The organism is Streptomyces polyrhachis (assembly GCF_042663125.1).
GTDB classification, from domain to species: domain Bacteria; phylum Actinomycetota; class Actinomycetes; order Streptomycetales; family Streptomycetaceae; genus Streptomyces; species Streptomyces polyrhachii.
The window spans coordinates 1-113,587 of record NZ_JBHSZO010000009.1; the positions used below are offsets into that span (position 1 = coordinate 1).

Here is a 113,587-nt window from a genome sequence, read left to right on the forward strand (position 1 = left end):
GCCGCGCCCGCCCCCGCGTCCCAGCGCCCCGCGCAGGCCGCCGCCCCGAGCGCTGCGCCCCCCGACTCCGGCGCCGTCCAGCCCGGCGCCGCCTCCGCCCGCCGGATGTGGCCCGACATCCTGGAGGCGGTGAAGAACAAGCGCCGCTTCACCTGGATCCTCCTCAGCCAGAACGCCTTCGTCAGCGGCTTCGACGGCAGCACGCTCCAGCTCGGCTTCGGCAGCCCCGGCGCCCGCGACAGCTTCGCCGGCGGCGGCAGCGCGGAGGTGGTGCAGGAGGTGCTGGCCGAGAGCTTCGGCGTGCGGTGGAAGGTCGAGGCCATCGTCGACCTCTCCGGCGGCGCAGGCGCCCCCGCCCCCGCCGCTGCCCCCGCCCCCTCCGCCGCGATGCGCCGCGCCGCCCAGGCCGCGCCCCCCGCGTCGTACGGAGAGGCCCCGGCCGCCCCCCGCCCCGAGGCGCGGACCCCGCCGCCTGCGCCCTACGAGTCGTACGCGGAGCCCGAGCCGCCCCCGCCGCCGCCCGAGGAGGACATGCCCGCGCACGACGACCGGGACCTGGACGACTCGGCCCTCGCCGGGCACGACCTGATCGTCCGCGAGCTGGGAGCGACGGTGGTGGAGGAGATCCCGCACAACTGACCGTCCGGCGAGGGGAGTACGTCCTCGTACTGACGACCTCCACCCGTCTCGTCCGTCCGGCGTAGGGCGGTGGCGGCGGCCAGCACGTAGGCTCGCGGTACCGGCGCCCAGCCGGACCGACGCCGTCGACGTCAGGAGCGACAGACCGTGTTTCCCGGTGGTGGCCAGCCCGATATGCAGCAGCTGCTGCAGCAGGCGCAGAAGATGCAGCAGGACCTCGTAGCCGCCCAGCAGGAGCTGGCGCAGACCCCGGTCGAGGGCTCCGCCGGCGGCGGCCTCGTCAAGGCGACGGTCACCGGAGCCGGCGAGCTGACGGCCCTCGTGATCGACCCCAAGGCGGTGGACCCGCAGGACACCGAGACCCTCGCGGACCTCGTCCTGGCCGCGGTGCGCGACGCCAACGCCACCGCGCAGCAGCTGGCCCAGGAGAAGCTGGGCCCGCTGGCACAGGGCCTGGGCGGCATGCCCGGGCTGCCGTTCTGAGGAACGGCCGTACGAGGACGGCACGACCCCGGAGCGCCCGGTGAAGGGCGCTCCGGACGGCGGTCGCACCCGCCGGTAACGACTAGCGTGATGCTCTGGGAGCTCTCAGGCAGGGGAAGGCAACAACCGTGTACGAAGGCGTCGTTCAGGACCTCATCGACGAGCTGGGCAGGCTGCCCGGCGTCGGTCCCAAGAGCGCCCAGCGCATCGCCTTCCACATCCTGCAGTCCGAGCCGACGGACGTCCGCCGGCTCGCGCACGCGCTCCTGGAGGTCAAGGAGCGCGTCCGCTTCTGCGCCGTGTGCGGCAACGTGGCGCAGGAGGAGCAGTGCCGGATCTGCGCCGACCCCCGCCGCGACGTCTCGGTGATCTGCGTGGTCGAGGAGCCCAAGGACGTCGTCGCGGTCGAGCGCACGCGCGAGTTCCGCGGCCGGTACCACGTGCTGGGCGGCGCCATCAGCCCCATCGAGGGCGTCGGCCCGGACGACCTGCGCATACGCGAGCTGCTCGCCCGGCTCGCGGACGGCGCCGTGACGGAGCTGATCCTGGCCACCGACCCGAATCTCGAGGGCGAGGCCACCGCCACCTATCTGGCCCGTATGGTCAAGCCCATGGGCCTGAAGGTGACGCGGCTCGCCAGCGGTCTTCCCGTGGGGGGAGACCTCGAATACGCCGACGAGGTCACGCTGGGGCGGGCCTTCGAAGGGAGGCGCTTGCTCGATGTCTGACGCCACACTCCACCAGTCCGACCAGGACCCCGACAGCTTCGCGGTGCAGATCGCGGACTCCGTCGAGAGTTTCATCGTCGCGGTGACCGAGGTCGCCAAGGGCGACGAGCCCGACTCGGCCGTCCCCTTCCTGCTGCTGGAGGTCTCGCAGCTGCTGCTGGCCGGCGGCCGGCTGGGCGCGCACGAGGACTTCCTGCCCGACGAGCGCTACGAGCCCGACCCCGGCCCCGAGCCCGACGTGGACGAGCTGCGCGAGCGCTTCGCGCTGCTGCTGGCCCCGGTGGACGTCTACTCCGAGGTCTTCGATCCGTACGAGCCGCGCAAGGCCCCCGTCGCCTGCCGGATCTCCGACGACATCGCCGACATCGTCGCCGACCTGCGCCACGGCCTCACGCACTACGCGGCGGGGCGGGTCAGCGAGGCGCTGTGGTGGTGGCAGTTCTCGTACCTCTCCAACTGGGGTACGACGGCCGGCGCCTGCCTGCGCGCGCTGCAGTCCCTCGTCGCCCACGTCCGCCTGGACCAGCCGCTGGACGAGCTGGACGGCCTGGACACGGACAACGACGGGACGCTGGACGACGACCAGTTGGAGGAGGAGGCCGGCCGGGTCATGGTGGCCGAGATCGCCGAGCCGCTCGGACTGCGGACGGTGTGACGTCGGCCACCAGTGCGTGTGCCGTCTCACCAGGTGGGAAGGGAGCGCAGCTGAGCCCGGCTGCAAGCACGGTGCTCGTTAGACTGAGCCGACCGACACACCTTTGCGAGGAGCGCACGTGGGCCTTGTCGTGCAGAAGTACGGCGGCTCGTCCGTGGCGGATGCCGAGGGCATCAAGCGGGTCGCCAAGCGGATCGTGGAAGCCAGGAAGAACGGCCACCAGGTGGTCGTCGTGGTCTCCGCGATGGGCGACACCACGGACGAGCTGATCGATCTCGCCGGAGAGGTCTCCCCGATCCCCTCCGGCCGCGAGTTCGACATGCTGCTGACCGCCGGGGAGCGGATCTCCATGGCCCTGCTGGCGATGGCGATCAAGAACCTCGGCCACGAGGCGCTCTCCTTCACCGGCAGCCAGGCCGGTGTGATCACGGACTCCGTGCACAACAAGGCGCGGATCATCGACGTCACGCCGGGGCGGATCCAGGGCGCCATCGACCAGGGCGCGGTCGCGATCGTGGCGGGTTTCCAGGGCGTCTCGCAGACGACCAAGGACATCACCACCCTGGGCCGCGGCGGCTCGGACACCACCGCGGTGGCGCTGGCCTGCGCGCTGGGCGCCGAGTCCTGTGAGATCTACACGGACGTCGACGGCGTCTTCACCGCCGACCCGCGGGTGGTGAAGAAGGCCCGCAAGATCGACGAGATCCCGTTCGAGGACATGCTGGAGCTCGCCATCAGCGGGACGAAGGTGCTGCTCGGCCGCTGCGTCGAGTACGCCCGCCGCTACGACATGCCCATCCACGTGCGCTCCTCCTTCTCGGGGCACCAGGGCACCTGGGTGCGCAACAAGCCCGAAGGAGCACGAGCAGGTATGGAACAGGCGATCATCTCCGGCGTCGCGCACGACACCTCCGAGGCGAAGATCACGGTCGTCGGCGTCCCGGACAAGCCGGGCGAGGCCGCGATGATCTTCCGGGCGATCGCGGACGCCGAGCTGAACATCGACATGGTCGTGCAGAACGTCTCCGCCGCCTCGACCGGTCTGACCGACATCTCCTTCACGCTGCCGAAGACCGACGGCCACAAGGCGATGGAGGCGCTGACCCGCGCACAGCCCGGCATCGGCTTCGAGTCCCTGCGCTACGACGACCAGATCGCCAAGATCTCGCTGGTCGGCGCGGGTATGCGGACCAACCCGGGAGTGACGGCCACCTTCTTCGAGGCCCTCTCCAACTCGGGTGTGAACATCGAGCTGATCTCCACCTCCGAGATCCGCATCTCCGTGGTCACCCGCGAGGACGAGGTCGCGGAGGCGGTGCGCGCGGTGCACACCGCCTTCGGCCTGGACAGCGAGAGCGACGAGGCCGTGGTCTACGGAGGTACGGGGCGCTGAGCCCGGCCCGCAATCGACGCGGCAACGGACGTCCGGGGCGGATGGTGACATTCCGCCCCGGACGTCTGCCGTCAGAGCGCTGTCAGGGTGCCGTCGGGGGCGCGCCCGTGCGCGAAAGTGCGCGGGCACGGGTGCTTGTGTGCGAGATGTGATGGAACCGTTGGCCTGGGCAACTTGTCGAGCGGGGGTGTTTCGACCGACTATTCAGTCCCGTGCCACCGGCTGCAACCGGATCGTCGGCACGGGGCGTCTTCGCGTATGCCCGGGGAAGACGAGTGACGTGGATCACGGGCATCGCGGAAAGAGCTGGTCGTATGAGGGCATCGCGGGCGTCGTCGAGATCGACGCATGGCGCGTACAACCCTGCCGGGGGGCAGCGCGTCCAACAGGCGTGGCAGAAGCACTCAGTATCGCGACCCTCCCGCCGCGCCCGGCGCTGCGCCCCCGGCGCCGCCCGCGCGTGGAGGGGATGCCGGTGATGGCGCCCTGGCCGGCCGGGCCGCAGACGGCCCCGGCGCAGGAGACGCCGGCCGGGGGGGTCCCGGCGCAGACCGCCGCGGGTGCCGACGCCGCGGCGGAGGGCACGACGGTCGACCACCTGACCGAGACCTACCGGCTGCACTACCGCTCGCTGCTCGGCCTGGCGGCCCTGCTCCTGGACGACACCGCCTCCTGCGAGGATGTGGTGCAGGAGGCGTTCATCCGGGTGCACTCCGCCCGCAAGCGGGTGCGGGATCCCGAGAAGACCCTCGCCTACCTGCGGCAGACCGTCGTCAACCTCTCCCGCTCCGCACTGCGCCGCCGCATCATCGGGCTGAAGCTGCTCTCCAAGCCGATGCCCGACATGGCGAGCGCCGAGGAGGGGGCGTACGACCTGCTGGAGCGGGACCAATTGATCAAGGCGATGCGCGGATTGCAGCGCCGGCAGCGTGAGGTTCTGGTGCTGCGCTATTTCGCGGACATGACCGAGGTGCAGGTGGCCGAGGCCCTCGGCATCTCCCTCGGCTCGGTCAAGGCATACGGATCACGGGGGATTGCGGCACTGAGAGTCGCGATGGGAGCCCCGGCATCATGAACGACATGACCAACCCCGGTCTGGACGAGAACGCCCTGCGCGGCCTGCTGCAGGGCGCGGTCGGCGAGCTGGAGCCCAGCGAGGGCGCCCTCGACCACCTGCGCTACGCCGTTCCCGCCCGGCGCGCCCGGCGGCGCCAGGTGCTGGTCGGCGCGGCCGCCCTGGCGGTGCTGGCGGCGGTCTCGGTGCCGGCGCTGCTGACGACCGGGCCCCTCGGGGCCGACGGGGGCGACAAGCCCGCCATAGCCGTCAGCGGTCTGCCGACGCCGGCTGCCGGCGGGAACGGCAGCGGCGACTCCGGCGGGCACGACGACTCCCAGGAGCCCGCTGGGGCCGAGAAGGTCGGCAACGGCCACAGCCCCTCCGGGAAGCCGGGTCACGGCAGCCCCGACCCCGCGGGTTCCGGCGGCTCCTCCGGGGATACGCAGCAGGTCGCGGCACCCCCCTGCGAGGCCGGGGACATCAAGAAGCAGGACACCGAGGTGGATACGCCCGACGCCGCGGGGAACGTCACGGGCCGGTTCGTCATGGCCAACAACTCCGCCACCCCCTGCACGGTCACCGGCACCGGCACCACGCACACCGTCGCGGCCGGCACGCACATCAGCACCACCGAGCACACCGCGGGCGACGAGGCCGCCGCCCTCGACCTGCTGCCCACGCCGTCCACGGCGGCGGAGTCGATCACGCTGGCCGCGGGGGAGACGTACGTGGTCGCCTTCGCCTTCGTGCCCTCGCCCGAGGCCGCCCAGACCTGCCCGGCGGGCAGCGGGGCCACGCCCGCCCCGGAGCCCGGCAAGGACAGTGGCACGGGGGCGGAGGAGGCGGGCGACACGCTGTCCGACGTGGGGACGGCGCCGCAGCTGATGACGCAGGGGGAGGTCCTGCAGTCGACGGACAGCGGTACGGACGGCGCTGTGGACGGGGAGACCCCGCCGCCGGCCGAGGTCACGGAGGTGGCGATCACGCACACCCCGGAGACCGGTGGCGAGACCGCCACCGTGACGGTCGAGGCGACCTGCGCCGGCACCGTGTACTACACACCGCCGCTGGAGGGCTGAGACCCGCCGCGCCGGTGTGCGCCCCCGCTCCCCGCGTCCCTGCGGGGGCCGGGGGCGCGGTCGCGTCCGGGCATCTCGTACCGTTGACGCGTGTACCGGTTCCTCGCCGCCCCCCGCTGGTGGGCGATCAACGCCTTCGCGCTGCTCGCCGTCGCCGTCTGCTTCGTCATGGGCAGCTGGCAGCTGGGCCGCTTCGAGGACCGGGTCGACAGCCACCAGCGGCAGGAGCAGGGCCCGGCGCCGGCGGACCGCCGGGCACGACCGGTGGCCGAGCTGCTGCCGGTGGACAAGAGCACCTCGGGCCGTCTGGTGACGGCGAGAGGCAGCTACGGCGCCCAACTGCTCGTCCCCGGCCGCACCCTCGACGGCAGGCGCGGCTTCTACGTCCTGACCCTCCTGCGCACGGACGGCACGGACGGCACCGGCAGCCGCGACAGCACCGCGGTGCCGGCCGGCACGGCGCTCCCCGTCGTACGGGGCTGGCTGCCCGGTGACGCGGACTCGGCGGCGGACCGGGCGAGGATCCCCGCCGCCCCGGCCGGCACGGTCACGGTGCGCGGCGCCCTGCAGGCCTCCGAGACCCAGGGCGCCCCCGGTGTGCACGCCGCCGGCGCGCTGCCCGAGGGGCAGCTCGGCATGATCAGCGCCGCCTCGCTGATCAACATCGTCGACCAGCCGGTGACCGACGCCTGGATCACCCTGACCGAGGGCGAGGGCGCCCTGACGCCCGTGCCCCCGGCCGCCGCGCAGGGCACCGGCCTGGACCTGAAGGCGTTCCAGAACCTCGGCTACACCGCGGAGTGGTTCGTCTTCGCCGGCTTCGTCGTCTTCATGTGGTCCCGCTTCTTCCGCCGCGAGCTGGAGCTGGCGCGCGACGCTGAGCTGGGCCTCACCCCTCCTGATCCCGGGGAGATCCCTGGTCCTGGGGAGCATCCGGACGGGACAGGCCGAGATGGCGCGTCGCGAAGTCCAGCTCCAGCCCCAACTGCTTGATCCGCTCCTCCACCACCAGCGAGCCGTGCCCCGCGTCGTAGCGGTAGACCTCGTGCGGGTGCTCGCGCCCGGACAGCCGGTCCACGTAGTTGTCGATCTGCCGGATCGGGCAGCGCGGGTCGTTGACCCCCGCCGAGATGTAGACCGGGACGCGCACCTTGTCCACGTACGTCAGCGGGGAGGACGCCTCGAAGCGCTCGGGGACCTCCTCGGGCGTGCCCCCCAGGAGCGTGCGGTCCATGGCCTTCAGCGCCTCCATCTCGTCGTGGTACGCCGTGACGTAGTCGGCCACCGGCACCGCCGCCAGCCCCAGCGACCACTTCTCCGGCTGCACGCCCAGCCCCAGCAGCGTCAGATAACCGCCCCAGGAGCCCCCGGCCAGCACCAACTTGTCCGGATCGGCGAGCCCGGAGTCCACCGCCCAGTCGCGCACCGCGCCGATGTCCTCCAGCTCGATCAGCCCCACCCGGTGCTTCAGGGCGTCCGTCCACTCCCGCCCGTAGCCCGTGGAGCCGCGGTAGTTGACCCGCACCACCGCGAAGCCGTGGTCGACCCAGGCCGCCGGGCCCGCGGCGAAGGCGTCGCTGTCGTGCCAGGTCGGGCCGCCGTGGATGTCGAAGACCGTGGGGAAGGGGCCCTCCCCCCCGGGCTTCTGCACCAGCGCGTGGATCGGGCCGCCGGGGCCGTCGACCCACACGTCCTCCACCGGCACCGAGGGCGGCGGACGCAGACCGGGCGCCTCAAGGACCACCTCGTCGCGGGTGTTGCGCACGACCGACGGCTCGGCGGCCGAGGACCAGTGGAACTCCACCGTCCCGTCGGGGCGCGCGCTCGCCCCCGAGACCGTCCCCGGCGGGGTCTCCAGCCGCAGCATCCTGCCGTCGGCCAGGTCGTAGCGGTAGATCTCGCTGCGCGCCCGGTAGGTGTGCACGACCAGCAGCGCCGAGCCGTCCGGATACCACTCCGCCGACACGTCGCCCGGCAGGTCGAGCACCAGCTCCCGCAGCTCCCCGCTCACCGGATTCCAGATCGCCGGCTCCCAGCGCCCGCGCCGCTGGTGCCCGATCAGCAGCCGCGGATCGCCCGCGACCGGGGCGAAGCCGAGCACCGCCAGGCCCAGCTCCCTGGTCCCGCCCTCCGTGTCGTCCAGCTCGCCCACGAGCGTGCCGTCGAGCTTCATCACGCGCAGCGCCGCGTGCATCGCGTCGCCGTGCTCGGTGTGCTCCACGGCCAGCAGCTCACTGTCGTACGACAGATCGCCCACGCCCGCCGACTCCGGGCTGCGGTAGACCACGTACGGCACGTTCGCCCCGTGCGTGACGTGGATCGTCGTCCCCTCGTCCGTGGAGCAGCCGATCACCGCCGTGCCCGTGCGCCCCAGGGCCAGGCCCGCCGAGTAGGCCGCCTCCACCCCGGGCGCGGCGGGCTGCTCCTGGCCGGGCATCGCCCCGGCGAAGGGCTGGCGCATCCACACGCCGAACTCGTCCCCGTCGGAGTCGGAGAACCACCAGACCCACTCGCCGTCGGGTGTCAGCGCCCCGTCGGTCGTGCCGTGCGGGCGGTCGGTGACCTGGCGGATCTCCCCCGTGCCCCGGTCCCAGGCGTACAGCTCGAAGGTCCCCGTGACGTTCGAGAAGTACAGCGACCGGTCCGGGGCGTCCTCGGCCCACTCCGGCAGGCTGACGCGCGGCGCCCGGAAGCGCTGCTCCCACCGCGGGGCGGACTGCGCGGCGGACTGGTCGGACTCGGCGCTCTGGCTCGACTCGCTGCTCTGGCTGCTCTCGCTCATGCGCCCATTGTGCTGCGCGCCACCCGCAATCGGGTGGCACGGCCGCCAGCCTGTGGATAACGTCCCCCGCATGTATGGACCGACCCCCGACGACTGGCTGGTCGCCAACCGGGCGATGTGGGACGAACGCGCGCCCATCCACGCGGCGAGCGACTTCTACGACATACCCGCCTTCCTCGCCGGCCGCGACCCCCTGCGGGACTTCGAGCGCGCCGAGGTCGGCGACGTCACGGGGAGGTCCCTGCTCCACCTGCAGTGCCACCTCGGCCTCGACACCCTCTCCTGGGCCCGGCACGGCGCCGCCCGGGTCGTGGGCCTGGACTTCTCCGAGCCCGCCGTGGACACCGCCCGCGAACTCGCCCGCGAGCTGGGCCTGGGCCAGGACCGCGCCGCCTTCGTCGCGGCGGACGTCCACGAGGCGGCGGCGGCCGTCCCCGACCCCGCCTACGACATCGTCTACACCGGCGGCGGCGCCCTGTGCTGGCTGCCCGACCTGGAGCACTGGGCGCAGACGGCCGCCTCCCTGGTGGCGCCGGGCGGCTTCCTGTACGTGGCGGAGTTCCACCCCCTGACCGACGTACTGGACGGGCCCACCGGCTCACGGGTCGAGCACGACTACTTCAACCGGGACGCCTGGATCGACGACACCCCCGGCACCTACGCCGACCTCGGCGCCGCGACCGTCGACAACCGCAGCGCCGAGTGGCAGCACCCGATCGGCGAGGTGGTCTCGGCGGTGGCCGCGGCCGGGCTGCGGATCGACTTCCTGCACGAGCACGACCTGACGCTCTTCCAGCGCTTCGAGACCCTCCGGCCGCAGGACGACGGCACCTTCCGCTTCCCCCCGGGCGCGCCCCGGGTGCCGCTGATGTACTCGCTGAAGGCGTCCCGGCCCCGCAGCTGACCGCGCCCCGCAGCCCGCCAGCCCCCCGGACGACCGAGCCCACGCCCCCAAGCGGCCCACCCCCGCTGGGCCAGCCGCGTGCTTGCCGCCTGCCGAACGGGGGAAGCACGCGCGCGCACCGCGTCGTGGACCGGGCGCGGAGGGAGGCATTCGCCGCAGACAGGAATCCGTGCGGACGAGACGGTGAGGGTGCTGCGGTGCTGCGGAAACTGATCAACCTCTTGACCTTCGAATGGCCCGCCCGGCTGATGCCCGGCAGGCTGCTGCGGGGCCTGCGCTCACCCAAGGTGCTCGCCGGGCTGGCCGCGACGGTGTTCGTACTGAGCGGGGTGGGGTTCATGGCCGTCGCGGCCTGGCAGCACGAGCAGCCGGCCGGTGCGGGCGAGCGCTCCGCCCAGGCGCTCACCGACGGGGTGGACGACGACCGCAGCGCGGCCGGCGGCTCCGCGGGCGGCGGTACGGGCGGCAGCTCCGCCGGCGGCGGAGGAAACGGCTCCGCGGGCGAGGAGGACGGCGGCTCCTGGCATCCCGAGAGCTCCGGCAGTCTCCCGGAGCCCCCGCTCAGCGGCCTGACCTGGCCCGCCGACGCCCCGCGCGCCGTCGTCACCGCCCGGGGCGGCGTCCTGGTCCAGAGCAGCCCCTGGCACGAGGGCCCCGCGGTCAACGTACTGGCGCGCGGTGAGCAGATCGCCGTCGCCTGCAAGACGGACGGCCGCGACGTGTCCGGCAACGGCATCTGGTTCCGCCTCGCCGGCAACCCGGGCTTCGTGGCGGCGCGTTACGTACGCAACGTCGACGGCGTTCCGTGGTGCTGAGGAGCTGACGGCGGCGGTGGGCGAGGTGCGCGGGGACCGCGGAAGCGGGAGCGGGCAGGGCGGCGGCGGCCGTATCACGCAGCTGGTGAAAGCCGCCGCCGACGACCTCGCCCGGGTCAGGGACGACCTCACCGCCCTGGAGGGCACCCGCGCCCGCAAGCCCGTCCGGGCCGCCCGCCACCTGGGCCGGAGCGCGGGCCGGGTGACCTCCCGGCTGGCCCGGCTCTGGCGCGACCCCGAACCGGCCCCGGTCAAGCAGTCCAAGCCGGTCCCCACCGAGCTGGTCCGCTTCCTGCGCGAGTGCGGCACGGCGCTGTGCCTGGCCGGCGAGACCACCGACCGCGTCCAGCAGGCCGTCGACGAGCTGGGCGAGCGCTACGGGCTCTCGCCGGTGCAGGCGCTCGTCCTGCCGACGGGGGTCTTCGTCCGGGTCGGTGACGGCGCCGACGCGGTCGTGGACTTCGCCCCCGTGGAGGGCCGCCCGCTGGGCCTGGACCAGATCGGCGAGCTGTACCACTTCCTGCACGAGCTGTCCGAGCACCCCGTCACCCCCGAGGCGGGCACCAAGCGGCTGCGCGAGATCGAGGCGCTGCCCCCGCGCTACCCGGTGGAGCTGCGCGTCCTGGGCTACGCCACGCTGACGCTGGGCCTGGGCCTGCTCACCTACCCCAACCCCTGGGCGCTCCTGGGCTACGCGGTGCTCGGCACCGCGGTGGGCGCGCTGCGCGAGCTGGTCGCCGGCCCGCTGAAGCTGCTCGCCCAGGCGCTCCCCGTGGTCGCCGCGCTGCTGGTCACCGTCCTGGCCTACCGCTACGCCGGCCCGCTGCTCGGCGAGGATCCGGCGAAGATGCTGGTCCCGCCGCTGCTGGCGTTCCTGCCGGGCGCCGCGCTGACCATGGGCATGATGGAGCTGTCGGCGGGCTCCTGGGTCTCCGGGTCGAGCCGGCTGGTGTACGGGCTCAGCGTGCTGCTCCTGCTGGTGTTCGGCATCACGGTCGGCGCCGAGCTGATGCATCCGCACCCCGTCGAGCACGACCACGCGCGCTCCTTCGGCGAGTGGGCGCCCTGGGCCGGCGTGGTGCTGCTGGGTCTGGGCCACACCCTCAACTCCTCGGCGCCGTGGCGCAGTCTGCCCTGGCTGCTGCTGGTGCTCTTCGCCGTCGAGGGGGTGCAGACGCTGGGCCAGGCGGTCAGCGACGCGCTGATGGGCGCCTTCCTGGGCGGCGTCTCACTGCCGCTCATCGCCCGCCTGGTGGAGAACCGCCGCGGCGCCCCGCCCGCCCAGGTCACCTTCCTTCCGGCGTTCTGGCTGCTGGTCCCCGGCGCCACGAGCCTGAGCGCCGTCGGCGAACTGGTCACGGGCGACCGCGCGCACGGCGTGCTGACCACCGTCAGCGCGCTGCTGACGGTGGTGGCGGTGGCGCTGGGCGTGATGGTGGGCGCGAGCACGCTGCGCAGGCGCGCGGACTGAGCGGGGAGAACCCGCCGGCCGGTCACGCCCCGCCGGCCCCCACCGTGAACGCGACCCCCGCCGTGAACGCGACCCCCACCGTGGAAAGCCCTTTACCGGACGGGCCAAGTAGGCAAGGCTGACCCGGCGTTGAGGCGATGATCGACACGGCAGGGCCGGCCCGGCCCGGCCCGGGAGGAGGTGCCGCCGTGCTGCGCGTAGTGCTGCTCGGGCCGGTTCGGGTGTACGGCGAGGACGGGGCGCCCGTCGAGGTGGGCGGTGCCCGGCTGCGGATGCTCCTGGCCAGGCTCGCCCTCGCGCCGGGGCGGGCGGTGTCCGTCGACTCCCTCGTCGACGGGCTGTGGGGGGAGGAGCCGCCCGCCGACGCCGCCAACGCGCTGCAGGCGCTGGTCTCCCGGCTGCGCAGGGCGCTGCGCGGCACCGCGGCGGTGGAGTCGGCCTCCGGTGGCTACCGGCTCGCGGTGCGCGCCGAGGACGTGGACGCCCACCGTTTCGAGGAGCTGGCGGCGCGGGGCCGGCGGGAGCTCGCGGCCGGGCGGGCCGGTGCGGCGGCCCCGCCGCTGGCGGCGGCGCTCGGGCTGTGGCAGGGCGCGGCGCTCGCCGATGTCCGGGGCGCCCCGTTCGCGGGACCCGCCGCGACCCGCCTCGACGGTCTGCGGACCGCGGCGGTCGAGGACCACTGCGACGCCGAGCTGCGGCTCGGTCGCTTCGGGGAGGTGCTCGCCGACCTCGAAGCGGCGGGCGGCGAGCGGCCGTTGAGCGAGCGGGTCGCCGGGCTGCGGATACGGGCGCTGGCCGCGGCCGGCCGGCAGTCCGACGCCCTCGCGGTGTACGAGACGGTACGCGAGCGGCTCGGCGAGGAGCTGGGCGTGGATCCCTCGGCCGGGCTGCGGGAGATACATCTGTCCCTGCTGCGAGGCGAGTTGGCGACCCCGGCCGAGCGGGCGGCCGCCACCCCGAGCCGGCTGCCGGCCCGGCTCACCAGCTTCGTCGGCCGGGACGGCGAACTGGACGGTTTCGCCGACCGGTTCGCCGGAAGGCGGCTCGTCACCATCGTCGGCCCCGGCGGCGCGGGCAAGACCCGCCTCGCCCTCGAAGCAGCCGCCCGGGACCGCGCCCACGCGCGCGGCCGGGTCTGGTTCGTCACCCTCGCCGGCGTGAGCGCCCCGGACCGGCTGGCCGACGCGGTCCTCGGCGCCCTCGGCTCCACCGACGGCAGCCTCTACGACGCCGGCCAGGGTCGGCGGGTCACCCCCGTCGAGCGCATGGCCGACCTCATCGGCAGCGGCGACGCCCTGCTCCTGCTCGACAACTGCGAGCACCTCGTCGAGGCGGCGGCGGAACTGGCCGCCGAACTGCTCGACCGGATACCGGAGTTGAGGATCCTCGCCACCAGCCGCGAGGCCCTCGCCATCACCGGCGAGTCCCTGTACCACCTCGGCCCCCTCGACGTGCCGACCGGATCGCCGGAGGCCGCCGAGGCCGCGCGCTCCCCCGCCGTACGCCTCTTCGCCGACCGGACCGCCACGGTCCGCCCCGACTTCACGCTCGACGACTCCGTCCTCGACGCCGTGGTCGAGATCTGCCGGCGCCTCGACGGTATACCGCTCGCCCTGGAACTGGCCGCGGCGAAGCTCCGCTCGATGAGCGTCGAGCAGATCGCCCGCCGCCTCGACGACCGCTTCCGCCTCCTGGCCTCGGGCAGTCGCACCGCACTGCCCCGCCAGCGCACCCTGCTCGCGCTCGTGGAGTGGAGCTGGGACCTGCTCGACGGCCCCGAGCAGACCCTCGCCCGCAGACTGTCGGCCTTCCCGGGCGGCGCGACCGTCCCCGCGCTGGAAGCGGTCTGCGCGGACGCCTCGCTCCCGGCCGCCGACCTCCCGTACGTCCTGGACGCCCTGGTGGAGAAGTCCCTGGTGCACACCGTCGAGGAGGGGGCCGGCGGGCCGCGCTACCGGATGCTGGAGACGGTCCGCGCATACGCGGCGCGGCGGCTCGCCGAGTCCGGGGACGACGTCACCGGCCGCTACGTCGCGTACTTCCTGGCCCTCGCGGAGGAGCACGAGCCGCGCCTGCGTACCGGGGAGCAGCTGCGTGCGACAGAGGTCTTCGACGCCGAGCACGACAACCTCGTCCACGCGCTGCGCTCGGTCGCCGACAGCGGCGACCCCGGCGACCCCGGCGACGAGGCACTGACCGCACGCTTCGCCGCGGCGATGTTCTGGTACTGGGGGATCAGGGGCATGAGCACCCTCCTCGACACCTACCTGGTACGGGCCGGCGCCCCGGACCCCGTACGGACCCGGGATGGTGAACACCCCGCCGCCGACGGCGAGTCGGCGACCGCGCGCGAGTTCCACCCGGCCGTGCTGCTCCTGCGGATGTCCCGGGCCGCCCTCCCCGCCGAGGCCGCCGAGCAGGACCCGCTCACCTCCCCCGACCCCTGGGTACGGGCCACCGCCCACCTGGCCCGGGACTTCGCCCTCACCGAGCAGGGCGACCTGGACACCGGCGCCGACTCCCGCCGCGCGGCCCTGCGCGGCTTCGAGGAGGCGGGCGACCGCTGGGGCCTGGTGATGAGCCTGCTCCCGATCGGCCGCGACCACTCCCTGCGCGGCGAGTACCCCCAGGCCATCGCCACCTTCGAGCGGTGCGTGGCGCTCAGCTCCGAGCTGGGCACCGAGGACTACCTCTACCTCAGCCAGGCCAGACTCGCCCGCGAACGCCGGCGCAGCGGCGACTTGGAGGGCGCCCTGCGCGACCTGCGCGCAGCCCACCGCCAGGCCCGCGAGCGCGGCCGGCTGCGCCTGGAGGCCAACATCATGGTCGGCATGGCCAACGTGCACCGCAGGGCCGGCGACCTGGCCCGCTCCGACGCCGTCCTCGACCGCCTGGAGGCGCTCGGCTCCCGGCGCCCCTCCCTGCGGGGGCCGGCCCGCGACCTGATCGTCAGCACCCGCGTCGAGAACCGCCTCGCGCAGGGGGACGCCGCGGGCGCCAGACTCCTGCTGCCCGAGGCGGCCGGCGCCCTGTTCGGCCAGGGCGCGGGCGCCGCACTCGCCTGGGTGGCCGAACTACTCGGCGGACTACGGGCGTTGGAGGGAAACCCGCAGGAGGGCGCCAGAGCGCTCGGCATGAGCCAGGTGATGCGCGGCGCTTTCGACCGGGGCGAGCCGGAGTGGCGCGAGCTGATCGAGCGCATCGTGGCGGAGCTGGGGGAGGAGGGCTTCCGGACGGCGTACGAGGCGGGGGCCGCGTACTCCCGCGAGGACGCGCTGCGGTGGCTGGAGGCGGAGTCCCTGCGGACGGCGCCGCGGGGGTGAGAGGGGTCCGTACGGACAGAGACGGACAAGGACGGACAAGGCCGGGGGCCCGCACCGTGTGGTGCGGGCCCCCGCCCGGCTCCGCCCGCCGCCAGGATCAGCCGGCGTTCCTGCGGTAGGCGTGCAGGGCCAGCGGGAAGAAGACCGCGACCACGCCGGCCATCCACAGGAGGCTGCCGGCCAGCGGGCCGGCGACCTCGCCGCCGTTGAGCAGGCCGCGTACCGCGTCGGAGACCAGGGAGACGGGGTTGACGTCGGACCAGGCCCGCAGCCAGCCGGCCATGCTGTCGGCGGGGATGAAGACGTTGCTGGCGAAGGTGAGCGGCAGGATCAGGATGGTCATCAGGCCCTGCACGGAGGTGGGGTTCTTGATCAGCATGCCCAGGAACACCGACATCCACGAGAAGCTGAGGGCGAAGCCGACCAGCAGGGCGAGCGCGCCGAGCGCGGCGAGGGGACCGGTCTGGAAGCGGTAGCCCATGACCAGCGCGAGGACGACCAGGGTGCCCAGGCAGACGACGTAGCGGACGATGTCGGCCAGCACGGCGCCGATCAGCGGGCTGGAGCGGGCGATCGGCATACTGCGGAACCGGTCGAAGATCCCGGTGCCGACGTCCGCGCTGAGCGAGGCGCCGACGCCGATGCTGGCCTGGAAGACGGCCATCACCATGACGCCCGGGGTGATGAGCTGCAGGTAGGCGTCGGTGTCGCCGCCCGACATGGCGTCCCCGAAGAGGTAGGCGAACATCAGCAGGCTGATGATCGGGGTGAGGATCACGTCCACGAGCTGGAGGGGCGACTTCGCGAACCGGACGACGCCGCGCCCGGCGAGGGCGAGGCTGTGCCGGCCGGTCTGCGCGAGGCCGATGCGGCCGGAGAGCTGGGCGGGGAAGTGGGCGGGGAGGGTCTGGGTGCTCACGGGGGTCCTCTCGGAAGGGTCGCGGTGAAACGGTGCGGGGGATCAGACGGCGGCGGGCTGCTCGTCGGCGGCGGGCGCGCGCCCGGTCAGGGCGAGGAAAACCTCGTCCAGGCTGGGCAGCCGCAGGCCCAGCTCGTCGGCGGTGATGCCCTCGCCGTCCAGGCGGCGGGCGACGGCGGCGACGAGCAGCGGGTCGTCCGCGGGGACGGTCAGCACGCCGGAGTCCTGGCCGGGGGAGTGGCCGGACAGCTCGGCGACCAGCCGCGCGACCCGCGGCACGTCGGCGGCGACGGTGGGCCGCACCTGGAGGACCTGGCCGCCGACACGGCGCTTGAGCTCACCGGGCTGCCCCTCGGCGACCTTGCGGCCCTTGTCGATGACGGTGACGGAGTCGGCGAGCTGGTCGGCCTCCTCCAGGTACTGCGTGGTCAGCAGCACGGTCGAGCCGTCCGCGACCAGCTGCCGTACGACGTCCCAGACCTCCTGCCGGGCATGCGGGTCGAGGCCGGTGGTGGGCTCGTCCAGGAAGAGCACCCGGGGCCGGCCCACCAGGGAGGCGGCCAGGTCGAGGCGCCGGCGCATCCCGCCGGAGAAGGTGGAGATCGGCTTGCGGGCCGCCTCGGTGAGGGAGAAGTCCGCCAGCAGGCGGGCGGCCCGCGCCCTCGCGTCGCGCCGGGACAGTCCGAGGAGGCGCCCGAGGAGCACCAGGTTCTCGGTGCCGGAGAGGGCCTCGTCCACGGAGGCGAACTGACCGGTCAGACCGATCAACTGCCGTACCCTCACCGGGTCCTTGACGACGTCGTGCCCGCCGATGGCGGCGTGTCCGGCGTCGGGGCGCAGCAGTGTGGCCAGGATGCGCACGGTGGTGGTCTTGCCGGCCCCGTTGGGCCCCAGCACCCCGACGACCCTTCCGGCCGGCACCTCCAGGTCGACACCGTCCAGGGCGGTGAAGTCCCCGTACTTCTTGACCAGTCCTTCGGCCCGGATCGCGTAGGTCATGTCCAGCAGCTCCTCGTCAGGTCCTCGTCGTTCTCGACGGACATGACGATGCCGGGCGTGGCTGACAGCCACCGGACAGCGGGCTGACAGGGGCTGACAGGGGCCGACGGTCGCTGTCAGGGGGTGTCAGGGGGTGTCAGGAGCGGTCGGGCCGGGTGGCCGCACCCGCTTGTGCGGCGGCTACCCGTGGTCCCGCTCGTCCCGCCGGGCCTGACGGCTCCACCGGCTCTGCCGCTGGCGGCGGTAGCGGCGGTCCCAGCGGTCGCGGCGATCCCGGTAGGCGCGGTAGTCCCGGTAGTCCGGGTCCGTTCCGAAGCCCTCGTGCCGGGTGCCGCCGCGGCCGTAGTACATGAGGCCGAAGGCCAGCACGGCCGCGCCCACCCAGAACACGGAGTTGAGGAAGCCCAGTGCGATCAGGACCACGAGGATAAGCACGATCAAAGCGGGCATGGCGGGGCTCCGTTGACTCGCAGGGTGCGTCTGAGCGGCTCACGGGGACTGCCGCACGAACGGGACGTCCGTCTGCGGGTCGACCTCGGGAACGACCTGTCACGCTGCCGGGGGCTGGGGCCTCAACGGCCAGCATAGACCCGTTCGTTCGGCGCGGACAGGACGCGGCTGCCCGGCCCCGGGCCGGGCGCTTCGTTTAGCCGCCCGCTGCCCGGCAACCCGGGGGGCATGTCCACTCGACACGGAGCGAATCCCGCGGCGACCGTCATCACGGCCGCCGCCGACCTCGCCGCGCTGGTGATCGGCGTATGGATCCTCATGTACCTGCTCGACGCGGACCGGACCAACGGCTTCGTCGACTTCGTCCACGACTGCGCGTACTGGCTGACCGGTTGGGCGCACGGCCTGGCCAGCGTCGAGCCGGACTGGTGGCAGGTCCTGCTGGACTACGGCGCGGTCGCCCTCGCCTACCTGATCCTGGGGCACCTGCTCGCCCGGACGGTGGGGGGTTAGCGACGTTCCTTCAGACCGTCGGATCGGGGGATCCGGCGGCGCGGCGGTACTCGGCGTTGATGCGCTGGGCCTCTTCGAGCTGGTCCTCAAGGATGACGATCCGGCAGGCGGCCTCGATCGGGGTGCCCTGGTCGACGAGCTCACGCGCGCGGGCCGCGACCCGCAGCTGGTAGCGGGAGTAGCGGCGGTGCCCGCCCTCGGAACGCAGGGGTGTGATCAGCCGCGCCTCGCCGATGGCGCGCAGGAAGCCGGGGGTGGCGCCGATCATCTCGGCGGCGCGGCCCATCGTGTAAGCGGGGTAGTCGTCGTCGTCGAGACGGCCCAGCGGGTTTTCTGCGGTCATTTTACCTCTCTGCGGAACGCGTGGAGGGGCCCTGGTGCCGTACGGCACCAGGGCCCCGAAGGAACTACTACACCATCTGCCGACCATGATGCTGCGTCGGCCTTCTGTGTCCACACAGCGGTCCGGAATACGGACGGGGGTGTGGGGATCGCGGATGCGTGACCGGAGACCACCTGCCTGTCGATGTCCTGCGGTACCCGGGCTGCGGCCTTGCGCCCGGGCGATCCTGATGGCGCCGATTCCTCCGTTCTTCCCTCTGGAGCCGTTCGCTCTCTTGACCGAACCATCTACTGCCTGCGGCGGCCCCTGATCACTGCGGGCCACCCGGTCCGGCGGTCAGTCCCGTCACCGTCGTGCGAAAAACCTGGCTTCGACACTCCACCACCGCACCGTCATGCGTGTGCTACTGCCCGGCAGTTCATGTCTGCCGGGCCCTGCTCGATCTCGGCTACAACAGAAACCATAGCCACGCGAGAGGCCAATGTCTATCCCGACGAGCATAGATTTCCGGATGTCCGTCGATGAGGTAACCCGCTGTGCCCGACACGCGGTGAGGGCCCGACCGGCAGCTGCCGGTCGGGCCCTCACTGACTGTTCTGTTGTGGTTCCGCGCCCGCCCCGCCGCTCAGGCGGGCAGGGGGCTTCCCAGCATCGCCGAGGCCCGCTGGAGCGGACCGGCGGCCTCCGCGGGTACGGCCTTGGGTGACGTACGGCAGGTGAAGCCGAGGCGGGTCATGGCCCGCAGGACCTCGCCGGCGCTGAAGTCGCGGCGGTCCTGGCGGGTGACGACCTGGCCGACCTGCATGAGGGGGTAGTGGCGCCGCCCGATGATCACGGACCCGCCGGTGATCGGTTCGGGCTTGACGCCCTTCATCGTTTCCAGCACGCCGCTCTTGGTCAGGTCGAACGGGAAGCGGGCGATGACACAGCGCATGAGACCTCACAGGGGGAGGCGGAGCGAAGAGCCCGCCGGGGATGGGTCGGCTTCTTGACGGCTAGGTCCTGTACGGAGTTCCCCGTCGTCACAGGACCTAGGCCGCCGCGTCGGCGGGGGGCTGCCGTACGGACGTGCGCCGCGCTGTGGGGGCGGGACGGCGGCGGCCGCGGGAGGGGGCGCCGCGCCGGGGGCGTTCGGCCGCCGGCGCGGTGATGACGACCGGAACGCCGGAGGGGGTCCGGGCTCCGGTGATGCGGCGCAGCTCCGCCTCGCCGGAGCGGACCTGGGTGACCTGCGGGCGGATACCGGCGTCCGACATGAGACGGACCACGCCGCGGCGCTGGTTCGGTGTGACGAGCGTGACGACGCTGCCGGACTCGCCGGCGCGGGCGGTACGGCCGCCGCGGTGGAGGTAGTCCTTGTGGTCGGTGGGCGGATCGACGTTGACGACGAGGTCGAGGTTGTCGACGTGGATGCCGCGGGCGGCGACGTTCGTGGCGACGAGCACGGTGACGTGCCCGGTCTTGAACTGCCTCAGGGTGCGGGTGCGCTGGGGCTGCGACATCCCGCCGTGCAGCGCCGCGGCGCGCACGCCGCTGCGGAGCAGGTCCAGGGTCAGCCGGTCGACGGCGTGCTTGGTGTCCAGGAACATGAGCACGCGGCCGTCGCGGGCGGCGATCTCGGTGGTGGCCGTGTGCTTGTCGGCGCCCTGGACGTGCAGGACGTGGTGCTCCATCGTCGTGACCGCGCCGGCCGAGGGGTCGACCGAGTGGACGACGGGGTCGGTCAGGTAGCGGCGTACCAGGAGGTCGATGTTGCGGTCGAGCGTGGCGGAGAACAGCATGCGCTGCCCCTCGGGTCGTACCTGGTCGAGCAGCGCGGTGACCTGCGGCATGAAGCCCATGTCCGCCATCTGGTCGGCCTCGTCCAGCACGGTGGCGCCCACCTGGTCCAGCCGGCACTCGCCGCGGTCGATGAGGTCCTTGAGCCGGCCCGGGGTCGCCACCACGATCTCGACCCCGCCGCGCAGCACGCGGGCCTGCCGGCCGATCGGCATACCGCCGACGACCGTGGTCAGGCGCAGCTTGACGGAGCGGGCGTACGGGGTGAGCGCGTCGGTCACCTGCTGGGCGAGCTCGCGGGTGGGGACGAGGACCAGCCCCAGCGGCAGCCGGGGCTCGGCACGCTGCCCGGCGAGGCGGGAGAGCAGGGCGAGTCCGAAGGCGAGGGTCTTGCCGGAGCCGGTGCGCCCGCGGCCCAGGATGTCCCGGCCGGCGAGGGCGTTCGGCAGCGTCGCGCCCTGGATGGGGAACGGCACGGTGACGCCCTGCGTGCCGAGTTCGGCCAGCAGCCGCGCGGACATGTCGAGCTCGGCGAACCCCGCCACGGCGGGAAGCGCGGGAGTGGTGGTCGTGGGGAGCTCGAACTCGCCCCGCGGCGCGGCGCTTCGGCGGCCGTGACCGCCGGAGCGACGGGGGGCCGAGGAGCGGAAGCGGTCGTTCGTGCGTGTGCGGTTCATAGGGGAACCTTCCTCGATGCGGTGCATATCAAGGAATTCCCGTAATGACGAACAGCGCGGGGAATTGCAAGAATGAACCGGTGGTGGACGACGGGGAATCTGGTCGTCGAAGAATTTCTACGGATATGGGCGCAGAAACAAGTGGCGCGATGGAGAGGCGGGGCCCGAGGCGTCGGTGAAGGGCTTCCTGCCCGTGTGGGAATTGGCCCGCGACGGGGCTGCGGATTCCACCGGGCGGCCCTGTGGGAAAAGCCGTTGCGGGAAAAGACGCTGCGGGAAACGCGTACAGCTGGGGCCCGCACCCCGAAGGATGCGGGCCCCAGCTGGAACGTGCGCGTCGGTGTCAGGCGGGAACGATGTTCTCGGCCGTCGGGCCCTTCTGGCCCTGCGCGATGTCGAAGGTCACCTTCTGGCCCTCAAGCAGCTCGCGGAAGCCCTGGGCGGCGATGTTCGAGTAGTGGGCGAAGACGTCGGGGCCGCCGCCGTCCTGCTCGATGAAGCCGAAGCCCTTTTCCGCGTTGAACCACTTCACGGTACCGTTTGCCATGTCATTCTCCTTTGGGGCAGTACACCGGGATTCGCACTGTGCGAACACCGTTTCGCCGCGATGATTGCCCCGCCGGAAATAACCGGTCATACGAAAGCGTCCCCGTCATAGTATTCGACCGGGAGCGCTTGAAGTTTCGGGAACCACAACTGCAACTGGGATGACAGTAGCACGTCGTAGCGGCCCGTGCGTGCGGAATAATTCCACTTTGCCCGCTGCAGTAAAAACCCTTCCGGCGGGACCTGTTAAACCCTCACTCCGCGAGCACAGAAATTGATTGTCCGAGAGCGCGGAGTCCGCGGCGCGCCGGTGCCCGCAGGCCGTCGGCACCGGCGGCCTGCGCGGAGCGCGCACCCCGTCTCCCTCCCCGGCGCTAGGGTGCGGCCAGATCTGATTGGCGATCAGGGGAGGGGCCGACGTGCTGGAGACCGTGGCGCTGAGTGCGCTCGTGGGATTCCTGACGGCCGTGGGGAACGGGGCCGCAGGCGAGATGGGCAAGCAACTTCTGGTGTCGACAGGGGTGTTGGCCAGAAGGACCGAGGGACGCGAAACGCCGCTGCCGGCCGGTCCGCAGGGGTGGCAGGCGCTCGCGGCGCAGCTGCACGAGGAGTTCGGACGCGATCCGCGGCGGGCGGCCGAGTGGGCGCTGCTTGTCGGGAGCTACGGGGAAGAGGCGGCGGAGCTGTCCACTGGCAGTGGACTCCCGCCCGCGACAAGGGACTTCACCAACCGGCAGCAGGTCCTGAGGCAGCTGAAGCGCGAGGCGACCCGGCGCGCCGCGGGACGCCCTCGCGTCGCCCTGCTGTACGGCCCGCCGGGCATCGGCACCACCTCTGCGGCGCTGCACCTGGGCGCGGCCCAGCACGAGCGCTTCCCCGACGGGCAGTTCTACGTGGACCTGCGCGATGCCCCCGGGGAGAACGGCCCGGATCCGGCCACGGTCCTGCTGCGCCTGCTGCGGGCGATGGGCGTGAGGGCGGAGGCGATCCCACCGACCGGATCGGAACGCGAACGCCTCTACCGTCGACTCACCTCGGGACGCAGGGCACTTGTGGTGGTCGACCACGTGTCGTCCCCCGCCCAGGTGCGGGGCCTGATACCCGCGACCCCCGACGTCTTCCTGCTCGTGGTCGTGTCCGGACCGCCCTTCGCACTGGAGGCAGAGCGCGTACCCGTCCCGCCGCTGAGCGACCGGTACGCGACGCGGCTGGTGCGCAGGATCGCGGGCCGGGAGGTCTTCGCGCGGGCCAAGGACCGCATCCCGGGCGTGCTGGAGCACTGCGCGGGCAACGCCTTCGCGCTGAAGACGGAGGCGGTGCGGCTGCTGGCAGCGGCCGGTGAAGGGGGAGGCGGACCCCGGGCCGCCGCGGCGAGCCACGACCCGGTACGCGAGACGGTGCGAAACGCCTGCGACCGCCTGCCGCAGGAGACGGCGCGACTCGTACGCCTGACGGCGCTGGGCGGCTGGCCGTCCGTCGACGCCCGGCTCGCCGCGGCGGCCGCCGGCGTCGAGCCCCGGACGGCGGCCGGGCTGCTCAGCGAGGCCGCCGATGCCCAACTCCTCGACTTCGCCGCCGAGGACAGGTTCCGCTTCCGCCCGGAGGTGCGCCGCGCCCTGGCCGACGCGGCGGCCGTGGAAGACGGTGTGGCCGCGTGCTCCGAAGCCGTGGAGCGCGTACTCGACGCTCTCCTGAACCGGTCCCTGCACGCCGCCCACGCGGCCCTGCCGAAGAGCTGGCGCACCGGGCCCGCGCCCGAGACCGGGGACGCGTTCGCCGACGAGGCGCAGGGACTGGCGGCGCTGGCCGCCGAGGTGGGCAACGTGGTCCGGGCCGTCCTCGTGGCCGAGGAGCACCGGCACACCGACACGGCGCTCCGACTGGCCCGTTGCCTGTGGCCGCTGCAGTTGAAGGCCGGCCACTGGGACGAGGTGCTGCCCGCACTTCGGGCGGCGGTCAGGTGCGCCGACAGGCACCGGCCCCTCTCGGCCGCGGCAGGCGCGCTCCACTTCCAACTCGCGCACTGCCTGGGAGAGCTCGCGAGAGGCGAGGAGGCGCGCCGCGAGGCCCGCGCGGCCGTCGAGTGCGAGCGTGCGGCGGGGCATCTGCGCGGCGAGGCATCCTGCGTGGAACTGCTCGGCCTCCTGTACCTGCGCGAGTGGCGCTTCGAGGCCGCGTACGAGCGCTTCGTGGAGGCCGAGGGCGTCTACCGGCGTATCGGACCCGGCCAAGAGGGGGCGGCGGACCTCCCGCGTGCGCTCGCGCTGGCCGCCCGCCATCAGGGCCGGGCGCTGCGGGGCATGGAGCGGCTGGACGAGTCGCGCACCCTTCTCGAAGGCGCGGCGGACTACTTCGAGGCCGAGGGGGAGGGGTACAACCGGGCCCGTGCGCTCACCGACCTGGCCGAGACCCTCCATGACCTGGGCGAGGACGGCGAGGCGCTGCGAAGGATCGCGCAGGCGGAGCGGCTGCTCACGCCTGCGGCGGCTCCGCACCTTCGCTATCTCGCGGGTCTGCGCTCGCGCTGCGAGGCCGGTCGCTGACGGGCTTCGCGGTCGCCGCGTGCACGCCGCCGGCCGCGTGCACGCGCAGGGTGGTGCCCGCGGGCGGAGGGCTCCCGCCCGCGGCGAGCCACGCGTACAGCGCCGAGGCGTAGGCGGCCGGGTCCAGGTCCGCGCCCCGGCCCGCGGACAGCCGCAGCAGGCCGTGCTCCCTGCTGCGGGCGACGCAGGTGTCCGGGCCGCTGACGTACGCCGCCAGCGCGCACCGGGGGTGCAGGCGCAGCACCTCGGCCGTCCACGCCTCCGCGCCGCCCAGCCGCGAGTCGTCGGGGGGCCCGGAGCGCGTGATGACGTCGGCCAGTTCGAGGTCGCCGGGGTCGCGGGTGTCCTCGTGCACGGCGAGGTGTACGTCGCCGGCCGCGCCGTACGGGTGGTGGGTGGACCGTTCGATCACCACGTCCACGCCCTTCACCCGGGTGCGTACGCGCAAGGGGGCAGTGCGCGACGGAGGGTCGAACGGAGGGAGCGGCAGGGGTTCGAGCAGGGCCGGGGCGGGGGGCTCGGGCAGGTCCAGCAGCCGGTAGAAGTGGCGGCGCAGCAGTGCCGCCGAGTCGCCCGGCGCGGAGGTGACGAACGCGGCGGCGTCGCCGCCCGGCCGGTGGGCCGCCAGCGCGTTTGCGAGCTGCGGGCGCAGCGGTCCGCGCGGGTCGAGCCGCGGGGCCCGGCGGACGAACGCCGCGAGCGGGGCCTCGGGGTCCAGTCTCCCCTGCTCGGCGGATGCCAGCAGGACGGGGATGTCCAGGGCGGCGGCGTAGTACGAGACCGCCCCGAAGTCCCCTATGACGAGGTCGGCCGCCAGGAGCGCCTGCCGCCAACCGCGGACGGGGTCTATCAGGGTCAGGCCGCTGCGCAGCGACCGGTCCAGCCAGGCGCGGATCTGGCCGGGGCCGTGCCCGTGCCAGATGTTCGGGTGCAGCACGGCTGCCAGCCGGTAGTCGTCGGCCGGCAACTCGGCGGTGAGGCGCGGCAGAAGGCTCGGCAGGACGTCCTGGGAGCCGCCGTTGCCGAAGAGGCCCTCGGGGTTCCACGTGGAGTTCAGTACGACGAGCCGCTGCCCCTCCCGCATGCCGAGGGCCCGGCGGAAGCGGGGCCGGTAGGAGCGGGCGGCGAGCATGCGGTCGAAGCACGGGTCGCCCGCGATGACGGCGGCGTCCACCGCCTCGGGGCAGGCCCGGCGCAGGCGCTCCAACTGCTCCGGGTGGGACAGGACGAGCCCGTCCACGAAAGGCTCGCCATCCGCGAGCAGCCACTCGGGCGCCAGACCGAACGTCGGCTCCCGGCTCCCGGCTCCCGGCTCCCGGCTCCCGGCTCCCGGCTCCCGGCTGGCCAGTTTCTTAGTATATCCGACGCCATGCGAAAGTACTACCAATTTACCCTGAATCAGGGGGAGTTGTCCACCGTAGCTCGCGGAGACGGCGAGGTCCACGGGTGTCGACAGGGCTTGCTCCCAGGGCAGTACGGGAAGCCCCAACTCGGCGAAGAGCTCGGCGAGTCCGCCCTGGAACACGGATGAACGGGTCGAGGTGACGAGGAGCTGGACCCGGAAGTCGTCGTGGAAGAGGGGCAGAACGTCCAGCAATCGGCCGATCGACGTGACGTTGTGGGCAACTATCAGCACCCGGCGCTGAGTTGTCCGACTGGCCCACCGCCCGGCCTCGGGCCCGACCGGCACACGTATCTCCAGGGGTCGAACCGCTTCCACCGGACCCCCTCCTGATCGCGTGCGGTGCCGTAGCGCGATCACCATAGTTCTATGGCCGACGGACCCGCCGCCCACCCTCACACCGCGAACGCGACCGCCGCTTCGAGTACGTACACAACCCACTTTCCGTACGTCCCGTAGCCGGAGCTGACCTCAGCGATCCACACAACAGGTCAGGGGCCTGATTCGATCTCTCGAATCAGGCCCCTGACCTGTTGTTTCTTCTGTCGGGGTGGCGGGATTTGAACCCACGGCCTCTTCGTCCCGAACGAAGCGCGCTACCAAGCTGCGCCACACCCCGAAGCAACGAGCACTACTGTAGCCCACCCTCGGCGCAGGGCGAAATTCAGTTAGCGGCGTCCGGGACCAGTGTGAGCAGCGTCGCTTCCGGGGGGCAGGCGAAGCGGACGGGGGTGTAGCGGTTGGTGCCGCAGCCCGCCGAGACGTGCAGGTGGGCCGTACGGGAGCCGGCGGCGGACTCGGCCGTGTGGGTGGACAGGCCGCTGACGCGGGCCGTGTCCAGGTCGCAGTTCGTGACCAGCGCCCCGTAGAAGGGGATGCGGACCTGGCCGCCGTGGGTGTGGCCGGCGAGTATCAGCGGGTAGCCGTCCGCCGTGAAGGCGTCCAGCGCGCGCAGGTACGGGGCGTGCACCACGGCCAGGGAGAGGTCCGCGCCCTCTTCCGGGCCGCCGGCCACCCGCTCGTAGCGGTCGCGCTTGATGTGCGGGTCGTCCAGGCCGGTCAGCGCCAGCTCCGGGCCGGCCGCCAGCTTCAGCCGGCCGCGGCTGTTGGACAGGCCCACCCAGCCCGCCGCCTCGAAGGCGTCGCGCATGCCCTCCCAGGGGTTGCGCCGCACGCCGATCGCCGGGTCGTTCTTGCCGTTCAGGCCGTGGACGCCGCGGGCCCGCTCCAGCAGGTAGCGCGCGGGATTGCGCAGCTGGGGGGCGTAGTAGTCGTTCGACCCCATCACGTACGTGCCCGGGAACTCCAGCAGCGGGCCCAGCGCGTCCAGCAGCTCCGGTACGCCCTCGGGGTCGGAGAGGTTGTCGCCGGTGTTGACCACCAGGTCCGGGCGCAGGCCCGCCAGGGACCGCAGCCAGCGCTGCTTCTTGCGCTGGCCGCCGACCATGTGGATGTCCGAGACGTGCAGCACCCGCAGCGGCGCCATCCCCGCCGGCAGCACCGGCACCGTCACCCGCCGCAGCCGGAAGGAGCGCACCTCCACCCCGGCGGCATAGCCGGCACACGCCGTGCCGAGGGCGGTCAGGGCCAGGGGGACTCCGTATCGCGCGCGCATCCGCCCATCGTCCCAGAAGCGGTACGGGCCGCAGCGGCTGCCCTCGGGAAAATCCGGCGGCCCCGGCCCCGTACGGCATGGGAGACTCGGGGCATGACCACGCTCAAGGCCACGCTGAAGGACGACCTCACCGCCTCCATCAGGGCGCGTGACGAGCTGCGCTCCGCCACGCTGCGGATGACCCTCACCGCGATCACCAAGGAGGAGGTCGCCGGTACGCAGGCGCGCGAGCTCTCCGACGACGAGGTGCTGAAGGTCATCGCCCGCGAGGCGAAGAAGCGCCGGGAGGCCGCGGAGGCGTTCGCCGCCGGCGGTCGGGCGGAGTCGGCCGAGCGGGAGCTGGCCGAGGGCGCGATCCTCGACGCGTACCTGCCCAAGCAGCTCTCCGACGAGGAGCTGACCGTGCTCGTCGACGCCGCCGTGGCCGAGGCGCGGGCCGCCGGCGCGGAGGGGCCGCGGGCCATGGGCGCCGTGATGAAGCTCGTGAACCCGAAGGTCGCCGGCCTCGCCGAGGGCGGCCGCGTCGCCGCCGCGGTGAAGCGCGCGCTGCAGGGCTGAGCGCGGGCCCGTACGGCAGGGGCCGCGCGCCCCCGTGCACGCACGAAGGGGCGGCCTCCCGGATTCGGGAGGCCGCCCCTTCGTGCGTCGTGTGCCGGGCTACTGCCAGCCGGTGGTGCCGCCGCCGTTGTTCCTGCCGCCGTCCGTGCCGGTGGTGCCCCCGGTGAGCAGCCCGCCGTCGAGGGTGCCGCCGTCGGTCGCCCCGACGGTGGTGGTGCCGTCCGTCGTGCCGCCGGTGAGCGTGCCCCCGGTCGGGGTGCTGCCGTTCGTGCCGTCGGTCGTCCCGCCGTCGGTGCCGCCGGTGAGCAGCCCCCCGTCGAGCAGCCCGCCGTTGTTGCCGTTGCCGGGCTTGTCCCGGTCGTCGTCGCCGGGCTTCTTCTTGGGCTCGGGACGCGGCAGCGGGACGGTGACGAAGGACGGCGCCGGCTTGCCCTCCAGCGCGCCCGCCATCGCGTCGCGCCAGATGGGGGCGGGGACCGCGCCGCCGAACACCTTGTAGTGGTACTTGCCGCCGATGGTGATGTTGACCATCTTCGGCTTCTCGGCGCCGGGGCCGCCGACCCAGACCGCGGCGGCCAGGTTCGGGGTGTGCCCCACGTACCAGGCGTTCTTGCGCTCGTCGGTCGTACCGGTCTTGCCGCCGTTGTCGCGCCCGCTCAGCCCGGCCAGCTGGCCCGTACCGTCGCTGACCACGCCCTTGAGCAGGGTGTTGATCGTGTCGGCGGTGCGCGTCTCCATGGCCCGCGAGCACGCGGTCTTCGGGACCCGCAGCTTCTTGCCGTGCGCGTCGGTGATCGACTGGATCGCGACCGGCGTGCAGTAGACGCCGCGGTTGGCGAAGGTGGCGTAGGCGTTGGCCATGGTCAGCGGGGAGATGTCGGCGACACCCAGGGTCATCGTCGGCACCTGCGAGAGCTTGCCGCCGTTACCGGTGTGCACGCCCATGCGCTGGGCCATCTCGGTGACCGGGCAGATGCCGTACTCCGAGATCATGGCCGCGAAGTAGGTGTTGATCGACTTCTTGGTCGCCTCGGCGAGACCGTAGGGGCCGACCTCCTCGCGGGTCTCGTTCTGGGTGGTCTCGCGCTGGGTGTTCGACCAGTTCGTGCCGCAGGTCCTGATCGGGCTCTTCCAGGTCATCTTGTTCGGCGAGGGGTAGACCTTCGTGAGCGGCATACCCTCCTCGATCGCCGCGGCGGCGGTGATCGGCTTGAACGTCGAGCCGACCTGGAAGCCGTAGCGCGAGCCGCCCATCTTCTGGTCGGCGGAGAGGTTGAGCGTGGTCTGGTGCTGCTTGGGATCCAGGCCGTACGGGCGGGACTGGCCCATGCCGACGATCCGGCCCGTGCCGGGCTGGACCATGGAGACGGCGGCGGCGACCTTGTCCGTCTGGTAGACGTGCTTCTTGATCGATTCGTTGATCGACCGCTGCGCCTTCGGATCCAGCGTCGTGTGGATCGTCAGGCCGCCGTGCTCCCACTTCTTCTTCCGCTCGCCGGCGGTCTTGCCGAAGACGGGGTTCTGCAGGAACGTCTCGCGCACGTAGTCGCAGAAGAAGCCCGCGCCGTTGACCGCCGTGATGCACCCGTTGCGCGGCGAGCTGAACTTCAGTCCCAGCCCCTTGGCCTTCGCCTTCGCCGCCACCGCCGGGGTGACGTACTTCGCCTGGACCATCTTGTCTATGACCGTGTTGCGGCGCTTGAGCGCCTCCTGCTCGTCGTTGAGCGGGTCGTAGCGCGAGGGCGACTGGACGACGCCGGCGAGCATCGCGGCCTCGGGGACGGTGAGGTCCTTGGCCGGCTTGCTGTAGTAGCGCTGGGCGGCGGCCTCCACGCCGTACGCCTGCTCGCCGAAGAAGGCGATGTTGAGGTAGTTCTCCAGGATCTGCTTCTTGGTCAGCTCCTGCTCCACTTGGATGGCGAGCTTCAGCTCCCGGATCTTGCGGCCGAGCGTCTGGCGGGTGGCCGCGGCGAGCTTCGCCTGGTCCTCGCCGGCCTCCTCCATCGCGATGTTCTTCACGTACTGCTGGGTGAGCGTGGAGGCGCCCTCCTGCACCGTGCCGGCCTGGGCGTTGGCGTTGACCGCGCGCAGGATGCCCTTGAGGTCGACGGCGCCGTGCTCGTAGAAGCGCATGTCCTCGATGGCGACGATGGCCTGCTGCATCGCGGGGGCGACCTGCTTGAGCGGGACGACCGTGCGGTTGCGGGCGTAGACGGTGGCGATCAGGCCGCCGTCCTTGTCGAGGATGGTGGACTTCTGGCTCAGCGGGGGCTGCTCGACGCTGGCCGGCAGCTTGTCGAAGCCCTCGACCGTCCCCTTGGCCGCGAGCCCGAGCGCGCCGACGGCCGGCAGCGAGAGCCCGGCGAGCAGACCGCCCGCGAGGACGCTGACGCCGAGGAACTTCGCGGCCTGCTGGGCTGTGGTGAGACCCCCGCCGGGACGCTTGTATGCCATGCGCCCCACCCTAACTTCTGAATCCCCGGACAGCCGCCTGTCTGTTCCCATACGCTGCTATCGGTTGTCCAGGGGTACGCGCCTGTCGCCTGTGACATCACTCCTGTGGGTGATGAGACATGACCGAATTGGCGGAATGTGTCGCCGAATGACCCCTGGCCTGACCGAGAGGCGCCGACGATCTGTGGGCATATGCCCTGTTGGCGAGGCTTGCGGCCCGCTCACTCCCCTGGGTGATCTGCCGCATACACATAGTCCGTTCGGACCATGCAAGATTGGGCCCGCAGGGGGTGTTGCGCCCTGCTCTCCTTCCGTAACGTCCTCAACTGGCGGCGGTGAATATGCCGTTGCCGCCGTGGGGGAGCCTCAATTCGGGAGAGGACGGCGCCAGCATGAGCTGGGTTACCGACTGGAGTGCACAGGCAGCGTGCCGCACCACTGATCCGGACGAACTGTTCGTCCAGGGTGCGGCGCAGAACAGGGCGAAGGCAGTATGCACCGGATGTCCGGTGCGTACGGAGTGCCTCGCCGACGCGCTCGACAACAGGGTGGAGTTCGGGGTCTGGGGCGGTATGACGGAGCGCGAGCGGCGGGCACTGCTGCGCCGCCGGCCGACCGTCACCTCCTGGCGCCGCCTCCTTGAGACGGCGAAGCTCGAGTACGAGCGCTCCGCGGGGCTGCTCCCCGTGGAGGACGAGGAGTACGCGATCGCGGTGGGCTGACCGCCCGCTCCGTACCCCTCACCGCCTGCACGGCCCGGGTCCGACCAGCCCGGGCCAGGTGCCGTTCCGGGCTGCCCCCTGGGCTGCCGCGGCCGCCTACCAGGCCGCCGCGCCTACCAGGCCGCCGCCTACCGGTCCGCTGCCGCGAGCCGCTGCGCGATGTCCCGCAGCCCGGCCAGGTCGTGCACGTCGCCGGGGAGCGCCGCCACCTCGGCCACCGGGACGTCCGGATGCAGCGCGGTGAAACGGTCGCGGCGGCGCTGCTCACGCGCCAGTACGTGCATGCGCTCGGCGTGCAGCCGCAGCAGCGCGGCGGTGACGTCCGCGGGGTCCGTACCGGAAGGGTCCTGCGCGGCGGTGGTGTCGGCGGAGTCGGCGGAGTCCTCGGTTGAGCCGGGGCCGGGGGAGAAGGGCGCCCGAGAGGACGTCTGCCCGGCCGGGCGATCCACAATGCCGCCCCCGGCGAGGTTTTCCGCCGCCGCGAGGGCCCGCTCGGCGCTGAGGTGGGCCGCGCCGCTGGTGTGCACCCGGTTGAGGACGAGCCCGGCCAGCGGCATCCGGTCCGCCTCCAGCCGCTGGACGAAGTAGGCGGCCTCGCGCAGGGCGTCGCGCTCGGGCGCCGCGACGACGAGGAAGGCCGTGCCGGGCGCCTGCAGCAGCCGGTAGGTGGCCTCCGCGCGCTTGCGGAAGCCGCCGAAGGTGGAGTCCATGGCGGCCACGAAGGTCTGCACGTCGCGCAGCAGCTCACCGCCGAGCAGTTTGCCGAGCGTGTTCGTGAACAGCGACATCCCCAGGTCCAGGAAGCGCATCCCGGCCCGCCCGCCGACCCGCGCCGGGGCCGTGAGCAGCCGGACCAGCCGGCCGTCGAGGAAGGAGCCCAGCCGGCTGGGGGCGTCGAGGAAGTCCAGCGCGGAGCGGCTGGGCGGGGTGTCCACGACGATCAGGTCCCACTCCTCGCTCGCCCGCAGCTGGCCGAGCTTCTCCATCGCCATGTACTCCTGCGTGCCGGCGAAGCCCGCCGAGAGCGACTGGTAGAAGGGGTTCGCCAGGATGGTGCGGGCCCGCTCGGGGTCGGCGTGCGCCTCGACGATCTCGTCGAAGGTGCGCTTCATGTCGAGCATCATGGCGTGCAGCGCGCCCTCGCCCGTCGTCTTCACCCCCGCCACCGGGCGCGGGGTGTTGTCCAGCTCGGCGATGCCCATGGACTGCGCGAGGCGCCGGGCCGGGTCGATGGTCAGCACCACCACCCGCCGGCCGCGCTCGGCCGCCCGTACGCCCAGCGCGGCGGCGGTGGTGGTCTTGCCCACGCCGCCGGAGCCGCAGCACACCACGATCCGGGTGCCGGGGTCGTCCAGGAGCGCGTCGACGTCGAGCCGCGGGGGCTGCTGAAGGGTCATCCTCGGCGTCACTCCGTCCACTGCTTGCGCAGCTCCTCGGCCAGCAGGTACAGCCCCGCCAGGTCGACTCCCTCGGCCAGCAGGGGCAGTTCGCGCACCGGCAGTCCCAGCGCGGCGACCTCCGCCCGCTCGGCCCCCTCCAGCTCCAGTCGCGCCGCGTGCTCGCGGGCCTGCTCCAGCAGGGGCGCCACCAGGGCCCGTACGGCCTTGGTCGGCGTGCCCCCCGCCGCCCCCCGCGCGGCGCCCAGGCCGGCCGTCGCGAGGGCCTGGGCGACCGCCTCGGGGTCGCGGGCGGCGTCGGCGAGCGCGGTCTCGTCCAGCAGCGCCGGGCGGACCGTGTTGACGACCACCGACCCCACCGGCAGCCCGGCCGCGCGCAGCTCGGCGACGCCGTCCACGGTCTCCTGGACGGGCATCTCCTCCAGCAGCGTCACCAGGTGCACGGCCGTCTCGGGGGACTTCAGGACCCGCATCACCGACTGGGCCTGCTTGTGGACGGGGCCGACCCTGGCCAGCCCGGCGACCTCGTCGTTGACGCCGAGGAAGCGGGTGACGCGGCCGGTGGGCGGGGCGTCCATCACCACCGCGTCGTAGACGTACCCCCCGCTCCTGCGCCGGCGGCGCACCGCCTCGCACGCCTTGCCGGTGAGCAGCACGTCGCGCAGGCCCGGGGCGATGGTGGTGGCGAAGTCGATGGCGCCGAGCTTGCGCAGGGCGCGGCCCGCGCCGCCCAGCTTGTAGAACATCTGCAGGTAGTCCAGGAGGGCCTGCTCGGCGTCGATGGCGAGCGCGAACACCTCCCCGCCGCCGGGCGCGACGGCGATGCGCCGCTCCTCGTAGGGCAGCGCCTCCGTCTCGAAGAGCTGCGCGATGCCCTGCCGGCCCTCGACCTCGACCAGGAGCGTGCGCCGCCCCTCCTCGGCGAGGGCGAGCGCGAGGGCGGCGGCGACCGTGGTCTTGCCGGTCCCGCCCTTGCCGCTGACCACATGAAGCCTCACGTGTTCGAGACTAAAACGTGGAGCGGCGTTATGGGGGCGGCACGGGTGAGCCGGGGTGCGCGGCTGTCGTACAGTCGCCGCATGACGAAGTACGAGTACGCGACGGTCCCCCTGCTGGTGCACGCGACGAAGCAGATCCTGGACACCTGGGGCGAGGACGGCTGGGAGCTGGTCCAGGTCGTGCCCGGGCCCAACCCCGAGCAGCTGGTGGCCTACCTGAAGCGGGAGAAGCAGGCGTGAGCGCGGTCGAGGCGAAGCTCGCCGCCTTGGGGCTGGAACTGCCGGAGGTCGCGGCTCCGCTGGCCTCGTACGTGCCCGCGGTGCGCACCGGCGACTACGTGTACACCGCCGGCCAGCTGCCGATGGTCGACGGCTCCCTCCACGTCACCGGCAAGGTCGGCGCGGAGGTCACGCCGGAGGAGGCCAAGCGGCTGGCCGAGCGCTGCGCGCTCAACGCGCTGGCCGCGATCAAGTCCGTGATCGGTGACCTGGACAAGGTCAAGCGGGTCGTGAAGGTCGTCGGATTCGTCGCCTCCGCCCCGGACTTCACCGGCCAGCCGGGCGTGGTCAACGGCGCGAGCGAGCTGATCGGCAAGGTCTTCGGCGAGGCGGGCGTGCACGCGCGCTCGGCGGTCGGGGTCTCGGTGCTGCCGATCGACGCGCCGGTCGAGGTGGAGTTCGTGGTCGAGGTCGCGGACTGAGGCCGTCGCTTGCGGGCTCGCGGGCTCGCGGGCTCGCGGGTTTACGGGCGAGAGGGGCCGGGGTCACACCCCGGCCCCTCTCGTGCGCCGGGGCGAAGGCACGTAGCATCCGCCCATGCCCGAAGCATCCGGCGGCTCCTCCGGCGCCCCCCTCGACGGCCCCTCCGACGGGCAGTGGTACCCGCCCGAGTGGCCCGACCGCATCCGCGCCCTGGCCAGGGGCGAGCTGACGCCCGTCGCGCCCCGGCGCGCGGCGACTGTGCTGCTGCTGCGGCCCGGGGCGTCCGGGTCCGGGACGTCTGGAATGGACGTCTACATGCTGCGCCGCCGCGCCTCCATGGCCTTCGCCGGGGGCGCCTACGCCTACCCCGGCGGCTCGGTCGACGAACGCGACGTCCGGCCCGTCGCCTGGGCCGGACCCGGCCTCGCCGACTGGGCGCGCCGGCTCGGCGCCCCGAGTGAGGCCGAGGCCCAGGCGATCGTCTGCGCCGCCGTACGCGAGACCTTCGAGGAGGCCGGCGTCCTGCTGGCCGGACCCTCCCCCGAGGCCGTCGTCGCGGACACCACCGGCGCCGACTGGGAGGCCGACCGCCTGGCGCTGGTCGCCCGCGAGCTGTCCTTCGCCGACCTCCTCGCCCGCCGCGGGCTCGTGCTGCGCTCCGACCTGCTGGGCGCCTGGGCGCGCTGGATCACCCCGGAGTTCGAGCGGCGGCGCTACGACACCTGGTTCTTCACCGCCGCCCTCCCCGCCGGCCAGCGCACCCGCAACGCCTCCACCGAGGCCGACCGCACCGTCTGGGTACGCCCGGCCGAGGCGGTCGTGGGCTACGGGCGGGGCGAGCTGCTGATGATGCCGCCGACGATCACGATGCTGCGCGACCTCACGGCGTACGAGACGCCGCAGGCGGTGCTGGCCGCCGCACCGGGGCGCGAGCTGGCGCCCGTACTGGCGACGGCGAGCCTGGCGGAGGACGGGCGGCTCACGCTCAGCTGGCCGGGGCACGAGGAGTTCACCAGGAGGCTCCCCGCATGACCGACGCCGAGCTTCCCGGCCGCCCGCGCACCGGCGCGCTCACCGGGCGGGCGAGTGCGCGCGCGTACTGCGTACTGGCCCCCAACCCCTCGCCGATGACGCTGGACGGCACCAACACCTGGATCGTCGCCGAGCCCGACTCCGAGGAGGCCGTCGTCATCGACCCGGGCCCGCTGGACGAGGCGCACCTGGCGGCGGTGGTGGCCACCGCCGAGCGGCTCGGCAAGCGGGTGGCGCTCACGCTGCTCACCCACGGCCACGCCGACCACGCGGCGGGCGCGGCGCGCTTCTGCGAGCTGACGGGCACGCGGGTACGGGCGCTGGACCCGGCGCTGCGGCTGGGCGGCGAGGGCCTGGCGGGCGGCGACGTGGTCACGACGGGCGGCCTGGAGCTGCGCGTGGTGCCCACCCCCGGCCACACCTCCGACTCCCTCAGCTTCCAGCTCCCCGCCGACGGCGCGGTCCTCACCGGCGACACGGTGCTGGGCCGGGGCACGACGATGGTGGCGCACCCGGACGGCAGGCTGGGCGACTACCTCGACTCCCTGCGCCGGCTGCGCTCGCTGACGGTGGACGACGGGGTGCACACGGTGCTCCCGGGCCACGGCCCGGTGCTGACCGACGCGCAGGGGGCGGTGGAGTTCTACCTCGCCCACCGCGCCGCCCGCCTGGCCCAGGTCGAGACGGCGGTGGAGAACGGCCACCGCACCCCGGCGGACGTCGTGGCCCGCGTCTACGCGGACGTGGACCGCGCCCTGTGGCCGGCGGCGGAGCTGTCGGTACGGGCCCAACTCGACTACCTGTCGGAACACGGCCTGATCTGAGGGCGCCTCAGTACGGCCGCGGCGCCTTCACCCCGTGCACCGCCGCGTACTCGCCGGCCAGCCAGGGGCCGAGTCCGTGCACCAGTTCGCCCAGCGCCCCGGGGTCGGCCGTGCGCTCGCGGCCGATGCGGGCGGCCTCGCGCATGAGGTCGGCCCACTGGGGGTAGTACGCGCCGAACACCTCGGCGGACTCGGCGAGATCGCTGGTCCAGCCCCCGTAGCGCGGCATGACGAGGGTGAACCCGGTCCGTACGAGCCGGCGCGCGACGATCCGGCTGAGGGCGAGCAGCTCCGCCTCGCCGCCTGCCGCCAGCCGGTCCGCCCACTGGGGCAGTACGAGCGCGAGATCGCCGTTCGTCTCGCGCGCCAGCAGTGAGTCCGGCCGGTAGCGCGGCAGCCCGGCGCCCAGATCGAGCCCGGTGAGCGGGGTGCACAGGCAGGCGACGAACCACCCCAGGTCGTAGCGCTCCAGCTCACTGCACAGCACCTCCGCGCTGAACAGCAGCACACCCACCCCGTCGACCTGCCCAAACGCGGCGTCAACCCGCGCCTCCACGGCCCGCGCGGCCGCCCGGTCGCCATCGGTCGGCTCGCGCCGCAGGGCGATCAGCAGATCCAGATCGGAGACCCCGGCGACAGCCGTGCCCCGGGGCACACTCCCGTAGAGATACGCACTGTGCAGCCCGCCACCCCAGGCCCCCAGCTCCCGCCGCACGGAGTCGACCACGACGTCGAAGGGCGCCCGAACCCGGTCGAGCGAGCCCTCACGGGCAATGAACCCGTCACCGGTGAGCCCGCGCACGACACCCCTTTGACCACCCGGTACTGACTCGGCTCACGAGACCGCACCCAGCCCGTCCGGCCCGCGGGCGGAGCCCGCTATGAGATGCGGTGAGGACTTCGGTGAAGCCGAAGCGCGCCGCAGGCGCCGGCGCCACCGCCGCCTGTCGGCGAACCGCAGTCGAAATCAACGACTCCGCTTAGCCAGCCGCTCGACATCGAGAAGAATCACCGCACGGGCCTCCAACCGCAGCCACCCCCGCGAAGCGAAATCGGCGAGCGCCTTGTTCACGGTCTCCCGCGACGCGCCCACCAGCTGCGCCAGCTCCTCCTGCGTGAGGTCGTGCACCACGTGGATGCCCTCGTCCGCCTGCACGCCGAAGCGCCGCGAGAGGTCGAGCAGCGCCCGCGCCACCCGGCCGGGGACGTCGGAGAAGACCAGGTCGGACATCTGGTCGTTGGTGCGCCGCAGCCGCCGCGCGACGGCCCGCAGCAGCGCCGCGGCCACCTCGGGCCGGACGTTCAGCCAGGGCTGCAGGTCGCCGTGGCCCAGCCCCAGCAGCTTGACCTCGGTCAGCGCGGTGGCCGTGGCCGTACGGGGACCGGGGTCGAAGAGGGACAGCTCGCCGATGAGCTCGCCGGGGCCGAGCACCGCCAGCATGTTCTCCCGGCCGTCGGGGGAGGTGCGGTGGAGCTTCACCTTGCCCTCCGTGACGACGTAGAGCCGGTCCCCGGGGTCGCCCTCGTGGAACAGCGACTCGCCGCGGGCGAGCGTGACCTCCGCCATGGAAGCGCGCAGCTCACCGGCCTGCTCGTCGTCGAGCGCCGCAAAAAGCGGGGCGCGCCGCAGAACGTCGTCCACGAGTCTCTCCTTGTCGACATGCCCAGGCGACCTTGGATCTTGCGGTGTGGTCTCCATGATGCCGGACAGTAAAACAGTGCGATCAATCACAAGTTTGACGTACTGCCGGACCTGATCGTGCCCCAGGGGTCGTTTTCGGGCCTGACCGGCGGGAACGCCACTGCGCCGGACGAGTGCCCGACCCCCTGGGGAGAACGGCCGGACCAGGCCCGAACGGGTGACTGAACCCCCCGATTCAGCCCTGAGCGAACACCCTCTCACCCGGGCGGCCGCGCCACGGTGTCGGTGTACGGGCTGGCCGGCCGCTCGACCTCCGCCAGGCTCTCCACCCGCAGCTCGTTGGCCGCGGACGGCGTGCCCAGCGTGCCCGCGGCCGACCAGCGGCCGGTCACCGTCACCCAGGTGTCGGCGGGCGGCGCTGCGGCGCCCCGCATGCGGACCGTGACGGACTGCGAGTCGGCGGCGCAGCAGCTGATCACCAGCCGGGTGAGCCGCCAGCCGCCGGCGCCGCTCCGGTCGGGCGTGACGAAGCCGGTCATCCGTACGGTGCGGCCCCGCAGGCTCTGCCGGCGGTCGTGCTGGGCGCGCAGGGTGAACTCCGAGAGCGGCATGGGGACCGGATCCCCCGCCGGCAGGGGCGCGAACTTCACCTGCCGGTCGGGAGTACGGGGCGCGGACGCCGGCGCCTTGGCGCTCTCGCGCGCGGCGGTGAAGGCGCCCAGCGGGGGCGGCGCGTGCAGCAGTAGGAGCAGTACGGGGAGGAGCAGCAGCCAGGCGGACCGGGGGAGATGCGAGTGGTCGTGCCCGTGATCAGCCCCGGGACCGTCCCCGTGGGACGCCGCCCGGACCGTCTCGCACACCCCGAGCAGCAGCAGGACCGCCCCCGAGACGACGAGCGGCAGGCGCAGCCCCTCCTTGACGTAGCGCAGGTACAGCTCGCTCAGCAGCGAGATCCGCAGCACCGCCCCGCCGGCCAGCATCAGCAGCAGCCCCTGCCCGAAGCGCCTCACAGCAGCCACCACCCGGTCAGGGAGGCGCTGACCACGGCCACCACCAGCGTGGCGCCGGAGAAGCGCAGGGCGAAGCCCCGGCCGAAGGTGCCGGCCTGCAGGGCGATCAGCTTCAGGTCGACCATCGGGCCCACCACCATGAACACCAGCCGCGCGGTCGGCGAGAAGCCGGTCAGCGAGGCCGCGACGAAGGCGTCCGCCTCCGAGCAGATGGAGAGCACCACCGCCAGGCCCGCCAGGAACAGCACCGAGGCCCACGGCGAGGCGGAGAAGGTGTCCAGCACCGAGCGCGGCACCGCCACGTTGAAGGTGGCCGCCGCCATCGCGCCCACCACCAGCAGCCCGCCGGCGTGCAGGAAGTCGTGCTGCACGGCCAGCCGGAACTCCGTCAGCCGCCCGGCGCCGCCGCCCTCGTGGCCGCCCGTCCGGCGCGGCAGCCGCAGCCAGTCCGTACGCCCCAGCCGCAGCCACAGCCAGCCCATCGCCATCGAGGTGGCCAGCGAGGCCGCCAGCCGCGCCACGACCATCTCGGGACTGCCGGGGAAGGCGATGGCGGTGGCGGTCAGCACGATCGGGTTGACCGCCGGGGCGGAGAGCAGGAAGGCCAGCGCGGCGGACGGCAGGACCCCGCGCCGGATCAGGCTGCCGGCCACCGGCACCGAGGCGCACTCGCAGCCCGGCAGCACCATCCCGGCCGCGCTGGCCACCGGTACGGCGAGCGCGGGCCGCCGGGGCAGGGCGCGGGCGAGGACGTGCGCGGGCACCAGCGCGCTGATGGCGCCGGACAGGAGGGTGCCCAGGACCAGGAAGGGCAGCGCCTGCACGACCACGGACACGCACACCGTCTGCCACGCCCCGACCGCCGCCCAGGACCACACCCGGCCGGTGAGGAGCCAGCCGAGCAGCCCGGCGCCGGCCACCGCCGCCCCGAGCGCCCGGCGGATCCCGCGCCGCCGGGGGGCGGCTTCCGCCGTTTCGGGCGGCTCGGCGGGCGGGGGAAGGGCCAGTTCGTACGACTGCTGCACATCGGCTCCCGGGGGGTACGGGCTTCCCCCCGATACTGCGCGCGCCCGACCCAGCGCGGCCGAGGCGCCGGAGGCCACGCCGCCACCGCCACGCGAACGCAGCAGCGCCGCCACCGCCCGTACCCGGCTCGAATCCCCCGACGGCCAAGCACCGGTATTCGCCGCTCCGCCCCCGCGCGGGGCCGTAGGCTGGCCCGCATGGCTGAGCGAGACGAGGCGGCGGAGCCCGTGATCAAAAGGGCCAAGGTGGCGCCGACCCGTACGGGCCGGGTGCGCCAGGCGCGGCGGATCTACCGCGAGTTGGGGGACGTCTACCCGTACGCCCACCCGGAGCTGGACTTCGAGAACCCCTTCGAGCTGCTGGTCGCCACGGTGCTCTCCGCGCAAACCACGGACCTGCGGGTGAACCAGACGACCCCCGCGCTCTTCGCCAAGTACCCCACCCCCGAGGACCTCGCCGCCGCGAACCCCGAGGAGGTGGAGGAGCTGATCCGCCCCACCGGCTTCTTCCGCGCCAAGACCCGCTCGATCATGGGCCTGTCCAAGGCGCTGGTGGAGAACTTCGGCGGCGAGGTCCCGCGGACCCTGGAAGAGCTGGTCACCCTCCCCGGAGTAGGCCGCAAGACGGCCAACGTCGTGCTGGGCAACGTCTTCGGCGTCCCCGGCATCACCGTCGACACCCACTTCCAGCGACTGGTGCGCGAGCGGTGGAAGTGGACCGCGGAGAGCGAGCCGGAGAAGATCGAGGCGGTCGTCGCGGAGATGTTCCCCAGGAAGGACTGGACGGAGCTCTCCCACCGCGTGATCTTCCACGGCCGCCGCATCTGCCACGCCCGCAAGCCCGCCTGCGGCGCCTGCCCGATCGCCGCGCTGTGCCCCTCGTACGGGGTCGGGGAGACCGATCCGGAGAAGGCGCGCAAGCTGCTGAAGTACGAGAAGGGCGGCTTCCCCGGCCAGCGCCTGAAGCCCCCGCCGGACTACCCGGGCATCCCGGCGGCCCCGCAGGGCACCGTATGACGCACGCCCGCGAGACGCTCACCCTCAGCGCCGAGGGGCTGCCGGCCTGGCTCGACCCCGTCGCCGAGGTCGCCCGCACGGTGCGCCCGGAGCAGCTCAGCCGCTTCCTGCCGCCGAAGAGCGGCGGTCGGCAGTCGGCCGTGCTGGTCCTCTTCGGCGAGGGGGAGCACGGCCCGGAGCTGCTGCTGCAGGAACGGGCCGGCAGCCTGCGCTCGCACGCCGGCCAGCCCTCCTTCCCCGGCGGCACCCTCGACCCGCAGGACGGCGATCCGCAGGGCGATGGTCCGCTGCGGGCCGCGCTGCGCGAGGCGCAGGAGGAGACCGGCCTGGATCCGGCGGGCGTGCAGCTCTTCGGCGTCCTGCCGCGGCTCTACATCCCCGTCAGCGACTTCGTCGTCACCCCCGTCCTGGGCTGGTGGCGCGCCCCCAGCCCGGTCCGCGCCGTCGACTCCCGGGAGACCGCGCGGGTCTTCAGCGTCCCCGTGGCCGAGCTGGCCGATCCGGCCAACCGGGCCACCACGGTCCATCCCAGCGGCTGGCGGGGCCCGGCGTTCGAGGTCGGCGGGGCGCTGGTGTGGGGGTTCACGGCCGGGGTGATCGACCGGATCCTCCATCACTGCGGCTGGGAAGAGACCTGGGATACCTCCCGGCAGGTGCCCCTGGACCTGCGCTCATGAGACGGTGGCTCGCGTGAACGTGCTCGACATATTCCTGCTGGCCGCGGCCGTCTGGTTCGCCGTGGTCGGCTACCGGCAGGGCTTCGTCGTCGGCATCCTCTCCGTGATCGGCTTCCTGGGCGGCGGGCTCCTCGCCATCTACCTGCTGCCGGTGATCTGGGACAGCGCCACCGACGGGGCGGCCGTCGGCCAGGTGACGACCATCGTCGCCGTGATGCTGGTGATCGTCTGCGCCTCGGTCGGCCAGGCCCTCACCACCCACCTGGGCAACCAGCTGCGCCGGTCCATCACCTGGTCCCCGGCCCGCTCCCTGGACGCCGGCGGCGGCGCGCTGGTCAACGTGGTGGCGATGCTGCTGGTCGCCTGGCTGATAGGCAGCGCGCTGGGCACCTCGACGCAGTGGCTGGGCAGGGAGGTGCGCTCCTCCAAGGTGCTGGGCGGGGTCGCCGAGGTGATGCCGCAGACCGCGGACACCTGGTTCGGCGAGTTCAGCAACGTCCTGGCGCGCAACGGCTTCCCCTCGGTCTTCTCCCCCTTCGCGGGCGAGCGCATCACCAACGTGCCGCCGCCCGACAGGGCGCTGGTCGAGAGCCCGGTGGTGGCCCGCGCCAAGCAGTCCATCGTCAAGGTGGTCGGCGCCGCGCCCGGCTGCGGCAAGACGCTGGAGGGCACGGGCTTCGTCTTCGCCCCGCAGCGGGTCATGACCAACGCCCACGTGGTCGGCGGTGTCACGGAGCCGACCGTGCAGATCGGCGGCACCGGGCGCGTCTACGAGGGCGAGGTCGTCCTCTACGACTGGGAGCGCGACATCGCGGTGATCGAGGTGCCGGGACTGCGCGCACCCGCACTGAAGTTCACCGGCGGCGACGCCCGTAGCGGAGACGACGCCATCGTCGCGGGCTTCCCCGAGAACGGCGGCTTCGACGTACGGGCGGCGCGCGTGCGCGACCGGATCGAGGCCGGCGGCCCGGACATCTACCGGCGCGGCACGGTCACCCGCGACGTCTACTCCCTCTACACCCTGGTCCGCCAGGGCAACTCCGGCGGCCCGCTGCTGACTCCGCGCGGCGAGGTGGCGGGTGTCATCTTCGCCAAGTCCCTCGACAACGCCGACACGGGCTACGCGCTCACGGTCGACGAGGTGCGCGAGGACATCGAGCGGGGCCGCGTCGCGAGTCGGCAGGTGGACAGCCAGGGCTGCGCGATGTGAGGGGCCAACCGGGCGCGCGCATATGTCCGTTCACCCGTCCGTTCGTCGAACGGACATATGCGGGGCGCCTAGGCCGATTGGCTGGTTCGCGGGGGTGTACGGCCGCCGGGGCCGGGGCAGTGTCCGGGGTATGGGCTGGACGCATGACTACAACGATGTAGGTGCAGGAACCTCCCGGGCCCGTGGCCACCACGGCGCCGGGAGCCGGAGTTCCGAGGGGGCGATGGGCGGTTCCTTCGCCGGGCAGTTGGGGATTCCCCGGATCATCCGCCGCCGGGCGCGCTGGATGAGCGCGCGGCTGCGGCACTCACGCGGCTGAGGCGCGGGCTGCGTGCGGGTTTGCGGACAGACCGGGGCGCAGGCGTACGCGAGGACGTGCCGCGGACGGGCGGATCAGCGGTCCGGCTCGGAGTCGCGCAGCCAGTCCAGCAGGTCGGTGGTGAAGGCCACCGGGTCCTCCTCGTGCGGGAAGTGCCCGAGGCCGTCGTAGAGCCGCCAGCGGTAGGGCGCCTCGACGTACTCCCCCGAGCCCGCCGCGCTGCGGGTGCGCATCACGGGGTCCAGCGAGCCGTGCAGATGCAGCGTGGGGACGCGCACCGGGCGCTTCATGCGCCGGTTGAACTGCACGCCGTCGGGCCGCAGCAGCGAGCGCACCAGCCAGCGGTAGGGCTCCACCGCGCAGTGCGCCGTGGAGGGGATCAGCATGGCCCGGCGGTAGACGTCGACGGCGTCCTCGTCGGGCCGCACCGGGCCGCGCCAGTCGCGGATCAGCTGCCCCACCAGGGCCGCGTCGTCCGCGACGAGTTGACGCTCGGGCAGCCAGGGGCGCTGGAAGCCCCAGATGTGCGCGCTGGCCGCGGTCTGGCGCCGGTCGCCCAGCAGCGCCGAGCGCCAGCGCCGGGGGTGCGGCATCGACACGACCGCCAGCCGGCGCACCAGCTTGGGCCGCATCACGGCGGCGGTCCAGGCGAGGTAGCCGCCCAGGTCGTGGCCGACCAGCGCCGCGTCCGGCTCGCCCAGGGAGCGGATCACGCCGGTGACGTCGAGGGCCAGGTTGGCCGGGTCGTAACCGCGCGGGGTGCGGTCGCTGCCGCCGACGCCCCGCAGGTCCATCGCGACGGCACGGTAGCCCGCCGCCGCCAGCGCCGTCATCTGGTGGCGCCAGGTCCACCAGAACTGGGGGAAGCCGTGCAGCAGCAGCACCAGCGGCCCGTCACCCAGCTCCGCGATGTGGAAGCGGGCGCCGTTGGCCGCGACATCGCGGTGCGTCCAGGGCCCCTCGATCTTCACGGGGGGCACCTGGGCGCGGGGGGAGAGGCTCATGTGCGGGAATATCTCACATCGTCACCGGCGCGGCGTGCGGCGTGGGAACGACGGCGGCCCGGACGCACCCCGGAGAAGACCTGGGCGGTCTCCTGCACGGAGGCGATCGTCTTCTCCGGCTTCTTGATCTTGCGTAGCCACATGACGCCGACGAGCGCGACCAGCAGGCCCAGCACCAGGTGGACGCCGAAGGAGATGAGGAACGCGGCCCACAGCCAGATGCCGGCCGCGTGCAGCCCGTAGGCCAGGGCGAAGCTCAGCATGGGGAAGCCGAAGAGGATGAGCACGCCGGCCACGATCGTGGCGGTGCTGCCCAGGGCGGCCCGCTTCACGTCCGCGCGCAGCTCGGCCTTGGCGAGGGCGATCTCGTCGTGGATCAGCGCGCTCATGTCGGAGGTGGCCGTGGAGACCAGCTGTCCGAGGCTGCGCTCCACATGCTCGCCGGCGGGGGCACTCATCGCTTGGATCACCCTTCCTTTCGCTTTCGGCCCGGTGAAAGCCTGGTCCCGGGCCACGTCGTTGACGGGAGTGTGCGCGCGGAGTGCCGGGGAGCGGGTGGGTCCTCGGTATTCCTCAAGTGGCTTTCAGGCTACACATCATGCCGGGTGTCACCCTGCTTCTGCTCGCCCGGATGAGTTTCCGCCCACTTGCGGTGCTTCGCGGCCCTTTCCTCAAGGATGGCGGCCATCCGCAGGTGGTACGCGGGGTCGTCCTGCTCGTAGATGTCGGGAATGCCGTCCCCGTCCTCGTCCAGGTTCTCCCGCTCGCTGATGCGCCGGTACGCGGCGTCGCGCCACTTCAGCGCGACGCAGGCGACGGTCGCGGCGATGAGGGAGCCGACCAGCACGGCCGCCTTCGTCTGCGTGGTCAGGTCGGGGTCGTCGGCGAAGGCCAGCTCGCTGATCAGCAGCGAGACGGTGAAGCCGATGCCCGCCAGGCAGGCGACGGCCAGCACGTCCTCCCAGTCCAGGTCCTCGTTGAGCGCGGCCCGGGTGAAGCGGGCGGCCAGCCAGGCCCCGCCGAAGATGCCCAGCATCTTGCCGAGGAAGAGGCCGATGACCACGCCGAGCGGCTCGGGGTCGGTGAAGACCTCGGCCAGCGAGTCGCCCGAGACGGAGACTCCGGCGGCGAAGAAGGCGAAGGCCGGTACGGCGAGGCCGGCGGAGAACGGGCGCACCTGGTGCTCGACGCGCTCGCCGGGCGACTCCTTCTCGCCGGGCCCGGTGGTGACCCGCAGGGTCAGGCCCATCGCGACGCCGGCGACCGTGGCGTGCACGCCGCTCTCGTGCATCAGCGCCCAGATGACCAGGGCGAGGGGGACGTAGACGTACCAGCCGTGCACGTTCCTGCGCTGCAGCAGCCAGAAGAGGGCCAGCCCGAGCACGGCCAGCCCCAGGGCCCAGAACTTGATGGTCGTGGTGAAGAAGACCGCGATGATCAGGATCGCGAAGAGGTCGTCGACCACGGCCAGCGTGAGCAGGAAGGCGCGCAGGGCGGTGGGCAGGGAGCTGCCGATGACGGCCAGGACGGCGAGCGCGAAGGCGATGTCGGTGGCGGTCGGGATGGCCCAGCCCTGCAGGCTGCCGCCGCCGGCGGAGTTGACGACGACGTACAGGACCGCGGGGACGACCATGCCGCAGATCGCGGCGATCACCGGTAGGGCGGCGGCCTTCGGGTCGCGCAGTTCGCCCACGACCAGCTCGCGCTTGAGCTCGATGCCCGCGACGAAGAAGAAGACGGCCAGCAGGCCGTCCATGGCCCAGTGGGCCGCGTCGAGGTGGAGGTTGAGGGCGCTGGGGCCGAAGGAGAAGGTCTTGACGTCCTCGTACCAGCCGCTGGCGCCGGTGTTGGCCAGGACGAGCGCGGCGAGCGCCGCGAGCAGCAACAGGACACCGCCGACCGTCTCGGTGCGCAGCACGTCGAGGGTGAAGAGGCGCTCCTTCAGCGACTGGTGGCCGAGGAACGGGGTGCGCTGCTGAGGGTCGGGCTCGGCCACGGGAGTGCCTCCTGGGTCGTGATCCGCTGGGTACACGAAATCGTGTGCCGACCAGACTTCCCGGCGCGCCCTGTTGACCTGCTCTGTTCCCGCCACCCTATACGGCGCACCGGTCGGTGGCGGGCCCGGTCCGCCTCACGCTACGGCCGAGGGGGCGCCCCCGCAGTACGGGAGCGCCCCCTCGGGGACACGGTGGCCGGTCCGACCGGTCCTGTCAGTCCTCCGAGCCGGCCGAGGGCAGCTTGGCCTGGATGAGGTTCATGACGGAGGAGTCGGTCAGCGTCGTGACGTCGCCCAGCGCCCTGTTCTCCGCGACGTCCCGCAGCAGCCGCCGCATGATCTTGCCCGAGCGGGTCTTCGGCAGCTCGGCGACGGGCAGGATCCGCTTCGGCTTGGCGATGGGGCCGAGCGCCTTGGCGACGTGCGCCCGCAACTCCTCGACCAGGCCCTCGTCCTCGGCCCCGTCCTGCCCGGCGGAGCCGCGCAGGATGACGAACGCGCAGATCGCCTGCGTGGTCTGCGGGTCGGTGGCGCCCACCACCGCCGCCTCCGCCACCTTGGGGTGCGAGACCAGCGCGGACTCGACCTCGGTGGTGGAGATGTTGTGGCCGGAGACCAGCATCACGTCGTCCACCCGGCCGAGCAGCCAGATGTCGCCGTCCTCGTCCTTCTTCGCCCCGTCACCGGCGAAGTACCGGCCCGGGAAGCGCGACCAGTAGGTGTCCTTGTAGCGCTCGTCGTCGCCCCAGATCGTGCGCAGCATCGACGGCCACGGCTCGGTGAGCACCAGGTAGCCGCCGGCGCCGTCGGGTACCTCGTTGGCGTCGTCGTCCACCACGGTGGCGGCGATGCCGGGCAGCGGGACCTGGGCGGAGCCCGGCTTGGTCGTCGTGACGCCCGGCAGCGGTGAGATCATCATCGCGCCCGTCTCGGTCTGCCACCAGGTGTCCACGATCGGGACGGCGTCGGCGCCGATGTGCTCGCGGTACCAGATCCACGCCTCGGGATTGATCGGCTCGCCCACCGAGCCCAGCAGCCGCAGGCTGGAGAGGTCGAACGTGGCCGGGATGTCGTCGCCCCACTTCATGCAGGCGCGGATCGCGGTCGGCGCGGTGTAGAAGATCGTCACGCCGTACTTGGCGATGATCTCCCACCAGCGGCCCTGGTGCGGGGTGTCGGGGGTGCCCTCGTAGAGCACCTGGGTGGCGCCGTTGGAGAGCGGCCCGTAGACGATGTACGAGTGGCCCGTCACCCAGCCGACGTCCGCCGTGCACCAGTAGACGTCGGTCTCGGGCTTGAGGTCGAAGACGGCGTGGTGGGTGTAGGACGTCTGGGTGAGATAGCCGCCGGTGGTGTGCAGGATGCCCTTGGGCTTACCCGTCGTGCCGGAGGTGTAGAGGATGAAGAGCGGGTGCTCGGCGTCGTGCGCCTCGGGGGTGTGGGCGTCGGGCTGGCGCTCGACGATCTCGTGCCACCACACGTCGCGCTCGTCGTCCCAGGCGACCTCCTGGCCCGTACGCCGCACGACGAGCACCTTGCGCACGCCCGGGCAGCGCCCGACCGCCTCGTCCACAGCGGGCTTGAGGGCGGAGGGCTTGCCCCGGCGGTAGCCGCCGTCGGCCGTGATCACGACCTGGGCGTCGGCGTCGTAGATCCGGGTGGCCAGCGCCTCGGCGGAGAAGCCGCCGAAGACCACGGAGTGGGGGGCGCCCAGCCGCGCGCACGCCAGCATCGCGATCACCGTCTCCGGGATCATCGGCATGTAGACGGCGACGCGGTCGCCCTTGCGCACGCCCAGCTCCGTCAGCGCGTGGGCCGCCCTGGCCACCTCGCGCTGCAGCTCGGCGTAGGTGATCGAGCGGCTGTCGCCCGGCTCGCCCTCGAAGTGGATGGCGACCCGGTCGCCGTGGCCGGCCTCGACATGGCGGTCGACGCAGTTGTACGCCACGTTCAGCTTGCCGTCCTCGAACCACTTGGCGAAGGGCGGATTCGACCAGTCGAGCGTCTCGGTCGGCTCGACGGCCCAGCTCAGCCGACGGGCCTGCTCGGCCCAGAAGCCCAGCCGGTCCGACTCGGCCCGCGCGTACGCCTCCGCGGTGACGTTGGCGGCGGCGGCCAGCTCCGCCGGCGGGGCGAAGCGGCGCTCCTCCTTCAGAAGGTTGGCCAGGCTCTCGTTGCTCACGACTGCTACCTCTTCCAGGGCTGTCCGTTGTGTCCCGCGCTTAGCTCATCAGTCGCGGCGGCCTCTGACAAGGGGCTGTGGACAAACTGGTTTAGACCTGTCGTGCCTCCCCCTTGCGCTCGGCTCCCGCATCACGCCAGGTGCCCCCGCGAACCTCGCGCACCACGTTGACGAGCGGTTGACATCCCCTGTTGTGTAACGCCCCGCGGCCCGCGAGCCAAGTACCTGTGACGGAACGGCCGAAGACAAGGGGAGGCACTACGTGACGGACGACCCCCGCCACAGGATCGGCCCGGCCGCGGCGGCCCGGGATCCGGAACTCTTCGAGGAGTTCTACCGCCGCCATGTCCGGGCAGTCACCCGCTATCTGGTCCGCCGGGTATCCGATCCGCACACCGTGGCCGACCTGACCGCCGAGGTCTTCCTCGCGGCGATCGACTCGGCGCGGACCTACCGCCCCTCCCGCGGCAGCGAAACGGCGTGGCTCTACGGCATCGCCCGCAATACGGTCGCGGCCGAAGTCCGCCGCAGCGCCCGCCAGGCGGCCCTGCACACCCGCATTGCGGGTCGGCGGCTGCTGGAGGCCGACGACATTGCCCGGCTGGAGGAGCAGATGGACGCGGAGGTGCCCGCGCGGGCGGCGATGGCCGCGCTGACGGAGCTGCCGCAGGGCGAGCGCGAGGTAATCGAGCTGATGACACTTGAGCAGCTCACGGTGGCGGAGGCGGCTGCCGTGCTCGGCATACGCCAGGTCACCGCCCGCGTGCGCCTGCACCGGGCCCGCAGGACGCTGCGCGGCCGTACGGACGGGCGGGGCGGAGAAGCAGCGGACCCGGCCCGTATCGGAGCCGGGACGCAGAAGCGCGACGGAATCGCACGGCAGGCCGCGCCGACGCTGGCCACGACCATTGGGGAGCAGGCATGACGACATTCGAAGACAGGCTGCTGGACGAGCTGAAGCAGGAGATCACAGCCCGGGGGCCGCGCCCCGACCTCGCCCGCGCAGCATCCGGGCGCCGCGTGGCGGCCGTGGCGGCGGTGGCGGCGGGAGCGGCGGTGGTGGGCACCTTCGCGGTGCAGGGGCTCGGTGGCGGCTCGGCCGCGTACGCGGTGCAGGAGCACCCCGACGGGACCGTGACCGTCACGGTCCCGGACATCACCCCCGACCGCGCGGAGCAGGCGGAGCTGGCCGAGCGCCTGCGGGCGCTGGACGTGCGCGTGAGCATCGACACGCCGGCGGCCGACTCGGTGTGTGCGTGGCCGCGCGGTGAGGCGATCAGCCCGCTGATGGACGTGCACACCGTCTCCTCCGTACTGGCGAGCCTTGTGAAGGCCCAGCACGAGCAGGGACAGTCGGGCGTGGCCGAGCTTCCCATCCATCCCGGCGTGGGCAGTGATCAGTCCGCCGGGGCCGGATCGCCGGAGTGGAGCGCGACGCTTGCCCCCGGCGACACCCTGCTGATCGAAAACGTTCTGGGAGGCTCCTACTTTTCCGCGGTCAAGGGCACGGCGAAGCCCTGTGAGCCGATCCCCTGGCAGTCCACTCCCGGCAGCTGAGCCGCTGAGTCTCACACCACCACCGGGGAGGTCGGCTGCGGGGCGGCGGCATGTGGGGTCACGGCGTGGAAGTGGCCGACGCCCTCGTCCAGTACGTACGCCTGTGCCTCGCCCACGTGGAAGTACATGCCGTGCAGCGACAGGCGGCCCTCGGCCACCGCGCGCGCCACGCAGGGATGGGCGCGCAGGTGGTCGAGTTGCTGCACCACGTTGGCGAGGCTGAGGCACTCCACCGCGTCCGCGTGCCCCCGGTCCGCGATCGGCGGCACGGTACGGGCCAGACTCGGGTGCCCGTGTCCGAGCCAGCGCCGCAGCGGTGTCTGCTGCCCGCCGTCCGCCGACGTGTCGAGCAGGGCCTGCATCGCCCCGCAGCCGGAGTGCCCGCAGACCGTGATCGACTCCACCCGCAGCACCTCGACGGCGTACTCGATGGCCGCCGCGACGGAGTCCTCGGAGCCGGGGGGCGGCACCAGGTTCCCGACGTTGCGGACGGTGAAGAGGTCGCCCGGGCCGCTGGACGTGATCATGCTCGTGACCAGCCGGGAGTCCGCGCAGGTGAGGAAGAGGTGATCGGGCCGCTGCCCCTCCCTGGCCAGCCGCGCCAGCTCCTCGCGGACCAGCGGCGCGGTGGCGCGCTGGAAGTTGCTCACGCCGCTGAGCAGGGTGCGGCCGGAGGCGGCCTGCCCGGTGGTGCCCGCGTCCTCGGGTGTGACGCAGGCGTGGTTGTGCCAGGGCGTCCACGGACGGCAGTGGTGCCCGGCGTGCCCCGGGGCGACGTGCCCGGTGGTGAGCTGCTGCCCGGAGCGGCCGGCGAGCTCCGCCGTGCCGCCGCGGGCGAGATGGCCGGCGCGCCACTCCTGCAGCGCCTCGTAGGCCGCGTGGTCCATGAACGAGCCGGTCAGCTCCACGACCGCCGCCGCCCCGGGCGGGACCTGCGCCAGCGCCCGCGACAGCCGCGGCACGGCGAGGAACGTCAGCTGGCCCCGCACGCACACCCGGTGCACACCCCCGTTCTCGGTCACGGCCACCCGGGTGCGCGCCACCCGGTGCAGCGCCACCGCGACGGCCACCGCGATGCCCAGGGCCACCCCCTCCAGTACGCCGAGGAGCACCACGGCGGCCGTCGTGGTCGCGTACACCAGCAGCTCCCGGTGCCTGCGCACCGTGCGCACATGGCTGATCTTCACCATCTGCACGCCGACCACCATCACCAGCGCGGCCAGCGCCGCCAGCGGGATGTACTCCAGCAGCCCGGTGAGCAGCCCGGCCGCCAGCAGCACCCACACGCCGTGCCAGATCGCGGAGTTGCGGCTGCGGGCTCCGGCCGCGCAGTTGGCGGCGCTGCGCACCGCTACCCCTGTGACGGGCAGCCCGCCCAGCAGCCCGGACACCAGATTGGCCAGCCCCTGCCCGCGCAGCTCGCGGTCGAGGTCGGCGCGCGGGATGTCCTCGCTGTCGGGGCGGGCGGCGAGCAGCTTGTCCACGGCGACGGCCGACAGCAGCGACTCCACGCTCGCCACCAGCGTCATCGTCAGCACGGCGGCGATCAGCCCGAGCACGGGCCCGCGCGGCAGCTCCGCCAGCGCGTGCGTACTCCACGAGGGCAGCTCCACCCGCGGCAGGCTCAGCCCCGCCACCGCGGTCACGGCAGTCGCCGCCCCCACGGCCGCCAGCGCCGCCGGAAGGCGCCGCAGCGCCCGCCCGCCGCGCCCCGGCAGCCTCGGCCAGGCCAGCAGCACCGCCACGACCAGCAGGCTCACCGACAGCGAGACGGGATGCAGATCGGCCAGCTGGCCGGGCAGGGCGAGGGTGTTGGCGACCGGGGAGCTCTGCGGGCTGCCGCCCAGCACGATGTGGAGCTGGGCTACGGCGATGGTGACGCCGATGCCGGCGAGCATGCCGTGCACGATCGACGGGCTGACGGCGAGGGCGGAGCGCGCCACCCGGATCCGGCCGAGGAGCAACTGCGCCACTCCGGCGACGGCGGTGACGGCGCAGGTCGTCTGCCAGCCGTAGAGGTGGATGAGATCGGCTGTGATCACGGTCAGCCCCGCGGCCGGCCCGCTGATCTGGAGCGGGGCGCCTCCGAAGCGGCCGGCCACGATGCCGCCGACGGCGGCTGCGACCAGCCCCGCCTGCAGCGGGGCGCCGGTGGCCAGGGCGATGCCCAGGGAGAGCGGCAGGGCGATCAGGAAGACGGTGAGGGAGGCGGACAGGTCGGCGATCCGGTGGGGAGGTGGGGCAGGCATGGCTGGCGCCTCCTCGGGCGGGGACGGGCCGCCCGGGAGCGGGCGGCTGATCAGTCACGGTGTGTAAGGGTACGGTGACTCTCAAGGATTGGTAAATGAACAGTAATGCCCGGTAAAGGAAGCGCACAGATACTTCGCCCGAATGGACCAGTGCCCCCGTCCATCGAGTGAATTCGGCAGAATAATCTGAATTACCGGTTATCTCTCTTTCATGGGCTCGGGTGTCTCCGAACCTCGCCTTCGGCCATTCGTGTGAACCACGCGCCGGAAGTGGCATCCAGGGAATTCCAGGGAAGAAGAGCACCTTGTACGCACCACGCAGGACGGCCATCGCTCTCTGCGCCGCCACGGCCCTCGGTGTTTCGGCCGCAGGCTGTTCCACCGGGGCCGGGGGAAAAGCCGCCGATCCCAAGGCCGCCACCGCCCACGGCCGGCTGATCGGCGACGGCTCCACGGCGTACACCGGAGCCCAGCCCCACCAGCCCCCGGTTCGAAAGCTGGCCGCCGGGGAGCGCCCCCCGCAGTTCGTCGTCTTCTCCTGGGACGGCGCCGGCGAGGACGACCAGCGCCTCTTCAGCCGCTTCCGCAAGGTCGCGCGCGCCAGCAACGCGTCCATGACGTACTTCCTCAGCGGCATCTACACCCTGCCGCGCTCCCAGCGCATGGACTACCAGCCCCCCGGCCACCCCCGCGGCTCCTCCGACATCGGCTTCCTCGACATCGAGGAGGTCCGCGCCACCCTGGAGCAGCTGCGGCTGGCCTGGCGGGACGGCAGCGAGATCGGCACCCATTTCAACGGCCACTTCTGCGGCCCCGGCGGTGTCTCCGGCTGGACCGTCGACCAGTGGAAGAGCGAGATCCAGCAGGCCAAGCGGTTCGTCAAGGAGTGGCGGACCAACACCGGCTGGCAGGAGGCCGAGCCGCTGCCCTTCGACTACGAGCGCGAGCTGGCCGGCGGCCGGGCGCCCTGCCTGGAGGGGCAGAAGAACCTGATGAAGGCAGCCGGCCAGCTGGGCCTGCGCTATGACTCCAGCGGGGTGAACAGCCAGGTCTGGCCCTCCAAGCGGCACGGCATCTGGGACCTCTCCCTGCAGAACATCCCCTTCCCCGGCCGCGACTTCGAGGTCGTGAGCATGGACTACAACTTCATGTCCAGCCAGTCCGGCCCCGCCCTCTCCTCCACCGCGCAGCACGCCGTGTACGAGAAGGAGATGCGCGCGGGACTGCGGGCCGGCTTCGAGCGCGCCTACCGGGGCAACCGGGCGCCCCTGTTCATCGGCAACCACTTCGAGAGCTGGAACGGCGGCGCCTACATGCGCGCCGTGGAGGACGCCATCCGCACGGTCTGCCGCCGCGCGGAGGTCCGCTGCGTCTCCTTCCGGCAGCTCGCCGACTGGCTCGACGCACAGGACCCGGCCGTGCTGGCGAAGCTGCGCAGGCTGGACGTGGGCGAGGCGCCGGAAGGAGGCTGGGCCCGGTATCTGGCGGCGGCGCCCTCCGCGACCCCTTCCGCGGCGGGCGCCGGCTCCGCGCGCGGCCCTCAGGCCGGCTGAGGCACGCACTCCCCCAGGACGAAGGAGGGGTCGACCTGCGCCGCCAGGTCGGCCCCGGTCTTCGCGTTGGCCCAGCTCTCGGCGTTGCGCAGGTGGAAGTGCACCATCTGCTGCTGGTAGCGCGCCCAGTCGCGCCGCGCGTACGCCGCCTCGGCGCTGCGGCGCAGGGTGTCCAGGGCGTGGCGGACCGGCTCCTCCAGCAGCTCGAAGGACAGGCGGTGCCCCTTCTCCGTACCGCGCACCCAGTCCGAGCGGCCGACGGTGGCCAGCAGGTCCTCGCCGACAGCCTCGCGCAGGAAGGCCACGTCGTCCTCGCCCTCGACCTTGTTGCCGACGACGTGCAGGGTGATGTCGTAGTCCCGGGCGTACTCCTTGTACTGCCGGTAGACCGCGACCCCCTTGCGGGTCGGCTCGGCCACCAGGAAGGTCACGTCGAAGCGGGTGAACATCCCGGAGGCGAAGGAGTCGCTGCCGGCCGTCATGTCCACCACCGCGTACTCGCCGCTGCCGTCCGCCAGGTGGTTCAGGCACAGCTCGACCGCGCCGGTCTTGGAGTGGTAGCAGGCCACGCCCAGGTCGGCCTCGGTGAACGGGCCGGTGACCATCAGCCGGGCCGGGTGGCCGTCGAGGTCGAGGGGCCGGGCGCACGCCTCGTACAGCGGATTGTCCTCGTCGACGCGCAGCAGCCGGGAGCCGGCGCCCGGCGGCGTCGTCTTGATCATGGTCTCCGCCGAGGCGATCCGCGGGTTCGTGCCGCGCAGATAGTCCTTGATCAGCGGGAGGTGCGCGCCCATGGCCGGCAGGGCGGCGGACTCCTCCTCGTCGAGGCCGAGCGCGACGCCGAGGTGCTGGTTGATGTCGGCGTCGAAGGCGAGGACCGGGAGGCCCTGGGCGGCGAGGTGGCGGATGAACAGGGACGAGAGCGTGGTCTTGCCGCTGCCGCCCTTCCCTACGAAAGCGATCTTCATGTTCAGTAACGGTAGGCGAGTGCCCGCTGCCGTGCGACCGGGATGTGCCGAAGTCCACCCCATCGGGTTGCCCGGGGTTGCGTAGGCTCGTCGCTATGAGCACGCCTTCCACGTCCCACACTTCCGCAGGCTCCCCGGGTACGGACCCGCTGGCCGCCCTCGCCGCGCTCGACGGCGTGCCCGCCGCGGTCGACGCGGTGCGCGCCGCGGTGGACCGGGTCTACGGCCACCGGGTGATGCGCCGCCGCTCCGCCGAGGTCTCGGCGGAGGCGGCCCTGCGCGGGGCCCGCGCCTCGGCCGCCCTCGCCGGCGCCGACTGGGGGCTGGAGGAGGTCCGCCGCCGCACCGACTTCGGCGCCGACGGCGAGCCCCGGACCGTGGGCGCGGCCCTGCGGCTGAACGCCGAGGTCGGCCAGCTGCTGGGCGTGTGGCGGCAGTCGCCGCTGCGGGTGCTGGCACGGCTGCACGTGGTCGCCGGCGGCAGCGACGGCGAGTCGGTGGGGCGGCCCCGGCTGGCGGGGGAGGGCGTCGAGGACGAGAAGCTGCCGCACCCGGCGTCGTACGGACTGCCCGCCGCGGACGAGGTGGCCGCGCGGCTGGAGGGGCTCTCGGAGCTGATCGTGGCCGGCTCGCAGGCGCCGGCGCTGGTGCAGGCCGCGGTGGTGCACGGCGAACTGCTGGCGCTGCGCCCCTTCACCTCGTACAACGCGCTGATCGCGCGGGCCGCCGAGCGGCTGGTGCTGATCGGCAGCGGGCTCGATCCCAAGGGGATCTGCCCGGCGGAGGTCGGGCACGCCGAGCTGGCCGAGGGCTATCGGGAGGCGCTGGACGGCTATCTGAGCGCCACCCCCGCGGGCGTGGCGGCGTGGATCGCGCACTGCGGGCGGGCCGTGGAGCTGGGGGCGCGGGAGAGCGCGGCGGTCTGCGAGGCGCTGCAGCGCGGGGCCGCCTGAGGCCCGCCGGATGATGCAGGGCGCAGAGGTGCGGCGGCGTCCGTGGAGGAGCGCCGCCGCTGGCATGTCGGCCGGGATACCAGGCGTGCGGATGTGTGCGCCGATCAGGCCGGAGCGCTCTGGTCCTTGTGCCTGAAGGGCTGGTCCCTAATCGAGGGATCGGCGTCGCGTGGGTTCTCGGCTTCCATGCATCGGTCCGTGGGGCCGCTCAGTGGGTGATCCTCTCGGATGCCCCGGTCTCGCGGGCCGTATGTCCTTTGTACTCCGATTGGGGCGGAAGGGGAAGTCGGGAGGGCGGGGAAGGTCAGACCGTCCGGGGGCGACGGCGCGCGGCGTACCAGACGACACCCGCCGCCGTGGCCGCCGCGACGCCGGCCGCGGCGGCCAGGAGGACCGGCTTGGAGGGCATGGCGAACTGGGGGAGGCGCTGCTTGAGCCGTACGGGCTGGGAGAACGTCACGATCGGCCAGTCGCGCGCCGTCGCCTCGCGGCGCAGCGCCTTGTCGGGGTTGACCGCGCAGGGGTGGCCGACCGCCTCCAGCATGGGGACGTCCGTCACGGAGTCGCTGTAGGCGTAGCACCGCTCCAGGTCGTAGCCCTCGGACCGGGCCAGCTCGCGGATGGCCTCCGCCTTGGCCGGGCCGTAGGCGTAGTAGTCGATCTCGCCGGTGTAGCGGCCGTCCTCGATGACCAGCCGGGTGGCGATCGTGCGGTCCGCGCCCAGCAGTTCGCCGATCGGGCCCACCACCTCCGAGCCGGAGGTACTGACGATGACGACGTCGCGGCCGGCGAGATGGTGCTCCTCGATGAGCGAGGCGGCCTCGTCGTAGATGATCGGGTCGATCAGCTCGTGCAGCGTCTCGGCCACGATCTCGCGCACCGCCGCCACGTCCCAGCCGCGGCACAGCGCGGTGAGGTACGCCCGCATCCGCTCGGTCTGCTCGTGGTCCGCCCCTCCGAGTAGGTAGACGAACTGCGAGTAGGCGGAGCGCAGTACGGCGCGGCGATTGATCAGCCCGCCTTGATAGAAGGACCTGCTGAAGGTCAGTGCGCTGGACTTCGCAATGACTGTCTTGTCCAGGTCGAAGAAGGCGGCTGCCCGGGGCAGCGACTGGTTTCCCACAGCAGTGAGCATAAGGGCCCACCATTCGGCGTAAGCTCTGGCGTGTGGGTTTGCTCGAGAAGGCTCTCGGGTACACCATGGAAGTCACGGATCGTTCGCGACCGTGCTAACCCGGTCCGGCTCCTCCCCCCCGAGTCGACCGTGGGGACGACCCCCGCTCTCCCCCCCGGCGGGGGTCGTCGCATGCCCGGATACTTTTCTCCGGGCTTCTCCCCCTTCTGCGCCCCGGTGGGCCACTCCCCTCCGTGCGGCCCCTGGGACTCCTCTGACCATGAGACGTGTCACGGTGCGTGACCGTTGCTCGTGAATCCTGGAACTCACCCGAACGGGTGGCGAATTTATTCGCAGGCGATGAGTTGTCCACCGTTTTCGTCCGAGATCCGCGGCATTTCCAGCTGATCGGCATCGTGAGCCGTGTCGTTTGCGGCGCAAGCGCGGTGCGGTGCGCCGCGGGATCTGGGAGGTGGCTCGGATGGGGACACGTGGGGATGGGCGCGGGGGCCGTGATGCGGAGCCGGGGTGGCTCGACGGGGCGTCGCCGCCCGCACGGCCCGGCGGGGCGGTCGAAGGGCGGGGGGCGCGGGTCCTGGTCGTCACCGAGGATCCCGAACTGCTCGACGATCTCCTGCGGTTGTGCGCCGCGGCAGGTGCGCGCCCGGAGGTCGCCGTCGATCCGCCGCCGGCCGACTGGGCGGGCGCGGGGCTCGTCCTGGTCGGCGACGACCGCGCGGCGCGGCTGGGCTCCCGGGCGCGGCGGGAGGGGGTGCTGCTGCTCGGGCGGGATCTGGACGACTCCGGTGTCTGGCAGCGGGCGGTCGAGCTGGGGGCGGACCACGTCCTCTTCCTCCCCGACGCCGAGAGCTGGCTCGTCGACCGGATCGCGGACGCCGCCGAGGGGGTCGGCGAGCAGGCGTTCACGGTCGGCGTGCTGGGCGGCTGCGGCGGGGCGGGCGCCTCGACGCTGGCCTGCGCCCTGGCGGTGACGGCGGCACGGTCCCGCGGGCGGACGATGCTCATCGACGCCGACCCGCTGGGCGGGGGCCTGGACGTCCTGCTGGGCGGTGAGAGCGCGGAGGGGCTGCGCTGGCCGGCGTTCGCCCGCTCCCAGGGCCGGATCGCGGGCGGCGCCCTGGCGGAGTCGCTGCCCGAGCTGCACCGGCTGCGGGTGCTCAGCTGGGACAGGGGTGCCGCCGCGGGCGTGCGGCCCGAGGCGATGCGGTCGGTGCTGGGCGCCGCGCGGCGGCGGGGCGGTGTCGTGGTGGTGGATCTTCCCCGCCGGGCCGACGAGGCGGTGGTGGAGGCCCTGACCCAGCTGGATCTCGGACTCCTGGTGGTTCCGGGGGAGTTGCGCGCGGTCGCTGCGGCGCACCGGGTGGCCGCTGCGGTCGGGATGGTCGTCGCGGACCTGCGGGTCGTCGTGCGCGACAGCTTCGCGCGGGGACGCCCCGTCCTCGCGGACGAGGAGGTCGCCCGGCTGCTGGAGCTGCCGCTCGCCGGTGAACTCCCCCTGGAGCAGGGCCTGCTGGACCGGATCGACGGCGGCGCGCCGCCCGGATCGCGCCCTTCGGGGCCGCTGGCCCGCTTCTGCGGGGCCTTCTGGGAGCGCGTGCTGCCGGGCGTCGAGGAGGTGGCGGCATGACGGTCGAGAGGGCGCTTTTGGAGGCCGTGCGTCTGCGACTGGCCCGCAGCGGAGCCGAGCCGACCCCGGCCCAGGTGGCGCGGGCGCTGCGGGAGGACGGGCGGCTGCTCGGGGATACGGAGGTGCTGGGCGTGGTGGACGCCCTGCGCTCCGAGATGGTGGGCACGGGTCCGCTGGAGCCGCTCCTGGGCGCCCCGGACGTCACGGACGTGCTGGTCACCGGCCCGGACGAGGTGTGGGTCGACCGGGGCGGCGGTATCGAGCGCACCACGGTGCGCTTTCCCGACGCGGCGGCCGTCCGGCGCCTGGCCCAGCGCCTCGCCGCCGTGGCGGGACGGCGGCTGGACGACGCGCGGCCCTTCGTGGACGCCCGGTTGCCCGACGGCACCCGGCTGCACGCGGTGCTGCCGCCGATCGCGGTGGAGTCGGCGTGCCTCTCGCTGCGGGTGGTGCGGCCCCGGGCCTTCAGCCTGGCGGAGCTGACAGCGGCGGGCACGGTGCCGCCGGGCGGGGAGGGGCTGCTGCGCGATCTGATCGCGGCCCGGGTCTCGTTCCTCATCAGCGGCGGGACCGGTACGGGGAAGACCACCTTGCTCGCGGCCCTCCTGAGCCTCGTCCGCCCGGACGAGCGGATCGTCCTGGCGGAGGAGTCGGCGGAGCTGCGCCCGGCCCATCCCCATGTGGTGCGGCTGGAGGCGCGCCCGGCGAACCAGGAGGGGCGCGGGCAGGTCACTGTGCAGGACCTGGTCCGCCAGGCGCTGCGGATGCGGCCGGACCGCCTGATCGTCGGCGAGGTGCGCGGCAGTGAGGTTCTGGACCTGCTGACTGCCCTTAACACGGGACATGAAGGGGGCGGCGGGACTTTGCACGCCAATGCCGCCGCGGATGTTCCGGCCCGTCTCGAAGCCCTCGGAGCTGTCGCGGGGCTTGATCGGCGGGCGCTGCACAGCCAGTTGGGCGCGGCGCTCTCCGTGCTGGTCCATCTCGTCCGTGACCGCCGTGGGGCGCGGCGCATCGCCGAGATCCACGTGCTCGACCGGGACAGCGAGGGGCTGGTGACGACAGTGCCCGCGGTCCGATGGTCGCCGCGCGGCTTCGTACACGGTGTGGGCTGGGGGCGGCTGGCGGAGCTGTGCGCGCGGGGGTCGGACCGAGCGCTGGAGCTGGAGGAGGTATGAGCACTCAACTGATGTTTTTTCTCCGGGTACTGCCTGTCTCGCTCTGTGCGGGAGCGGCGGCGTGGCTGGTGACGGCGGGACGGCCGGTCCTCCCGCGTGCACGCCGGATGCTCACGGGCGCCCCGGTCCGCCGGGCCCGGCTGCCGGAGTGGGGGCGGGTCGCGGTGGCGCGGTTGCGGGGGCGGCCGGAGTGGTGGTGCCTGCCGGTCGGGGCGCTCATCGCGGTGCTGGGGCACTCCTGGCTGCCGCTGCCGGTCGGGCTGCTGGCGGTGCCGCTGGTCGGGCGACGGCTGGCCGCCCGGCGCCGGACCCGGGAGGAGGAGCGGCGCGGGCTCGCGGTGATCGCGCTCTGCGGGGCGGTCGCGGGCGGGCTGCGGGCCGGGCAGCAGCCCACCGAGGCGCTGCTCGCCTCCGCGGCCTCCGAGCGGGGCGCCGGGGTGGAGGTGCTGGCGGCCGCGCGGTTCGGCGGTGATGTGCCCCAGGCGCTGCGACGGGCGGCCCGGGTGTCCGGCGCCGACGGACTGAAGGGTGTCGCGGCGTGCTGGCAGGTCGCGGCCGACGGCGGGGCGGGGCTGGCCGAGGGGCTGGACCGGGTGGCGGCAGCGCTTCGGGCGGAGCACCGCCGCCGCGAGGAGTTGCGTGCCGAGATGGCCGGGCCGCGCTCCACCGCCCTGCTCCTCGCCGTGCTTCCGCTGGTGGGGCTGCTGATCGGCAGCGCGATCGGGGCGGCGCCGCTCAAGGTGCTGCTGCATACGCCGGCGGGGCTGGCCTGCCTGGCGCTGGGCGCGGCCCTGGAGTGGGCCGGCCTGGCGTGGACGGCGCGGATCGTGGGGGAGGCGGCATGAGCGGGCTCGCCTCGCACGCCGAGTCTGTCCACAGGCTGTGGACAGCGCTGGCGCTGGCTGCGGCCGGATGCTGCGCGGCGGAGGCGGGGGTGGCTGCCTGGCGGGAGCGGGGGCTTCGGCGGCGGGTGAGGCGAATCGGTGGTGAACGACCGGGTGCCGCCGGGCGGGTTGGCGGGTTCGCCGCGTGGCTGCGGAGGTCGGGGCGGGTGCGGGGTGCCGACGGGGTGCGGGGGCCCACGGTAGAGGGGGCGGGCCCGGGGGTGGAGGCGGGGCGGATCTCCGGCGTGGCGGCGGGGCGGGGTGAGGCGGACGCACGTGGGCGCGGGCGATCGGTCCTGCGGGTGGTGGCGCCGCTTGGGTGCCTGGCCGCAGGGGTGTTGTTCCTCGGGCCGGCGGTCGGCGGCCTGGTGGGGGCGGCGGTCGGCTACGGGGTGTGGCGCCGGCTGGGGACGGCCGGGCAGGAGGAAGAAGAGGACGACCCCGGGGAGTTGGACAGCCTTCCCCTCGCCGCCGACCTGCTCGCGGCGTGTCTGGCGGCGGGCGCGGCGCCCCGGGAGGCGGCGCGGGAGGTCGGCGGCGCCCTGGACGGGGTGGTGGCGGTCCGACTGGCGCAGGGGGCGGCGGAGTTGGGCCTCGGCGGTGATCCGCGGCAGGCGTGGCGGGGGCTGGCGGCACTGCCCGGAGCCGAGGGCCTGGCGCTCTGTCTGGAGCAGGCCGTGCAGACCGGCATACCGGTGGTGGAGGCGGTTTCCCGGCTTGCCGCGGAGAGCCGTGCCGAGCGCGCCCGCGCCGCGGCGGCCCGGGCCCGCCGTGCCTCGGTGCTGGTCACGGGCCCGTTGGGGCTGTGCTTCCTGCCCGCCTTCCTGGCCGTGGGGGTGGCTCCGGTGGTGCTGGGACTGGCGGCGGGACTGATGGGCGGCTGAGGCCCGTACCCGAGAGACGACATATCCGAGAGACGAAGTTCCTGAGGGACGAACGAGGGAGATCAGCATGTTCCGGAAATTTTTCGACCGGCTGCGGGGCCTGCGTGGCGACGACCGCGGGATGACGACGTCCGAGTACGCGGTGGGCACGGTCGTGGCGGTGGCGTTCGCCTCCGTGCTCTACAAGGTGGTCACCTCCGGCGCCGTGGGATCCGCGCTGCAGGGGGTCGTGCAGAGGGCGCTCGATGTGCCGTTCTGAGGAGGCGGCGGCGCGGCGGGCCGCCGGATCGGGGGCGGACGCCGGATTCGTGACGGCCGAGGCGGCGGTGGCGATCCCGGCACTGGTCCTCGTGGCGATGGGGCTGCTCTGGGCGCTCATGGCGGCCTGCGGGCAGATCCAGTGTGTGGACGCCGCACGGGCGGCGGCCCGCGCCGCCGCCCGCGGCGAGCCCTGGCCGGCGGCCGAGTCCGCCGCCAGAGCGGCGGCGCCCAGGGGCGCCCGGGTGGCGCTGACGCGCGAGGGGGACCTGGTCCGGGTGCGGGTGACGGCGCCGACCGCGGGGCCCGGCGCGCTGGGCCTGACGCTGAGAGGGGAGGCGGTGGCTCTTGCCGAGTCGACGGTGTGAGGGGCGGGCGCGGGCGCGTGCTTCTGGAGCTGTTCTGCCTGGAGTGCGGTCCGGAGCGCCGCCAGGAGTGTCGTCCGGTGTGCGGCCCGTACAGCGGGTGCGGGGCGCGGACCGGGGGTCCGCCACGGTGTGGTCGACGGTGGTCTGCGCGGCGCTGTGCGCGGTGTTCCTCGCCTTGCTGGCGATGGCCCAGGCGGTGCAGACCCGCCATCGGGCGGGCGCCGCCGCGGACCTGGCGGCGCTGGCGGCCTCCGACCGTGCGCTGCGGGGCGTCGGCCCGGCCTGCGCCACAGCCCGCGAGGTGGCGGCGGCGCAGGGCGCGGCCCTGGTGCGCTGCACCGTGGCGGGGGAGGTGGCGGACCTTGTCGCGGAGACCCGGGCGGGGCCGTTCCGTTCGCGGGTACGGGCGCGGGCGGGGCCGGCGGAGGCTGCCGGATTGGCGGAGGCTACTGGACCGGCGGAGGCGACCGGACCGGCGGAGGCTGCCGGTCCGGCGGCGGGCGGGTAGCGCTCCCGGGTGAGATGCGGTCCCCGGTGGGGGCGTCCTGCGGGGGCGGGGGCTGTCGCAGCAGGACGCCCAGCAGACGCACCGCCGCCGCCTTGTCGAGGGGGTCGTTGCCGTTGCCGCACTTGGGGGACTGGACGCAGGAGGGGCAGCCGTGGGCGCATTCGCAGGACTCGATGGCCACGCGGGTGGCGGTCAGCCATTCGCGGGCGGTGTGGAAGGCGCGTTCCGCGAAGCCGGCGCCGCCCGGGTGGCCGTCGTAGACGAACACCGTGGGCAGCAGGGTGTCGGCGTGCAGCGGCACCGAGACGCCGCCGATGTCCCAGCGGTCGCAGGTCGCGAAGAGCGGCAGCAGGCCGATCGAGGCGTGCTCCGCCGCGTGCAGCGCACCGCCCAGCTCCTGCGGCGAGACCCGGGCGGCGTCGAGCTGGTCCTCCGTCACCGTCCACCACACCGCCCGCGTCCGCAGCGTCCGGGGCGGCAGGTCCAGTTTCACCTCGCCCAGTACCTCGCCGGTGCCGGTGCGCCGCTTGAGATAGGAGACGACCTGGTTGGTCACCTCCACCGAGCCGAAGCACAACCGCGCCCCACCCCAGGGGACCTCGCGGTCCACCTCCAGGATCGACACCGAGGTCGTGTCGCGGGCCGTCGTCGTGTACGGGGGGTCCTCCTGTGCGACCAGTGCCACGCCGTCCTCGAGGTCAAGCCCGCGCACCACGTAGGTGCGGCCCTGGTGCAGATGGACGGCGCCCTCGTGCACCGTGGTGTGCGCCGAGCCGGCGTCCACCGTCCCCAGCAGCCGCCCGGTGCCGTCCTCCACCACGTCCACCGGCCGTCCGCCGCCGCCGCGGATGTCCGCCAGGTCCGCGGCACGCTCGCGCCGCGTCCAGTGCCAGCCCGCCGCCCGCCGCCGCAGCATCCCGCGCTGCTCCAACGCCGGCAGCACCTGCGCCGCCGCCGGGCCGAACAGCCCCAGATCCTCCTCCGTCAGCGGGAGCTCCGCCGCGGCGGCGCACAGGTGCGGCGCCAGGACGTACGGGTTGTCCGGATCCAGCACCGTGGACTCCACCGGCCGCCGGAACAGCGCCTCCGGATGGTGGACCAGGTAGGTGTCCAGCGGATCGTCCCGCGCCACCAGCACTGCGAGCGCGCCCTGCCCGGCCCGTCCCGCCCGGCCCGCCTGCTGCCACAGCGAGGCCCGGGTGCCCGGATAGCCGGCCAGCAGTACCGCGTCCAGCCCGGAGACGTCCACGCCCAGCTCCAGCGCGGTGGTCGCCGCCAGCCCCAGCAGCTCGCCGGAGTGCAGCGCCGCCTCCAACGCCCGCCGCTCCTCCGGCAGATAGCCGCCGCGATAGGCGGCGATCCGCCCCGTGAGCGAGCTGTCCAGCTCCGCCAGCCGCTCCTGGGCGATCAGCGAGATCAGCTCCGAGCCGCGCCGCGAGCCCACGAAGGCCAGGGTGCGCACGCCGTCCACCGCCAGGTCCGTCAGCAGGTCCGCCGTCTCCGCCACCGCAGTGCGCCGCACGGGTGCGCCGCGCTCGCCCCGCAGCTCCGTCAACGGCGGCTCCCACAGCGCGAACACCAGCTCCCCGCGCGGCGAGCCGTCCTCGGTGACCTCCGCGACGGGGACGCCGGTCAGCCGGGACGCCGACGCGCCGGGCGTCCCCGAGGTGGCGGAGGCCAGCAGGAACACCGGCGTGGACCCGTACCGCGCGCAGACCCGGCGCAACCGGCGCAGGACCTGGGCGACATGGGAGCCGAAAACCCCCCGGTAGGTGTGGCACTCGTCGATCACGACGTACGTCAGCGCCCGCAGGAAGCCCGACCAGCGCGGGTGGCCCGGCAGGATGCCGCGGTGGAGCATGTCGGGGTTGGTCAGCACCACGTTGGCGTGCCGGCGCGCCCACTCGCGCTCCTCGACGGGGGTGTCGCCGTCGTACAGCGCCGGACGGACCGCCGGCCCCAGCGGCGCGGCCAGCTCCTTCAGCGCCCGCAGCTGGTCGGCGGCCAGGGCCTTCGTGGGCGCCAGGTACAGCACGGTCGCCCCGCGCCCGTTCGCCGCGCCGGCCCCGTCGAGCAGGGCGCTGAGCATCGGGGCCTGGTACGCCAGGGACTTCCCCGAGGCCGTCCCCGTGGCCACCACGACCGACTCCCCGGCCAGCGCGTGCGCCGCCGCCTCCGCCTGATGGCGGTACGGGCGCTCGATGCCGGCCGCCTCCACGGCCGCCGCCACCTCCGGCGCGATCCCCTCGGGCCAGGAGGCGTGGGCGCCGCTCCGGGAGGGCACATGCTCCGTATGGGTGATGCGCTCGCGGCGGCCCGACCGGGCGGCGAGCCTCTCCAGGGTCGCGCTCGGCTGTGCTGTGGCGGGCGTGTCCCGGTGTTCGCTGCCGCTGTCCATCGCCATCGAGTTTCGCACCGTTGCGTCACTGGTGCGGCGGACAATGGCTCGAAGGCGTCGTGCGCTGTGCCGGGTAGTGATTGAATGCCTTCGCGGGTGCCGGCGACAACACTTGAGGCAGCCGCTCGCTGCAAGGTGCTGGAGGATCCGTGGACCTGTCCCTGTCGACCCGAACTGTTCCCGGCCCGGACGGCGACCGTACGGTCGTCGAGGTCGGTGGCGAGATTGACGTATATACCGCGCCCAAGCTGCGTGAGCAGTTGGTCGAGCTTGTGAACGACGGCAGCTACCACCTGGTTGTCGACATGGAGGGCGTGGACTTCCTCGACTCCACCGGCCTGGGGGTGCTCGTCGGTGGTCTGAAGCGGGTGCGTGCGCACGAGGGTTCGCTGCGACTGGTCTGCAACCAGGAGCGCATTCTCAAGATCTTCCGCATCACCGGTCTGACCAAGGTGTTCCCGATCCACACCTCGGTGGAGGAAGCGGTCAGCGCCAAGGACTGACCCGCTCCGGGCGGTCCCGCACCGCCCTTCGGACACATCTGGATCCACAGACTCCGGCGAGACGACGAGCGGGGTGCGGGCCGACGACGGGCCCGTACTCCCCGTCCCGCGGCCCCGGACGACCTAGGGGGATGGCATGGCCACCGTCGAACTGCGCTTCAGCGCACTGCCCGAGCACGTGCGGACCGCCCGCCTGGTGGCGGCCGCGGTCGCGCGCCGGGCCGGCGTGGACGAGGCCGTGCTGGACGAGGTGCGCCTCGCGGTGGGCGAGGCGTGTTCGCGCGCGGTGGGGCTGCATCGCGGCAGCGGCGTGGACAGCCCCGTGCGGGTGGTGCTGACGGAGGAGGAGAAGAGGTTCTCCATCGAGGTCGGCGACGACGCCTCCGGCCGCCCGGAGCCCGGCGCGCTCCCCTCGGCCCGTACGGCGGCCGGGCAGCACCCCGACCACGGCGCCCGGGACGGCGCCGCCGGCGACGCGGGCGACGACGAGGAGGACGAGATGGGCCTCGCGGTCATCAGCGGCCTCGTGGACGACGTCGAGGTCACCGCCGGGGAGTCCGGCGGCCTGATCCGGATGAGCTGGCCCACCACCCCGGAATCGGTCACGCGCTAGCAGCTGGCGGCTCGGCAGTCCGACCGCGATCAAGCTCTGATCAGCGCCCATTTCGCAGTGAAGATCGATAAACCGAATTTCCGGCGCATTCGCACATCCCCATAAACTCCGTCAATCGCCTCCGCCGGCGCGGAAATTGGCGGACGCTGTGACGTGCCCGTATCACTTCCGGAAGTGAATTCCCTTTCCCGCACCCTGTTTTGATCTAGAACTGATCCCTACAATCCGTCCACATCTTGCTGCTCAGGACGCCTGAGCGCTGCGGCCGCCCGACCCGGCCCTGTGCCGACTTGCCGCAACGCCCATGTGCCGTACGTCAAGGAGGACGAATGGCGGGGCCCTTTACCCCTCTCGCACAGGAACCAACCCTCGCAGCCGCCGTGTTGACCGGCGAGAACAGAGCGATTGTCGCCGTTGTCGCCGTCGTGGCGGTGGCCGCTCTCGGCGTTGCCCTGGTGCTGGTCCGCCAGGTGCTCGCCGCCGGCGAGGGAACCGACAGCATGAAGAAGATCGCCGCGGCCGTGCAGGAAGGCGCGAACGCCTATCTGGCACGGCAGTTGCGCACTCTCGGTGTTTTCGCCGTGGCCGTCTTCTTCCTCCTGCTTCTTCTACCGGCCGACGACTGGAACCAGCGCGCCGGCCGCTCCGCGTTCTTCCTGATCGGCGCCGCTTTCTCGGCGGCGACGGGCTATATCGGCATGTGGCTCGCGGTGCGCGCCAATGTCCGCGTCGCCGCCGCCGCCCGAGAGGCGGGCAGCGGATCGGAGCCCAAGGACCTTACCGACGTCTCCCACAAGGCAATGAAGATCGCTTTCCGTACGGGCGGGGTCGTCGGCATGTTCACCGTCGGCCTCGGTCTGCTCGGCGCCGCGGTGGTCGTCCTCGTCTACGCGGCGGACGCCCCCAAGGTGCTGGAGGGCTTCGGCCTGGGCGCCGCACTGATCGCGATGTTCATGCGGGTCGGCGGCGGCATCTTCACCAAGGCCGCCGACGTGGGCGCCGACCTGGTCGGCAAGGTCGAGCAGGGCATCCCCGAGGACGACCCCCGCAACGCCGCCACCATCGCCGACAACGTCGGCGACAACGTGGGCGACTGCGCGGGCATGGCCGCCGACCTCTTCGAGTCCTACGCCGTCACCCTCGTCGCCGCGCTCATCCTCGGCAAGGTCGCCTTCGGCGACGCGGGCCTGGCCTTCCCGCTGATCGTCCCCGCGATCGGCGTGGTCACCGCGATGATCGGCATCTTCGCCGTGGCCCCGCGCCGCTCCGACCGCAGCGGCATGTCGGCCATCAACCGCGGCTTCTTCATCTCCGCCGCCGTCTCGCTGGTGCTGGTGGCGGGCGCGGTCTACGCCTACCTCCCGGCCACCTACGCCGAACTGGACGGCGCCGCCCAGGCCATCCGCGACCACAACGGCGACCCCCGGGTGCTGGCGCTGGTCGCGGTCGTGATCGGCATCGTGCTGGCCGCGCTGATCCAGCAGCTCACCGGCTACTTCACCGAGACCACCCGCCGCCCGGTCCGCGACGTCGGCAAGTCCTCGCTGACCGGCCCCGCCACCGTCGTCCTGGCCGGCGTCTCCCTGGGCCTGGAGTCGGCCGTCTACACCGCGCTGCTCATCGGGCTCGGCGTCTACGGCGCCTTCCTGCTGGGCGGTACGTCGATCACGCTCGCCCTCTTCGCCGTCGCACTGGCCGGCACGGGCCTGCTGACCACCGTGGGCGTCATCGTCGCGATGGACACCTTCGGCCCCGTCTCCGACAACGCGCAGGGCATCGCGGAGATGTCCGGCGACGTGGAGGGCGCCGGCGCCCAGGTGCTCACCGACCTGGACGCGGTGGGCAACACCACCAAGGCCATCACCAAGGGCATCGCCATCGCGACCGCCGTGCTGGCGGCGGCGGCGCTCTTCGGCTCGTACCAGGACGCCATCGGCGAGGCGGTGCGCGAGGCCAACGCCAAGGCCGGTGAGCTGGGCCTGAGTCTGGACATCGGCCAGCCCAACAACCTCGTCGGGCTGATGCTCGGCGCGGCGGTCGTCTTCCTCTTCTCCGGACTGGCGATCAACGCGGTCTCCCGTTCGGCGGGGGCGGTGGTCTTCGAGGTGCGCCGGCAGTTCCGGGAGAAGCCCGGGATCATGGACTACACCGAGGAGCCGGAGTACGGCAAGGTCGTCGACATCTGCACCAGGGACGCCCTGCGCGAGCTGCGTACGCCCGGTCTGCTGGCGGTGCTGGCACCGGTCGCGGTGGGCTTCACCCTCGGGGTGGGCGCGCTGGGCTCGTTCCTGGCGGGGGCCATCGGCTCCGGCACGCTGATGGCGGTCTTCCTGGCCAACTCCGGCGGCGCCTGGGACAACGCCAAGAAGCTGGTCGAGGACGGCCACCACGGCGGCAAGGGCTCCGAGGCCCACGCCGCCACGGTGATCGGCGACACCGTCGGCGACCCCTTCAAGGACACCGCGGGACCGGCGATCAACCCGCTGCTGAAGGTGATGAACCTGGTGGCGCTGCTGATCGCACCGGCGGTGGTGAAGTTCTCCTACGGCGACGACGCCAACCCCGGGGTGCGCGCGGTGATCGCGGTGGTGGCGGTCGCGGTGATCGTCGGCGCCGTCTACTCCTCCAAGCGGCGCGGGATCTCCGTCGGCGACGAGGACGGCGCGGGGGAGGCGGGCCAGGTGCCCGCGCCCTCGCCGAATCCGGCGGTGACCGGCTCGTAGCGCGGCGCCGGAGGTACGGGAGCGGGGCCCGAGGCCGGTCGGCGCGGGTCCCGCTCCCGTCGTACGTCCGGGTGCTCGGCGGCGTGCACCGCAGGTTCGTACAACCGGGCATCCCCCCGGCGTGCGAACGGCCGGATTCGTCCCCCGACCGGGTTGGCGGTGTATCTTCCGGGGCCGAGGAGCCATCGAAAGGACCCCCTGGTGATCAAGCCCCTGGTGATCAAGAAGGCCGGTGCCGCGGTGATCGGCGCCGCCGCCCTGGCGCTGTTCGTGAGCGGCTGCGGAAACGCGGACGAGGCGCGCCAGAAGAAGGTCGACGCCTGGGCCTCCGGAGTCTGCGACACGCTCCGCGAGCAGCTCAAGCACCGCGACGAGGCCACCGCCGACATGGCCGAGGCCACCGACGAGACCGAGCCGGCCAAGGCGCGCGAGGCGTATGTCACCGCCTTCGACAAGTCCGCCAAGGCGTACGAGGCGATGGCCGCGTCCTTCACCAAACTGGGCGTCCCGCCGGTCGACGACGGCAAGAACGTGCAGTCCAAGACCGTCGCCTATCTCACGGACAAGGCCGAGGCGTACGCCGGGCTGAAGACCGAGGCCGAGAAGCTGGACGTCAAGGACCAGGAGAAGTACGCCGAGGGGCTGCGGACCCTCGCCGGCCGGGTGCAGAAGATCGCGCCCGAGGACGGCGACCTGAAGGAGATGTCCGAGGGCGAGCTGGAGAAGGCGATGGGCCGGCAGGACGGCTGCCAGCGCACGGAGACCAAGCCCGACACCCAGGCGTAACCTGCCCCGGTGAGCACACTCCCCTCCCCCGAGAGCACCGGCCCGCTGCGCGAGGCGGCGCTGCGCGCCGGTTTCACCGCCGATGGGCTGCTGGAGCTGCTGGGCGCCCCCGCCTACGCGGCGCTGGCCCGCGGCGAGACGGTCCCCGCCGAGCGCGCCACCCGTGGCGCCGAATCGCCGGCGGCCGTCCTGACCAGGCTTTTCCTCCTGCGGCAGCAGGTTCCGCAGGAGACGGCCGCGGCGGTGCTGCCCGAGGGGCTGGTGGACGGGGGCGGCGGCTGGCTGCGCAGGGGCGAGGACGGGGCGCTCGCCGCGACGGTGGACGTACGCCCGTACGCCGGGCCCGACGGGCAGGACTGGTTCGTCGTCTCCGACCTCGGCTGCGCGGTCGGCGGCTCGGCGGGCGCGCGGGGGCAGCGCGAGGACCTGGTCCTGGGCGTCGGCGGCGCCTCCACCACTCTGGCGGGCATGACGGTGCGTACGCCCGTCGCGCGCGCCCTGGACCTTGGCGCCGGCTCGGGCATCCAGGCGCTGCACGCCTCCGCCCACGCCGGGCACGTCACCGCCACCGACCTCAACCCGCGTGCGCTCGCCTTCACCCGGCTCACCCTGGCGCTCAGCGGCGAGGCCCCGGCGGAGCTGCGCGAGGGCTCGCTCTTCGAGCCGGTCGCGGGGGAGACGTACGACCTGATCGTCTCCAACCCGCCCTTCGTCATCTCACCCGGCCACCGCCTCACCTACCGCGACGGCGGCATGGCCGGCGACGAGCTGTGCCGCACGCTGGTCGGACAGGCCGCGCAGCACCTCAACGACGGTGGCTACTGCCAGCTCCTCGCCAACTGGGAGCACCTGGACGGGCAGGACTGGCGCGAGCGCCTCGCCTCCTGGGTGCCGCGCGGCTGCGACGCCTGGATCGTGCAGCGCGAGGCGCAGGACCCCACCGAGTACGCCGAGTTGTGGCTGCGCGACGGCGGCGACCACCGGGCGGTGCCGGGGGAGTACGAACGGCGCTACGACGCGTGGCTGGCGGAGTTCGAGCGGCGCGGGGTACGCGGGGTCGGCTTCGGCTGGATCACCCTGCGCAGGACGGGGGCCGCGGTCCCCTCACTGACGATCGAGGAGTGGCCGCACGCGGTGGAGCAGCCGCTCGGGCCCGCTGTCGCCGCGCACTTCGAGCGCGCGGCGTGGCTGCGCGGGCTGAGCGACGAGACGCTGCTGGCCGGGCACTACACGCTCGCCGAGGACGTGGTGCAGGAGCAGTTCGGAGCGCCCGGCGCGGAGGATCCGGAGCACGTGGTGCTGCGGGCCGGGCGCGGGATGCGGCGGGCGGTACGGATGGACACGGCCGGCGCGGGGCTGGTGGGCGCCTGCGACGGGACGCTGAGCGCGGGGCGCATCCTGGACGCCATCGCGCAGCTGCTGGGGGAGGACGCGGCGCGGCTGCGCCGGGAGTTCCCCGCGCGACTGCGGGAGTTGGTGGCGGAGGGTTTCCTGGAGCCGGTCGCGGGGGAGCGGGCGCCGGGGCGCGCGATGCGCGCGCAGGGGCGGCCGCCGGTGGGGTGACGGGCGGCGGCTGCGTCTCGTTTACCTGAACGCGTCAAATCGTGATGCGGCAGATATTGGCCGACCGTGTCCTTGCCGATAGGTTCACTCCCTGTTATCGGACGCCTCGCCGCTCGGGGCGTCAGGGGAGGAAGAAGCACCATGAGTTGGTACCTGGCTGTACTCAAGAACTACGCAGGCTTCAGCGGGCGCGCGCGCCGCAAGGAGTACTGGATGTTCACCCTGTTCACCACCATTGTTGCGATGGTGCTCCTCGGCATCGGCGCGGCCGGCGCGGCGGCTGACGTGCCGGCGCTGTTCGCCCTGGTCGCCGTCTACTACGTCGCGACGATCATCCCGAGCCTGGCCGTGACGGTGCGCCGCCTGCACGACACCGGCCGCTCCGGCGGGTGGTTCTTCATCGCGTTCGTCCCCATGATCGGTGGCGTCTGGCTGTTCGTCCTCACCCTGCTGGACAGCCAGGCCGAGGCCAACGAGTACGGCCCGAACCCGAAGTTCGCCGGCATGGCGCCCGGCCAGGTGCCGGTTGCGGGCTACGCGGGCTGACGCGCAGTCTTTCGAGGGGTGTCCGGCAGTCATGCCGGGCACCCCTCGGTCGTGCGGGGCCGCAGCGGATCGACGCTCTACCAGACCGTGTTGCGCAGCACCGTCCAGACCACCGCGACGCCCAGGACCGCCGCCGAGGCGCGGGGGCTCAGGGTCAGGCGCCAGCGGCGGCCGCGCAGGGCGGCGATGAGCCAGCGGCCGTACGCCCACAGCACGAACGGCACGCCCGCCAGCAGCATCAGCGCGTTGTCGGCGTACGCCGCCGCGACGTCCCCGTGCAGCAGGTCGTAGCAGAGCCGCGTCACCCCGCAGGCCGGACAGAGCAGCCCCGTCGCCCAGTTGAAGGGGCAGCGCGGCAACCAGTGCCCGGACTCGTGCGGGTTGGTGTGCCACAGGTACACCGCGCCCGCGGCGCCGAGCGCGAGCACGGCCAGCGGCGCGACGGACGGCGGGAGGACGGGGCGGCGCCTCGCGGGAGCGGAGGACTCAGCTCCGGAGTACTCAGCCCCGGAGGACACGGCCGTCGGAGTCGGTCGGATCGGGCGATACGAGCAGGATGATCCCGTCGACCAGGGCCCAGATGCCCAGGCCGCCGCAGGTGAAGAGCTGGCCCAGCGCCATGCCGGTGTGCCCGGTGTAGAAGCGGCCGACCCCGAAGCAGCCCACGAGGAGCTGGAGGACACCGGCGACGATCTTCGACTTGTCGGAGTACGGGCGGCCGTCGGGGGCGTAGCCGTAGGGCGCGTACGGGTCCGGGGGATAGCCGCCGTGGAGCGGAGCGCCCGGTATCGCGCCGGGATAGCCGTAGCCGGGCTGCGGCCCGTAGTGCGCGCCGGGCGGCATGGGCTGCTGGCCGTAGGGGCCCGGCTGCGGACCGTACGGATTCGGCTGCTGATCGGACATGGCGCCCCCCGGATCGATCGTGCCGGCCACCGTCGCTTCGGGCCGGCACTCCATTCCTACCAGCCCGCGCCGACACTCGGCCAAGGGGTCGGCGCAGTCGGCGGCGGCCTGGCCGACATTGCCCGTTTTCGGGGCTGTGCGGCAGGAATGGCAAGACTCGGGTTACCGTTCGAGTGGCGTCGGAGGCTTTTGCCGCTTGACACGGGGGCGGTATGTACCGTCACACTCCGCAGCAATGCACTCGACGTGCGAACAGGTGCCCCTCCCGGCACCGCCACCAGTTATGAGTCCACGCCAGGACTGACCGGAGAAGAGAGCGAAGTTGTCCCCGACCAGCCAGATCCGCCGACTCGTCATCGTCGAGTCGCCTGCCAAGGCGAAGACGATCAAGGGCTATCTCGGCCCCGGCTACGAGGTTGAGTCGAGCGTCGGACACATCCGTGATCTCCCCAACGGCGCCGCCGAGGTGCCGGCGAAGTACAAGGGCGAGCCGTGGGCGCGTCTCGGGGTGAACGTCGACGCCGACTTCCAGCCCCTCTACGTCGTCAACGCCGATAAGAAGCAGCAGGTCAGCAAGCTCAAGCAGCTGCTCGCCGACTCCGACGAACTCTTCCTGGCGACCGATGAGGACCGCGAGGGCGAGGCCATCGCCTGGCATCTGCTCGAGGTGCTCAAGCCCAAGGTCCCGGTCCACCGGATGGTCTTCCACGAGATCACCAAGGACGCCATCCAGCAGGCGGTCAACAACCCGCGCGAGCTGAACAAGAAGCTGGTCGACGCCCAGGAGACCCGCCGCATCCTCGACCGCCTCTACGGCTACGAGGTCTCCCCCGTGCTGTGGAAGAAGGTCATGCCGAAGCTCTCGGCCGGCCGCGTGCAGTCGGTGGCCACCCGGCTGGTCGTGGAGCGCGAGCGCGAGCGGATCGCCTTCAACTCCGCCGCGTACTGGGACCTCACCGCCACCTTCGCCACGGGCCGTACGGGCGACGCCTCCGACCCCTCGGCCTTCGCCGCGCGCCTCAACTCCGTCGACGGCAAGCGCGTCGCGCAGGGCCGCGACTTCGGCTCCGACGGGCAGCTGAAGTCCGAGGCCCTGCAGCTGGACGAGGCCGCCGCCCGCGCGCTGGCCGTGGCGCTGGAGCAGACGGCCTTCGCGGTGCGCGCCGTGGAGTCCAAGCCCTACCGCCGCTCGCCGTACGCCCCGTTCCGTACCACCACGCTGCAGCAGGAGGCCGCGCGCAAGCTGGGCTTCGGCGCGAAGTCGACCATGCAGGTGGCGCAGAAGCTGTACGAGAACGGCTTCATCACCTATATGCGCACGGACTCCACGACCCTCTCGGAGACGGCCGTCACCGCCGCCCGTGCGCAGGTCACCCAGCTCTACGGCGCCGACCACCTGCCCGACAAGCCGCGCACCTACGCCTCCAAGGTCAAGAACGCCCAGGAGGCGCACGAGGCGATCCGCCCCTCCGGCGACCGCTTCCGCACGCCGGCGGAGACCGGTCTGACGGGCGATCAGTTCCGGCTCTACGAGCTGATCTGGAAGCGGACCGTCGCCTCCCAGATGAAGGACGCCACCGGCCAGTCGGTGACCGTCCGGGTCGCCGGGACCTCGTCCGACGGGCGGGACTGCGAGTTCACCGCCTCCGGCAAGATCATCACCTTCCACGGCTTCATGAAGGCCTACGTCGAGGGCTCCGACGACCCCGGCGCCGAGCTGGACAGCTCCGAGCGGCGGCTGCCGCAGGTCGCCGAGGGCGACGCGCTGGCGGCCACCGACATGACGGCCGACGGGCACGCGACCAAGCCGCCCGCCCGCTACACCGAGGCGTCCCTGGTCAAGGAGCTGGAGGAGCGCGAGATCGGGCGCCCGTCCACGTACGCCTCGATCATCGGCACCATCCTCGACCGCGGCTACGTCTTCAAGAAGGGCACCGCCCTGGTGCCGTCCTTCCTCAGCTTCGCCGTCATCCGGCTGCTGGAGCAGCACTTCGGGCGGCTGGTCGACTACTCCTTCACCGCCAAGATGGAGGACGACCTCGACCGCATCGCCCGTGGTGAGGCGCAGTCCGTGCCGTGGCTGCGGCGCTTCTACTTCGGCGAGGACACGGTGGAGGCCCCGTCGGCCGACGGCGACCATCTCGCCGGGCTCAAGGAACTGGTGACGGACCTGGGCGCGATCGACGCCCGGGAGGTCTCCTCCTTCCCCCTCGGCGGCGGCGTGGTGCTGCGCGTCGGCCGCTACGGGCCGTACGTCGAGCGGGCCTCGGAGGTCGAGGGCGAGCCCGGTCAGCGCGCCGACGTCCCCGACGACATGGCGCCGGACGAGCTGACGGTGGAGTTCGCCGAGGAGCTGTTCGCGCGGCCCAGCGGCGAGTTCGAGCTGGGCGTCGACCCCGTGAGCGGCCACCAGGTCATCGCACGGGACGGGCGCTACGGGCCGTACGTGACGGAGGTGCTCCCCGAGGGCACCCCGAAGACCGGCAAGAAGGCGGTCAAGCCGCGCACCGCCTCGCTGCTGAAGTCCATGACCCTGGACACCGTGACGCTGGAGGACGCACTGCGGCTGATGTCGCTGCCGCGCGTGGTGGGTGCCGACGCGGAGGGGGTGGAGATCACCGCGCAGAACGGGCGCTACGGCCCGTATCTGAAGAAGGGCACCGACTCGCGCTCGCTCACCGAGGAGGAGCAGATCTTCACGATCACCCTCGAGGAGGCGCTCGCGATCTACGCCCAGCCCAAGCAGCGCGGGCGGGCCGCCGCCAAGCCGCCGCTGAAGGAGCTGGGGGTGGACCCGGTCTCGGAGAAGCCGGTGGTGGTGAAGGACGGGCGCTTCGGTCCGTACGTCACCGACGGGGAGACCAACGCGACACTGCGGCGCGACGACGAGGTCGAGACGCTCACGCCGGAGCGGGGCTTCGAGCTGCTGGCGGAGAAGCGGGCCAAGGGGCCGGTGAAGAAGAAGACGGCGGCGAAGAAGACCGCCGCGAAGAAGACCACCGCTGCCAAGAAGACCACCGCGAAGAAGACGGCGGCCAAGAAGACCGCGGCCAAGAAGACGACGACGGCGGCGAAGAAGACCGCCGCCAAGAAGACGACGGCCGCCAAGAAGACGACGGCCGCCAAGAAGACGACGGCGGCCACGCTGGAGGACGGGGAGTAGCGGCCCCGCACGTCCGCAGAGAACGGGCAGGCGCACTTCCCGTGGAGTTATCCACAGGGGTGTGCGCTGCCCGTCTCCTTATGACCTGCGCAAACCCCTCGGTCCGGGCAGATGTTCGGACGGGAGCCCGCCATTCCGCCGGGTCTCGATAGTCTTGGTCCATGAATCGCGCCGAGCAGAACCCCGTTGTGACCGACACCACGGAAAGCCTCGCCGCCGACTCACGTGAGCGAGCCGTCAGGGCACTCCTGCGCCATCCGCCGCTGCGGCGCCTGTGGGGCGCCCAGCTGATCGGCGGCATCGGCGACGCCCTGGCCCTGCTGGTGCTGGTCCTGCTGACGCTGCAGGCGGCCGTGGCCCAGGACGCCTTCGGCGGGGGCTACCGGGGTGCGGCGCTGGCCGTGGCGGCGGTCTTCGCCGCCCGGATGCTGGCGACACTGCTCTTGGGAGCCGTGCTGCTCGGCCCGCTCACCCAGCTCACCGGCGCGGGCGGGCCGTTCGACAAGCGCTGGACGATGATCGGCGCCGACCTCGTCCGCGTGGGGCTGATGCTCGTCGCCCCGCTGTGGATCGACTGGACCCCGGGCCGGGCGCTGACCTGGCTGCTGGTCACGGCCTTCCTGGTCGGCGCCGCCGAGCGGATCTGGACCGTGGCCAAGGACGGCGCGGCCCCGGGGCTGCTCCCCGTCCCGCCCGGCCGGCTTCCCGGCACCGCGCTCGACCCCGCCGCACCGCCCGCACGGGGCGAGGCGGGCGGGACCCCCTTCGAGGCGCTGCGCCGCCTGTCGCTGCGCACCGCCTACCTCTCCCTCCCGGCCGCCGCGGCGGCACTGCTGGCCATCACGCTGGTCGGCAATCTGCTCGGCTCGGGCATCGACTGGTTCCATCAGCACCAGGCCGCGCTGGGCTCGTACCTGGCGGCCGGCCTCTTCGCCGCCTCGATCACCGTCGTGTACTTCGCAGGCATGCCCGGCGACAGCCCGCTGCGCCCGCGCTCCCCCCTGGAGGGCCTGCGCCGCCCCAAGCTGCCGGACGGCGAGCCCGACCGCGGTCGTACGGGCGCGGTGCCGGTGCTGGTGCTGACCGGGGCCGCCATCGCCGCCGCCGTCTCGGCGGCCGTGTCCATCGCCGTGCTGCAGGCAGCCGACCTGGGCGGCGGCCCGGTGACCTTCGCGCTGCTGGTGCTGGCCCTCACCGGCGGCCCCGCCCTGGGCATACGGCGCGCCAGGCTGGTGCTGCCCGCCCTCTCCCGGCGGCGGCTGCTCGCCCTGGCCACCGCGGTGTGCGGGCTGGCCCTGCTGGCCACCGGCCTGATCGGCGACACGGCGACCTCCCTGGCCCTCGCGCTGCTCGCCGGCTTCGCGGCCGGGGTCGCCGCCGCCACCGCGCACACGCTGCTGGACCAGGAGACGGAGGAGGCGCGGCGCCCGCGCCTGACCGCCCATCTGCACGCCGTCGTGCGGCTGGCCATCGCGCTCGCCGCCCTCGCCGCGCCGCTGCTGGCGGCGGCGATCGGGCCGCACCGGGTGGTCGGCGGCGACTTCGTCTTCGACCACGGGGGCTCCGCCTTCGCCTATCTGCTGATCGGCGCGCTGCTGCTGCCCGTCGCGGCGTTCACGCTGGCCAAGACGGACGACCGGCAGGGAGTGCCGCTGCGGCGCGATCTGCGCGACGCCGTCCGCCGGGGCGCGGAGCCCGTCGAGGCACCCGCGCCGACCGGGTTCTTCATCGCCGTCGAGGGCGGCGACGGGGCCGGGAAGTCCACCCAGGTCGAGGCGCTCGCCGAGTGGATCCGCGGCAAGGGGCACGACGTGGTCGTCACCCGCGAGCCCGGCGCCACCTCGATCGGCCAGCGGCTGCGTTCGATACTCCTGGACGTCTCGTCCGCCGGTATCTCGCACCGCGCGGAGGCGCTGCTCTACGCCGCCGACCGCGCGGAGCACGTCGACTCGGTCGTGCGGCCCGCGCTGGAGCGCGGCGCGGTGGTCATCACCGACCGGTACATCGACTCCTCCGTCGCCTACCAGGGCGCGGGCCGCGACCTCTCGCCCGTCGAGATCGCGCGGATCTCGCGCTGGGCGACGCACGGGCTCGTACCGCATCTGACCGTGCTGCTCGACATCTCGCCGGAGGCCGCCCGGGAGCGCTTCACCGAGGCGCCGGACCGGCTGGAGTCGGAGCCGGCCGCCTTCCACGAGCGGGTCCGCAGCGGCTTCCTGACGCTCGCCGCCGCCGACCCGGGGCGCTATCTGGTCGTCGACGCCTCCCAGGAGCCGGAGGAGGTCGCCACCGTGGTGCGCCACCGGATGGACCAGGTCCTCCCGCTCTCCGCCGCGGAGATCGAGGCCCGGGAGGAGGCGCGGCGCAGGGCCGAGGAGGAGGCCCGCCGCAAGGCCGAGGAGGAGGCTGCCCGCAAGGCCGAGGAGGAGCGGCTGGCGCGTGAGCGCGAGGAGCAGCTCGCCCGGCTGCGCGCCGAGGAGGAGGAGCGCCGGCGGCTGGACGCCGAGGAGGAGGCCCGGCGGGAGGCCGAGTACCAGGCGGAGCGGGAGCGGGTGCGGGCCGAGGAGGCCCGGCAGCAGGCCGAGGAGGTACGCCGCCGCCGCGAGGCCGAGGAAGCGGCGTACCAGGCGGAGCAGGAGCGGCTGCGGCGGCTGGCGGAGGAGCAGGCGCGGCTGCGGGCCGAGGCCGAGGAGAAGCGCCGGGAGAAGCAGCGGCGGGCCGAGGAGGCCCTGCTGCGGGCGGAGCAGGAGCGGCTGGCCGCTGCCGGCGCCGCCGGTGGCGGTGCGGGCGGCTCCGGCGGCTCGGACGGGGCCACCACGCAGAAGCTCCCGAAGGTCGTGCCCGCCGACTCCCCCGAGGACGCCCGCAGGGACGCTCCGAGGGACGGCGAGAAGACCGTGGACATGCCGAGGGTGGCGGATCCGGACGCCCAGGAGACCCGGGTCATCCCGATGGTGGCGGACCGGCGGGAGGCCGACATGCAGGAGACCGCCGTACTGCCGGCGGTCGCGGACCCCGACGCGCAGGAGACGCAGCGCACGCCGCAGCCCCCGGACCCGGCCGAGCGGCCGGAGGACCGGGTGCCCGAGGAGTACTTCCGCAGCGACGGCCGGGCGTCCGCCCGACCGCGACCCGACTGGGCGGAGAAGACGCCGCTGGACGACCTTCCGTCGCTGGCCGACGAACTGCTGGGCGGGAGCGACACGGACGAGGACGGTCCGCGCCGCAGGTGACGCAGCGCAGGCCGCAGCCCCGGGGCCGTACCGGCCGTGATCTCCGGGCCGGTACGGGCGGGGGCCGCCCGTCCTGTCCGTGGCGCGGCCCGTACGGCGGGGCGGACTTGGCGGGAGCCCCCGGCCGTAGGGACGGACTGTCGGTGGTGTGCTCCACAATGGGGCCCGGTGGCACAAGGGAGGCACGTATGGCGGTCTGGGACGACCTCGTGGGGCAGGAGCGGGTCGGCGCGCAGTTGACCGCCGCCGCCGGTGCCGCCGCGGCGGCGGTCGACGGCGCTCCCGCGGGCGCGTCCTCCCCTGCCTCCCCTGCCTCCCCTGCCTCCTCTGCTTCCTCGGCCTCCTCGATGACGCACGCGTGGCTCTTCACCGGGCCGCCCGGTTCGGGCCGGGCCACCGCCGCCCGTGCCTTCGCCGCCGCGCTGCAGTGCGTCAGCCCGGACCGCGCCCTGGGCGCGCCCCCGGGCTGCGGCTTCTGCGAGGGCTGCCACACCACCCTCGTCGGCACGCACGCGGACGTCGAGATCGTCGCGACCGATCTGCTGACCATCGGGGTGAAGGAGACACGCGAGCTGGTGCGCCGCTCCAGCCTCTCCCCGGCCGTCGGCCGCTGGCAGGTGATCGTCCTGGAGGACGCCGACCGCCTCACCGAAGGCGCCGCCAACGTCCTGCTGAAGGCCATCGAGGAGCCCGCCCCGCGCACGGTCTGGCTGCTCTGCGCACCCTCGCTGGAGGACGTGCTGCCGACCATCCGCAGCCGCTGCCGCACCCTCACGCTGCGCACCCCGCCGGTGGCGGCCGTCGCCGACCTGCTGGTCCGCCGCGACGGCATCGACCCCGCCGCCGCGGCGGACGCCGCCCGTGCCTCCGGCGGCCACATCGACCGCGCCCGCCGGCTGGCCACCGACGAGCGCGCCCGCACCCAGCGCACCGCCGTGCTGAAGGTGCCACTGCGCATCGACGACATCGGCGGCGCGCTGCGCTCCGCGCAGGATCTGGTGGACACGGCCGCCGAGGCGGCGAAGCAGCGGGCCGAGGAGGGCGACGCGCAGGAGACGGAGGAGCTGCGCACCGCGCTGGGCGCGGCCCCCGGCGGCGCCGGCCGGATGCCGCGCGGCACGGCGGGCGCGATGAAGGACCTGGCGGACCGGCAGAAGCGCCGATCGACGCGTACCCAGCGCGACAGCCTCGACCTCGCCCTCACCGACCTGACCGGCTTCTACCGGGACGTCCTGGCACTGCAGTTGGGCTCGGCCACCCCCCTGGCCAACGAGGACGTACGCGAGTCGGTGGACCGGGTGGCCCGCGACTCCTCGCCGGAGGCCACCCTGCGCCGTATCGAGGCGGTGCTGGCCTGCCGCCGCGCCCTCGCGCGCAACGTCGCCCCGCTGCTGGCGGTGGAGGCGATGACCCTGTCCCTGCGGGCGGGCTGAGCACCACCCCCGGCACGAAGGGGCGGGTCACTCGTACGGGGTCATTCGTACGGGCGGCACGCGGCGCCGGAGCCGTCCGTGGCAGGGCCGTTACGCTCGGCCCATGCGCCCGCTCCCCCTGGTCTCCGCCGCGGCCCTGCTCTCCTCGGCCCTGCTGCTCACGGCCTGCACCTCCGGCAGCTCCCCCTTCTCCACGGGGGACTCGCCCGGCGGTTCGCCGCGCGGCGGGCAGGCGGGCGCGAAGGCCGCCGTGCTCGCGCCGCTGCCCGCGGCGATCCCGGCCGCCCTGCGCCCGTACTACGAGCAGAAGGCTGCCTGGAAGACCTGCCCCGAGGCGGCCGACTTCCAGTGCGCCACGCTGCGGGTGCCGCTGGACTACGCGAAGCCGGGCGCCGGCAAGGACGTGAAGCTGGCGGTCTCCCGCATCCGGGCGACCGGCAAGCGGCAGGGCTCGCTGCTGGTGAACCCGGGCGGGCCGGGGGCGTCCGCGGTCGAGTACCTGCAGAGCTGGGCGGGCGTGGGCTATCCGGCCGAGGTCCGCGCCGCGTACGACATGGCGGCGGTGGACCCGCGCGGCGTCGGGGGCAGCCAGCCGGTGAAGTGCCTGTCGGACGCCGAGATGGAGGCGCACACCCAGGTCGACCAGACGCCGGACGACACGGCGGAGGTGCGGCGGCTGACGACGGCCTTCGGCAAGTTCGCGCAGGGCTGCCGCAAGCACGCCGGTGAGCTGCTCGGCCATGTCTCGACGACCGAGGCGGCGCGGGACATGGACGTCTTCCGCGCGGTGCTGGGCGACCGGAAGCTGACGTACGTGGGCGCCTCGTACGGCACGATGCTGGGCGCGACCTACGCGGGGCTGTTCCCCTCGCGCACGGGCCGGCTGGTGCTGGACGGGGCGATGGACCCCTCGCTGGACTCCCTGCGGCTCAACCTCGACCAGAACGCGGGCTTCACGGTGGCCTTCGAGTCCTTCGTGAAGGACTGCGTGCGGCGCGCGGACTGCCCGCTGGGGACGGGTACGGGAGCCGAGGCGGCCAAGCGGCTGCGGGCGCTGCTGGACTCCCTGGACCGCAAGCCGCTGGCGACGGACGACGAGGGGCGCAGGCTGAGCGAGCCGCTGGCCACGATGGGCGTGCTGCAGGCGATGTACGCGGAGGACTTCTGGCCGACGCTGCGCGACGCGCTGGCGCAGGCGCTGAGGGAGAAGAACGGCACGGGGCTGCTGGACCTCTCCGACCAGTACTACGAGCGCAATCCGGACGGCTCGTACGGGAGCATGATGTCCGCCTTCGCGGCGGTGAACTGCCTCGACCAGCCGGCGCCCTTCCGGGTGCCGGGGGATGTGCAGAAACGGGTGGCGGACTTCGAGAAGTCCTCGCCGGTGTTCGGCCGGGACTTCGCCTGGGCCGCGCTGAACTGCGGCGAGTGGCCGGTGGCGGCGACGGGCACCGCCAACCGCATCGAGGCGAAGGGCGCCCCGCCGATCCTGGTGGTCGGCACGACGCGCGACCCGGCCACCCCGTACGCCTGGGCGCAGGCGCTGGCCGGCCAGCTGTCCTCCGGGGTGCTGCTGACGTACGAGGGCGACGGCCACACGGCGTACGTCCGCGGGAGCGCCTGCGTGGACGGGGCGGTGGACCGCTACCTCCTCACGGGCAGGCCCCCCGAGAACGGCACCCGCTGCTCCTGACGCGCCCCACCGCCCCTGACGTGCGCCTGCTCACACCGCCCGCCCCGGCCACCGGGACGTGCGGAGCACCCCGCGAACCTGTGTAGACTTACCGACGCTGCGGCCGTCGTACTGACATCCGCCGCGTGCCGCCTTAGCTCAGCTGGCCAGAGCAACGCACTCGTAATGCGTAGGTCTCGGGTTCGAATCCCGAAGGCGGCCCTGCGAAACCCCAGGACTCACTCGCCGTGACCTGGGGTTTTGTGCTTTTCATGATCGATTTAAACGGATCGCGCGTACCGCAACGGGCGCCACGATCGCTCCCGGTGGACAACCGGTGGACAGGCGCGCAAGGGGCGTGCAGAGCGGTGGACGAGCGGTCGATCCGGCGGCCTCTCCGAGGGGCGGACGCTGGGGGTGCATCTGCAGTCGCGTGGTCGTGATCGGCGTGGAGTGAGATTGGTCGGTTCCCACAGTGCCCGGCATGGCGCGCGGTCGTGCAGGGTGATCGCTGGCTCAATCCGAGCTGTCGACCCCAGGTGTGGTGGGACCCCTCAGCGCGTCGAGATTGACGCAGAAACTAAAGTGGTGCAGCATGATTCCGTCGAGTGGTAAAGTCCGCTGGGGCGCTGACTGTCCTACTAGGGGTGGGTTCCTTGACGTTGCACGGCTCTCGGTTTGACCAGTTGGTCGGGGTCTCGGCCCCACGGGTTCGCAAGCACGTGATCTGGTCCTTGAAGACGGGGACTCAGGAAGCAGTCGACGCGTACGAGTTCAGCAAGTACAGCGACGGCCACACCTTCGGGACGAATCGGTGGCGGTTCACCGTCGGGGCGCTCAAGGACCAGGACCAGCTCAAGGCCCTTCCCGAGGCCAAGCCGCTGCGGGTGCGAAGCACCTTCATGCTCGGCGTCGGAAGTGCGATTCTCTATCCCGTTTGCTACGCCAGTGACTCGACGACGGATGTGCGGGGGATGAAGATCCGCACCTCGCAGATCCGTAGCGAGATGTTCGCCGCTTATGGGCGGCTCGCGCCACAGGTTCAGACCGCGCTGCGCATCAGCGACGGTATCGACGGTCAGGAGTGGGCCTTCGAGGACCTGGAGGAGACACTCGAAGAACTGCCCGAGCAGCCCAAGATGTTGTTGCTCGCCTACGCGAGTAACCGGGAAGGTGGCCTGCTCAACTGCTTCGTCGGGGAAGCCAAACTGGACTTCTCGGGCTCGATGTCCTGGGAGTGGCTCGAACCTCTGGCCATCACAGACGCTGAAGGCGGTACCGGCGGGATTTCCGTCGTGTCGCCCATCGATCCCTCTACTCCCGGATTTGGTACCGGCGCGGAGCCCTCCATCAACCTGGAAGACGCGGACGACACCGCGAACGAAAGCAATGAGCACTAAGCGATCTTCACTCTCGGTGGCACCCGTTCTGCCACTCGACCTCTCTGCGTCAGTCGCAGCGGCGTTCGATGGCGCTCGACTTACGCAGGCCAGGCGCCTGGCTGGTTGGACCAAGAAGGAGCTGGCGACAAAGATCAACGTAACGCCCGCCGCGGTTGGCCAATATGAGGCAGGAGCTATCCGGCCCCGGCCGGAGCAGGTCCGTCGACTGGCAGAAGCCCTCGGCATGCCCAGCGCCTTCTTCACCGCTGGCCGACCCCGCGCTGGCCTGGATACGGCAGCCGTTCACTTCCGTTCCTTGCGCTCGGCTCCTGCCCGCGAGCGTGAGCGAAGCGTGTCCTTCACGGAGCTGTTGTGGGAGCTGGTGTACGAGCTGGAGAGCTATATTCGGCTGCCGGCGGTTGACCTGCCGGGCTGGGACGGCGGGGAGACCATCCCTGACCTGCCCACCGATCCCCAACAGGCTGCGCGGGCACTTCGTAAATGCTGGGGCCTGGGTGATGGCCCGATCTCACATCTGGTTCGATTGCTGGAGTCGCGCGGCATCGTCGTAACGGCTCTTCCGTTTCCCAATGCGGACAGCAGGAAGCTGGATGGCTTCTCCACGACTAGGTTGCCTACCCGTCCCGTCGTAGTACTCAACGACGAGCGCGACGACGTGTACCGCCATCGGTTCAGTTGCGCGCACGAGTTGGGTCACCTCTTGCTGCACGGTGAAGCGCACCCCGGAGATGTCCAGCACGAGCGTCAGGCAGACGCCTTCGCGGCTGAGTTCCTCACGCCAGCGGCACGGCTCACGGGCTCGCTCCCGACGCGGGTCGACTTCACGGTCCTGGGGCGACTGCAGCAGACCTGGGGTGTGTCCTTGGATTCTCTCCTGGTCCGCTGCCGAGAGCTCGGCCTCCATACCGAAGCGGTGAGCACTCGAGGATGGAAGCGCCTCAGAACCCTTCGGGCGCAGGGCCTGTTGCCGCATACGCCGGTGCAGGGGTTCCCGGGAGAGGTTCCGGTCCTCTTGCAGCGAGCCTTCGAGATGGCTGAACGCAAGGGCATCACTGTCCAGCGGCTCGCGGATGAGCTGCGCTGGCCTACGGACCTGGTGCTCAAACTGCTCGCCCAAGATCCTCGCCCGGATCTGTACCTCGGTGTAGCTCCGTCTGAGGCCAGACAGCCTTCGGCCGGGGGGTAGACGCCGGCATCGGGGCTCACGGGCCCCGATGCCGGAAGCAGCTGTCCTCGGCTATGCGTTCCTAAGGGATTGCAGATCATCAAGGTGTTGCTTCCCGATCTGGGGCTCGTTGGTCTGGTATGCGCATCCCGGACGAGACCCGTGATCAACTCTCCGCGAAGTTCGCGGTGTTGTTCCCACATCTGGACGAGCGGCAGCGACGGCTGCTGATGGGAACCGAGGCCCGGTTGCTGGGGCATGGCGGCATCCGCGCGGTCGCTCGGGCGGCCCAGGTCAGCGAGACGACGGTCCGCAATGGCGTGTTCGAGCTGGAATCCGGAGAGGACCCGTTGGGGCGGGTCCGGCGTCCCGGCGGAGGACGCAAACGGGTCGCCGATCTGGATCCGGGGCTGCGGCCGGCACTACTGGCGCTGGTCGAGCCCGAGGAGAGAGGCGACCCGATGTCGCCGCTGCGGTGGACGGTGAAATCGACTCGTACGCTCGCGGCGGAGCTGGCCCGGGCCGGGCACCGGATCAGCGCCGATACCGTGGGCGACCTGCTGCGGGAGGAAGGCTTCAGTCTCCAGGCCAACGCGAAGACGCTCGAGGGCAGTCAGCATCCGGACCGGGACGCCCAGTTCCACTACCTCAACGAGCAGGCCAGCAACTACCGGGACGCCGGCCAGCCGGTCATCAGCGTGGACACCAAGAAGAAGGAGCTCGTCGGCGACTTCAAGAACAGCGGCCGCCAGTGGCGTCCCGCCGGCGAGCCTGTCCCGGTCAGCGTCCACGACTTCGCCGACCCGCAGCTGGGCAAAGCCGTCCCCTACGGAATCTACGATCTGACCGCGAACACCGGCTGGGTCAATGTCGGCACCGATCACGACACCGCCGCGTTCGCAGTGGAATCGATCCGCCGCTGGTGGCACGGCCAGGGCCAGGCTGCCTACCCGCGGGCGACACGGCTGCTGATCACCGCCGACGCCGGCGGATCCAACGGCTACCGCACCCGATCCTGGAAGCTCGAGCTGGCCCAACTCGCAGCCGAAACCGAGCTGACGATCACCGTGTGTCATCTACCGCCGGGCACATCGAAGTGGAACAAGATCGAGCACCGGCTCTTCTCGCACATCACCATGAACTGGAGCGGCCGCCCGCTGACCAGCCACGAAGTCGTCGTGCAGTCGATCGCCGCGACCACCACCCGAACCGGACTGCGTGTGAGAGCCGAGCTCGACACCAACACCTACCCGACCGGACTCCGCATCAAAGATGCGGAGATGGCCGCCCTGCCGCTGACCCGGCACGCGTTCCAGGGCGCCTGGAACTATGCGCTGCACCCCCACCCATCACCCGTGATCCCGGCGGCCCCGGCCCGGCAGACGCCGGAGCCGGAGTGGGACCAGGCCTTGCTCTCCGATCCAGCACTGACCGGGATAACCCGCCAGCAACTGAACGATCTCACCGAGACCCTGGCCCCGGACGGAGATACCCGGCGCGGTCGGCCGCCTCGGCTGGCCTTCGCCGACCAGGTCCTGGCCACCGTGCTCCACCTGCGGGACGCCCTGGCCGCGGAACCCCTCGCCGTGCTGTTCGGCACCAGCCGCACCGCGATGCACCGCACCCTCCTGAAGCACCGGCGACTGCTCGAGGCACACGGCATCGACAACCCCACCCACGGCCCTCGCCGCCCTTCAGAACCGTGTCCAGGCACAGACCGGCGAGGACAACAAGACCAAAACAACGTGTTAATGATCTGCAATCCCTAAGGGTTGTCCCGTAAATGATCTTACGGGCGGCATGAGTGCGACTGTCTGTTGGGCGGGGCGCTCGCTCAGCCCGCGAGGGCGAGGTTGTGTAGGCGGGCGATGCCGAGCATGGCGTGGTGCACGCCGTCGCCCTTCAGGCGGCAGTCGCGGAGGATGCGACCGGTTCCACCGACTGGACCGAGCCGGCCCTACTTCATGTCCGACGGTCTGGTCCGGCTGCCAGGAACGCCGACGGTGACGATGTGCCTCGGGACCGCGTCGCCTGGCACATCGAAAGCCGTATGCCCGATGAGCGCGCTCAGGTGTGGCGGCGCCCCGGTGGGATCGAACGCCTTGTGGCGCAGTGAAACCAGGAATCCGATTCGGATGTCCGTGGTCTGATATGTGACCGCCTGCTTGAGGTACGCCTGCTTGTCACTCAAGGGCTGCTTCATCGAATCGACCTTCATCTCGATGCAGATGCTGAATCCGCTGAACTTGAGTCGCAGGTCGATTCGCCCGCCGCCGACGTGCTGGACCTCGAACTCAACGATCGCGCCGAGGCTACTGGACTTCAAGTAGTCGAGGAGGTCCTTGTGGATGTGGCCTTCGACGGCCTTCGGGTCGAACAGATACGGGTACAGGTCCGATTGGGCATTGGTCCGTGAGCTGACGAACTGGATGATCAGCCGAAGAACGTCGTCCACTGCATCCTTCGGACCCCCGATGTAGTCGGGGCTCGTCTCCAGACACGTTCGGATCCCGGAGTACACCTCGGCCTCGATCAGGTTGAGGCTATGCCTACCGATGGTTTTGTCGCTGACCGCTTTAGCGAGTTCAGCCAGGGTCTCGGGCGACACTTTCTCGGCAAGTTCGATCGCTGCCGCGGATCCGGGCAGGACGAGTTGGTTGAGGGGTTGCGGCAGCGACTCGGTCGCCGTGCCACTATGGCCTTTTCCCGGCCCTGCACCTGCCAATGCTTGCGCCTTCGCCCCTCGAAGGACCGCTTGCGCGGCGGCGAGCTTCTCGGTGACCTCGCGTTCACGGTCGCCCGCCGCGGTCGCGGCTTCCTGCTCCAAGGCGTGGGTATGATCTTCGAGGTTGCACAGAAGGCCCGCCGTTCTGGCGAACCCCGACTCGATGACCGGCTGAACGAGCCTGAGCAGGCCGTCAATGTCCTCCTTGTGAGAGACGACAGCCGCAGAGCGCGAGCCCAGGTATATCTGGAGTAGGTCGTCGACAACGACCTCGGCCTTGTAGAAGCTATCCCGTTGAAACTCTTCCCGGAGCCTTCCCAGGTCGTCGGCCAGTTGAGTCCACGCCAACAGCGCCGCTCGCTTCGGATCCCCGTACCAGTGGTTCAGCCCAATCGACGTTACGTTGAGCCGGCGAATCCGCTCAGCCAGGTCGGCCAATGCGTGTGGTTCGAGCCGAGGGGCCGACAGGGCCGCCACGTGCAGCCTCGGTGAGGACTCGGCGAGGAGCGCACACAGCACTTCGACTACGGTCAAGAGGATGCTCGCGTCCTCACGCTCGTAGGTGTCCCAGGCGACCTGCAAGTACCTTGCGGAGGCTTCGAGGTTGTTCAGCATGAGCGGCAGGTCCGCGGCGCGGAGTGCGCTGACCAGTTCGATACCCGCCAGCACCCATGCGGCGTCGGAGGCGACGCCCTCGGGGTCGGCACCTGGGCGCGGCTGGCCAGCTGGGGGGTCGATGCCAGCGACGAGGCGGACAACGCTGGCGAGGCTCGCGGCGTGCGGCCAGTGGTCGACGGCAACACCGACGGCGCGGACAACTGCGGTGCCGAGCGGCTTCGGCACCGGTGCATCGAAGCGTTCCAGAAGGGCCAGCAGTGCGAATGGTGATCCGATCCCGCACAGGGCAAGTCGGGTGCGGGCCTCCAGTGCGCTTGCCGTTCTCAGGGCGGCACGGCTGTCCGGATCCGGCACGTCAAGGAATTCCTGGACAGCATCCTCCAGGGCCTTGGCCAGACCCGCGCCGACCTCGTTCAGCGCGGGTCCACTGGTGAGCAGAGCCTCCAAGCTGTCGGTGAGGATGGCCGGACTCGTGGTGGATGTGACAGCAGCTGATACGCGGCGCAAAGCTGCCGGATAGCTGTCGGTTCGGCTGCCGGAGTTGGCTGCCTCGTGCGCGACCAGGTGGACGAGAGGCGGAAGCACCGGACTGTCGGTGAGGTCAGAGGCTTCCCGAGCCAGTCGGTCCCAGCCACCAAGCGCCGCGAAAGCGCCCTCGACCGGCGGGCCTCCAGCGTTTGCCGAGAGGAGCGCGGTGAAGTCCTTCTCCAGCTCGACCGCCGCACTGCCGCTCATGGCCTTCCTCTCGTCAGCAACCACCGTTCAGCTTCTCACCACACGTAGGAGTTACCCTCCGCGACAACCCGGTTGGCTTGCGGAAGAAGATCAAGGAGGGGAGCGGCGTTGCGGGTAGCGACAAAGATCTGCATCTCGGCTTCGCCTGCGACCTCCCGCAGTGCCCTGACCATGGTGGCGAGGTCCTCCTCCGGCATTTCCTCGGCGGAGGGCGAGTCCAGGACGAGGAACCCGGGGTGGCGGCCGATCCCCTCGACGTAACCGTGCTGGATGAGGGCGATGGCGGTCGCGATCTTGACCCGCAGCTTCTCGCCGGCTGTGAGCCCGGAGTAGGTCTGCTTGACGCCGTTTTCTCGAAGCGTCATGTTCGCTGCGCCGCTGAGGGTAAAGCCACTGAGGTTATCGGCGCCGAAGCTCTGCGTCAGGCGTTCGATGTCGGCGGAAATCTGGACCAGCATCGGATCCTGGTCGTTCTTCACCCACTTCTTCAGCACCTGCTCGGCTGCTTCCACGACGGCGAGGTGCGTCGAATCGACCGGGTCAATCACCTCCGGGTCGCTTGACCGGGTCAACGCCCCCAGGGCGCCTTCGGCGCGGGCCAAGTCGAGTTCGAGCACGCGACGCTCACCCGCGACCGTGAGAAGTTCGCTCCCCACCTCCGCCCGCGCCGCCGCCTCTTCCCGCTCCATCGTCAGCGCCGCGATCTCGGCAGTCAACTCCGCCACCGCGGCTTCGGCCGCGGCCACCGCGGCCTGCGCCGCTTCAACTTCGTCCAGGGGGCCCTCTTCGGCATCCGCGTCGTCGCCGTCACTTCCGGACATCCGCGCAACCAGGCCGGTCACGAACTCATCCGGCGCGGACGCGGCCACGATGACATCGGACTGGAGGGCCTCCAGATTCAGTTCACTGGTGCACACCGAACACTCATGATTGTCCGGTTCCGCTGCCTGTCGCTCTGGAGTGACCTGCGCCGCGCAGCGTGGGCACACCGACGGACGCATGTGATGGAAGAACCTGGCGGCGAGCGCGTCCTCGTAATTGGTATGCACCCGAGCCTTCGCCGCTTTGAGCTGTTGACGTGCTGTTCCGGCCAGCGAAGTCTGCGCGATCAGCTTTGTCTCAAGCCTGTGATTCTCTCGTGCGAGGTCGGATGCGCGGGTTGCGGCGTCGAGCACCACCTGCATGTCCGGCGTCCCGGCGGGCAGGTTCCCAATCTTCGTTCGAAGATCCTGGACCTGCTTCTCCGCCGCGATTCGGCTCGCCTCCACCGCCTCGCCAGCCGCCTGCGCCTTGCCCTTCGCGGCGTCCCGTGCCGTGTCCATGCCGCGCCGCGCCGTCATTGCCGCAGCCTGCACCGGTGCCCAGTCCGTACCGATGAACATCTGCATCATTCGGAGGCCGATGGTCTGCTCGTTGCCGACGATCGGATCGAGCTGGTTCGCGCGGACCACGAACGAACTGGAGTACGAAGGCCATGCGTGCACCCGAGCCGCCGTGTCCGTCCAGACCGGGATGTTCTCCAACCTCAGCCGAGTCATCATCAGCGAGCCCATGACGCCCTCGAAGTCTGCGCCGTCGAACTGCCCGATGACCGTGGATCGGGAGTCCGAGTCCACCCCCATGATCCTGATCACTTGTCCGGTGGCCGCCCCGTCCACCGCATCGAAAGCCACCCGCAGCCGCTCCGCGCCCACCTGCCAATCGACTTCAACGTGCTCGATCCAGCTGCGGACATCGTTCTGGAACTGCGGGCACCGGCCGGTCAGCGACCACATGAGAACGTTCAAGAGGGTTGACTTGCCGCGCAGATTCCGGCCCGAGCCAATCCCGTTGACACCGGGCTGCGGCGACCATTCGAAGTCAAATGGGACCCGCACCTTCGGTCCTGCCTGCTCATCGACCTCCGCCGCCTCGCCCTCTCCGGCCGAGATCGCTGCGGGTGAGTACTTGTCGACGACCGGTCGGATCCACTCAGGGAGATTGGTTACATCAACCAACGGGTGTCCATGGGCGCCGGGGTGATCCGGTTCGAGCCATTTCGTCCCACGGAAGTGCATCCGGGTCGCGCGTAGCGGCACGGGAACTGCCTTGGTTCCGCCGAGCGGCACGCCGAGTCCGCTGAGGATCTTGTCAACCTCGTCAACAGTGAGGCTCAGCGAACCGCCTGCCCGTCGCCTGGCCAGGATGTCAACAACCTCCTTGCCGAGAGCACTCACGTCTGGTCTCCTTCCTGACCTACTCCTCCAGTAGCCGATACCGGCGCGGAAGCGCTCAGTGCATCCAGCCGTTCGCGCACCCGCGGAGCGATCGGCGCAATGGCCACCCCCAGCTCCGTCCCCGCGTACGTGGCCTGCCGGTATTGCCGGTCCTTCAGTGCCTGCCCACCGTCGTCCCCCGCGACCAATGCGACCAGCTTCACCTGCTTGGCGTACCAGCCCAGAGTCGGATCCTTCGCGAGCTCAGCGACCGCGGCGGCCCCGGCCTGCGTCAGGAAGAACTGGTTGCGCTTGCTCTTTTTGCCTGGCTGCCCGGCACGGCGCAACGTGGCGAGGCCGTACGTTTCGAGGATGGAGAAAGCATCATCGAGCTGCTCGTATGCGCCGAAGAACCAGCGCGGCATCGGGTACCAGCGCAGGTCAGGTTCTGGATCGTCCAAGAGCGACCGCGCTGTGTGCAGGTGACCAGCGTCGGCCGTGCTGGCTTCCACCATCGACACCAGCTCATCGGCGAGGTAGTCCGGGTTTCGCAGCCAGAAGTCCATCGCTTGGAGCCGCAGCTCGCTTCGTACCAACCTGATCGTTCCGGGTGGGTCTCCATCCACGATCGGCGTACCACATCCATCGAGCAGAACTAGCAATCGAATGGCGTGCTGAGTTCGCGTCGCAGCAGGGCGACCCTCTGTACCTGCGGACTCCGCACCGGCAGCCATCTCGTCCAACCTGGCATTCCCCCCAGAAGCACCGCTACTCGACCGGACGACCTTCACCAGAACGACCGCCAGGTGATCACGGGCGGCAAGGTTGCGGCGCGTGATCACGCCGTAACCACATCGGCCACCCATTACGCTCGGAGACCCAATGTAACGGGTGTGGCATGTAACGGATACTAGTTAGCATCTGGAACAGATCCGCCGTCTGCGGAGTCGCGCAGCGTGAGACCGGAGTCGGTGGGATGCAACTGCGTCGGACGCCGATCCTCGCAATCGCCACCCGACTTCAGAAGCCGGTGCGACCGGACGGGGTCGCTGCTGCTGACTACATGGTCTGGGCGACGCACGAGCAACTGATATCGCTGGAGGGCGTCGGCCTGTCCGGCGTCCCGAACCGCCGCCTTCCGGGTCTGCCTCCGCCGCCGGCGCTCGGGTGGGTCGTCCGCCCCGACCCTGAGCATCGATCCCGCACGGTGATTCACGAAGAGTCTTGCTGGCGTACTGCCGGCGGCGGCCGGGAGCTAGAGTCAGGCAGAACGATTCTGCTGTGCCGCGTCGTCCTTGCGCGGCGGCGCCATCCTCGGCAGGCGAGACGTGGTGTCTACCTGCGGCACCACGTCCGGAACAGCCGCCAGCGCCTTACGCGCATGAGGTACGAGCTGTACGACCTTCTCGGCGGCGTCACGCGCCAGGTCGTCGAGGACCGACTGGTAGATGTCCCGCGTGATCCGCGTGTCCGAATGGCCGAGGGTCTCCGAGACGACCTTGATGTCGACGCCCGCCGCGAGCATCAGCGTCGCAGCGACGTGCCGGAGGTCATGAAGGCGGATCGGCGGAAGGCCGGCCGCCTCCACGAGGCGCTCGAACAGATCGCTGACCTTGCCCGGGTGGAGGAGGGAGCCATCCTCCTGGGTGAAGATCCGACCGGTGTTCTGCCAGCCCTCACCCCACGCCTCGCGCTCGGTCTGCTGGCGAGCCTTGTGCGTCAGGAGGCCCTCGTTGGTCTCGCCGTCCAGGGCGATCAGTCGCAGGCCGCTATCGGTCTTGGGCGCACCCTCGTGGACCTCCCAGCCGTCTTGGACGAGCTGCGTGGCGATGGCCAGCGAGCAGTGCTTCGCGGAGTAGTCCTCCCAGCGGACACCGCACGCCTCTCCTCGCCGAGTACCGCGAAACGCAATGAGTCGCCAGAGCAAGTACAGCCGGTCTCCCGCGACGAAGTCGAGGAAGACGGCGGTCTGCTCCGGGGTCCAGACCATGACCGGCGACGGCCGCTTACCGGTCTCCTGCCAACGAGCGATGCGCTCCTCGGTCCAGACGAGGGCCTTCGGCTTGGTACCGGGCAGCAGCTCGACGTGAGCGGCCGGGTTGAAGGCGGGCATGACCTGCTGAGCGATGGCGACGTTGAGCGCGGCCCGGAGCGTGTCGCGGATGTGAGGCTGGGTGTTCAGCCCGGTGACCCGACGGAACGGCGGCATCGCGTCGAGCTGTGCGCGGAACCACTTCCGGCGCGCCCGGTTCTTGGCTCCCTTGTTCGGGGTGGCCTTCAGCTCGTCGGCGACCGCGCGTCGCTGGGCGTTCTGCTCCTGGATCTCGATGTTCCGCTCGTTGATGGCGTCGAACATCTTGTCGATGTGGTGGACTCGGAGCTTGTCGAGGCGAAGGTGCCCGAGGTGCGGCTTGAGGTGGACGCGGATGTCGCATTCGTAGCGCGACGCACCGCCACGGCGCAGACGTTTCCGCCCGGCCAGCCAGGTGTCGAGCCACTCCCCAACGGTGGTCTTCGAGTTGAGCGACTGACCCGTCTGGAACCGGCGACGGGTCTCGTCGTAGTCCGGCAGAGGGGTCTTCTCCTTGACGCAGTCCTCCAGCAGGTCGCTGATCTGCGCCCTGCCCCACGCGTCGTCCTCTTCGGGAATCGCCATGAGGGCGCGGACCTTGCCCAGCTCCTCCTGGGCCTTGGTGGAGGTCTCGAAGCCACCACGACGGAACCGCCGTCGTCGGCCGTCCTGGGCGGGGTCCAGCTCCTGGAACACCCCGAAGGTCCCGTGCCGTCGCGACTGGAGCTTCGGGCACGACGCCCCGAGGTCCTTGCCGGTCTCGGGGTCAGTGCACCGGCACCGTCGCGTGATGGTGCCCTTCTTCATTCACGCTCCTCGGCCTCGGGGTGTATGTCGGGCTCGTCGACAAAGGCGAGTTGGTCAGGAAGAGCCGGAGGGGTGAGGCCGCGCTGACGCATCCGCTCTCGGTACGCGCGCAGCTCTTGGGCGTCCTCGAAGGCGTGTGCCTCGTATCCCTCGGCCCGCTCAAGAAGCGTGGTTCGGCGACTGCGGTCCAGAGTGGTGCTGGCTACTCGTCGCCGCTCCTGCGCCAAATCGTACGAGGACATCGACGCGGCAACGAGGTCGCCATGGTGTCGGAAGCTGTCGAGCACGTCCCGGGGCGAGCCCTCGGGGGCCGCATCATCAAGAGGTGTCTCGCCGGTGAACCACGCGAGCGCGTCCCAGGTGGACAGCTCGCGGCCCGGCAGAACCTCGACCGCCGCCGAAGAACCGAGCGGGAACAGCAGAGTGACCGGCGGGACGTCCAGTACGTCGGCAAGCATGACGACGTCCGCCACGCTGACGCTCGTCTTGCGTCCGGACTCCAGGTTCTTGATTGAGTGCTCGGTGATTTCCGGCATGCCGCGGGCCGCGCACTCCTGGGCGACCTCGGCCATCGTGAGGCCGGCGGCCCGGCGCGAGTGTCGTAGGCGCTGAGCGATCCGACCGGTGAACGCTGTCGACCATTGATCAGGTGTCATGGTGACACTCTAAGAAGCAAAAAGGCGCTGCTGCAACTCCGTGATACATCTTTCGCGTCATTACGGCACGCGCAAAGGTCAGGAGAGTGTCATGACAGCACCTAAGATGGCAGGAGCGGGGCGGGGACTGACGAGCGACGAGCTGCTCGCTCTTCCGGCGGTGATCGATCTCGACACCTCGAACAAGGCGCTGATGATCGGACGATCCACCGGGTATGGGCTCGCCAAGCAGGGGGAGTACCCGGTCAGGGTGCTGCGCCTAGGGAACGCCTACCGAGTGGTCACGGCCGACCTGCTGAAGCTGCTGGGCTTGGAGCACCGGCACTCTGGGGGAGGCCAGGAGGCGAGCGGCAGCGAGCGGCACGGCCTCGCTGCGTAGTCCGTACGCCGCGAAGGATGGCGCAGCGCCCTCCGGCCAGTCTCGTAAGGGCAGGGAGCTTGCAGGGATGAGGTGCACGAACACCTTGATCAGAGGATGCCCTTCCACGACCACGGCCGCGGTCCGGATCGACCACGCAGACAGTCGATCCGATACTGCGCCTGGCTCCGCCACTCCGCATTGCTGGCTGCGTGTTGCGCCGCGTACGTCACCATCCGCAGCTCACGGGCACGCGCGAGGATGGGGTAGCCCTCCCACGCAGTCACGTCATGTCCGTACACCGCACAGAATCGGTCGTACTCGCGGCTGCTGACGGCTCCGGTGGTCTTCGCGCGCACGGCGGTGGATACGAGGTCCCATTCCGGAGGCCCCACCGAGAAGCGCTCCAGGTCCATCATCAGGACCCCGTCGGCCGTGCGGACGATGTTGCCGGGCCATGCGTCGCCGTGCACAGCCCGGTCGGGGAGACCGGCCGGCCGCTCGGCCCAGGCCGCTACGAGGTCGCGGTGAAGAGCGCGCAACCACTCCTTGTCATCAACGCAGATCGTGGTGGCCGCTTGCAGCCGTTCGTCGACCCGGATGAAGGGGTCGAGGTACCCCAACTCGATGTCTGGTGTGGGCAAGGAGTGGAGTTGTGCGAGGAGCTGAGCGACGTCTTCAACGGAGCCGTGCTCCTGCGGGGGGAGTTCTGCCCAGAAGGTGACGGGTCTGCCGCCTGCCTCGACCGGCTGCTCCACGTCGACCAGACGAACGGCGGGGACGTTCTCCTGGTCGAGCCAGCGTGCGACGCGCACCTCGCGGGCTGCCGCAGCACTCTGTCCTTCCCTGGCGATCCGCACGATCACCCGTTGATGAGGCAGCCGCCATATCTGGTTCTCGGCCAGGCGAAGAGGTTCCGCTCCGTCGGAGTCCAATCCGACTGCGGAACATGCCTGCTTCAGGACGTGACGCGCCGGTGCGGCTGACGAAGAAGTCATGCCGAAACCGTAGCGGCGATCCGATCTCGCAGCGCCGAAGCCTCCTGGACGCTCCGATGCTTCGAGGCGAAGCGGCCGAGTTGCCGCAGGTCGTCGGCAGCTCGCCGGGAGGTGAGCCGGCCTACCTCGTCGAGGGCGTCGTGGCCGAGCGCCGCCGCCTTGCGCGGGTCGCCCTTGGCCATGAGCAGAGAGGCCAGCTTGGTCCGCGAGATCGCCCGGGACCGTTTGTAGGCGTCTGTGTGTCCCTTCACCGCTGTGTCGAATCGGCGCGCGGCCCGGCCCGGGTCCTGCCCGGCCAGGATCGCGAGATCGAACAGGGCGTGAGCCGTGTCCCCGTTGTGCTGCGCCTCCTCGTAGTAGGCCATCCACGACGGGTCCTCGGCTGGCCGGGCCCGGGTGAACGCTTCGTCCGCGGCGCCGACGGCCGCCATGGTGTCGCGGACATTCCCCATCTTCCCGAAGGCCCTGGCCCGCGCCGTGTGAAGCATCGCCTGCTCTGTCGCCGTCAAGCGGTCGGAGCGCACGAGCCCCTTCTCGGCGTAGGTGAGGCCGTCATCGGGGGCTCCGATCCATACGGCTTGCCGTGCGAGGAACGAGTACGTCTTGGCCCGCAGATGCCAGTCGCTGGCCTCCTCGGCGCAATCCGCTGCGAATCGGAACGTCTTGGTGGCTTCGTCGTGGTGGTAGGCGTCGAAGGCAGAGGCGCCGACCACGATGCCGAGGCGCGATACGGCGGCGAACAGGTCGGTTCGTAGGTGCTCGGGGAACTGCGCTTGCAGCAGGCCGGCCGACCACTGCATCGCTCGAGCGGCCACGTCACGTACCACGCCCCCGCCGCCCAGCTCGTTGTCCATGCCGCTGAGGGCGTTGGCCACGGCCAAGACCTGGTCGACGTGGCTCGGGTTGATGTGGGATGGGAGAGACAGCTCGGCGGGCGCGAAGACATTGGTGAAGTTGAGAGGGGCTATGGCGGCGAGGCCGCCGATTCCGAGGAACGAGCGTCGAATCACGGGCTCATGGCTCCCAGGGCGAAGAGTCGGTTCGTCTCTGCCCAGGATGCGGCCTGCGGGCGCCTGAACGCGCACCTCCCCCCGGCGCGCGGAAGCCTTATCGGCATCAGCCCGCTTTTTATCGGCATCGCCGTCGCCGAAGACCATCGGCCACGCCCGGTCTAGGAGCCCACCCGTGCCGAGGGCATCATCGAGCCGCTGCACCACGTCGCGACGACAGCTCGGGTACTTGCCCTTCTCGATCGACAAGATCATGTCGTCGCTGACCTGCACTAACCGACCAAGCGCCTTGGCCGACAGCCCTTGTTCCAGGCGCAGTCTGCGCAGCTCGCTGCCGAACCACTCCTGGGGGGACGCTCCCGGATCGAGCTGCTTCATTGGCTGCGGCATGTTCTGTCCCCGAAGTCGTCGATGCCGAACTCTTCACCTCTCGGCATCAGGCTCTGCACGTTCTCGGTGCGCTCTGCCTAAATGGTTGCTGATCGGTTCTAGACCAGTACACACCGCAACCCACCCCTGCTGAAGGGGTTCTGGCAGAACGGAGGGAGCAGCGATGGAACTACTCGTCGACACCCGTGAGCGGGATGCTTCTGTTCGAGCCACGTCCAGAAGTGTGGACGGCCAACTCGACATGAGTTTCAACGTCCGGGCCGAAGACCTGGGAACCGTCCGGGACATCGTCGCGGCGCACCTGTGCTGGTGGCGCATCGACACCGGCACCGCGCACCGCATGCTGACCGTGGTCAACGAACTCCTCACCAACGTCTTGCAGCACACCTCCGCGGACGCCGACGGGTGCCGGATGGCCAGCCTGCTCCTCCAGAAGGTGCCGGACGGTGTCACCGCCATCGTCCGCGACCAGGACCCGTGCCCGCCTGTGTATATGTCTCCGGACCCCCTGGCCGAAGAGGGGCGCGGTCTGATGCTGCTGCGCGCCCTGGCCGACGACACGTCCGTGTCCGTGAGCCCGGCGGGCAAGGACGTGTGGGTCTTCATAGGGACCCCGGAACCCACCGAGCACTTCTAACCCCCCACGGTCGACGCTTGGCCTCTCCAGGAGTTCCCGATGTCCCTCACCGTTCTGGTTCCGGAGAACGACGTGGTTCCCCCGCCAGCCGACGAGCCCCGCACACCGCAGTGGACACCCCCACTCGATGCAGGGGGTTTGAGGTCCGTCCTGGAACGGATCAAGGACTGGAAGCCGCTCGACGTGGATGCGGTCTATGACGACCTCGACACGACGATCGGCAACCAGCCGCCGCCCGTCGCGACGACCGACGCCCTGATCGACCGCCTCCGCGGCCACCTGAAGCAGCTCAGCGACATCGCCGTCGCGGACGGGCGGTACCCGCCCACCGCGGAGATGGTCCAGCTCGTTGAGCGAGGATGCCCCCTCCGGGATGAGCGCACGCCGGCCGACTACCAGCGAGCAGTCGGTCTCGCTCGCCGCCTGGCCTTCGTGACGTCCGACCTGATCGAAGCTCGCTACATCAAGGGGCAGGTCGAATGCTGACCGCCGCCGCGACGCTGCCGCGCCACTCCGCCGCCGTCTCCCTTCGGCCGGCTGCCGAAGCGTACGACTACGAGCACTTCCGTAGCCGTCTCGCCGAACCTGCTCTCCTCGCAGACGCCGTAGCAGTCCGTGTTTTCCGGGCGCCGCTCCTCGCGGTTCCCGTCGGCGGGCCGCGCCGCGGCGGGTACATGTCCTTCGACCTGCTGACCCACGCGACGGAAACGCACGCCCTCCTCGCGGAGCACCCCGGCTTCCCGCGCCTGCGCGTTCGATGGTCGCCGTACCGCGACACCTGCCACACCGTCGAGTGGGGTGACCCCGCTCCCGACTGGCGGGAGGACGACGCGGTGTTCGGACGCTTCTACGGCTACAGCGAAGCAGCGATAGCCGCCTTCACGCGGCGGCACCACTGGACTCCCTCTTCGGCCGCGCCCGAACCGTGTTCCCCCACGGCACCGTAGCTCGCCGAAGAGGGCCCAACTTCCCACCCGAGAGGACGAGCACCATGTGTGCGCACAACCCGCCGTGCCCCACGGCTGAGGCTCCCGACAGGGAGGCCGCGCGGCCCCTCGCGCACCGGCCTGAGCAGGGCTGGAGCCTGCTGTGCAACGGAGTGCTCCTCTTCGAGGACACCGGTGAGCTGCTGCCGGACGGCCAGGTCATCGCCCCGCACCGGACCCTCAACGTGGCGAGGGCAGCCGCGTGAAGCGGACCGGCACGGTGCCCCGGCTCGTCCCGTACATCACCCAGCGCGAGGGCGAGTACGGCGGACTGGAGTCGGAACTCACGCTGAGCATGAACGCCTTCGGCGCCGTGCGTCTCGTCTACCAGGACGAGACCCCGGCTGACCGCGGGCCCCGCGGTGAGCTGTGGGCCCGGTGCTCCCAGTCGCTGAACGCGGCCGGGAAGCCGACGGGCAAGCCGCAGTGGCGCATGGTCAACCCCGCCCGGCAGCGGGAAGCGATGGAGCATCTTCGGTGCCAGGTCAGCTTCTGCCCGGCCGAGACCGACCAGGGCTACATCTTCCTCGCCGGGGATGCGGAAGGCGCTTCCCACCGCGCTGGTGAGCCGGTGAGGACGGCCCAGCCACCGGTGTGCCTGAAGCACCTGCGGCCGGCCATAGAGCTGTGCCCGCACCTGCGGAAGGGGCACATCGCCTTCCGCGCGCGGGCGACGTCGCCCTGGGGCGTCATCGGCACCCGGTACCGCCTCACCGCCGCCGGCCTGGAACCCCTTCCCGCCGACGACGATGACGCGCCCGTGGCGTACGGGCACCCCCAGTTGGGCTGGTTCCTGGCGAGCCAACTCATACGCGAACTGCGGGACTACGAGGTCGTCAATCTGGACGATCTTGTACGCGCCGCCTAGACGGCCGCCCGGGAGCCCTGAGTGATACGGACGGGGCTCCTGGGCGGCTCACCACCGGTGCCGAGCCTCGCGCGCCGTCCGGCACGAAACCGCCAACCTTCGGCGGTCCGGCAAGAACGGAGAGTGTTCGCCAATAGCCTCCCGGCCCACCGGCACACCGTGCCGACCTACCTCCTCCCCCTGAACACGAACGACCGAAGGAAATCCATGACGAACACGACCGTCGAGCCCGACGAGGCGACCCGCCTGCGGAACAAGGTGGTGGACGAGCTGTGCGCGGACGGCAACATCTCCTCCCCGGACGTCGAAGCGGTGATGCGCAAGGTGCCCCGGCACGAGTTCACCCCCGCCGATACGCCGCTGGACAAGGCGTATGACACCTACGCCGCCGTGATTACCAAGACGGACGAGCACGGGGTGCAGCTCAGCTCCGTCTCCGCGCCGCAGATCCAGGCCATGATGCTGGAGCAGGCCCAGGTGAAGCCCGGGATGCGGGTCCTGGAGATCGGCTCGGGCGGGCTGAACGCGGCCTACCTCGCCGAGCTCGTCGGCGAGGACGGTGAAGTCGTCACCGTGGACATCGACCCCGTCGTCACCGACCGCGCGCGCCGGCTCCTGGACGAGCACGGCTACGGCCGGGTGCACGTCGTCACCGCCGACGCCGCAGAGCCCATCCCGGACCTCGGCGAGGTCGACGTCGTGATGGTGACCGCAGGCGCCTGGGACATCTCCCCGGCCTGGACCGCGCAACTCAAGCAGGGCGGCCGACTCGTCGTCCCGCTGCGGATGCGCGGCCTGACCCGGTCGGTCTCCTTCATCCAGGTCATGGGGGAGCACGGCCCTTACCTGGAGAGCGAGTCGGCGAAGATCTGCGGCTTCGTCCCGATGCAGGGCTCGAACGCCCACCGGGAAGAACTCCTCCTCGTCAACGGCACCCCGGAGATCGGCCTCAAGTTCGATGACGGCCTGCCGACCGACCCGCACAGGCTCGACAACGCCGTCACGTTCCCGCGACACGAGCTGTGGACCGGGGTCACCGTCCGCATCCAGGAACTCATCGACACCCTCCAGATGGCAATGGCGATCAGCCTGCCGGGCTTCTGCACCATGGCCGTCGATGAGAACTCGGACACGGGCCTGGTCGCTCCCGTGAACAAGCGGTTCGCGCTCGCGGCCGTCGAGGACGACACCTTCGCCTACCTCGTCACCCGCCGCACCGAGGACAACAAGCACCTGGAGTACGGCGTGCACGCCCTCGGCCCGCACGCGGAGCAGTTCGCCGACAAGGCCGCCGACGTGCTCCGCGCCTGGGAAGCCAACCGACGCGGCGGCCCCAGCCCGGTCATCCGGGCCTATCCGGCCAGCACCCCCGATGAGCAGATCCCGGCGGACCGGGTCATCGACAAAGTGCACAGCCGGATCTCGCTCTCCTGGCCCCCGGCGTAACGCCGGAAGTCAGGTCATCCCGCACCACCCCAACGAGAAGAAGGGCACCAATATGACGAGCGCCACTCTCGCCCCGCCCCCGGTCGCGCCCGCGGCGTCGGCGGACCTGGACGACGACTTCGCGCCCCTGGACGTGAAGGTCGTCATCGCCGAGCACTCGTACGGCCACCTCATGTGCTCGACGGGCGACGGCTGCGGCACCACCTGCGCGACCGGTGCCTCCGCCTGCGGTTCCTTCACCGAGGACCCGGCCTGACCCAGGCCGACCCCCTCACCTGTGGGCCGGGCGAAGCGCTTCGCCCGGCCCACAGGCCCCTCTCTCCTCCCGCGCCGCCTCATGGAAGGGCCTCATGGCTTCCCGAGCAGCCGCCGGATACCTGTGGCAGGGCGTTGCGATGCTGCGCGCCACCACCAGCCCCGGGCCGGCAGACATCCCCCGCACCCTCGACCTGGACAACGTGGCCGTCACCCGCGGATGGCTGAACCGAATCTGGCAGCGCGAGGACTTCCGCAGCGCGCTGGAGTTGGCCACCCCCGTTCTGTCCGACGCCATCGAGGCCGTCGTCCGGGGCCGGCAGACCGACCCCCGTCAGGTCCGCCGCACCGCACTGTCGACGGTCTCCTACCTCCTTCGGTGGCAGCACCGGCCGACACCGCACGGCCTGTTCGCCGGCACCGCCCCGGTGTCCGTCGGGCCCCGGGCGAGCGCACGGTGGCGCGACAAGCACCGTGCGGTAATCCGGCCGGATGCCGAATGGGTCACCGACATGGTCCTCCGACTCCAGCGCACCCCGGCGATGCTGAAGCGGTTACCGGTCGTCGCCAACAACGCCGCCCGCGCCCGCGGTGACCGGCTCGTGGCACCGGGTCCGCCCTCCGACGGCCACGCCGTCCTCCTAGCCCCGGTCGAGATATCCGTTCGCAACGCCCGGCCGGTGGCCGCCGCCATGGCCGCGGCCTGCACCCCCGTCCCCTACAGCGGTCTCCACGGCGACCTGCGCGCCCGCTTTCCGCAGGCCACTCCGGAGAAGGTCGACGCACTTCTCGCCAGCCTGGTCGAGCAGCAGTTCCTCATCACCAGCCTGTGGGCGCCCATGACCACCGTGGACGCCTTCCAGCACCTGTGCCGCGAACTGGACCGGCTCCAAGCGGACAGCATCCCCGAAGTGCGGGACCTGGTCCACGAGCTGTACGCCCTGCGCGACGAGCTGTCCGCGCACCAGCCGACCCTCTCCGAGACCAGCGTGAGCACCGTCGCCACGCGGATGCGTGCCCTCACCCCCGTCACGCCGACACCGCTGCTCATTGACACCGCCCTCGACTGCGAGACCACGCTCCCGCAAGCCGTGATCGCGGAAGCGCAAGCAGCCGTATCGGCCCTCTACCGCACCACCCCGCAGCCCTACGGCTACCAGCACTGGCGCGACTACCACCGCCGCTTCCGGGCCCGGTACGGCGTCGGCGCCCTGGTGCCGGTGATGGACCTGGTTGCTGACAGCGGCCTGGGCCTGCCCGCCGGATACGTCGGCTCCGAACGAGGCGCCGCCCTGAAGGTGCGCACCGACCGCGACGAACTGCTGCTCGCGATGATGCAGCAGGTCCTCCTCGGCGGCGGCCGTGAACTGCGGCTGACGGACGACATGGTCGACGCCCTGGAGAAGGCCGCCGGGAAGGACGAGCGGCTGTCCGTACCCCGGGTGGAGGTCGCCTTCGAAGTCCACTCCTCCAGCACCCGGGCACTCTCCAGCGGCGCCTTCGACGTCCTCCTCACCGCGGTCCCCCGGCCCGGCAGCAGCATGGCCGGCCGGTTCGCCCACGTCCTGCCGCCCGAGCATCAGGACGCGCTCGCCGCCACGTACCAGGGGGCGCCGGACGGCCTGACGGCGCAGCTCGTGTTCCCTCCGCGCCGCCATCGCAACGAGAACGTCACCCGTACGCCGCGGCTGCTGCCCCACGTCATCGAGCTGTCCGGCCACCAGGAGACGGACGAGACGACGATCCCGCTCGCCGACATCGCCGTCACCGCCGACCCGCGCAGCTTCCACCTCGTACAGCTCTCCACCGGCCGACGCATCGACGTCCGGGTCATGCACGCCCTGGAAGGCGGCACGCAGACCCCGCCGCTCGCCCGGTTCCTCGCCGAAGTAGCCAACGGACGGTTCGCCGCCTACAAGCCGTTCGACTTCGGCGCCGGCTCCCGGCTTCCGTTCCTCCCGCGGGTGCGCTACCGCCGCACCATCCTGACGCAGGCCCGATGGCTGCTGATGGCCGACGACCTGCCCGGCCGCAAAGCCACGACCGAGGAGTGGGAGAACGCCCTCGCCGTCTGGCGGAACCGGCTGCGGGTCCCGGTGCAGGTCGCCATCATCGAGTACGACCAGCGCCTCCCCCTCGACCTGTCCCACCGCCGGGTGCTGCGCGCGCACCTCGACAACGCCCGGCGCCTGGAGCTGCGCGAGGTCCCGGACGCAGATGCCCACGGCTGGATCGGGCGGGCACATGAGATCTGGCTCTCCCTGGGCCGCTCGGAGCCGGCCGCCGAGGTACCCCGGCCGCGCACCGCCCCGTCAGCGGCCCCCGATCGGCACCTTCCGGGCGCCGGCGACTTCCTCCTCGTGCAGCTCCACGCCCACCCGCGCCGCTACGACGAGATCCTGAGCCGCCACCTGCCCAGCCTCCTCGCCGCGTTCGGCGACGTCCCGCCCCTCTGGTGGTTCACCCGGCACCGGGAGATGGCCCGCCCGGACGCTGACCAGCACCTCGACCTCACGCTGCACCTGCCGTCCGACGCGTACGGGGCAGCAGCCCAGCACGTCCGCAGGTGGGCCGACAGCTTGCACGGGACCGGTCTGGCGGCCGGGCTCGTCCTGGCTCCCCACCAGTCGCAGACCGGGCGCTTCGGCCACGGGCCGGCCATGGACGCCACGCACCGGGTGTTCGCCGCGGACTCCGCCGTCGCCCTCGCGCAGATTCAGCTCACCGAGCACACCGACGCGCTCGCCCCGCAGGCCCTCGCCGCGGCCAGCGCCCTGCACCTCGTCACCCCCCTGGCACCGGACACCGCGGCGGCCGAGGAGTGGCTGGTGCGCAACCTCCCCCAGGGCGCGGGACGGCTGAACCGGGCCCTGCGTGCCCAGGTGCTCGAACTCGCCGCACCGAACGGCAACTCCGTGCTCGCGGCCCTCCCCGGCGGCCCTGCGGTCGCCGAAGCATGGCAGGCCCGCGCCGCCGCCGTCGACACCTACCGGACGGCCTTGACCGACCAGCGTGACCCGCTCGACGTCGCCCGGTCGCTCCTGCACCAGCACCACGTCCGGGCCCTGGGCGTCGATCCGCGCGCCGAGGAGACCACGATCCGGCTCGTACGAACTGCTGCCCTCCAGCACCGGAGGGCAGCCCGATGACCGCGCTGGCCACCACCGCCGCGACGATCCTGGAGCAGTACACCCTCCACCTCGCCCAACCCGCTCCCCCGCCTCCGGACGAGCCGTGGGCAGTGCAGTCCCTCGCCGACGGCGCCGCCGGGATCAGTCTGCTGCACATCGAGATGGTCAGCCGTCACGGCGGCTCCTGGCGCCCCGCCCACCGGTGGATCACCGCCGCGGCGGCCGGCCACATCAGCGCGGCCGACACCGCGGGACTGTTCCTCGGCGCCCCGGCCCTCGGCTTCGTCCTCACCACCGTCCCGCCGTCCTTCCAGCACCTGTACGAACCGGCGCGGCGGACCCTGCACCAGCACATCACCGACCTGACCCACCGCCGCGTGGACGCCGCGCTCACCCGCATCCGCAAGGGCGACCTGCCCACGTTCGCCGAGTACGACCTGTTCTACGGCCTCACCGGCATCGGGGCGTACCTCCTGCGCACCGACCCCGAAGGGCTCCCCCTCGAACGAGTCCTGAAGTACCTCGTCGCCCTGACCCGCCCCCTCGCACCCGACGGCCGTGGCATGCCGGGCTGGTGGGTCCGCCACGACCCCGCCCGGGGTGAATCCCCCCACTTCCCGGGCGGCCACGGCAACTTCGGCGCAGCCCACGGCATCACCGGCCCGCTCCTTCTGCTGGCCCAGGCCATGCGCCGCGGCATCACCGTCAGCGGCCACCGCGAAGCCATCTGGAGTATCTGCGAACACCTCGACACCTGGTGCCAGCTCAGTCACTCCGGTCCCTGGTGGCCCGAACACATCTCGCGCCGCGACCTCGACCTCGGGCGCCCCCACCACGACGCTCCCGCCCGGCCGAGCTGGTGCTACGGAACCACCGGAATCGCACGAGCCGGGCAACTCGCCGGGCTCGCCCTGCGCGCCCCCGATGTCCAGGCGTTCTACGAGGACGCCCTGTACCGGACGTTGACCGACCCCGAACAGCTCGCCCAGGTCACCGACTCGGGCCTGTGCCACGGCTGGGCGGGTATCTACCAGACCGCCACCCGCGCCGCCGCCGATGCCGTCGACCCCCGCCTCCAGGCCCTCCCGAGAAGCCTCGGCGACACCCTCGCCGCGAGCGCCCGGCCCGGCCTTCCCGAGCCCGGCCTGATCATCGGTGACGCCGGCACCGCGCTCGCCCTGACCACCCACGCCTCACAGCAGGCCCCGATCACCGGATGGGACGCATGTCTCCTGATCAACTGATCTCGACGGAGCCGAGCCCGATCCACCGCGCGGTCACGGCCGCCCTCACCGGCCCGCCAATCCCCGAAGTCGCAGCCCAGCACGGGATGGAACCGACGACCCTGTCCGACGCCCTGGCGGTCTACGACCAGGCCGGCCGGGAGGCCGTGGCCCGGCACGCCTCCACGGACGACTGGTGGCAGGTGTACCTCCACTTCACCGACTGGACGAAAGCCGACGAGACCTTCACCGCGCACGTCCTGCCCCTGCTCCAAGAGGCGGAGACCGCCGGCCTCATCGTCGGCTGGTGGTACACCAGGAAGCACCCCTGCTGGCGCCTGCGTCTCCGCGTCCGGCCGGGGATCGCCAAGATCGGAACCGCGGAGGGCCTGGACCGACTCGGCCTGCACCGCCTTGTGGCCGATGGCCACCTCGTGCGCTGGTGGCCCGGGATCTACGAGCCCGAGACTGCGGCATTCGGGGGCGAGGCCAGCATGACGGCCGCGCACGTCCTGTTCATCACCGACAGCCGAGAGGCACCGCAGCTCAGGCACCGCGCGGACCTGGCCGTGGGGCCGCGCGAGCTGTCCGTCCTCCTCTGCACGATCATGATGCGCGCCGCCGGCCTGGAGTGGTACGAGCAGGGAGACGTCTGGCATCGCGTCATCACGGAAGAGCACCGCTCGGCAGTCGGCGATGTCCCAGCAGACCGGCTCGACGCCCGCGCCCAAGAAATCCGGCCCCTGCTCTTCGCCGACAGCGACGTCCTGCTGCGCCCCGGCGGACTGCTGGAGCCCGTCTCCGAGTGGGTCGGCGCCTTCCGTAGCACGGGGCGAGAACTTCACCGTGCCGTACAGGTCGGGACGCTGGACCGTGGCCTACGTCAGGTACTCAGTTACCACGTGATCTTCCACTGGAACCGGCTGGGCCTGTCCATGCGGGGGCAGAGCATCCTGGCCTGGGCGGCCCGGGCGGCCATCCTGCACGGCGTCGATCACCAGGGAAGCCAGGGAGTGTGACGACGCTCATCATCCGCCGTCGTCCGCACATCCATGATCACCGGGCGTGGGCGTTCCGTGCACGAGTGCCTAGTGCGCCAGCTCGTCGACGGTCCCGCCAACGGAACCTGTTCACCGCCGACGTCCGCTGCCCGATCCACGTCTCGGATCTGGCCGCCGCGCTGCTGGAGCTCGCGGAGCGCGGCACCGCAGGAGTACAACATGCCGCGGGCAGATGCCGTAAGCCGCCATGAACTCGGCGTTCTCATCGCACGGTGCGACGGCCTGGACGCTTCACGCCTCCCCGCTGGCCTGCGCGCCGAGAGCCCGCTGCCCGGCCCGCTCGACGTGCGCATCGACATTCGGGCGACCCAGCACTTGTTGTCTCTACGCTGGAGCACCATGAAGAAGGTCGCCATCGTCGGTTGCGCAGGCAGCGGCAAGTCCCACGTGGCCCGCCAGCTCGGCAGGATCCTCAATGCCCCGGTGACGCACCTGGATGCCGCGTTCTACGACGACGAGTGGAACGCGCTGCCCATGGACGAGTTCACCCGAGTGCAGAGCGAGCTGGTCGCGGAGCCGCGGTGGGTGATCGACGGCAACTACAACTCGACGCTGCAGGTACGGCTCGAAGCCTGCGACACAGTGGTCCTGATGGACGTGTCGACCGTGGCGGCGCTGTACGGGATTTTCTCCCGGCAGGTCCGGCACGGAGCCGGGCACAAGGGCAACGGGGTGCATAACCGCATTCACTGGGGCGTGATCAAGTACGTCGCCACGTACCGGCGCATGATGCGACCCCGCGTGATGGCGAAGATCAACGAGTTCAACTCGGGTGCCGACGTGGTGCTGCTGGCAAACCGGCGCCAGACGCACCGCTGGCTGCGAAGGGTGGCTGATGAGCAGTGACGTTGCCCCTTCTGTGCATGCCCCGGGCCGCAAGTGGAACCCCAGATACGCCGTACAGACGGTCCATGTCCCACGGGCGTAGCCCGCAATAGGCAATGTGGAGAGCTCTGTTCACGTGCCTTTCCCTCAACTAGGTTATTGAGAGGAGTGCTTAGCGACGGGACATCAAATCGATCGGGCAGAGCCATGCGTGATGGGATGCGCCACCGTGCGCGGAGGGCATCATCCCAGGGAACGAATCCAAGATCGATTGTTACGTGCGCTCGCCGCCTTTGATCTTGAAAAGATAATGTGGCGAATGGCACGAGGGTGACCTTCGCAACATGCCCTTCCGGTAAGATCACGTAATACCCCTTGTACGCTTAGTTGCGGACAGTGCGTGCCGGTCTAGCGCCGTACGCATCGAATACGGGCTCCAGCCTGCCAGCGCCTCGCGTACGCGCGTTGAGGTATGGGGTCTGCAGTGAGAATGGAGCGACTATGCGTTGGCGTAGGGATCCTTCGCGTCGCGCCCTTGTGAGGGAATGCGAGAGGAAGCTCGCTGATCTCCCTATACCAACCCCTTTCAGCGTCGAGACGCTGGTGAGCAATATGGAGAGCGCGCTGGGGCGTCAGATCCAGCTGGTCCCACTGGACGACCCCGACGGGGGCCTAGGGACAGCGTGCGGCCTTCGGGTGAAAACTCCCGAGGTGACCATCATTCTCTATCGTCGCCGCTCAAGCAGAAATCAAACGGAACACATAATCCTCCACGAGATCGCACATGAGTGGATGGATCACGGCACCTCTCTGACAGCCGTCGAAATCGAGCGCTACGTCCCTGAGCGCATCCGGCAAGAAGTACTTCGGCGCTACCCATCAGCCCTCATCCAAGCGCGCGTCGATTTCGACAGCCACGAGGAGAAGCAGGCTGAGCTTTCGGCGTCATTGATCAAGCGCCTGGCACGTCGCCAGTCTGCTACCGGAGACGATGTGATCAGCCTGTTGGAGTATTCGTTGGCGCATCCGGTTGCCCCGCCGCGGCGTCGGCGGTAGTTCCGCACGATCTCCAATCTGGCACTGACCAAGTCTGCACTCTGCAGGGCCCGTGAGCGGCGACAGGTGTGGCACCTATAGATCGACTAATTCCGTGTTCGACTTTTTCAAATACTTCACTGCGGCAGTCATGACGCTGATCTCCATATGGCGTTTCCCGGCCGTCAGATATGGCGATGCGCATCGCAGGGCGCTCTGGGGAGGCTACGCCGGATTTGCAGTGGCCTTGTGTCTATACACCCCAGCAGCAATGGATGCGGTCGATCGCATTCCGGTGGTCGATCTTAGCGCCCTGCTCCGACACTTTGCCAGCACGGCGGCGATCATGGCGGCCCTGACCTATGTCGCCACCAGCTACGGCAAGACCGCTGAGGCGGTCTTGCCCAGGCACGTAGAGTTCTCACGGTGGATCGCCCGAGCGTCGTACAAGGCCGGAGCCGTCGGCGTGGTACTGCTCGCGATCCTCTTCTTCACCGTTGTTCAACGAGATCGGCCAAGCGAGGACTTCCTTGTTGACCATGCGGGAGAATGGGGCGTCGCGGTCTACATGACCGTGTTCTATTTCTTTCCGCTAGTCACCACCGCCGTATGCGGCTATCAGTGGACGAGGGCGGCGCACCGGGCTGAGAGCGCGAGCATGCGCATCGGGCTCGGTTTGATGGGTTTCGCGATGTGGATGGGGCTCGTTCACACGATAGCTAGAATTGCTATCTTGTGGAGTGCCGTAATATTCCCTCTCAGTCAATCGACGGTGCGATTCCTGGTCGATGCCACTGCGATCTGGATGAATCTCCTTTTCGTTATCGTCGCAGTAGGGGCGAGCATCCCGACGACCCGCGCGGCTGCTGCGCGATGGAAGACGTTCCGAACCCTGAACTTGATCTATCCGCTCTGGTTCGATCTAGTCGAGGCTTTTCCCGGAACAAGCCTTTACCCTCCCGGCCGACGGATCACGGAACTTTTGCAGTTTCGCGTCCCCATTGATGTTCGCTTGGACCGATGGACGCAGGATATCTCCGACGCCTGCGAGAAACTGCGCTACTACGTGCCGAGCGACTTGATGTTTGCTGCGGAGGACAAGGCGTCCCCACACTCCGATCCCGAGCCTGCTGCGGAGGCTTACTGGATAAAGGCTGGCCTGCTTGCCGCTAACGCGGAATCCGTCAGGCCGTCTTCGGCCACCCTGATGAGAGACAAGCCGTTCGTGGACACCGAAAGTGAAGCTGCGTGGTACGTGCGAGTCAGCACGGCCTACACGCAGATCACCGGCGACCAAGCGCGAGAAGTTCTTCATGACTCCGAGAAGTTGGAATCGGAATCTCGGCGGTAGTTCTGGAGCACGGTGTGTTCCGGGTTGCCGTATCCGTGTTTTCGGCGTGTACGCCCTGTCACTCAGAGATGCGATCTCGTAAGGCTTGCGTGAGATTCGGCACCACCGAGCGTGCGGTCGCGACTGGTACCGTGGGCAAGGCGGACAAAGAGGTTCTGCTCCGCCCTGTAAGTGCACTTCCTGGCCTGCGATGCGCAGCTTCTGCGACCGCCATGTACGCCGGGTCCGTGACGCTGTCCGGTCTGGATAGGCGTCCGAAATCTCAGCAATGGAGTTCCCCGCATGTCCAACCGCCGTACCGGCCTCATTCTTGATTTCGGAGGCGTTCTCACCACCCCCCTGCTGCCCGCTGTGTTGGCGTTCGAGCAGCGTGAAGGGCTTCCCCAGGGGGCCTGCCTCACTGCCCTGTACAAGGACCCGGAGGGCGTCCGGATCACCAGCGATCTGGAACGCGGAGTGGTGTCCCAGCGCGAGTGGAACGAGTTCGCCGGCAGGATGCTGAATGTGCCTGCGGACGGGCTGATGGGGAGGATCTTCGGCGACCTCCGCCCTGAGCCGCTGCTGATCGACGCTGCCGCCGCAGCCCGCCGGGCCGGGATCAAGGTCGGCATCCTGTCGAATTCCGTGGGCCTGGAGCCGTGGGACCTGTATGCCGGCTACGAGCTGGAGAAGCTGTACGACGTCGTCGTCATCAGCGAGCACCACATGATGCGCAAGCCCGACGCTCAGCTCTTCGAGGCCACGCTGAAGCTGATGGGCCTGCCTGCCGAAGAGTGCGTCTTCGTCGATGACACCGAGGCGTACGTCCAGACAGCGGAGCAGCTCGGCCTCGCGGGAGTGCACAACCAGGATCCGAAGCAGACGGTCGCAGCCCTATCCGAGCTGTTCGACGTCGACCTGACCGCTTCGTAGATCGGCGTCGATTCCGTCCGTATGAAGGGACTACGGCTCGGCCTCCAGGGAGGCCGAGCCGTAGTCCCTTCGTGCATCCGGTCCGAGAAGTGGGCTGGCCCGGTCAGAGCCGAGGGGCGATAGGCGGTCAGGGGTCCTCGGTCGCGCCCGCAAGGCGGCGGTACCGCAACTGATCTCCACCCGCCCGCTACTAGCTAGCGGGGTTACTCTTTGTCCTGAACCTCGGACAGAGCGTGCCGCAGCTCTCCTACGAGCCTGTTGATGTCGGCCATCGATCTCCGGGAGAGGATCTCGCTGCCGCGTGCGGCCAGGCCGAGGATGTGTCCCTGGTGAATCGAGCCGATGAAGCGAACAGCCTCTAGGAACTCCTGCACCATGGGGCTTAGTTCGGCGTCATCGCCGAACAGCCAGGCCGGGACCTGGAAGGCGTGTGCCAGGCCGACGCGCACTTCATCCGATGCCGCGGTCTCGGTTCCGTCGCGCAGCTCGCCGATGCCCTCGGCGGTGACGGCTGCGGTCGGCGCATGCTCGTTGACGAGTCGCGCGATCTCCGCATCGGAAAGCGCCTCCTCGCCGGTGGAACCGTACTGCAGGAGAAAGTTGATCTTTTCTCCGATCGTGCGAGGCGCGGCCTCTTGATCGCCATGTGGGGCGGTGGTGCGAATGCCGAACGAGCGATCCTGCGCCGCGAGCAGCTCCTCCTCGGTCACCCTGTACGCCGCCGCCAGCGGCTTCACATAGCTGTCGTTGAGCCTGCGCCGCCCGGACTCGGCGTTGCTCACCGGCCCCCGGCTTGCTCCGATGATTTCGGTGGCCTCCGCGACGCTGAGACCGGCGTCACAGCGTAGGAGCTGTAGGTCCGGCGGCCCGTCGTGGGGGAACAGTTCGTCGAGCGGTTCGTTGAGCGCCTTGGCGATCGCCGGCAGCTTCTCGCCCTTGGGAAAATCCTTCCCGGATTCCCACCGTGCGACGGTGGCACCGCTGACGCCCACCAGTTCGCCCAGCTGCCTCTGGTGCATGTCCCTGCGTCGGCGGACAGCACGCACGCGGCTGCCGTCGAACTGACGAGGGGGCACGGGGACTCCTGGTGCGAGGTGGCGATGGGCTCGGTGTCGGGGTCAACTGTAAGCCAGGGTTGATGCATTTTCGAAACTGACGTACGTTTCCGTATCGCACCTGTTGATCAGGCCCGATTCTACGGTGCCGAGCCCTGGAGGACCTCTGTGCATATTCGTATGCCATAACCGCTCACGCGACAAGCGCTTGCAGTGCTTGCCGGGTGGCACGGATCCACGTCGGCATCGCCCTCCTGAGAGCGGCCGACACGGAGTAAGACGACCGCAAACGATCTTCCGGACAACGGGATGGACTTGTCCGCGGGGTCTACGTATGTTCGTCGTCCCACGCCGGGCAGCGCCCCGGAAAGGGGCCGATGACCAGCGAAAAGGAGGCGGGGCGGATGCCGGCATACGACCCGTGATCTGACCCCGAAACTGAAACCGGCGCCGAGGAGCTACCAACTCCCAAGCGCCGGGCTGGCACCCCGAGGGCGCCAATTACACATCACGCGGGCGGCAGGGCTTCTTGCACGAGACCGCCGCACCGCGCTCCTTCGAACAACGGAGTATCGCATGCTCGCCACGCCGAGCGGAAGCCCGGCCTGCGCGGACGACGGCCGTCCGCGCCGCCTCGCCGCACAGCTCGCCGACATGATCCCGGGGGCGGCCACGATCCGGGTCAGCCTCACAGACCCGACACAGACGTGGCCTCATCTGCACGCCGTCGTCAAGGACGAGGCCGGAAGGACCCTGGAGCTGGGCCGCCCGACCGCCAGGGGCGCGGCACGCTGGATCCTGCGGGTCTGGCCGGAGGTGGACTGGATGCGCCCGCACACCTTCTGCCTCGCCGACGCCACCCTGACCCGCAGCGACCTGGTCGCCGCTGAGCGGGGCCGCTGAGATGGCCCGGATCCGAACCGTCAAGCCGGAGGCGTTCACCTCCGAGTCGCTCGCCGAAGTGACCGTGGCGGCCGAGCGGACCTTCTTCGGCCTGCTCACCCAGGCCGACGACCATGGCCGCCACCGGGACAACGCCGCGATCATCGCGGGGCTTCTCTGGCCCCTGCGCGCCGAGCACACCTCGGTCCACGTCGAAGACGACCTCCACCAGCTCGCGAACGCCGGACTGATCTGCCGATACACCGGATGCGACGGCCGCCTCTACCTCCACATCGTGACCTGGTCCGAGCACCAGAAGATCGACAAGCCGAGCCAGTCGCGCCTGCCCTCGTGCCCGCAGCACCAGGCTGCCGACCGGTGCGCCCCCTGCAAAGGCTCCTGCTCCCGGAGGGGGAACGGCTCGCCCACCACTTCCCGAGGACTCGCTGAGACCTCGGCGAGGGCACCCCGAGCCCTCGATCTGCCCGCCGCACCCTCATCGACGGTGTCGGAACAGGCAGACGGGCCAAGCGCCGACCGGCAGGACGCCGCCGATGGAGCCAGCAGCGCACCCGGGCGGACCGGAGTTAAAAGTGCAGGTCAGAGGGCTGCCTCTGGCGGCTCCCCGAACCTTCCCCGAAGCCTCCCCGAAGGCTCGGCGCCTGGATCTAGGATCTTGGATCCTGGATCTCTTGTCCCTACGGGGCGCACAGCGCCCGCAGCCGGCATCTCCGCCAAGGACCTCGTCGGGGAGTACGTCGCCGGGTGCGACCAGCGTCCCCCGAGCGACGTGATCGGGCACCTCGGCCGGATCATCAAGAAGCTCCTGGACGAGGGCATCACACCGGCGCACATACGAGCCGGGCTGGCGAACTTCACGGCCAACCCCAAGCACCCGAGCGTGCTGACCAGCATGGTCAACGAGGCGATGAACGCTCGCCCCGGCGGTTTGGCGCGGCCGGGAATCCGGCCTAACGTGCCCGCCCACCAGGCGTGGACCAACCCGGCCAACGCTTCTGCCGCCTACGCCGAGGAGCTGTGATGCACACCCGTCACCGCGAACCCCAGCTCCTCGGCAACGAAGCCACGCTGGAGCGCATGGCTCGGATCCTGGCCGCCCGCAACATCGACCCGGCGGACGCCGCGCTGCCGGACGACGCCGAGCCCTTCTCACCGCTGGACGCTCTGCTCGCCGGGATGCCCCCGCGCTATCAAGCGGCTGTCGCCGACCACCCCACGGTCCTGGA

99 protein-coding genes, 2 tRNA genes and 4 pseudogenes (1 of these 105 cut by a window edge) are annotated in these 113,587 nt (G+C 71.6%); 68 read left to right on the forward strand and 37 right to left on the reverse strand.

The window, feature by feature from the left end:
- The 8 genes and pseudogenes from ACFQLX_RS07790 to ACFQLX_RS07825 form a co-directional block, all read left to right on the forward strand.
- Positions 1-639 (forward strand): annotated as a pseudogene (locus ACFQLX_RS07790) (DNA polymerase III subunit gamma and tau); the annotation flags it as partial.
- A 174-nt stretch (positions 640-813) separates the two neighbouring features.
- Positions 814-1,122, forward strand: coding sequence for a YbaB/EbfC family nucleoid-associated protein (locus ACFQLX_RS07795; RefSeq protein WP_386413511.1), 309 nt, complete (start codon positions 814-816; stop codon positions 1,120-1,122).
- 128 nt (positions 1,123-1,250) lie between these two features.
- Positions 1,251-1,850 carry a recombination mediator RecR gene (recR, locus tag ACFQLX_RS07800; RefSeq protein ID WP_386413341.1) on the forward strand — a complete coding sequence of 200 codons (600 nt, stop codon included), beginning with the start codon at positions 1,251-1,253 and terminating at the stop codon, positions 1,848-1,850.
- Entirely contained in the window at positions 1,843-2,505 is a 663-nt protein-coding gene (locus ACFQLX_RS07805; RefSeq protein ID WP_386413343.1) for a DUF5063 domain-containing protein, read from the forward strand. The genes recR and ACFQLX_RS07805 overlap by 8 nt, the downstream gene beginning before the upstream one ends.
- 118 nt (positions 2,506-2,623) lie before the next feature.
- Positions 2,624-3,898: an aspartate kinase gene (locus ACFQLX_RS07810; RefSeq protein ID WP_386413344.1), complete on the forward strand. Its 1,275-nt coding sequence runs from the start codon at positions 2,624-2,626 to the stop codon at positions 3,896-3,898.
- Positions 3,899-4,367: 469 nt separating this feature from the next.
- Positions 4,368-4,973 (forward strand): SigE family RNA polymerase sigma factor, encoded by a 606-nt coding sequence (locus ACFQLX_RS07815; RefSeq protein WP_386413513.1) that lies wholly within the window; start codon positions 4,368-4,370, stop codon positions 4,971-4,973.
- A 5-nt stretch (positions 4,974-4,978) separates the two neighbouring features.
- Positions 4,979-6,034 carry a hypothetical protein gene (locus ACFQLX_RS07820; protein WP_386413346.1) on the forward strand — a complete coding sequence of 352 codons (1,056 nt, stop codon included), beginning with the start codon at positions 4,979-4,981 and terminating at the stop codon, positions 6,032-6,034.
- 90 nt (positions 6,035-6,124) lie between these two features.
- Positions 6,125-7,027 carry an SURF1 family protein gene (locus ACFQLX_RS07825; protein WP_386413347.1) on the forward strand — a complete coding sequence of 301 codons (903 nt, stop codon included), beginning with the start codon at positions 6,125-6,127 and terminating at the stop codon, positions 7,025-7,027.
- Here the strand turns inward: ACFQLX_RS07825 and ACFQLX_RS07830 are convergent.
- The gene (locus ACFQLX_RS07830) at positions 6,924-8,816 is read right to left on the reverse strand and encodes a S9 family peptidase (RefSeq protein ID WP_386413348.1); all 1,893 of its coding nucleotides are present in this window, start codon (positions 8,814-8,816) and stop codon (positions 6,924-6,926) included. The genes ACFQLX_RS07825 and ACFQLX_RS07830 overlap by 104 nt on opposite strands.
- Positions 8,817-8,886: 70 nt before the next feature.
- Between ACFQLX_RS07830 and ACFQLX_RS07835 the strand changes: the two genes are divergently transcribed.
- The 4 genes from ACFQLX_RS07835 (at position 8,887) to ACFQLX_RS07850 (ending at position 15,329) form a co-directional block, all read left to right on the forward strand.
- Positions 8,887-9,720 (forward strand): class I SAM-dependent methyltransferase, encoded by an 834-nt coding sequence (locus tag ACFQLX_RS07835; RefSeq protein WP_386413350.1) that lies wholly within the window; start codon positions 8,887-8,889, stop codon positions 9,718-9,720.
- A 197-nt stretch (positions 9,721-9,917) separates the two neighbouring features.
- Positions 9,918-10,535 (forward strand): hypothetical protein, encoded by a 618-nt coding sequence (locus ACFQLX_RS07840; RefSeq protein WP_386413351.1) that lies wholly within the window; start codon positions 9,918-9,920, stop codon positions 10,533-10,535.
- A gap of 16 nt (positions 10,536-10,551) precedes the next feature.
- The gene (locus tag ACFQLX_RS07845) at positions 10,552-12,006 is read left to right on the forward strand and encodes a threonine/serine exporter family protein (protein ID WP_386413353.1); all 1,455 of its coding nucleotides are present in this window, start codon (positions 10,552-10,554) and stop codon (positions 12,004-12,006) included.
- Between the two features lie 188 nt (positions 12,007-12,194).
- Entirely contained in the window at positions 12,195-15,329 is a 3,135-nt protein-coding gene (locus ACFQLX_RS07850; RefSeq protein WP_386413354.1) for an AfsR/SARP family transcriptional regulator, read from the forward strand.
- 97 nt (positions 15,330-15,426) lie between these two features.
- On the opposite strand, the gene ACFQLX_RS07855 is transcribed toward ACFQLX_RS07850, so the two are convergent.
- From ACFQLX_RS07855 to ACFQLX_RS07865, 3 genes are all read right to left on the reverse strand, one after another.
- A complete protein-coding gene (locus tag ACFQLX_RS07855) occupies positions 15,427-16,248 on the reverse strand; it encodes an ABC transporter permease (protein ID WP_386413356.1) in 822 nt (273 codons plus the stop codon).
- Positions 16,249-16,290: 42 nt separating this feature from the next.
- Positions 16,291-17,247 (reverse strand): ATP-binding cassette domain-containing protein, encoded by a 957-nt coding sequence (locus tag ACFQLX_RS07860; protein ID WP_386413358.1) that lies wholly within the window; start codon positions 17,245-17,247, stop codon positions 16,291-16,293.
- A gap of 180 nt (positions 17,248-17,427) precedes the next feature.
- The gene (locus ACFQLX_RS07865; RefSeq protein WP_386413359.1) at positions 17,428-17,697 is read right to left on the reverse strand and encodes a hypothetical protein; all 270 of its coding nucleotides are present in this window, start codon (positions 17,695-17,697) and stop codon (positions 17,428-17,430) included.
- Between the two features lie 228 nt (positions 17,698-17,925).
- Here ACFQLX_RS07865 and ACFQLX_RS07870 point away from each other — a divergent pair, with 228 nt between their 5' ends.
- A complete protein-coding gene (locus ACFQLX_RS07870; protein WP_386413361.1) occupies positions 17,926-18,210 on the forward strand; it encodes a hypothetical protein in 285 nt (94 codons plus the stop codon).
- 10 nt (positions 18,211-18,220) lie between these two features.
- On the opposite strand, the gene ACFQLX_RS07875 is transcribed toward ACFQLX_RS07870, so the two are convergent.
- The 4 genes from ACFQLX_RS07875 to ACFQLX_RS07890 form a co-directional block, all read right to left on the reverse strand.
- Positions 18,221-18,553 (reverse strand): MerR family transcriptional regulator, encoded by a 333-nt coding sequence (locus ACFQLX_RS07875; protein WP_386413362.1) that lies wholly within the window; start codon positions 18,551-18,553, stop codon positions 18,221-18,223.
- Positions 18,554-19,178: 625 nt separating this feature from the next.
- Complete coding sequence (locus tag ACFQLX_RS07880) at positions 19,179-19,487, reverse strand: SCO5918 family protein (protein WP_386413364.1); 309 nt, start codon at positions 19,485-19,487, stop codon at positions 19,179-19,181.
- A 97-nt stretch (positions 19,488-19,584) separates the two neighbouring features.
- Entirely contained in the window at positions 19,585-21,009 is a 1,425-nt protein-coding gene (locus tag ACFQLX_RS07885; RefSeq protein WP_386413366.1) for a DEAD/DEAH box helicase, read from the reverse strand.
- A 343-nt stretch (positions 21,010-21,352) separates the two neighbouring features.
- On the reverse strand, positions 21,353-21,556 hold the full coding sequence (locus tag ACFQLX_RS07890; RefSeq protein ID WP_046910305.1) for a cold-shock protein: 204 nt from the start codon (positions 21,554-21,556) through the stop codon (positions 21,353-21,355).
- Positions 21,557-21,974: 418 nt separating this feature from the next.
- Between ACFQLX_RS07890 and ACFQLX_RS07895 the strand changes: the two genes are divergently transcribed.
- Positions 21,975-24,098, forward strand: a complete 2,124-nt coding sequence (locus ACFQLX_RS07895) for an ATP-binding protein (RefSeq protein ID WP_386413367.1) — start codon at positions 21,975-21,977, stop codon at positions 24,096-24,098.
- Here ACFQLX_RS07895 and ACFQLX_RS07900 read toward each other — a convergent pair.
- From ACFQLX_RS07900 to ACFQLX_RS07910, 3 genes are all read right to left on the reverse strand, one after another.
- Positions 24,028-25,695, reverse strand: a complete 1,668-nt coding sequence (locus tag ACFQLX_RS07900; RefSeq protein ID WP_386413369.1) for a hypothetical protein — start codon at positions 25,693-25,695, stop codon at positions 24,028-24,030. The two genes, ACFQLX_RS07895 and ACFQLX_RS07900, sit on opposite strands and share 71 nt — an antisense overlap.
- Positions 25,696-26,045: 350 nt before the next feature.
- Positions 26,046-26,119: transfer RNA gene (locus ACFQLX_RS07905), tRNA-Pro, on the reverse strand.
- 45 nt (positions 26,120-26,164) lie between these two features.
- Complete coding sequence (locus ACFQLX_RS07910) at positions 26,165-27,115, reverse strand: metallophosphoesterase (protein ID WP_386413370.1); 951 nt, start codon at positions 27,113-27,115, stop codon at positions 26,165-26,167.
- A 93-nt stretch (positions 27,116-27,208) separates the two neighbouring features.
- On the opposite strand from ACFQLX_RS07910, the gene ACFQLX_RS07915 reads away from it, so the two are divergent.
- A complete protein-coding gene (locus ACFQLX_RS07915) occupies positions 27,209-27,673 on the forward strand; it encodes a GatB/YqeY domain-containing protein (protein ID WP_386413371.1) in 465 nt (154 codons plus the stop codon).
- A 99-nt stretch (positions 27,674-27,772) separates the two neighbouring features.
- Here ACFQLX_RS07915 and ACFQLX_RS07920 read toward each other — a convergent pair whose 3' ends face one another.
- Positions 27,773-30,127 carry a transglycosylase domain-containing protein gene (locus ACFQLX_RS07920; protein WP_386413373.1) on the reverse strand — a complete coding sequence of 785 codons (2,355 nt, stop codon included), beginning with the start codon at positions 30,125-30,127 and terminating at the stop codon, positions 27,773-27,775.
- 392 nt (positions 30,128-30,519) lie between these two features.
- Between ACFQLX_RS07920 and ACFQLX_RS07925 the strand changes: the two genes are divergently transcribed.
- Positions 30,520-30,849: a WhiB family transcriptional regulator gene (locus ACFQLX_RS07925; protein WP_386413375.1), complete on the forward strand. Its 330-nt coding sequence runs from the start codon at positions 30,520-30,522 to the stop codon at positions 30,847-30,849.
- A 128-nt stretch (positions 30,850-30,977) separates the two neighbouring features.
- Here the strand turns inward: ACFQLX_RS07925 and bagB are convergent, their stop codons facing one another.
- Together bagB and bagA are read right to left on the reverse strand one after the other, a co-directional pair.
- Positions 30,978-32,246 (reverse strand): ATPase BagB, encoded by a 1,269-nt coding sequence (gene bagB, locus ACFQLX_RS07930; protein ID WP_386413376.1) that lies wholly within the window; start codon positions 32,244-32,246, stop codon positions 30,978-30,980.
- Positions 32,247-32,254: 8 nt separating this feature from the next.
- On the reverse strand, positions 32,255-33,244 hold the full coding sequence (bagA, locus tag ACFQLX_RS07935; protein ID WP_386413378.1) for an ATPase BagA: 990 nt from the start codon (positions 33,242-33,244) through the stop codon (positions 32,255-32,257).
- An 81-nt stretch (positions 33,245-33,325) separates the two neighbouring features.
- Between bagA and ACFQLX_RS07940 the strand changes: the two genes are divergently transcribed.
- The 4 genes from ACFQLX_RS07940 (at position 33,326) to ACFQLX_RS07955 (ending at position 35,802) form a co-directional block, all read left to right on the forward strand.
- Entirely contained in the window at positions 33,326-33,484 is a 159-nt protein-coding gene (locus ACFQLX_RS07940; RefSeq protein WP_345619542.1) for a DUF4177 domain-containing protein, read from the forward strand.
- On the forward strand, positions 33,481-33,945 hold the full coding sequence (locus ACFQLX_RS07945; RefSeq protein ID WP_386413379.1) for a RidA family protein: 465 nt from the start codon (positions 33,481-33,483) through the stop codon (positions 33,943-33,945). Before ACFQLX_RS07940 ends, ACFQLX_RS07945 begins: the two co-directional genes overlap by 4 nt.
- 115 nt (positions 33,946-34,060) lie before the next feature.
- A complete protein-coding gene (locus ACFQLX_RS07950) occupies positions 34,061-34,978 on the forward strand; it encodes an NUDIX hydrolase (protein ID WP_386413380.1) in 918 nt (305 codons plus the stop codon).
- Complete coding sequence (locus ACFQLX_RS07955) at positions 34,975-35,802, forward strand: MBL fold metallo-hydrolase (protein WP_386413381.1); 828 nt, start codon at positions 34,975-34,977, stop codon at positions 35,800-35,802. The genes ACFQLX_RS07950 and ACFQLX_RS07955 overlap by 4 nt, the downstream gene beginning before the upstream one ends.
- A 7-nt stretch (positions 35,803-35,809) precedes the next feature.
- Here ACFQLX_RS07955 and ACFQLX_RS07960 read toward each other — a convergent pair whose 3' ends face one another.
- The 4 genes from ACFQLX_RS07960 to ACFQLX_RS07975 all read right to left on the reverse strand — a co-directional run bounded on the left by ACFQLX_RS07960 (position 35,810) and on the right by ACFQLX_RS07975 (position 39,479).
- A complete protein-coding gene (locus ACFQLX_RS07960) occupies positions 35,810-36,604 on the reverse strand; it encodes a nucleotidyltransferase domain-containing protein (protein ID WP_386413382.1) in 795 nt (264 codons plus the stop codon).
- A 165-nt stretch (positions 36,605-36,769) separates the two neighbouring features.
- Entirely contained in the window at positions 36,770-37,444 is a 675-nt protein-coding gene (locus ACFQLX_RS07965) for a Crp/Fnr family transcriptional regulator (protein ID WP_386413383.1), read from the reverse strand.
- 257 nt (positions 37,445-37,701) lie between these two features.
- On the reverse strand, positions 37,702-38,454 hold the full coding sequence (locus tag ACFQLX_RS07970) for a TIGR03943 family putative permease subunit (RefSeq protein ID WP_386413385.1): 753 nt from the start codon (positions 38,452-38,454) through the stop codon (positions 37,702-37,704).
- A complete protein-coding gene (locus ACFQLX_RS07975) occupies positions 38,451-39,479 on the reverse strand; it encodes a permease (protein ID WP_386413387.1) in 1,029 nt (342 codons plus the stop codon). The genes ACFQLX_RS07970 and ACFQLX_RS07975 overlap by 4 nt, the downstream gene beginning before the upstream one ends.
- A 198-nt stretch (positions 39,480-39,677) precedes the next feature.
- Here ACFQLX_RS07975 and nth point away from each other — a divergent pair, with 198 nt between their 5' ends.
- The 4 genes from nth (at position 39,678) to ACFQLX_RS07995 (ending at position 42,702) form a co-directional block, all read left to right on the forward strand.
- The gene (gene nth / locus ACFQLX_RS07980) at positions 39,678-40,496 is read left to right on the forward strand and encodes an endonuclease III (protein WP_386413389.1); all 819 of its coding nucleotides are present in this window, start codon (positions 39,678-39,680) and stop codon (positions 40,494-40,496) included.
- Entirely contained in the window at positions 40,493-41,173 is a 681-nt protein-coding gene (locus ACFQLX_RS07985) for an NUDIX hydrolase (RefSeq protein WP_386413391.1), read from the forward strand. Before nth ends, ACFQLX_RS07985 begins: the two co-directional genes overlap by 4 nt.
- 13 nt (positions 41,174-41,186) lie before the next feature.
- The gene (locus tag ACFQLX_RS07990) at positions 41,187-42,383 is read left to right on the forward strand and encodes a MarP family serine protease (protein ID WP_386413392.1); all 1,197 of its coding nucleotides are present in this window, start codon (positions 41,187-41,189) and stop codon (positions 42,381-42,383) included.
- Between the two features lie 130 nt (positions 42,384-42,513).
- Positions 42,514-42,702 (forward strand): hypothetical protein, encoded by a 189-nt coding sequence (locus ACFQLX_RS07995; protein WP_386413393.1) that lies wholly within the window; start codon positions 42,514-42,516, stop codon positions 42,700-42,702.
- Positions 42,703-42,776: 74 nt separating this feature from the next.
- On the opposite strand, the gene ACFQLX_RS08000 is transcribed toward ACFQLX_RS07995, so the two are convergent.
- The 4 genes from ACFQLX_RS08000 to acs all read right to left on the reverse strand — a co-directional run bounded on the left by ACFQLX_RS08000 (position 42,777) and on the right by acs (position 47,884).
- Positions 42,777-43,706, reverse strand: coding sequence for an alpha/beta fold hydrolase (locus ACFQLX_RS08000; protein ID WP_386413394.1), 930 nt, complete (start codon positions 43,704-43,706; stop codon positions 42,777-42,779).
- Complete coding sequence (locus tag ACFQLX_RS08005) at positions 43,703-44,164, reverse strand: phage holin family protein (RefSeq protein ID WP_386413396.1); 462 nt, start codon at positions 44,162-44,164, stop codon at positions 43,703-43,705. Before ACFQLX_RS08005 ends, ACFQLX_RS08000 begins: the two co-directional genes overlap by 4 nt.
- Before the next feature lie 131 nt (positions 44,165-44,295).
- Positions 44,296-45,702 (reverse strand): Na+/H+ antiporter NhaA, encoded by a 1,407-nt coding sequence (gene nhaA / locus ACFQLX_RS08010; RefSeq protein WP_386413397.1) that lies wholly within the window; start codon positions 45,700-45,702, stop codon positions 44,296-44,298.
- A 214-nt stretch (positions 45,703-45,916) separates the two neighbouring features.
- Positions 45,917-47,884, reverse strand: coding sequence for an acetate--CoA ligase (acs, locus tag ACFQLX_RS08015; RefSeq protein ID WP_386413398.1), 1,968 nt, complete (start codon positions 47,882-47,884; stop codon positions 45,917-45,919).
- A gap of 262 nt (positions 47,885-48,146) precedes the next feature.
- On the opposite strand from acs, the gene ACFQLX_RS08020 reads away from it, so the two are divergent.
- Together ACFQLX_RS08020 and ACFQLX_RS08025 are read left to right on the forward strand one after the other, a co-directional pair.
- A complete protein-coding gene (locus ACFQLX_RS08020) occupies positions 48,147-48,809 on the forward strand; it encodes an RNA polymerase sigma factor (RefSeq protein WP_386413399.1) in 663 nt (220 codons plus the stop codon).
- Positions 48,806-49,441: a hypothetical protein gene (locus tag ACFQLX_RS08025; protein ID WP_386413400.1), complete on the forward strand. Its 636-nt coding sequence runs from the start codon at positions 48,806-48,808 to the stop codon at positions 49,439-49,441. The genes ACFQLX_RS08020 and ACFQLX_RS08025 overlap by 4 nt, the downstream gene beginning before the upstream one ends.
- Positions 49,442-49,452: 11 nt before the next feature.
- Here ACFQLX_RS08025 and ACFQLX_RS08030 read toward each other — a convergent pair whose 3' ends face one another.
- Positions 49,453-51,690 (reverse strand): SulP family inorganic anion transporter, encoded by a 2,238-nt coding sequence (locus ACFQLX_RS08030; protein WP_386413401.1) that lies wholly within the window; start codon positions 51,688-51,690, stop codon positions 49,453-49,455.
- Between the two features lie 305 nt (positions 51,691-51,995).
- Here ACFQLX_RS08030 and ACFQLX_RS08035 point away from each other — a divergent pair, with 305 nt between their 5' ends.
- A complete protein-coding gene (locus ACFQLX_RS08035) occupies positions 51,996-53,243 on the forward strand; it encodes a polysaccharide deacetylase family protein (protein WP_386413402.1) in 1,248 nt (415 codons plus the stop codon).
- Here the strand turns inward: ACFQLX_RS08035 and ACFQLX_RS08040 are convergent.
- Positions 53,231-54,211: an ATP-binding protein gene (locus tag ACFQLX_RS08040; protein ID WP_386413403.1), complete on the reverse strand. Its 981-nt coding sequence runs from the start codon at positions 54,209-54,211 to the stop codon at positions 53,231-53,233. The two genes, ACFQLX_RS08035 and ACFQLX_RS08040, sit on opposite strands and share 13 nt — an antisense overlap.
- 95 nt (positions 54,212-54,306) lie before the next feature.
- Between ACFQLX_RS08040 and ACFQLX_RS08045 the strand changes: the two genes are divergently transcribed.
- Positions 54,307-55,164, forward strand: a complete 858-nt coding sequence (locus tag ACFQLX_RS08045; RefSeq protein ID WP_386413404.1) for a Fic family protein — start codon at positions 54,307-54,309, stop codon at positions 55,162-55,164.
- 304 nt (positions 55,165-55,468) lie between these two features.
- Here the strand turns inward: ACFQLX_RS08045 and ACFQLX_RS08050 are convergent, their stop codons facing one another.
- Entirely contained in the window at positions 55,469-56,299 is an 831-nt protein-coding gene (locus ACFQLX_RS08050) for an HAD family hydrolase (protein WP_386413405.1), read from the reverse strand.
- Between the two features lie 460 nt (positions 56,300-56,759).
- Between ACFQLX_RS08050 and ssd the strand changes: the two genes are divergently transcribed.
- The 7 genes from ssd to ACFQLX_RS08085 all read left to right on the forward strand — a co-directional run bounded on the left by ssd (position 56,760) and on the right by ACFQLX_RS08085 (position 62,006).
- Positions 56,760-57,926, forward strand: a complete 1,167-nt coding sequence (gene ssd / locus ACFQLX_RS08055; RefSeq protein WP_386413406.1) for a septum site-determining protein Ssd — start codon at positions 56,760-56,762, stop codon at positions 57,924-57,926.
- A complete protein-coding gene (locus ACFQLX_RS08060) occupies positions 57,923-59,104 on the forward strand; it encodes a TadA family conjugal transfer-associated ATPase (RefSeq protein ID WP_386413407.1) in 1,182 nt (393 codons plus the stop codon). The genes ssd and ACFQLX_RS08060 overlap by 4 nt, the downstream gene beginning before the upstream one ends.
- A complete protein-coding gene (locus ACFQLX_RS08065) occupies positions 59,101-59,949 on the forward strand; it encodes a type II secretion system F family protein (protein WP_386413408.1) in 849 nt (282 codons plus the stop codon). Before ACFQLX_RS08060 ends, ACFQLX_RS08065 begins: the two co-directional genes overlap by 4 nt.
- Positions 59,950-60,326: 377 nt before the next feature.
- A complete protein-coding gene (locus ACFQLX_RS08070) occupies positions 60,327-60,872 on the forward strand; it encodes a type II secretion system F family protein (protein ID WP_386413409.1) in 546 nt (181 codons plus the stop codon).
- 67 nt (positions 60,873-60,939) lie between these two features.
- The gene (locus ACFQLX_RS08075; RefSeq protein ID WP_386413411.1) at positions 60,940-61,131 is read left to right on the forward strand and encodes a DUF4244 domain-containing protein; all 192 of its coding nucleotides are present in this window, start codon (positions 60,940-60,942) and stop codon (positions 61,129-61,131) included.
- Positions 61,118-61,498 (forward strand): TadE family type IV pilus minor pilin, encoded by a 381-nt coding sequence (locus ACFQLX_RS08080; protein WP_386413413.1) that lies wholly within the window; start codon positions 61,118-61,120, stop codon positions 61,496-61,498. The genes ACFQLX_RS08075 and ACFQLX_RS08080 overlap by 14 nt, the downstream gene beginning before the upstream one ends.
- A gap of 79 nt (positions 61,499-61,577) precedes the next feature.
- On the forward strand, positions 61,578-62,006 hold the full coding sequence (locus ACFQLX_RS08085; RefSeq protein WP_386413414.1) for an Rv3654c family TadE-like protein: 429 nt from the start codon (positions 61,578-61,580) through the stop codon (positions 62,004-62,006).
- Here the strand turns inward: ACFQLX_RS08085 and ACFQLX_RS08090 are convergent.
- The gene (locus ACFQLX_RS08090) at positions 61,945-64,404 is read right to left on the reverse strand and encodes a DEAD/DEAH box helicase (protein WP_386413514.1); all 2,460 of its coding nucleotides are present in this window, start codon (positions 64,402-64,404) and stop codon (positions 61,945-61,947) included. The genes ACFQLX_RS08085 and ACFQLX_RS08090 overlap by 62 nt on opposite strands.
- A 149-nt stretch (positions 64,405-64,553) precedes the next feature.
- On the opposite strand from ACFQLX_RS08090, the gene bldG reads away from it, so the two are divergent.
- The 6 genes from bldG (at position 64,554) to ACFQLX_RS08120 (ending at position 71,138) form a co-directional block, all read left to right on the forward strand.
- Complete coding sequence (bldG, locus tag ACFQLX_RS08095) at positions 64,554-64,907, forward strand: anti-sigma factor antagonist BldG (protein WP_386413415.1); 354 nt, start codon at positions 64,554-64,556, stop codon at positions 64,905-64,907.
- 136 nt (positions 64,908-65,043) lie between these two features.
- Positions 65,044-65,520: an ATP-binding protein gene (locus ACFQLX_RS08100; protein WP_386413416.1), complete on the forward strand. Its 477-nt coding sequence runs from the start codon at positions 65,044-65,046 to the stop codon at positions 65,518-65,520.
- 329 nt (positions 65,521-65,849) lie between these two features.
- A complete protein-coding gene (locus ACFQLX_RS08105; protein WP_386413417.1) occupies positions 65,850-68,243 on the forward strand; it encodes a sodium-translocating pyrophosphatase in 2,394 nt (797 codons plus the stop codon).
- A 201-nt stretch (positions 68,244-68,444) separates the two neighbouring features.
- Positions 68,445-69,029 carry a small secreted protein gene (locus tag ACFQLX_RS08110; RefSeq protein WP_386413418.1) on the forward strand — a complete coding sequence of 195 codons (585 nt, stop codon included), beginning with the start codon at positions 68,445-68,447 and terminating at the stop codon, positions 69,027-69,029.
- A 9-nt stretch (positions 69,030-69,038) separates the two neighbouring features.
- Complete coding sequence (locus ACFQLX_RS08115; RefSeq protein ID WP_386413419.1) at positions 69,039-70,592, forward strand: DUF7059 domain-containing protein; 1,554 nt, start codon at positions 69,039-69,041, stop codon at positions 70,590-70,592.
- A 141-nt stretch (positions 70,593-70,733) separates the two neighbouring features.
- Positions 70,734-71,138, forward strand: a complete 405-nt coding sequence (locus ACFQLX_RS08120) for a DUF805 domain-containing protein (RefSeq protein WP_386413421.1) — start codon at positions 70,734-70,736, stop codon at positions 71,136-71,138.
- A 77-nt stretch (positions 71,139-71,215) separates the two neighbouring features.
- Here ACFQLX_RS08120 and ACFQLX_RS08125 read toward each other — a convergent pair whose 3' ends face one another.
- On the reverse strand, positions 71,216-71,656 hold the full coding sequence (locus ACFQLX_RS08125) for a DUF2752 domain-containing protein (protein ID WP_386413422.1): 441 nt from the start codon (positions 71,654-71,656) through the stop codon (positions 71,216-71,218).
- Positions 71,640-72,041 (reverse strand): TM2 domain-containing protein, encoded by a 402-nt coding sequence (locus ACFQLX_RS08130; RefSeq protein ID WP_386413424.1) that lies wholly within the window; start codon positions 72,039-72,041, stop codon positions 71,640-71,642. The genes ACFQLX_RS08125 and ACFQLX_RS08130 overlap by 17 nt, the downstream gene beginning before the upstream one ends.
- A 322-nt stretch (positions 72,042-72,363) precedes the next feature.
- On the opposite strand from ACFQLX_RS08130, the gene topA reads away from it, so the two are divergent.
- The 8 genes and pseudogenes from topA (at position 72,364) to ACFQLX_RS08170 (ending at position 85,862) form a co-directional block, all read left to right on the forward strand.
- Entirely contained in the window at positions 72,364-75,204 is a 2,841-nt protein-coding gene (gene topA / locus ACFQLX_RS08135; protein WP_386413426.1) for a type I DNA topoisomerase, read from the forward strand.
- 161 nt (positions 75,205-75,365) lie between these two features.
- Positions 75,366-78,437 carry a dTMP kinase gene (gene tmk / locus ACFQLX_RS08140; protein ID WP_386413427.1) on the forward strand — a complete coding sequence of 1,024 codons (3,072 nt, stop codon included), beginning with the start codon at positions 75,366-75,368 and terminating at the stop codon, positions 78,435-78,437.
- A 188-nt stretch (positions 78,438-78,625) separates the two neighbouring features.
- Entirely contained in the window at positions 78,626-79,870 is a 1,245-nt protein-coding gene (locus tag ACFQLX_RS08145; RefSeq protein ID WP_386413428.1) for a DNA polymerase III subunit delta', read from the forward strand.
- 103 nt (positions 79,871-79,973) lie between these two features.
- On the forward strand, positions 79,974-81,563 hold the full coding sequence (locus ACFQLX_RS08150; RefSeq protein WP_386413429.1) for an alpha/beta hydrolase: 1,590 nt from the start codon (positions 79,974-79,976) through the stop codon (positions 81,561-81,563).
- A gap of 127 nt (positions 81,564-81,690) precedes the next feature.
- Positions 81,691-81,764: transfer RNA gene (locus tag ACFQLX_RS08155), tRNA-Thr, on the forward strand.
- Positions 81,765-82,264: 500 nt separating this feature from the next.
- On the forward strand, positions 82,265-82,942 hold the full coding sequence (locus tag ACFQLX_RS08160) for a hypothetical protein (protein ID WP_386413430.1): 678 nt from the start codon (positions 82,265-82,267) through the stop codon (positions 82,940-82,942).
- Positions 82,932-84,131 carry a helix-turn-helix domain-containing protein gene (locus tag ACFQLX_RS08165; protein ID WP_386413431.1) on the forward strand — a complete coding sequence of 400 codons (1,200 nt, stop codon included), beginning with the start codon at positions 82,932-82,934 and terminating at the stop codon, positions 84,129-84,131. The genes ACFQLX_RS08160 and ACFQLX_RS08165 overlap by 11 nt, the downstream gene beginning before the upstream one ends.
- 119 nt (positions 84,132-84,250) lie before the next feature.
- A pseudogene (locus tag ACFQLX_RS08170) lies at positions 84,251-85,862 on the forward strand (ISAzo13 family transposase).
- 82 nt (positions 85,863-85,944) lie between these two features.
- On the opposite strand, the pseudogene ACFQLX_RS08175 reads toward ACFQLX_RS08170, so the two are convergent.
- The 6 genes and pseudogenes from ACFQLX_RS08175 to ACFQLX_RS08200 all read right to left on the reverse strand — a co-directional run.
- Positions 85,945-86,043 (reverse strand): annotated as a pseudogene (locus tag ACFQLX_RS08175) (IS5/IS1182 family transposase); the annotation flags it as partial.
- 24 nt (positions 86,044-86,067) lie between these two features.
- Positions 86,068-88,212, reverse strand: coding sequence for a hypothetical protein (locus ACFQLX_RS08180; RefSeq protein WP_386413432.1), 2,145 nt, complete (start codon positions 88,210-88,212; stop codon positions 86,068-86,070).
- A gap of 11 nt (positions 88,213-88,223) precedes the next feature.
- Positions 88,224-90,404 carry an ATP-binding protein gene (locus tag ACFQLX_RS08185; RefSeq protein ID WP_386413433.1) on the reverse strand — a complete coding sequence of 727 codons (2,181 nt, stop codon included), beginning with the start codon at positions 90,402-90,404 and terminating at the stop codon, positions 88,224-88,226.
- Positions 90,401-90,949, reverse strand: coding sequence for a hypothetical protein (locus tag ACFQLX_RS08190; protein WP_386413434.1), 549 nt, complete (start codon positions 90,947-90,949; stop codon positions 90,401-90,403). The genes ACFQLX_RS08185 and ACFQLX_RS08190 overlap by 4 nt, the downstream gene beginning before the upstream one ends.
- A gap of 695 nt (positions 90,950-91,644) precedes the next feature.
- Positions 91,645-93,261 (reverse strand): tyrosine-type recombinase/integrase, encoded by a 1,617-nt coding sequence (locus tag ACFQLX_RS08195; RefSeq protein ID WP_386413435.1) that lies wholly within the window; start codon positions 93,259-93,261, stop codon positions 91,645-91,647.
- Positions 93,258-93,917: a helix-turn-helix domain-containing protein gene (locus ACFQLX_RS08200; protein WP_386413436.1), complete on the reverse strand. Its 660-nt coding sequence runs from the start codon at positions 93,915-93,917 to the stop codon at positions 93,258-93,260. Before ACFQLX_RS08200 ends, ACFQLX_RS08195 begins: the two co-directional genes overlap by 4 nt.
- 91 nt (positions 93,918-94,008) lie before the next feature.
- Here ACFQLX_RS08200 and ACFQLX_RS08205 point away from each other — a divergent pair, with 91 nt between their 5' ends.
- Positions 94,009-94,296 carry a hypothetical protein gene (locus ACFQLX_RS08205; RefSeq protein WP_386413437.1) on the forward strand — a complete coding sequence of 96 codons (288 nt, stop codon included), beginning with the start codon at positions 94,009-94,011 and terminating at the stop codon, positions 94,294-94,296.
- Positions 94,297-94,385: 89 nt separating this feature from the next.
- Here ACFQLX_RS08205 and ACFQLX_RS08210 read toward each other — a convergent pair whose 3' ends face one another.
- Positions 94,386-95,273 (reverse strand): phosphotransferase family protein, encoded by an 888-nt coding sequence (locus ACFQLX_RS08210; RefSeq protein WP_386413438.1) that lies wholly within the window; start codon positions 95,271-95,273, stop codon positions 94,386-94,388.
- Positions 95,270-96,661: a helix-turn-helix domain-containing protein gene (locus ACFQLX_RS08215; RefSeq protein ID WP_386413439.1), complete on the reverse strand. Its 1,392-nt coding sequence runs from the start codon at positions 96,659-96,661 to the stop codon at positions 95,270-95,272. The genes ACFQLX_RS08210 and ACFQLX_RS08215 overlap by 4 nt, the downstream gene beginning before the upstream one ends.
- Positions 96,662-96,914: 253 nt before the next feature.
- Between ACFQLX_RS08215 and ACFQLX_RS08220 the strand changes: the two genes are divergently transcribed.
- From ACFQLX_RS08220 to ACFQLX_RS08290, 15 genes and pseudogenes are all read left to right on the forward strand, one after another.
- Positions 96,915-97,310: an ATP-binding protein gene (locus ACFQLX_RS08220; RefSeq protein ID WP_386413440.1), complete on the forward strand. Its 396-nt coding sequence runs from the start codon at positions 96,915-96,917 to the stop codon at positions 97,308-97,310.
- A 39-nt stretch (positions 97,311-97,349) separates the two neighbouring features.
- A complete protein-coding gene (locus ACFQLX_RS08225; RefSeq protein ID WP_386413441.1) occupies positions 97,350-97,796 on the forward strand; it encodes a DUF6415 family natural product biosynthesis protein in 447 nt (148 codons plus the stop codon).
- Positions 97,790-98,257: a DUF6302 family protein gene (locus tag ACFQLX_RS08230; RefSeq protein ID WP_386413442.1), complete on the forward strand. Its 468-nt coding sequence runs from the start codon at positions 97,790-97,792 to the stop codon at positions 98,255-98,257. The genes ACFQLX_RS08225 and ACFQLX_RS08230 overlap by 7 nt, the downstream gene beginning before the upstream one ends.
- A gap of 44 nt (positions 98,258-98,301) precedes the next feature.
- Complete coding sequence (locus tag ACFQLX_RS08235) at positions 98,302-98,502, forward strand: DUF5999 family protein (protein ID WP_317435386.1); 201 nt, start codon at positions 98,302-98,304, stop codon at positions 98,500-98,502.
- Positions 98,499-99,164 carry a hypothetical protein gene (locus tag ACFQLX_RS08240; protein ID WP_386413444.1) on the forward strand — a complete coding sequence of 222 codons (666 nt, stop codon included), beginning with the start codon at positions 98,499-98,501 and terminating at the stop codon, positions 99,162-99,164. Before ACFQLX_RS08235 ends, ACFQLX_RS08240 begins: the two co-directional genes overlap by 4 nt.
- A gap of 207 nt (positions 99,165-99,371) precedes the next feature.
- Positions 99,372-100,610 carry a methyltransferase, FxLD system gene (fxlM, locus tag ACFQLX_RS08245; RefSeq protein ID WP_386413445.1) on the forward strand — a complete coding sequence of 413 codons (1,239 nt, stop codon included), beginning with the start codon at positions 99,372-99,374 and terminating at the stop codon, positions 100,608-100,610.
- Between the two features lie 52 nt (positions 100,611-100,662).
- On the forward strand, positions 100,663-100,866 hold the full coding sequence (fxlA, locus tag ACFQLX_RS08250; protein ID WP_161254880.1) for an FxLD family lanthipeptide: 204 nt from the start codon (positions 100,663-100,665) through the stop codon (positions 100,864-100,866).
- A gap of 94 nt (positions 100,867-100,960) precedes the next feature.
- Positions 100,961-104,014 carry a lantibiotic dehydratase gene (locus ACFQLX_RS08255; RefSeq protein WP_386413446.1) on the forward strand — a complete coding sequence of 1,018 codons (3,054 nt, stop codon included), beginning with the start codon at positions 100,961-100,963 and terminating at the stop codon, positions 104,012-104,014.
- The gene (locus ACFQLX_RS08260) at positions 104,011-105,240 is read left to right on the forward strand and encodes a lanthionine synthetase C family protein (RefSeq protein ID WP_386413447.1); all 1,230 of its coding nucleotides are present in this window, start codon (positions 104,011-104,013) and stop codon (positions 105,238-105,240) included. Before ACFQLX_RS08255 ends, ACFQLX_RS08260 begins: the two co-directional genes overlap by 4 nt.
- A complete protein-coding gene (locus ACFQLX_RS08265) occupies positions 105,222-106,238 on the forward strand; it encodes a thiopeptide-type bacteriocin biosynthesis protein (protein ID WP_386413448.1) in 1,017 nt (338 codons plus the stop codon). Before ACFQLX_RS08260 ends, ACFQLX_RS08265 begins: the two co-directional genes overlap by 19 nt.
- 12 nt (positions 106,239-106,250) lie before the next feature.
- Positions 106,251-106,610, forward strand: a pseudogene (locus ACFQLX_RS08270) (sugar nucleotide-binding protein); the annotation flags it as partial.
- A gap of 9 nt (positions 106,611-106,619) precedes the next feature.
- Positions 106,620-107,126, forward strand: a complete 507-nt coding sequence (locus ACFQLX_RS08275; RefSeq protein ID WP_386413516.1) for a P-loop NTPase family protein — start codon at positions 106,620-106,622, stop codon at positions 107,124-107,126.
- A 690-nt stretch (positions 107,127-107,816) separates the two neighbouring features.
- Positions 107,817-108,161 carry a hypothetical protein gene (locus ACFQLX_RS08280; protein WP_228487106.1) on the forward strand — a complete coding sequence of 115 codons (345 nt, stop codon included), beginning with the start codon at positions 107,817-107,819 and terminating at the stop codon, positions 108,159-108,161.
- A gap of 94 nt (positions 108,162-108,255) precedes the next feature.
- Positions 108,256-109,491 carry an MAB_1171c family putative transporter gene (locus tag ACFQLX_RS08285; protein WP_386413449.1) on the forward strand — a complete coding sequence of 412 codons (1,236 nt, stop codon included), beginning with the start codon at positions 108,256-108,258 and terminating at the stop codon, positions 109,489-109,491.
- 282 nt (positions 109,492-109,773) lie between these two features.
- Positions 109,774-110,403, forward strand: coding sequence for an HAD-IA family hydrolase (locus ACFQLX_RS08290; RefSeq protein ID WP_386413451.1), 630 nt, complete (start codon positions 109,774-109,776; stop codon positions 110,401-110,403).
- 203 nt (positions 110,404-110,606) lie between these two features.
- Here ACFQLX_RS08290 and ACFQLX_RS08295 read toward each other — a convergent pair whose 3' ends face one another.
- On the reverse strand, positions 110,607-111,479 hold the full coding sequence (locus ACFQLX_RS08295; RefSeq protein ID WP_386413452.1) for a helix-turn-helix domain-containing protein: 873 nt from the start codon (positions 111,477-111,479) through the stop codon (positions 110,607-110,609).
- A gap of 555 nt (positions 111,480-112,034) precedes the next feature.
- Between ACFQLX_RS08295 and ACFQLX_RS08300 the strand changes: the two genes are divergently transcribed.
- The 3 genes in view from ACFQLX_RS08300 to ACFQLX_RS08310 are tightly spaced (at most 1 nt apart) and all read left to right on the forward strand, a layout consistent with a single transcriptional unit that may run on beyond the window.
- Entirely contained in the window at positions 112,035-112,361 is a 327-nt protein-coding gene (locus tag ACFQLX_RS08300; protein WP_386413453.1) for a transcriptional regulator, read from the forward strand.
- A 1-nt stretch (position 112,362) separates the two neighbouring features.
- The gene (locus ACFQLX_RS08305) at positions 112,363-113,382 is read left to right on the forward strand and encodes a hypothetical protein (protein ID WP_386413454.1); all 1,020 of its coding nucleotides are present in this window, start codon (positions 112,363-112,365) and stop codon (positions 113,380-113,382) included.
- Positions 113,382-113,587 carry the 5' end (the start) of an ATP-binding protein gene (locus ACFQLX_RS08310; RefSeq protein WP_386413456.1) on the forward strand. Its footprint extends 499 nt past the window's final position, so the window shows 206 of its 705 coding nt (coding positions 1-206); the start codon lies at positions 113,382-113,384; the stop codon falls past the right edge of the window. Before ACFQLX_RS08305 ends, ACFQLX_RS08310 begins: the two co-directional genes overlap by 1 nt.

Excerpts from the sequence above, each read along its gene's own strand:
- ACFQLX_RS08210 (WP_386413438.1), bottom strand. The coding sequence starts at position 95,273 with ATGACTTCTTCGTCAGCCGCACCGGCGCGTCACGTCCTGAAGCAGGCA.
- ACFQLX_RS08030 (WP_386413401.1), bottom strand. The coding sequence starts at position 51,690 with ATGCCTGCCCCACCTCCCCACCGGATCGCCGACCTGTCCGCCTCCCTC.
- ACFQLX_RS08215 (WP_386413439.1), bottom strand. The coding sequence starts at position 96,661 with ATGAAGCAGCTCGATCCGGGAGCGTCCCCCCAGGAGTGGTTCGGCAGC.
- bagB (WP_386413376.1), bottom strand. The coding sequence starts at position 32,246 with ATGACCCTTCAGCAGCCCCCGCGGCTCGACGTCGACGCGCTCCTGGAC.
- ACFQLX_RS08120 (WP_386413421.1), top strand. The coding sequence starts at position 70,734 with ATGAGTTGGTACCTGGCTGTACTCAAGAACTACGCAGGCTTCAGCGGG.
- ACFQLX_RS08290 (WP_386413451.1), top strand. The coding sequence starts at position 109,774 with ATGTCCAACCGCCGTACCGGCCTCATTCTTGATTTCGGAGGCGTTCTC.
- ACFQLX_RS08065 (WP_386413408.1), top strand. The coding sequence starts at position 59,101 with ATGAGCACTCAACTGATGTTTTTTCTCCGGGTACTGCCTGTCTCGCTC.
- ACFQLX_RS07920 (WP_386413373.1), bottom strand. The coding sequence starts at position 30,127 with ATGGCATACAAGCGTCCCGGCGGGGGTCTCACCACAGCCCAGCAGGCC.
- ACFQLX_RS08165 (WP_386413431.1), top strand. The coding sequence starts at position 82,932 with ATGAGCACTAAGCGATCTTCACTCTCGGTGGCACCCGTTCTGCCACTC.
- ACFQLX_RS07870 (WP_386413361.1), top strand. The coding sequence starts at position 17,926 with ATGTCCACTCGACACGGAGCGAATCCCGCGGCGACCGTCATCACGGCC.
- ACFQLX_RS08300 (WP_386413453.1), top strand. The coding sequence starts at position 112,035 with ATGCTCGCCACGCCGAGCGGAAGCCCGGCCTGCGCGGACGACGGCCGT.
- ACFQLX_RS08150 (WP_386413429.1), top strand. The coding sequence starts at position 79,974 with ATGCGCCCGCTCCCCCTGGTCTCCGCCGCGGCCCTGCTCTCCTCGGCC.
- ACFQLX_RS07955 (WP_386413381.1), top strand. The coding sequence starts at position 34,975 with ATGACCGACGCCGAGCTTCCCGGCCGCCCGCGCACCGGCGCGCTCACC.
- ACFQLX_RS08205 (WP_386413437.1), top strand. The coding sequence starts at position 94,009 with ATGACAGCACCTAAGATGGCAGGAGCGGGGCGGGGACTGACGAGCGAC.
- ACFQLX_RS07890 (WP_046910305.1), bottom strand. The coding sequence starts at position 21,556 with ATGGCAAACGGTACCGTGAAGTGGTTCAACGCGGAAAAGGGCTTCGGC.
- ACFQLX_RS07950 (WP_386413380.1), top strand. The coding sequence starts at position 34,061 with ATGCCCGAAGCATCCGGCGGCTCCTCCGGCGCCCCCCTCGACGGCCCC.
- ACFQLX_RS08090 (WP_386413514.1), bottom strand. The coding sequence starts at position 64,404 with ATGGACAGCGGCAGCGAACACCGGGACACGCCCGCCACAGCACAGCCG.
- ACFQLX_RS07865 (WP_386413359.1), bottom strand. The coding sequence starts at position 17,697 with ATGCCCGCTTTGATCGTGCTTATCCTCGTGGTCCTGATCGCACTGGGC.
- ACFQLX_RS07835 (WP_386413350.1), top strand. The coding sequence starts at position 8,887 with ATGTATGGACCGACCCCCGACGACTGGCTGGTCGCCAACCGGGCGATG.
- ACFQLX_RS07995 (WP_386413393.1), top strand. The coding sequence starts at position 42,514 with ATGGGCTGGACGCATGACTACAACGATGTAGGTGCAGGAACCTCCCGG.
- ACFQLX_RS07925 (WP_386413375.1), top strand. The coding sequence starts at position 30,520 with ATGAGCTGGGTTACCGACTGGAGTGCACAGGCAGCGTGCCGCACCACT.
- nth (WP_386413389.1), top strand. The coding sequence starts at position 39,678 with ATGGCTGAGCGAGACGAGGCGGCGGAGCCCGTGATCAAAAGGGCCAAG.
- ACFQLX_RS07940 (WP_345619542.1), top strand. The coding sequence starts at position 33,326 with ATGACGAAGTACGAGTACGCGACGGTCCCCCTGCTGGTGCACGCGACG.
- ACFQLX_RS08145 (WP_386413428.1), top strand. The coding sequence starts at position 78,626 with ATGGCGGTCTGGGACGACCTCGTGGGGCAGGAGCGGGTCGGCGCGCAG.
- ACFQLX_RS08005 (WP_386413396.1), bottom strand. The coding sequence starts at position 44,164 with ATGAGTGCCCCCGCCGGCGAGCATGTGGAGCGCAGCCTCGGACAGCTG.
- ACFQLX_RS08195 (WP_386413435.1), bottom strand. The coding sequence starts at position 93,261 with ATGAAGAAGGGCACCATCACGCGACGGTGCCGGTGCACTGACCCCGAG.
- ACFQLX_RS08225 (WP_386413441.1), top strand. The coding sequence starts at position 97,350 with ATGTCCCTCACCGTTCTGGTTCCGGAGAACGACGTGGTTCCCCCGCCA.
- ACFQLX_RS08080 (WP_386413413.1), top strand. The coding sequence starts at position 61,118 with ATGTGCCGTTCTGAGGAGGCGGCGGCGCGGCGGGCCGCCGGATCGGGG.
- ACFQLX_RS08265 (WP_386413448.1), top strand. The coding sequence starts at position 105,222 with ATGTCTCCTGATCAACTGATCTCGACGGAGCCGAGCCCGATCCACCGC.
- ACFQLX_RS08000 (WP_386413394.1), bottom strand. The coding sequence starts at position 43,706 with ATGAGCCTCTCCCCCCGCGCCCAGGTGCCCCCCGTGAAGATCGAGGGG.
- fxlM (WP_386413445.1), top strand. The coding sequence starts at position 99,372 with ATGACGAACACGACCGTCGAGCCCGACGAGGCGACCCGCCTGCGGAAC.
- ACFQLX_RS08220 (WP_386413440.1), top strand. The coding sequence starts at position 96,915 with ATGAGTTTCAACGTCCGGGCCGAAGACCTGGGAACCGTCCGGGACATC.
- ACFQLX_RS08305 (WP_386413454.1), top strand. The coding sequence starts at position 112,363 with ATGGCCCGGATCCGAACCGTCAAGCCGGAGGCGTTCACCTCCGAGTCG.
- ACFQLX_RS08190 (WP_386413434.1), bottom strand. The coding sequence starts at position 90,949 with ATGGACTTCTGGCTGCGAAACCCGGACTACCTCGCCGATGAGCTGGTG.
- fxlA (WP_161254880.1), top strand. The coding sequence starts at position 100,663 with ATGACGAGCGCCACTCTCGCCCCGCCCCCGGTCGCGCCCGCGGCGTCG.
- ssd (WP_386413406.1), top strand. The coding sequence starts at position 56,760 with ATGGGGACACGTGGGGATGGGCGCGGGGGCCGTGATGCGGAGCCGGGG.
- ACFQLX_RS07885 (WP_386413366.1), bottom strand. The coding sequence starts at position 21,009 with ATGAACCGCACACGCACGAACGACCGCTTCCGCTCCTCGGCCCCCCGT.
- ACFQLX_RS08040 (WP_386413403.1), bottom strand. The coding sequence starts at position 54,211 with ATGAAGATCGCTTTCGTAGGGAAGGGCGGCAGCGGCAAGACCACGCTC.
- ACFQLX_RS07915 (WP_386413371.1), top strand. The coding sequence starts at position 27,209 with ATGACCACGCTCAAGGCCACGCTGAAGGACGACCTCACCGCCTCCATC.
- ACFQLX_RS08260 (WP_386413447.1), top strand. The coding sequence starts at position 104,011 with ATGACCGCGCTGGCCACCACCGCCGCGACGATCCTGGAGCAGTACACC.
- ACFQLX_RS07875 (WP_386413362.1), bottom strand. The coding sequence starts at position 18,553 with ATGACCGCAGAAAACCCGCTGGGCCGTCTCGACGACGACGACTACCCC.
- ACFQLX_RS08075 (WP_386413411.1), top strand. The coding sequence starts at position 60,940 with ATGTTCCGGAAATTTTTCGACCGGCTGCGGGGCCTGCGTGGCGACGAC.
- ACFQLX_RS08105 (WP_386413417.1), top strand. The coding sequence starts at position 65,850 with ATGGCGGGGCCCTTTACCCCTCTCGCACAGGAACCAACCCTCGCAGCC.
- ACFQLX_RS08130 (WP_386413424.1), bottom strand. The coding sequence starts at position 72,041 with ATGTCCGATCAGCAGCCGAATCCGTACGGTCCGCAGCCGGGCCCCTAC.
- ACFQLX_RS07860 (WP_386413358.1), bottom strand. The coding sequence starts at position 17,247 with ATGACCTACGCGATCCGGGCCGAAGGACTGGTCAAGAAGTACGGGGAC.
- ACFQLX_RS07815 (WP_386413513.1), top strand. The coding sequence starts at position 4,368 with ATGCCGGTGATGGCGCCCTGGCCGGCCGGGCCGCAGACGGCCCCGGCG.
- tmk (WP_386413427.1), top strand. The coding sequence starts at position 75,366 with ATGAATCGCGCCGAGCAGAACCCCGTTGTGACCGACACCACGGAAAGC.
- ACFQLX_RS08235 (WP_317435386.1), top strand. The coding sequence starts at position 98,302 with ATGTGTGCGCACAACCCGCCGTGCCCCACGGCTGAGGCTCCCGACAGG.
- ACFQLX_RS08100 (WP_386413416.1), top strand. The coding sequence starts at position 65,044 with ATGGCCACCGTCGAACTGCGCTTCAGCGCACTGCCCGAGCACGTGCGG.
- ACFQLX_RS08255 (WP_386413446.1), top strand. The coding sequence starts at position 100,961 with ATGGCTTCCCGAGCAGCCGCCGGATACCTGTGGCAGGGCGTTGCGATG.
- ACFQLX_RS07985 (WP_386413391.1), top strand. The coding sequence starts at position 40,493 with ATGACGCACGCCCGCGAGACGCTCACCCTCAGCGCCGAGGGGCTGCCG.
- ACFQLX_RS07820 (WP_386413346.1), top strand. The coding sequence starts at position 4,979 with ATGACCAACCCCGGTCTGGACGAGAACGCCCTGCGCGGCCTGCTGCAG.
- ACFQLX_RS07880 (WP_386413364.1), bottom strand. The coding sequence starts at position 19,487 with ATGCGCTGTGTCATCGCCCGCTTCCCGTTCGACCTGACCAAGAGCGGC.
- ACFQLX_RS08200 (WP_386413436.1), bottom strand. The coding sequence starts at position 93,917 with ATGACACCTGATCAATGGTCGACAGCGTTCACCGGTCGGATCGCTCAG.
- ACFQLX_RS08060 (WP_386413407.1), top strand. The coding sequence starts at position 57,923 with ATGACGGTCGAGAGGGCGCTTTTGGAGGCCGTGCGTCTGCGACTGGCC.
- ACFQLX_RS08275 (WP_386413516.1), top strand. The coding sequence starts at position 106,620 with ATGAAGAAGGTCGCCATCGTCGGTTGCGCAGGCAGCGGCAAGTCCCAC.
- ACFQLX_RS08050 (WP_386413405.1), bottom strand. The coding sequence starts at position 56,299 with ATGCTCACTGCTGTGGGAAACCAGTCGCTGCCCCGGGCAGCCGCCTTC.
- ACFQLX_RS07805 (WP_386413343.1), top strand. The coding sequence starts at position 1,843 with ATGTCTGACGCCACACTCCACCAGTCCGACCAGGACCCCGACAGCTTC.
- ACFQLX_RS08025 (WP_386413400.1), top strand. The coding sequence starts at position 48,806 with ATGACGACATTCGAAGACAGGCTGCTGGACGAGCTGAAGCAGGAGATC.
- ACFQLX_RS08045 (WP_386413404.1), top strand. The coding sequence starts at position 54,307 with ATGAGCACGCCTTCCACGTCCCACACTTCCGCAGGCTCCCCGGGTACG.
- ACFQLX_RS07795 (WP_386413511.1), top strand. The coding sequence starts at position 814 with ATGCAGCAGCTGCTGCAGCAGGCGCAGAAGATGCAGCAGGACCTCGTA.
- ACFQLX_RS08230 (WP_386413442.1), top strand. The coding sequence starts at position 97,790 with ATGCTGACCGCCGCCGCGACGCTGCCGCGCCACTCCGCCGCCGTCTCC.
- ACFQLX_RS07910 (WP_386413370.1), bottom strand. The coding sequence starts at position 27,115 with ATGCGCGCGCGATACGGAGTCCCCCTGGCCCTGACCGCCCTCGGCACG.
- ACFQLX_RS07830 (WP_386413348.1), bottom strand. The coding sequence starts at position 8,816 with ATGAGCGAGAGCAGCCAGAGCAGCGAGTCGAGCCAGAGCGCCGAGTCC.